The 93033-nt window shown below is 54.7% G+C and carries 84 protein-coding genes and 1 riboswitch (1 of these 85 cut by a window edge); of the genes, 56 read left to right on the plus strand and 28 right to left on the minus strand.

The genetic code is table 11. From position 1 onward, the window contains the following. From pilB to nadC, 3 genes are all read right to left on the minus strand, one after another. On the minus strand, positions 1-21 hold the start of the coding sequence (gene pilB / locus R3196_RS02225; RefSeq protein WP_318935010.1) for a type IV-A pilus assembly ATPase PilB. 1677 nt of this gene lie to the left of the window's left edge; only the first 21 of its 1698 coding nucleotides appear in the window; its start codon is at positions 19-21; its stop codon lies beyond the left edge, outside the window. 68 nt (positions 22-89) lie between these two features. After that, positions 90-560, minus strand: a complete 471-nt coding sequence (locus R3196_RS02230; RefSeq protein WP_318935011.1) for a pilin — start codon at positions 558-560, stop codon at positions 90-92. Between the two features lie 169 nt (positions 561-729). Continuing rightward, positions 730-830, minus strand: a riboswitch (cyclic di-GMP riboswitch). A 77-nt stretch (positions 831-907) separates the two neighbouring features. Then, entirely contained in the window at positions 908-1777 is an 870-nt protein-coding gene (gene nadC / locus R3196_RS02235) for a carboxylating nicotinate-nucleotide diphosphorylase (RefSeq protein WP_413242894.1), read from the minus strand. A 152-nt stretch (positions 1778-1929) separates the two neighbouring features. Here nadC and ampD point away from each other — a divergent pair, with 152 nt between their 5' ends. The 10 genes from ampD (at position 1930) to R3196_RS02285 (ending at position 17122) form a co-directional block, all read left to right on the plus strand. Next, positions 1930-2472, plus strand: coding sequence for a 1,6-anhydro-N-acetylmuramyl-L-alanine amidase AmpD (gene ampD, locus R3196_RS02240; RefSeq protein ID WP_318935012.1), 543 nt, complete (start codon positions 1930-1932; stop codon positions 2470-2472). Positions 2473-2476: 4 nt separating this feature from the next. Next, entirely contained in the window at positions 2477-3289 is an 813-nt protein-coding gene (ampE, locus tag R3196_RS02245) for a regulatory signaling modulator protein AmpE (RefSeq protein WP_318935013.1), read from the plus strand. Positions 3290-3366: 77 nt separating this feature from the next. Next, positions 3367-4122 (plus strand): pyruvate dehydrogenase complex transcriptional repressor PdhR, encoded by a 756-nt coding sequence (pdhR, locus tag R3196_RS02250; protein ID WP_318935014.1) that lies wholly within the window; start codon positions 3367-3369, stop codon positions 4120-4122. A 9-nt stretch (positions 4123-4131) separates the two neighbouring features. After that, positions 4132-6801 (plus strand): pyruvate dehydrogenase (acetyl-transferring), homodimeric type, encoded by a 2670-nt coding sequence (gene aceE / locus R3196_RS02255; RefSeq protein ID WP_318935015.1) that lies wholly within the window; start codon positions 4132-4134, stop codon positions 6799-6801. A 21-nt stretch (positions 6802-6822) separates the two neighbouring features. After that, positions 6823-8634 carry a dihydrolipoyllysine-residue acetyltransferase gene (aceF, locus tag R3196_RS02260; RefSeq protein WP_318935016.1) on the plus strand — a complete coding sequence of 604 codons (1812 nt, stop codon included), beginning with the start codon at positions 6823-6825 and terminating at the stop codon, positions 8632-8634. A gap of 80 nt (positions 8635-8714) precedes the next feature. Beyond that, positions 8715-10142, plus strand: a complete 1428-nt coding sequence (gene lpdA / locus R3196_RS02265; protein WP_318935017.1) for a dihydrolipoyl dehydrogenase — start codon at positions 8715-8717, stop codon at positions 10140-10142. A 138-nt stretch (positions 10143-10280) separates the two neighbouring features. After that, the gene (locus R3196_RS02270; RefSeq protein ID WP_318935018.1) at positions 10281-12341 is read left to right on the plus strand and encodes a M13 family metallopeptidase; all 2061 of its coding nucleotides are present in this window, start codon (positions 10281-10283) and stop codon (positions 12339-12341) included. 21 nt (positions 12342-12362) lie between these two features. Further along, positions 12363-12710: a hypothetical protein gene (locus R3196_RS02275; protein WP_318935019.1), complete on the plus strand. Its 348-nt coding sequence runs from the start codon at positions 12363-12365 to the stop codon at positions 12708-12710. A 52-nt stretch (positions 12711-12762) separates the two neighbouring features. After that, on the plus strand, positions 12763-14004 hold the full coding sequence (locus R3196_RS02280) for an efflux RND transporter periplasmic adaptor subunit (RefSeq protein WP_318935020.1): 1242 nt from the start codon (positions 12763-12765) through the stop codon (positions 14002-14004). Continuing rightward, on the plus strand, positions 13994-17122 hold the full coding sequence (locus R3196_RS02285; RefSeq protein WP_318935021.1) for a CusA/CzcA family heavy metal efflux RND transporter: 3129 nt from the start codon (positions 13994-13996) through the stop codon (positions 17120-17122). The genes R3196_RS02280 and R3196_RS02285 overlap by 11 nt, the downstream gene beginning before the upstream one ends. Before the next feature lie 10 nt (positions 17123-17132). On the opposite strand, the gene R3196_RS02290 is transcribed toward R3196_RS02285, so the two are convergent. The 7 genes from R3196_RS02290 to R3196_RS02320 all read right to left on the minus strand — a co-directional run bounded on the left by R3196_RS02290 (position 17133) and on the right by R3196_RS02320 (position 32220). Further along, positions 17133-22088, minus strand: a complete 4956-nt coding sequence (locus tag R3196_RS02290) for a FecR family protein (RefSeq protein WP_318935022.1) — start codon at positions 22086-22088, stop codon at positions 17133-17135. Further along, positions 22078-23442 carry a porin family protein gene (locus R3196_RS02295; RefSeq protein WP_318935023.1) on the minus strand — a complete coding sequence of 455 codons (1365 nt, stop codon included), beginning with the start codon at positions 23440-23442 and terminating at the stop codon, positions 22078-22080. Before R3196_RS02295 ends, R3196_RS02290 begins: the two co-directional genes overlap by 11 nt. Before the next feature lie 103 nt (positions 23443-23545). Beyond that, a complete protein-coding gene (locus tag R3196_RS02300) occupies positions 23546-24301 on the minus strand; it encodes a 3',5'-cyclic-nucleotide phosphodiesterase (protein WP_318935024.1) in 756 nt (251 codons plus the stop codon). Further along, positions 24298-25842, minus strand: coding sequence for an HD-GYP domain-containing protein (locus R3196_RS02305; RefSeq protein ID WP_318935025.1), 1545 nt, complete (start codon positions 25840-25842; stop codon positions 24298-24300). The genes R3196_RS02300 and R3196_RS02305 overlap by 4 nt, the downstream gene beginning before the upstream one ends. Before the next feature lie 14 nt (positions 25843-25856). Further along, complete coding sequence (locus R3196_RS02310) at positions 25857-28061, minus strand: adenylate/guanylate cyclase domain-containing protein (RefSeq protein WP_318935026.1); 2205 nt, start codon at positions 28059-28061, stop codon at positions 25857-25859. Continuing rightward, positions 28058-31132, minus strand: coding sequence for an efflux RND transporter permease subunit (locus tag R3196_RS02315; protein WP_318935027.1), 3075 nt, complete (start codon positions 31130-31132; stop codon positions 28058-28060). The genes R3196_RS02310 and R3196_RS02315 overlap by 4 nt, the downstream gene beginning before the upstream one ends. Further along, positions 31132-32220 carry an efflux RND transporter periplasmic adaptor subunit gene (locus tag R3196_RS02320; protein WP_318935028.1) on the minus strand — a complete coding sequence of 363 codons (1089 nt, stop codon included), beginning with the start codon at positions 32218-32220 and terminating at the stop codon, positions 31132-31134. Before R3196_RS02320 ends, R3196_RS02315 begins: the two co-directional genes overlap by 1 nt. Before the next feature lie 136 nt (positions 32221-32356). Here R3196_RS02320 and R3196_RS02325 point away from each other — a divergent pair, with 136 nt between their 5' ends. From R3196_RS02325 to R3196_RS02360, 8 genes are all read left to right on the plus strand, one after another. Continuing rightward, positions 32357-33253, plus strand: coding sequence for a LysR family transcriptional regulator (locus R3196_RS02325; RefSeq protein WP_318935029.1), 897 nt, complete (start codon positions 32357-32359; stop codon positions 33251-33253). A 96-nt stretch (positions 33254-33349) separates the two neighbouring features. Further along, positions 33350-35938, plus strand: coding sequence for a bifunctional aconitate hydratase 2/2-methylisocitrate dehydratase (gene acnB / locus R3196_RS02330; RefSeq protein ID WP_318935030.1), 2589 nt, complete (start codon positions 33350-33352; stop codon positions 35936-35938). Positions 35939-36157: 219 nt separating this feature from the next. Continuing rightward, positions 36158-36730: a hypothetical protein gene (locus tag R3196_RS02335; protein ID WP_318935031.1), complete on the plus strand. Its 573-nt coding sequence runs from the start codon at positions 36158-36160 to the stop codon at positions 36728-36730. An 18-nt stretch (positions 36731-36748) separates the two neighbouring features. Next, positions 36749-37381: a hypothetical protein gene (locus tag R3196_RS02340; RefSeq protein ID WP_318935032.1), complete on the plus strand. Its 633-nt coding sequence runs from the start codon at positions 36749-36751 to the stop codon at positions 37379-37381. After that, complete coding sequence (locus R3196_RS02345) at positions 37338-38570, plus strand: hypothetical protein (protein ID WP_318935033.1); 1233 nt, start codon at positions 37338-37340, stop codon at positions 38568-38570. Before R3196_RS02340 ends, R3196_RS02345 begins: the two co-directional genes overlap by 44 nt. A gap of 27 nt (positions 38571-38597) precedes the next feature. Further along, a complete protein-coding gene (locus R3196_RS02350; protein ID WP_318935034.1) occupies positions 38598-39071 on the plus strand; it encodes a hypothetical protein in 474 nt (157 codons plus the stop codon). A gap of 2 nt (positions 39072-39073) precedes the next feature. Further along, positions 39074-39958: a hypothetical protein gene (locus R3196_RS02355; protein ID WP_318935035.1), complete on the plus strand. Its 885-nt coding sequence runs from the start codon at positions 39074-39076 to the stop codon at positions 39956-39958. 3 nt (positions 39959-39961) lie between these two features. Further along, entirely contained in the window at positions 39962-41305 is a 1344-nt protein-coding gene (locus R3196_RS02360; protein ID WP_318935036.1) for a S41 family peptidase, read from the plus strand. Here the strand turns inward: R3196_RS02360 and R3196_RS02365 are convergent. Next, positions 41302-43092: a DUF885 domain-containing protein gene (locus tag R3196_RS02365; protein WP_318935037.1), complete on the minus strand. Its 1791-nt coding sequence runs from the start codon at positions 43090-43092 to the stop codon at positions 41302-41304. The genes R3196_RS02360 and R3196_RS02365 overlap by 4 nt on opposite strands. 107 nt (positions 43093-43199) lie before the next feature. On the opposite strand from R3196_RS02365, the gene R3196_RS02370 reads away from it, so the two are divergent. Continuing rightward, positions 43200-44120: a Dyp-type peroxidase gene (locus tag R3196_RS02370; RefSeq protein ID WP_318935038.1), complete on the plus strand. Its 921-nt coding sequence runs from the start codon at positions 43200-43202 to the stop codon at positions 44118-44120. Between the two features lie 9 nt (positions 44121-44129). On the opposite strand, the gene argR is transcribed toward R3196_RS02370, so the two are convergent. Continuing rightward, a complete protein-coding gene (gene argR, locus R3196_RS02375; protein WP_318935039.1) occupies positions 44130-44597 on the minus strand; it encodes a transcriptional regulator ArgR in 468 nt (155 codons plus the stop codon). Positions 44598-44757: 160 nt separating this feature from the next. Here argR and mdh point away from each other — a divergent pair, with 160 nt between their 5' ends. The 11 genes from mdh (at position 44758) to R3196_RS02430 (ending at position 53845) form a co-directional block, all read left to right on the plus strand. Next, complete coding sequence (gene mdh / locus R3196_RS02380; protein ID WP_318935040.1) at positions 44758-45693, plus strand: malate dehydrogenase; 936 nt, start codon at positions 44758-44760, stop codon at positions 45691-45693. Positions 45694-45792: 99 nt separating this feature from the next. Further along, positions 45793-46386 (plus strand): rhombosortase, encoded by a 594-nt coding sequence (rrtA, locus tag R3196_RS02385; protein WP_318935041.1) that lies wholly within the window; start codon positions 45793-45795, stop codon positions 46384-46386. A gap of 78 nt (positions 46387-46464) precedes the next feature. Next, positions 46465-47436: an octaprenyl diphosphate synthase gene (ispB, locus tag R3196_RS02390; protein ID WP_318935042.1), complete on the plus strand. Its 972-nt coding sequence runs from the start codon at positions 46465-46467 to the stop codon at positions 47434-47436. 91 nt (positions 47437-47527) lie between these two features. Continuing rightward, positions 47528-47839 carry a 50S ribosomal protein L21 gene (gene rplU, locus R3196_RS02395; RefSeq protein WP_318935043.1) on the plus strand — a complete coding sequence of 104 codons (312 nt, stop codon included), beginning with the start codon at positions 47528-47530 and terminating at the stop codon, positions 47837-47839. An 18-nt stretch (positions 47840-47857) separates the two neighbouring features. Then, positions 47858-48115 (plus strand): 50S ribosomal protein L27, encoded by a 258-nt coding sequence (rpmA, locus tag R3196_RS02400; protein WP_318935044.1) that lies wholly within the window; start codon positions 47858-47860, stop codon positions 48113-48115. Positions 48116-48195: 80 nt separating this feature from the next. Then, complete coding sequence (cgtA, locus tag R3196_RS02405; protein ID WP_318935045.1) at positions 48196-49374, plus strand: Obg family GTPase CgtA; 1179 nt, start codon at positions 48196-48198, stop codon at positions 49372-49374. A 24-nt stretch (positions 49375-49398) separates the two neighbouring features. Continuing rightward, the gene (gene folA / locus R3196_RS02410; protein ID WP_318935046.1) at positions 49399-49917 is read left to right on the plus strand and encodes a type 3 dihydrofolate reductase; all 519 of its coding nucleotides are present in this window, start codon (positions 49399-49401) and stop codon (positions 49915-49917) included. 103 nt (positions 49918-50020) lie between these two features. Continuing rightward, positions 50021-50413 carry a DUF3718 domain-containing protein gene (locus R3196_RS02415; RefSeq protein WP_318935047.1) on the plus strand — a complete coding sequence of 131 codons (393 nt, stop codon included), beginning with the start codon at positions 50021-50023 and terminating at the stop codon, positions 50411-50413. A 96-nt stretch (positions 50414-50509) separates the two neighbouring features. Further along, positions 50510-51955 carry an alpha/beta hydrolase gene (locus R3196_RS02420; protein ID WP_318935048.1) on the plus strand — a complete coding sequence of 482 codons (1446 nt, stop codon included), beginning with the start codon at positions 50510-50512 and terminating at the stop codon, positions 51953-51955. 10 nt (positions 51956-51965) lie between these two features. Continuing rightward, positions 51966-52700, plus strand: a complete 735-nt coding sequence (locus tag R3196_RS02425) for an ATP-binding cassette domain-containing protein (RefSeq protein ID WP_318935049.1) — start codon at positions 51966-51968, stop codon at positions 52698-52700. Next, on the plus strand, positions 52697-53845 hold the full coding sequence (locus tag R3196_RS02430; RefSeq protein ID WP_318935050.1) for an ABC transporter permease: 1149 nt from the start codon (positions 52697-52699) through the stop codon (positions 53843-53845). Before R3196_RS02425 ends, R3196_RS02430 begins: the two co-directional genes overlap by 4 nt. A 6-nt stretch (positions 53846-53851) precedes the next feature. On the opposite strand, the gene R3196_RS02435 is transcribed toward R3196_RS02430, so the two are convergent. The 5 genes from R3196_RS02435 to folE2 all read right to left on the minus strand — a co-directional run bounded on the left by R3196_RS02435 (position 53852) and on the right by folE2 (position 59186). Then, positions 53852-55186: an FAD-binding oxidoreductase gene (locus R3196_RS02435; protein ID WP_318935051.1), complete on the minus strand. Its 1335-nt coding sequence runs from the start codon at positions 55184-55186 to the stop codon at positions 53852-53854. 16 nt (positions 55187-55202) lie between these two features. Continuing rightward, positions 55203-55787 (minus strand): GNAT family N-acetyltransferase, encoded by a 585-nt coding sequence (locus tag R3196_RS02440; protein ID WP_318935052.1) that lies wholly within the window; start codon positions 55785-55787, stop codon positions 55203-55205. Further along, complete coding sequence (gene ahcY, locus R3196_RS02445; protein WP_318935053.1) at positions 55771-57144, minus strand: adenosylhomocysteinase; 1374 nt, start codon at positions 57142-57144, stop codon at positions 55771-55773. Before ahcY ends, R3196_RS02440 begins: the two co-directional genes overlap by 17 nt. Next, the gene (locus R3196_RS02450; RefSeq protein ID WP_318935054.1) at positions 57145-58182 is read right to left on the minus strand and encodes an adenosine kinase; all 1038 of its coding nucleotides are present in this window, start codon (positions 58180-58182) and stop codon (positions 57145-57147) included. A 65-nt stretch (positions 58183-58247) separates the two neighbouring features. Continuing rightward, a complete protein-coding gene (gene folE2 / locus R3196_RS02455; protein ID WP_318935055.1) occupies positions 58248-59186 on the minus strand; it encodes a GTP cyclohydrolase FolE2 in 939 nt (312 codons plus the stop codon). Positions 59187-59365: 179 nt separating this feature from the next. On the opposite strand from folE2, the gene R3196_RS02460 reads away from it, so the two are divergent. Continuing rightward, positions 59366-59740 (plus strand): Hpt domain-containing protein, encoded by a 375-nt coding sequence (locus R3196_RS02460; RefSeq protein ID WP_318935056.1) that lies wholly within the window; start codon positions 59366-59368, stop codon positions 59738-59740. Here R3196_RS02460 and arcA read toward each other — a convergent pair. The 8 genes from arcA to mutH form a co-directional block, all read right to left on the minus strand. Then, entirely contained in the window at positions 59720-60475 is a 756-nt protein-coding gene (gene arcA, locus R3196_RS02465; protein ID WP_318935057.1) for a two-component system response regulator ArcA, read from the minus strand. The genes R3196_RS02460 and arcA overlap by 21 nt on opposite strands. A 118-nt stretch (positions 60476-60593) precedes the next feature. Continuing rightward, a complete protein-coding gene (locus R3196_RS02470) occupies positions 60594-62225 on the minus strand; it encodes a HAMP domain-containing sensor histidine kinase (RefSeq protein WP_318935058.1) in 1632 nt (543 codons plus the stop codon). Further along, positions 62225-63274 carry a methyltransferase gene (locus R3196_RS02475; protein ID WP_318935059.1) on the minus strand — a complete coding sequence of 350 codons (1050 nt, stop codon included), beginning with the start codon at positions 63272-63274 and terminating at the stop codon, positions 62225-62227. Before R3196_RS02475 ends, R3196_RS02470 begins: the two co-directional genes overlap by 1 nt. Further along, positions 63275-64324: a succinylglutamate desuccinylase/aspartoacylase family protein gene (locus R3196_RS02480; RefSeq protein ID WP_318935060.1), complete on the minus strand. Its 1050-nt coding sequence runs from the start codon at positions 64322-64324 to the stop codon at positions 63275-63277. A gap of 2 nt (positions 64325-64326) precedes the next feature. Next, positions 64327-65235 carry a 30S ribosomal protein S6--L-glutamate ligase gene (rimK, locus tag R3196_RS02485; protein ID WP_318935061.1) on the minus strand — a complete coding sequence of 303 codons (909 nt, stop codon included), beginning with the start codon at positions 65233-65235 and terminating at the stop codon, positions 64327-64329. After that, a complete protein-coding gene (locus R3196_RS02490) occupies positions 65235-65663 on the minus strand; it encodes an ATP-dependent zinc protease (protein WP_318935062.1) in 429 nt (142 codons plus the stop codon). The genes rimK and R3196_RS02490 overlap by 1 nt, the downstream gene beginning before the upstream one ends. 51 nt (positions 65664-65714) lie before the next feature. Then, the gene (locus R3196_RS02495) at positions 65715-66407 is read right to left on the minus strand and encodes a DUF2982 domain-containing protein (RefSeq protein ID WP_318935063.1); all 693 of its coding nucleotides are present in this window, start codon (positions 66405-66407) and stop codon (positions 65715-65717) included. After that, positions 66404-67081, minus strand: coding sequence for a DNA mismatch repair endonuclease MutH (mutH, locus tag R3196_RS02500; RefSeq protein ID WP_318935064.1), 678 nt, complete (start codon positions 67079-67081; stop codon positions 66404-66406). The genes R3196_RS02495 and mutH overlap by 4 nt, the downstream gene beginning before the upstream one ends. Before the next feature lie 79 nt (positions 67082-67160). Between mutH and rppH the strand changes: the two genes are divergently transcribed. From rppH to tcdA, 6 genes are read left to right on the plus strand one after another with little or no spacing between them, the layout of a single operon-like run. Beyond that, the gene (rppH, locus tag R3196_RS02505; protein WP_318935065.1) at positions 67161-67694 is read left to right on the plus strand and encodes an RNA pyrophosphohydrolase; all 534 of its coding nucleotides are present in this window, start codon (positions 67161-67163) and stop codon (positions 67692-67694) included. Between the two features lies 1 nt (position 67695). Continuing rightward, positions 67696-69969 (plus strand): phosphoenolpyruvate--protein phosphotransferase, encoded by a 2274-nt coding sequence (gene ptsP / locus R3196_RS02510; RefSeq protein ID WP_318935066.1) that lies wholly within the window; start codon positions 67696-67698, stop codon positions 69967-69969. Between the two features lie 27 nt (positions 69970-69996). Then, on the plus strand, positions 69997-70788 hold the full coding sequence (locus R3196_RS02515; protein ID WP_318935067.1) for a sulfite exporter TauE/SafE family protein: 792 nt from the start codon (positions 69997-69999) through the stop codon (positions 70786-70788). Positions 70789-70791: 3 nt separating this feature from the next. Next, positions 70792-71610 carry a prolipoprotein diacylglyceryl transferase gene (lgt, locus tag R3196_RS02520; RefSeq protein ID WP_318935068.1) on the plus strand — a complete coding sequence of 273 codons (819 nt, stop codon included), beginning with the start codon at positions 70792-70794 and terminating at the stop codon, positions 71608-71610. Then, positions 71607-72458 carry a thymidylate synthase gene (locus R3196_RS02525; protein WP_318935069.1) on the plus strand — a complete coding sequence of 284 codons (852 nt, stop codon included), beginning with the start codon at positions 71607-71609 and terminating at the stop codon, positions 72456-72458. Before lgt ends, R3196_RS02525 begins: the two co-directional genes overlap by 4 nt. Positions 72459-72464: 6 nt before the next feature. Then, a complete protein-coding gene (tcdA, locus tag R3196_RS02530) occupies positions 72465-73244 on the plus strand; it encodes a tRNA cyclic N6-threonylcarbamoyladenosine(37) synthase TcdA (protein WP_318935070.1) in 780 nt (259 codons plus the stop codon). Here the strand turns inward: tcdA and R3196_RS02535 are convergent. Beyond that, entirely contained in the window at positions 73224-73652 is a 429-nt protein-coding gene (locus R3196_RS02535; RefSeq protein WP_318935071.1) for a SufE family protein, read from the minus strand. The two genes, tcdA and R3196_RS02535, sit on opposite strands and share 21 nt — an antisense overlap. Before the next feature lie 111 nt (positions 73653-73763). On the opposite strand from R3196_RS02535, the gene R3196_RS02540 reads away from it, so the two are divergent. The 5 genes from R3196_RS02540 (at position 73764) to ung (ending at position 80608) form a co-directional block, all read left to right on the plus strand. Then, positions 73764-74513, plus strand: a complete 750-nt coding sequence (locus tag R3196_RS02540; protein WP_318935072.1) for an electron transfer flavoprotein subunit beta/FixA family protein — start codon at positions 73764-73766, stop codon at positions 74511-74513. Continuing rightward, on the plus strand, positions 74510-75439 hold the full coding sequence (locus R3196_RS02545) for an electron transfer flavoprotein subunit alpha/FixB family protein (protein WP_318935073.1): 930 nt from the start codon (positions 74510-74512) through the stop codon (positions 75437-75439). Before R3196_RS02540 ends, R3196_RS02545 begins: the two co-directional genes overlap by 4 nt. Positions 75440-75619: 180 nt before the next feature. Next, on the plus strand, positions 75620-77464 hold the full coding sequence (locus R3196_RS02550) for a DUF1302 domain-containing protein (RefSeq protein ID WP_318935074.1): 1845 nt from the start codon (positions 75620-75622) through the stop codon (positions 77462-77464). Between the two features lie 427 nt (positions 77465-77891). After that, on the plus strand, positions 77892-79958 hold the full coding sequence (locus R3196_RS02555) for a S9 family peptidase (RefSeq protein WP_318935075.1): 2067 nt from the start codon (positions 77892-77894) through the stop codon (positions 79956-79958). An 8-nt stretch (positions 79959-79966) separates the two neighbouring features. Beyond that, positions 79967-80608: a uracil-DNA glycosylase gene (gene ung / locus R3196_RS02560; RefSeq protein WP_318935076.1), complete on the plus strand. Its 642-nt coding sequence runs from the start codon at positions 79967-79969 to the stop codon at positions 80606-80608. A gap of 20 nt (positions 80609-80628) precedes the next feature. Here ung and R3196_RS02565 read toward each other — a convergent pair whose 3' ends face one another. Beyond that, entirely contained in the window at positions 80629-80799 is a 171-nt protein-coding gene (locus R3196_RS02565; protein WP_318935077.1) for a DUF3545 family protein, read from the minus strand. A 191-nt stretch (positions 80800-80990) separates the two neighbouring features. Here R3196_RS02565 and suhB point away from each other — a divergent pair, with 191 nt between their 5' ends. From suhB to fdx, 9 genes are all read left to right on the plus strand, one after another. Continuing rightward, entirely contained in the window at positions 80991-81794 is an 804-nt protein-coding gene (gene suhB, locus R3196_RS02570; protein ID WP_318935078.1) for an inositol-1-monophosphatase, read from the plus strand. A 17-nt stretch (positions 81795-81811) separates the two neighbouring features. Next, positions 81812-82558, plus strand: a complete 747-nt coding sequence (gene trmJ / locus R3196_RS02575; protein WP_318935079.1) for a tRNA (cytosine(32)/uridine(32)-2'-O)-methyltransferase TrmJ — start codon at positions 81812-81814, stop codon at positions 82556-82558. A gap of 63 nt (positions 82559-82621) precedes the next feature. After that, complete coding sequence (gene iscR, locus R3196_RS02580; protein WP_318935080.1) at positions 82622-83110, plus strand: Fe-S cluster assembly transcriptional regulator IscR; 489 nt, start codon at positions 82622-82624, stop codon at positions 83108-83110. A 24-nt stretch (positions 83111-83134) separates the two neighbouring features. Then, complete coding sequence (locus R3196_RS02585) at positions 83135-84349, plus strand: IscS subfamily cysteine desulfurase (RefSeq protein WP_318935081.1); 1215 nt, start codon at positions 83135-83137, stop codon at positions 84347-84349. A 48-nt stretch (positions 84350-84397) separates the two neighbouring features. Further along, on the plus strand, positions 84398-84781 hold the full coding sequence (gene iscU, locus R3196_RS02590; RefSeq protein ID WP_318935082.1) for a Fe-S cluster assembly scaffold IscU: 384 nt from the start codon (positions 84398-84400) through the stop codon (positions 84779-84781). A gap of 3 nt (positions 84782-84784) precedes the next feature. After that, on the plus strand, positions 84785-85108 hold the full coding sequence (gene iscA / locus R3196_RS02595) for an iron-sulfur cluster assembly protein IscA (protein WP_318935083.1): 324 nt from the start codon (positions 84785-84787) through the stop codon (positions 85106-85108). 9 nt (positions 85109-85117) lie between these two features. After that, positions 85118-85630 (plus strand): co-chaperone HscB, encoded by a 513-nt coding sequence (gene hscB, locus R3196_RS02600; protein ID WP_318935084.1) that lies wholly within the window; start codon positions 85118-85120, stop codon positions 85628-85630. 21 nt (positions 85631-85651) lie between these two features. Continuing rightward, positions 85652-87523 (plus strand): Fe-S protein assembly chaperone HscA, encoded by a 1872-nt coding sequence (gene hscA, locus R3196_RS02605; RefSeq protein WP_318935085.1) that lies wholly within the window; start codon positions 85652-85654, stop codon positions 87521-87523. 27 nt (positions 87524-87550) lie between these two features. Next, complete coding sequence (fdx, locus tag R3196_RS02610; RefSeq protein WP_318935086.1) at positions 87551-87889, plus strand: ISC system 2Fe-2S type ferredoxin; 339 nt, start codon at positions 87551-87553, stop codon at positions 87887-87889. Here fdx and msrA read toward each other — a convergent pair whose 3' ends face one another. Beyond that, positions 87890-88420 carry a peptide-methionine (S)-S-oxide reductase MsrA gene (msrA, locus tag R3196_RS02615; protein WP_318935087.1) on the minus strand — a complete coding sequence of 177 codons (531 nt, stop codon included), beginning with the start codon at positions 88418-88420 and terminating at the stop codon, positions 87890-87892. A 163-nt stretch (positions 88421-88583) separates the two neighbouring features. On the opposite strand from msrA, the gene ndk reads away from it, so the two are divergent. From ndk to ispG, 5 genes are all read left to right on the plus strand, one after another. Then, positions 88584-89015, plus strand: coding sequence for a nucleoside-diphosphate kinase (gene ndk, locus R3196_RS02620; RefSeq protein WP_318935088.1), 432 nt, complete (start codon positions 88584-88586; stop codon positions 89013-89015). 15 nt (positions 89016-89030) lie between these two features. Next, entirely contained in the window at positions 89031-90164 is a 1134-nt protein-coding gene (locus tag R3196_RS02625; protein ID WP_318935089.1) for a bifunctional tRNA (adenosine(37)-C2)-methyltransferase TrmG/ribosomal RNA large subunit methyltransferase RlmN, read from the plus strand. 63 nt (positions 90165-90227) lie between these two features. Next, positions 90228-90995, plus strand: coding sequence for a type IV pilus biogenesis/stability protein PilW (gene pilW, locus R3196_RS02630; protein ID WP_318935090.1), 768 nt, complete (start codon positions 90228-90230; stop codon positions 90993-90995). Between the two features lie 21 nt (positions 90996-91016). Beyond that, the gene (locus R3196_RS02635; protein ID WP_318935091.1) at positions 91017-92021 is read left to right on the plus strand and encodes a RodZ domain-containing protein; all 1005 of its coding nucleotides are present in this window, start codon (positions 91017-91019) and stop codon (positions 92019-92021) included. Positions 92022-92064: 43 nt separating this feature from the next. Then, a partial coding sequence (ispG, locus tag R3196_RS02640; RefSeq protein ID WP_318935092.1) for a flavodoxin-dependent (E)-4-hydroxy-3-methylbut-2-enyl-diphosphate synthase occupies positions 92065-93033 on the plus strand: 969 nt, incomplete at its 3' end.

Raw genomic sequence — 93033 nt, forward strand, 5'->3', positions numbered from 1 at the left:
CGCGAGGGAGTGATGCAGCATGACAGACCTTAAGTTAAATAAGAATGCAGCAGGCCAGAACGAGCCTGCTGCATAGTTTGTTTAATCCATTAAGCTGTTGGAGCTGTATATGCCGAAGTACAGCCATCGACGCGGCTGTCGCTACCGTCAGAACCGTAATCGCTACAGCTGATCGCCCAGCCTACATTGGTGCCGCTAGTTACATCAGGAGTCAGCTGAACGGTGATATTAGCGCCTGCTGTATCAACAGCTTCCAGTTGAGCGGTGATCACCCCGTCCGCAACAGTTACTGAGTTCAGCCCTGAAATGGTGCTGATTGCAGTCTGGTCGGCGGGAATGCGGTTAGTGCCCGCATCACAGTTGGCCAGCACGCCTTCGTTCTGATAGCACAGCGCGACATGCGTTTTGTATGACGCCAGTGCCGCTAACCCGGTGCTGGCTTTCGCCCGCTGGGTGTAATCGCTGTACATAGGAATGGCTACGGCGGCCAGGATACCGATGATTGCGACAACAATCATCAACTCGATTAAAGTAAAACCACGTTGTTTGTTCATGTTCATAAATTATCTCCCGAAAAACTCCAATTGTATTTATTGTTGTATAGTTGTGGCGTCCATTGTTGTAAGCCTAACATCCATACAACAAAATTTAACTGCACTAGCCGAAAGACAAGTGGTTTTGCTTTACGACTGAAAACTGCCGAGAAGCCACTCCATCCACCAGACTTTAGCCTGCAGCCCCGCTATCCGTTCACTTCAGGTGTTATCCCGGGTGAGTTAGGACCGGAGGTTTTGCGTCATTGCCTTTCGACAATTTTGCCTTTAAAGCACGCCTGGCAAATCACGAATCCGTTTCGCGATTGCGCATTGCACTTCAAACATAGCAGATTGCCAGACTTCGTCAATAGTTATGCAACATCAAACCGCAGCGAAAGATCAGTTGCCTGAATATGTTTGGTCAGCGCACCGGACGAAATAAAGTCAACGCCGGTGGCTGCAAGTTCCCTTAAGCGTTGGTGGGTAATATTGCCGGACACTTCAAGTTGCGTGCTCGGGCTACGAGCGCTCACCGCGCTGCGGATGTCTTCAATTGAAAAGTTGTCGAGCATGATGATATCTGCTCCCGCATCCAGCGCCAACTGGTACTCCGTAAGGTTTTCCACTTCCACTTCGACCGGCTTGCCGGGATTTAATTCGCGCGCTTTGGCCACCGCGGCGGCAATACTTCCACAAGCCATAATATGGTTTTCTTTAATCAGATAGGCATCGTACAGACCCACCCGGTGATTATGACCGCCACCACAAACAACCGCGTACTTCAGTGCAGTACGTAAACCGGGCACCGTTTTGCGGGTGTCCAGTAAGCGAGTGGTCGTACCTGTTAAGTGAGCAACATATTCAGCGGTGGTGGTAGCCACTCCGGATAACGTCTGTAGAAAATTCAGGGCGGTCCGTTCGCCGGTGAGGATGGTACGGGCGGGCCCTTCGAGTTCGCAAATGGTACTGCCGGCGGTAATAACATCGCCGTCATCAGCCTGCCACCTGATATGGACCTGGCCGCCCAGTTGCAGAAAGACCTGTTCAACCCAGGCGCGACCACACAGCACAGCATCTTCACGGGTGATAATAGTGGCCCGGGCATGCTGCGCTGCTGGAATGAGCTGTGCGGTGATATCGTTTTCCGGCTGCACGCCGTTTAAGTCCTCAGTCAGCGCCCGCTGGACCATCTGCTGGCGATCTAGAGTCAATAATTCAGTTTCTACACGGGTATCCATCATAATGGGTCTGCGGCTCCGTCAGGTGCAGTTAAAAAGGTATGCAGCTATTATCGACGCTAAGTGCTCCGGGTTTCAACAAGTCATCGGTGTTACTTTACCCCATCGCCTGTGCCGCGCTAGGATGTGCATCTCAGCATAGTCGGATCTACACCATGATTAAAGCAGGCTGGTTACAAGAAGCCACACCAAGGCAATCCCCCCATCAGGATAACAGACCCGATCCCGGCGATATCAGTTTACTGGTGATACACGGTATCAGCCTACCGGCGGGGGAGTTTGGCGGGCCCTACATTGACGATCTGTTCATGGGGCAGCTGGACCATCAGGCCCACCCTGAGTTTGTACCACTAAAAGGCCTGCGGGTGTCGGCCCACTGCCTGATCCGGCGCGACGGTGACGTGGTGCAATACGTGCCTTTCCACCGGCGCGCCTGGCATGCTGGCCGCTCAAGTTACGCCGGCCGGCGGCGTTGTAATGACTTTGCCATTGGTATCGAACTTGAGGGAACCGACACAGCGCCCTACACTAAGGAACAGTATCAACAACTTGCACAGATTGCTGCTGAGCTCATTACGGCCTATCCACAGCTGAGCCGACAGCGTATTGTAGGTCATCAGCACATTGCCCCGGTACGGAAAACCGATCCGGGTCCGGCCTTTGACTGGGCCTACTTTTATGAGCAACTGACAGGATAATATTATGTACTTGCTGGCAATTTTACTAGCTTACTCGTTAGAGCGCACGGTGCAGCTTGGCCGCAACTGGGAGTGGCGACGGCTGGTGCTGCGCTGGCAGCATCTGCAGATTGCCGGTGGTAAAGTTGAAGAATGGCGACAGCATCGTCTGGGAAGAGTCCTGTGGGCCATAGTTCCGGCATTGATAGTCTGGTTTGTGCTGGCTCTGTCTGATAACACTCTGTTGACCTTTGTGGTAAGTGCTGCGGCACTGTTTCTGTCCATTCGTGTCCCCGCCGCGCGCACCGCCTATCGCAATTATCTTGATGCCGCCACCAGTGGCGACCAGGAAACCGCTCGTGCGCATCTGCATAAATTACAGAAGCTGGCAGAACGCCATGAAGAGGCCCCCGTCGCAAATGTCCTGCTGTGGATCCACTTGCGTTATTACTTTGCTGTGTTTGTCTATTTTCTGCTATTTGGCGTGGTCGGCGCGCTGGTTTATGCCACCCTGCGAGACATGCGGCATCCGCGCAACGAACGCTGGTCCACTGCCGAGCAGGTCATTGACTGGCTGCCCACGCGCATCATGACCTTAGGCTTTCTGTTGGTGGGGAATTTCTCCAGAGCAGCGCCGTTATGGCTGAGTTCCATCGGTAACGTACCCCAGGGCAACTATGCTGCGGCAACTAAAATCGCTGCGGCGGCCGAAGATCTGACGCCTAATCATGAAGATGATATAACCAGTACTGCTCTGACCACAGTTGCCTTAGTTAAACGCAACATGCTGTTATTCATCGTATTACTGGCCGTGTTAACTATCGGCGGCTGGTTCTGATCGAGAAAAGTTTGGGCTTTAGCGCAACTTGATCTACAATGTGTGGGTAATTGGTCTTACCAACACGGTCACAATCTATGGCTTTTGAACGTATACAACAGACAAAACTGTCCGATGTGATCATGGAACGCATTGAAGCCATGATCGTTGACGGTACCCTGGCAGCCGGTGCCCGGTTACCGTCTGAGCGTGATCTTGCCCATAAATTCTCAGTTTCGCGCCCCAGTTTGCGCGAAGCCATTCAAAAGCTCGAAGCCCGGGGTTTACTTGAGCGTCGTCAGGGCGGCGGCACCTATGTCTGCGATAACATGCAACAACGGGTTGCCGAGCCGCTGTTAGAACTGCTGGCCAAGCATCCGGAATCACAATTTGATTTGCTGGAATTCCGCCACGCCCTGGAAGGCATTTCATCCTACTATGCCGCGCTGCGCGGCACCGCTCAGGATCTGGAGCAGATTGAACAGAGTTTCCGGAACATCGCTGAAGACCCGGGCGCTGAACTCAAGTCACAGGCGCAGGCTTTAGTCGACTTTAATCTGCGGATTTGCGAGGCCTCACATAACGTGATCCTGCTGCATCTGGTTCGCAGTATGCAACCACTACTGGTTAAGAATATTGAGCAAAACCTGCAGGATCTGGCGCACAAGCCGGGCATCATGCAGCAGCTTCATGAACACCGGCGGCAAATTGTCGCTGCGATTACTGCCGGCGAGCCGGAACAGGCGCGCGAAGCCTGTCACCAGCTGCTGGCCTATATTGAACATGCGTTGCTTACCTCGAATCGTGAACAGTCACGCATTCAGCGGTCGCTACGCCGAACTCAGACAGGGTAAGGATTAAGTATGACTGATCATTTGAAAGATGACATCGACCCACAGGAAACGCGCGAGTGGATTGACGCGCTTGAGGTCGTACTGGAAGAAGACGGCCCTGAACGCGGCCATTTTCTGCTGGAATCGCTGATCGAGAAAGCCCGCCGCAGCGGTGCCTTCTTGCCTTATGCAGCAACCACAGCCTATCTGAATACCATTCCGGCCAGTCAGGAGCCTACGGTACCGGGAAATCAAAGCATGGAGTCCCGGATCCGCGCGGCGATCCGCTGGAACGCTCTGGCGATGGTATTGCGTGCCTCGAAAAAAGAACTCGAACTGGGCGGCCATATTTCCAGTTTTGCGTCGTCGGCCATGCTTTACGATGTTGGCTTCAACCATTTCTTCCGTGCTCCGACGGACAAAGACGGCGGCGACTTTCTGTTTATTCAGGGGCATGCGTCACCGGGTATTTATGCCCGCGCGTTCCTCGAGGGCCGGATCAGTGAAGAACAGATGGATAACTTCCGCCAGGAAGTTGACGGCAAAGGCCTGTCGTCGTACCCGCACCCGAAACTCATGCCGGACTTCTGGCAGTTCCCGACCGTATCTATGGGACTTGGCCCCATTCAGGCTATCTATCAGGCGCGGTACCTGAAGTATCTCACCGACCGAGGCATTAAAGATTGCTCAAACCAGCGCGTTTACTGCTTCTTAGGGGATGGTGAAGTGGATGAGCCGGAAAGCCTTGGCGCAATTGGTCTGGCTACCCGAGAAGGGCTGGATAACCTGACCTTTATCGTCAACTGTAATCTGCAGCGTCTGGATGGTCCGGTGCGCGGCAACGGCAAGATCATTCAGGAACTTGAAGGCACCTTCCGTGGTGCCGGCTGGGAAGTTATTAAAGTGATTTGGGGCCGCTACTGGGATCCACTGTTATACCGGGATACCGAAGGCAAGCTGGCGCAAATCATGCAGGACAGCGTGGATGGCGAATACCAGAACTACAAAGCCAAAGGCGGTGCCTATACCCGCGAAAACTTCTTCGGCAAAACCAAAGAAACCGAAGCTATGGTCGCTAATCTGTCTGATGAAGATATCTGGCGTCTGAACCGCGGTGGCCATGACCCGGTGAAGGTTTATGCTGCTTACCACAAAGCGGTAAACACCAAAGGTCGGCCGCAGGTCATCCTGGCGAAAACCGTGAAAGGTTACGGTATGGGCTCAGCGGGCGAAGGTAAAAACATCGCTCACCAGGTGAAGAAAATGGACATGGATGCCATCAAGCACTTCCGTGACCGTTTTAATATTCCGATCAAGGACAGTGAGCTGGAAGATATCCCGCTATACAAGTTCCCTGACGACAGCGAAGAAATGAAATACCTGCGCGAACGTCGCGAAGCTCTGGGCGGCTATATGCCGGTCCGCAAACCAAAGACCAAGGTCGAACTTGAAGTGCCGTCACTGAAAGCTTTTGAGGTGGTGACCAAGGGCTCGGGAGAGCGTCAGATCTCCACCACCATGGCCTTTGTACGGGTACTGAATGCCTTGCTTAAAGATAAGAAAATCGGTGAGCGCATTGTGCCGATTATTCCTGATGAGGCCCGTACCTTCGGGATGGAAGGTCTGTTCCGTCAGGTCGGCATTTATTCCAGCCAGGGCCAGAAATACGAGCCGCAGGATGCTGATCAGGTCGCTTATTACCGCGAAGACAAGCAAGGTCAGGTATTGCAGGAAGGCATCAACGAACTTGGTGCTATGGCCTCCTGGGTCGCTGCGGCAACCAGCTACGCCAACAACGACGAGCCGATGATTCCGTTTTACATCTACTACTCGATGTTCGGCTTCCAACGCGTTGGTGACCTGGTCTGGGCCGCCGGCGACATGCAAGCCCGAGGCTTTCTGGTTGGTGGTACTGCCGGGCGCACCACGCTCAACGGTGAAGGCCTGCAACACCAGGACGGCAGCAGCCATATCCTGTTTAACACTGTGCCAAACTGCCTGACCTATGACCCGACCTTCGGTTATGAAGTGGCGGTGATTGTGCAGGACGGTATGCGCCGCATGTACGAAGATCAGGAAAACGTCTTCTACTATCTGACGGTCATGAACGAGAACTACCTGCAGCCGGAAATGCCGGAAGGTGTTGAAGAGGGCATCCTGAAGGGCATCTATGAGCTTGAACAACATAAAGCCAAGAAAGCGAAAGGCGAAGTACAGCTGTTAGGCTCGGGTACGATTTTACAGCAGGTACGTGAAGCCGCCAAACTGCTGGCGGATGACTACGGTATCTCAGCAACCGTTTATAGCACCACCTCGTTCAACGAACTGGCCCGTGACGGCCTGGACGTGGATCGCTACAACATGTTGCATCCGGATAAGAAAGCTAAAACTGCTTATGTGACTGAAGTATTGAAAAAGGCCAAAGGCCCAACTATTGCCGCTACGGATTACATGAAGTTGTATGCAGATCAAATCCGCGCCTGGGTCCCAACACCATACCGCGTATTGGGTACAGATGGCTTCGGCCGCTCGGACAGCCGCGAAAATCTGCGTCGTCACTTCGAAGTGAACCCGCAGTACATTGTCGTGGCCGCACTGAGCGAGCTGGCAAAAGCCGGTGATATCGATAAGAAAGTGGTTGCTAAAGCGATCAAAGATTTCGATATCGATACTGATAAACTCAACCCACTTTACGCTTAAGCAACGGGAGCGGAGGCAACCATGGCAGATTTAAAAGAAGTGCTGGCCCCCGATTTGGGCGGCGAAGAAGTTGAAGTGATTGAGGTCCTGGTCAGCGAAGGCGACCAGCTGGAGCAGGAAGACGCCATGATCACTGTCGAAAGTGACAAGGCATCGATGGATATTCCGGCACCTTTTGCCGGCAAAGTCGCCGAGCTCAAAGTAAAAACCGGCGATAAGATCAGCGAAGGCGATTTAATCGCAATGTTTGAAGCAGCCGGCGACGGCGATGCGGACGACGGCGAAGAAGATAAAGCTGAAGAAAAAGATCAGGAGCCGGAGCAGGACGAGCAGCAGGATACAGACGAAGAAGACGAAAAAGAGCACAAAGAACGTGCTGCTGACACTGAAAGCTCTGAAGAAGATGAAGATGAAGCTGAAGGTGAAAGCAAAGTCATCGAAGTCAAGGTTCCTGACATTGGCGAAGCTGACGAAGTCGAAATTATTGAAGTGCTGGTCAGTGAAGGCGATGAAATCAGCAAAGAAGACGGCCTGATCACCTTGGAAACCGACAAAGCTACAATGGATGTACCGAGCCCGGAAGCGGGTGTGGTGGACTCTGTCGAAGTCAGTGTCGGCGATAAGGTCAAAGAAGGCTCGTTGATCCTCAAACTGAAGATCAAGAGCGCTGGCAAAAAGTCAGAAGATAAAAAAGAGAAGAAAGAAGAGAAAAAAGAAGAGCCGAAGAAAGAGCAATCTGACGAAGGCAAAGACCAAGAATACGACCCGTCGGATCGCCGGGATAAATCCCAGCAACGCGGCAAGGCCTATGATCAGAACGAGCCGGAGTTCTCGCCGGAAGAAGCCATGGGCATCCGTAAGCCGCCGGTTCCTGACCATCCGATGGACCGCAAGACCAAAGCCGAAGGCCTGGCCTATGCATCGCCGGCGGTACGGCGTCTGGCCCGCGAGTTTGGCGTCGACCTGAATCAGGTTGAAGGCTCTGGCCGCAAAGACCGGATCCTCAAAGAAGACGTGCAGGATTACGTCAAATACGAACTGTCACGGCCGAAAGCGACCGGTGGCAGCTCGGCGAAAGGCGCTGGTGGCCTGCAGGTGATTGCGCAGCCAAAAGTCGACTTCAGCAAGTTTGGTGAAGTCGAAGAAGTGCCGCTGACCCGGATCCAGAAAATTTCCGGCCCCAACCTGCATCGCAACTGGGTAACCATCCCGCACGTGACACAGTTTGACGAAGCCGATATCACTGAGCTGGAAGCTTTCCGCAAGAGCGAGAACGAAGCTCAGGCGAAGAAAAAAGACGGCATCAAGATCACGCCGCTGGTGTTCATCATGAAAGCCGTGGCCAAAGCGCTGCAGGAATACCCGCAGTTCAATTCGTCACTGGCCGAAGACGGCGAGCACCTGATTATGAAGAAGTATATCCACCTGGGTATTGCGGTGGATACGCCAAATGGTCTGGTCGTGCCGGTGGTGCGTGATGTCGATAAAAAAGGCATCTATGCGTTATCGGAGGAGTTGGCGGACATTAGCGCAAGGGCCCGCGATGGCAAGCTGAAAAGCCAGGATATGCAGGGTGGTTGCTTCTCGATTTCCAGCCTGGGCGGCATTGGCGGTACTGCGTTCACACCTATCGTCAACGCCCCTGATGTGGCTATCCTCGGTGTTTCCAAAAGCGAAATGAAGCCGAAGTGGAATGGCGACGAATTTGAGCCGCGGCTGACGCTGCCGTTGAGCTTGTCTTACGATCACCGCGTTATCGACGGTGCTCTGGCGGCGCGGTTCAGTGTCTACCTGAGCAATGTGCTGTCCGATATACGGAAACTTGTGCTGTAAAGTAAACAATTAGCGATGGGGCTGTTATAATGCAGCCCATCGCATTTTCGCCCCGATTTGAATGAATAAAAGAGGTCGTCATGAGCAAAGAAATTAACGCCGAGGTAGTGGTACTTGGTTCTGGTCCTGGTGGATACTCTGCGGCGTTCCGCGCTGCCGATTTAGGCCTGGACACTGTCCTGATTGAGCGCTATAGCACCTTAGGTGGTGTGTGTCTGAACGTTGGCTGTATCCCGTCCAAAGCGCTGCTGCACATTGCCAAGCACATTGACGATGCCAAGCATATGAAAAGCGAAGGCGTTGATTTCGGTGATCCGAAAATCGACCTTGATCAGATGCGCAAGCATAAAGAAAAAGTTGTTGGTCAGCTGACCGGCGGTCTGGATCAGATGTCCAAAATGCGTAAAGTTAAAGTGGTGAATGGCTATGGCGAGTTCACCAGTGACACCTGCATCACCGTAAAAGGCGATGACGGCGATACCAAGGTTAACTTCAAGAACGCCATCATTGCAGTGGGTTCTGAGTCGATCAAACTGCCGTTCGTGCCACACGAAGACGAGCGTATCTGGGACTCGACTGCAGCACTGGAACTGCGCTTCATCCCGGACCGTATGCTGTTGCTTGGCGGCGGTATTATCGGCCTGGAAATGGGCAACGTATACAGCTCGCTGGGCGCCAAAGTTGATGTGGTCGAAATGACGGATCAGCTGATCCCACCGGCTGACAAAGACATCATGAAAGCTTTCATGAAAACCGCCAATAAGCGTTTTGACAATATCTGGCTGAACACCAAAGCCACTAAAGTTGAAGCCAAGAAAGACGGCGTGCATGTGACTTTTGAAGGTAAAGACGCCCCGGAGAAGCCGGTTCGCTATGACGCCGTGCTGGTCGCTGTTGGTCGTTCACCAAACGGTAAGAAAATCGGTGCAGAAAACGCCGGTGTTAAAGTCAGCGATCGCGGCTTTATCGAAGTCGATAAGCAAATGCGCACCAGTGCCAAGCATATCTTCGCTATCGGCGATGTGGTCGGTCAGCCGATGCTGGCGCACAAAGGGACCCATGAGGGCCACGTAGCGGCTGAAGTCATTGCCGGCAAGAAGCACTATTTTGATCCAAAAGTGATTCCTTCGATTGCCTATACTGACCCGGAAGTGGCATGGGCTGGTGTTACTGAGAAAGAAGCCAAAGAGCAGGGCATTGAATATCACACAGCGGTATTCCCATGGTCTGCTTCAGGCCGGGCAATTGCCCAGGGGTCGACCGACGGTATGACCAAGCTGTTGTTTGATAAAAACAACCGCATTATCGGCGGCGCTGTAGTGGGCTCTAACGGTGGCGAACTAATGGGCGAAATCTGCCTGGCGATCGAGATGGGCTGTGATGCTGAAGACATCGCCCTGACTATTCACGCCCACCCAACGCTGCATGAATCTGTTGGTCTGGCCGCGGAAGTCTATGAAGGCTCTATTACTGACTTACCGAACAAAAAAGCTGTAAAAAAGAAATAAGCCTGCAGGCTTAGCGGTAAAGTTCGATGAATCAACCGGTCGTTGCGGCGCAGCGACCGGTTTTTTATTGTCTGTCGGGTACCAATCAAGTATGGTCTTAAGGGCATAAACTTATTCTATAAAACGGAAACAACCTACATGAATAAAGTATCAACTTTAGCACTGAGCGTAGCGCTGGCACTGGGTGTTGCAGCATGCTCCCCCCAGCAGACTGACCAGACGCAAGCTACAGAACAACAGCAACAGGAACTGACGTCGGGTCTGAGACTGGAAAATTTTAATACTGAAGTACGGCCGCAGGATGATCTGTTCACTTACGTTAATGGCGGCTGGTACGAGCGTACTGAACTGCCTGCGGATAAATCACGGATTGGCTCTTTCCATGAGTTGCGTGATGAAAACCAGGAACGCCTGCGCAAAATCATTGAAACTGCGGCCGCCAGCGATCCTGAGCCGCGCAGCAACGAAGCTAAAATCGGCAATTTCTACAACAGCTTCATGGATGTTGAACGCCTGAATAGTCTGGGTATCACCCCCATCGCCGGTGATCTGGAGGCCATTGCGGTGCTGGAAAACCACACCGATGCGGCGGTTCACATGGCCACTCATGCGCGCATGGGCGTGAGCAATCCATTCGGCTTCTATGTCTACCCGGATGCCAAGGATCCTGAAACCAACGCCATGTACATGTCCCAGTCAGGGCTGGGTCTGCCGGATCGTGACTACTATCTGAAAGACGAAGAGAAATTTAACGAGATCCGGGCCCAGTATCAGGACTACATCGCCGACATGCTCGAACTGGTTGGCTACAAGGATGCCGAAGCTGCTGCTCAGGCCATTGTCGAACTTGAAACCAAAATGGCGGAAATTCAGTGGAGCCGGGTAGAAAGCCGTAACGCCGACAAAACCTATAATAAGCACACGACCGCTGAACTGCAGGAATTGTTTGGCAGCTTCGACTTCGCTGCTTTTGCTGAACCAGCCGGGATCGCAGTAGCTGATGCGGCGATCGTGCGCCAGCCATCTTACTTCAGCGCTTTTGGCGAATTGTTTGACAATGTGCCGCTGGAAACCTGGAAGCACTACATGACCCTGAAGTTGGTGGACCGTTTCTCAAGCGCACTGACTGAAGAAATCAATGACCGGCGCTTTGCCTTTTACGGTGCGGTATTGCAAGGCACCCCAGAGCAGGAAGAGCGCTGGAAGCGTGGCGTATCAGCCACGGATAACGCTTTAGGTGAAGTTCTGGGCCAGGTTTATGTGGCTGAATACTTCCCGCCGGAAGCCAAAGCGCGGATGGAAGAGCTGGTTGATAATCTGATTGTAGCTTACGGCGACTCGATTAAAGATCTGGAGTGGATGACAGCGGAAACCAAGCAAAAAGCTTTGGAAAAATTGAGTAAATTTACTCCTTATATCGGCTATCCGAGTGAGTGGCGTGATTATTCCGGGCTGGCGGTTGCAGCAGACGATCTGGTTGGCAATTACAAGCGCTCAAGAGCCTTTGATTACGAAGAAAACGTCAGCAAAATCGGTAAGCCTGTTGATGAAGAGGACTGGGGCATGACGCCACAAACGGTAAACGCCTATTACAGCCCGGTGCGCAATGAAATCGTATTCCCGGCAGGCATCCTGCAGCCGCCATTCTTTAATATGAATGCGGAAGATGCCGTGAACTACGGCGCCATCGGCGCGGTTATCGGGCACGAACTGGGTCATGGCTTTGATGATCAGGGTTCAAAATACGATGGCGAAGGCAACCTGCGTAGCTGGTGGACCGAAGAAGATCGTAACGCCTTTGATGAGCGTGGTGGCAAGCTCGCCGCGCAGTATGACGGTTACGAAGTCATTGATGATGTGTTTATCAACGGTAAGCTGACCTTAGGCGAAAACATCGGTGATCTGGCCGGTCTGACGATCGCTTATCGCGCTTATCAGAACTCACTCGGTGATGAGTCTGCGCCGGTGATCGATGGCTTTACCGGTGAACAGCGGGTATTCCTTGGCTGGGCGCAGGCGTGGAAGAATAAGGCACGGGACGAGTATGTTCGCAACCAGGTGTTGAGCGATCCCCATTCACCGGCTGACTACCGGGTAAATGGTACGGTAGTAAATATTCCGGCATTTTATGAAGCCTTTGACGTTAAACCTGGTGATGAATTGTATTTACCACCAGAAGAACGCGTGACTATCTGGTAATAAATTGCGTATACTGAGGCTATGAAAACATTTCTGATGCTGATCATAGTAAGTCTGATGCTGGGGCCGATTGCGGCCCCGGCACAGGCTGTTGCTGCCGATCAGGGCCATCATCAGACTGCCGCAGCCGCTGAGCATGACTGCTGTGATGAGCAAAGCATGGCCAAAGCCACGCAGATGCAACATCAGGATTGCGAACCCAATTGTACCGATTGCCAGCACCATTGCAGTTCATTTGCCTCGGGGCTCATGACAGTTCGGTTACTGCATTCGAACCTCGCTGACCAGGCTTACTGGCCCGCCGAAATCACCTCTCCGTTAACCCGGATTGAACGTCAGGATCGTCCCCCTCTACCTGCAATAAGCTGATTGTTTCCGCTATCGCCTGATAGCCGTAGTTTATTTTTGCAGGAGTTTTTGTATGTTACACCGCTACTTTTTAATTGCCCTGTTGGCTTTGCAACTCGCTGTAGTTCCAGCTATAGCGCAGGACATGGCACATCCTCATGATCACGAAGATATCGTAGTCGAAGCCGAAGAGGGCATTCAATATGTGTGTCCCATGCACAGCCACATCGTGCGCGATGAACCTGGTAATTGCCCCATCTGTGGCATGGACCTTGAGCCGCAAGTCATGGTTGAAGAGATCCGTGTCGAAGTAAGCGGGCAAATGCAGCAAAATCTCGGTATCACCACAGCGGTGGTGAATTACGACACGCTCTGGCGCTATTACCCCACCATCGCCACCGTGCAGTGGAACGATAATGCCCGCATCCACGTGCATCCGCGAGCCTCTGGCTGGCTTGAAACGCTGAACGTGCGCAGTGTCGGTGAGCGGGTAAATCAGGGCGATAAGGTGTTTGAAATCTATAGTCGTGAGCTGGTGGTGGCGCAGCAGGACTTTCTGCAGACTCTTGATGCCCTTAGTGCGTTCAGTAACATTCAGCGCGAGCGTCTGATTCGCGATGGTAAGCTGCGGCTTAAGTTATTGGGTATGAACGACGCGCAGATCAAAACCCTGCAGGAAACCAAAGAACTGATGTATCAGGTTGCCGTGTTCGCTCCCCAGAGCGGTACGGTGACCGAACTGGGTGTGGCTGAAGGCATGTACGTTGAACCCGGTACCCAGGTCATGACCATTACCGCTGATAACAGTATGTGGCTGATTGCCGATGTACCCGAGCGTTATAGCAACTGGCTGCAGGTTGAAGCCCCTGCGGATGTAACCCTGGCGGAAGCCGGACTGCACGACTACGAAACCCGGGTGGATTATATCTATCCGGAGCTGGATCCGGTGGCGCGTACGCAACGGGTCCGCATCAAGTTGCCAAAAACAAGTGACCAGTCCAACTTGCTGGTGGGCATGCAGGCGAACGTAGCGCTCTATGGCGGGCCGAAACGTGAGGTGCTGACAGTGCCGCTGGAGAGTCTGATTATTGTCGGTGAGAAGAATCGGGTGATCGTACAGCGCCCGGATCAGAGCTTTGAACAACGGGATGTCCACGTAGGGCTTATTGTTGGTGATCAGGCTGAAGTTTTGCATGGCCTGAGTGCCGGCGAGACAGTCGTGACCTCCGGTCAGTTCCTGCTGGATTCGGAAGCCAGCTTGCGCGGCAGCCGTCTGCGTCAACCGCAGCCTGCAGGAGATGGCCATGCTCACTAAGATCATTCAATGGTCACTGGCAAACCGTATGCTGGTGATCATCGCCGCTATTTTTGCGGCCTGGATGGGCTGGCGGGCGATGATGACCACCCCGCTGGACGCGATCCCCGATCTGTCTGACGTCCAGGTTATTGTTAAAACACCTTACCCGGGACAAGCGCCGCAGTTAGTCGAAGAGCAGGTTACCTGGCCGTTGGCCAACCTGATGCTGTCGGTACCGGGTTCAACCCAGGTACGCGGCTATTCGTTTTTCGGCGATTCTTATCTGTACATTCTGTTCGAGGATGGCACCGATATTTACTGGGCTCGCAGCCGGGTACTGGAATATCTGAACCAGGCCAGTGATCGGTTGCCGGCCGGGGTGACCCCCTCGCTGGGCCCTGACGCCAGTGGCGTGGGCTGGGTATTTCAGTATGCGCTGGTGGATCGCAGTGGCACTCATAACCTCGGCGAACTCACCAGCCTGCAAAACTGGTTCCTCAAGCAGGAGTTGCAGAGTGTTGCGGGGGTGTCTGAAGTTGCCACTGTGGGTGGCATGGTACAGGCCTATCAGGTGGTGGTTGACCCTAAGCTGATGCAAGCCTACGGCCTGACCATGGAGCAGATCCAGCAGGCTATCACCAGCGCTAACCGCGAAGTTGGCGGTGGTATTGTGGAAATGGCGGAAGCCGAGTACATGGTTCGTGGCACTGGTTACATTCAGTCACTGGAGGACCTGCGGACCCTGCCATTACCTGTGCGTAGTGAGGCCGGTGCGGTTATTACCCTTGCTGATGTTGCGCGCGTGCGGCGCGGACCTGAAAGCCGGCGCGGTATCGCAGAGCTCAACGGTGAGGGCGAAGTGGTTGGCGGTATCGTGGTGATGCGTCATGGCGAAAACGCCCTGGCGACCATAGAGCGGGTGAAGGAAAAACTCAAGGGGCTGCAACAAGGCCTGCCGGACGGGGTTGAAATTGTCCCTACATATGATCGCTCTGATCTCATTAACCGCGCGGTCGATAACCTCACCGAGAAGCTAATCGAAGAAATGGGACTGGTCGCACTGGTTACTATCCTGTTTCTGTTACACGTACGCTCAGCGTTAGTTGCTATTATTACGCTGCCGCTGGCGGTGCTGATGAGTTTTATGGTGATGCGCAGCCTCGGCATCAACGCCAACATCATGAGCCTGGGTGGTATCGCTATCGCCATAGGTGCGCTGGTGGATGCTGCCATTGTTATGGTGGAAAACGCCCACAAACACCTTGAGCACTACCGTGAGCAGCATGGCACTGAACCCAAAGGCGCGGTGCACTGGCAGCTCATCGGCAAGGCGACCAGTGAAGTCGGGCCGGCCTTGTTCCTGTCACTGTTGATTATCACCTTAAGTTTTATTCCGGTATTCGCACTGGAAGATCAGGAAGGCCGCCTATTTAGTCCGCTGGCCTATACTAAGACCTTTGCCATGGCAGCTGCCGCCTTGTTATCTATCACGCTGGTGCCGGTGCTGATGGGCTTTTTTGTACGCGGCAAAATCATCAGTGAACAGCGCAACCCGCTGACGCGTTTTTTGATCTTTTTGTACCGGCCGGTACTGACGCTGGTGCTGAAGTTTCCGAAATCCACCGTGGTGGTGGCGATATTGATTGCCGTCAGTAGCTTTTACCCATATTCCAAACTGGGTACTGAGTTTATGCCGGCGATGCAGGAGGGGGATTTGCTTTACATGCCCACCACCATGCCGGGCATCAGCCCGGCTGCTGTGGGTGAGCTGCTGCAGCGGACGGATCGGCTGATCATGCAGGTGCCCGAGGTTAAACGGGTATTCGGCAAAACCGGTCGTGCGGATACCGCGACGGATCCGGCGCCGCTGACCATGCTGGAAACCACTATTCAGCTGAAACCCGAAAGCGAGTGGCGCGAAGGCGTTACCCTGCAGGATATCATCGCTGAACTGGATGCTACGGTGCGGGTGCCGGGTATCACCAATGCCTGGGTGCAACCGATCAAAACCCGTATTGATATGCTCTCGACCGGCCTGAAAACCCCGCTGGGGCTGAAGATTGCCGGGCCTGATCTGGCTGAAATTCAGCGTATCGGTGCGGAGCTTGAACAACGGTTGGCAAAAGCTCCCGGGGTGGCGTCAGTATTTGCTGAGCGGCCGGCATCGGGGCGCTATATTGAGATCCGGCCGGATTTAGCTAAAGCTGCCCGTTACGGTATACAGCAGGTCGACATTCAACGCATGATCCAGTACGCCATTGGCGGGGCCATGATCGACGAAACTGTTGAAGGCACCGAGCGTTATCCGATCACCCTGCGTTACCCGCGGGCATACCGGGATCACGTCGAAAGTATCCGGCAGTTACCGGTTATCAGTAGCGCGGGAGCCTGGGTCACGCTGGAGCAGGTCAGTACCATTGAGGTGGTGGAAGGACCCGGGATGATCCGTAGCGAAAATGCGCGGCCGACCGGCTGGGTGTTTATCGATGTGCAGCCGGATATGTCCGTGGGCGAGTTCCTGACTACTGCCGAGCCATTACTGGCAGGCTATGAACTGCCGCCGCGGTATAGCCTGAGCTGGTCGGGGCAATACGAATCGATGGAGCGCGTCAGCGCGAAGTTAAAGGAAGTCATACCGCTGACCCTGGCGATTATCCTAGTGCTGCTGTACCTGACCTTCCGCTCAGTGAAACAGGCGATTCTGATCATGGCCACCCTGCCGCTAGCTCTGGCCGGTAGTCTTTGGTTCATCTGGTATCTGGGCTTTAATCTGTCGATTGCGGTCATGGTCGGGATGATTGCGCTGGCCGGTGTTGCCGCCGAGTTCGGGGTCGTGATGTTGTTGTACCTGAATAACGCCTGGCGGGATCGCATCGTACGTAACGAACAGACCCTGCACGAAGCCGTTATGGAAGGTGCGGTGTTACGGGTGCGGCCAAAAGCGATGACGGTTATTACCATTATCGCCGGCCTGTTACCTATCATGCTGAGCCACGGTACCGGTAGCGAAGTCATGCAGCGTATTGCCGCGCCGATGATTGGCGGCATGGTGCTGGCGCCATTACTATCGCTACTGGTCCTGCCAGCGGTTTATTACGCCTACTGGCAGTTCCGGTTGCGTCGGCAGACCGGTTAAGGCGCTGCCGCTAAGGATCTAAAATAATACGTGGCTGTCCGGGATGCAGGGTAGCCGCATCTTCAGCCAGACGTTGCAGTGACCGCTGCAACGCCTGGTGTTGCCCCAGATCACCATTCAGCAAGCTGCGCTGTAGCAGAATTTCAGGCGGCAATGGCTCCGGCCGCTGCAAGGACTGCTGCGAAAGTTGCTGATAGCCTGACATATGCAGCTCGTCAACTTGCCAGTAACCCCAGTCCGCTTCGGTTGTCGCTGCGGCAATATCAGCACGACTGAAGACGACCGCTCCGGAATACAGAGAATCATTGCCGGTCCAGCCGCGGAACAGCCCCATAACGCCGTCAAAGTCACTGCCGATAAAGCGACCAGTGAATTCGCCGCCGCCGGCGTTAAACAAGCCCGTTCCGCTCAGGCTAATGGTGTTATTTTCAAACAAATCGGCAACCAGACCCGAGCCATTGAGATCGCCAAATTCTGGCTGACCGCTGCCGGTATCAAGATAGCGGAGAAAGCTCATGTTCAGATCAAAACTGCCCGAGTCAAAATCAACCGCCAGCCCAGCGCTATCCATATAGGTATAGCCCGCATAGCTTTTTTCGTCAGGGGACATCGCTGCCAGATAGAGATCAAAGTTGATCGTGCCAGCTGGCAGTGGTGCAGTCAGAGGGGTTAGCTGGTCTGCGCCAATGTGCCAGAACGTGCTGTCATTACTATAGCCCGGCTGGTCAAAGCTGTAGGCTTGTTGATCCCAGTAGCCCCAGCGCACCTGAACATCCTGACTGGCGCCTGGCAGGGGCAGGGGATCAAAAAAACCACTATAGCTGCGGGTTGAATTGACGGAGAAATCATCAGTGGTAATACGCAGCAGACTGGCATAGTAGAAAGAGCCGCCATCTGCAATTGATTCGTTGCCACCATAATTACCACCATAGTTATCACCGGCTAACAGGACATTAGCGGGCAGTGAGGAAATAACCAGCTCATTGTTGACAGATAATACCCCACCGGCAGTGGTCCAGCCCAGGTCAGCAAGGCTTTGCACCGGCCGCTGATTAAGCACCATCATGCCAAAAAGCTCCTGCTGCTGTTCTGCGGTCCAGGCTTTCAGTAATGCCATTATGCCCTGATACTCAGGTCCCATAAACAACCCGGACAGGCGGCCGCCGCCTCCGGCAAAACCATCGTAACCGGTAAGTTCAATGGCGCTGCCAGTGAAGAGGTTAGCTACCGAGGCTTCACCCTTCAGGTAACCCTCATTTAATACGTTGTCGATCCACTGGCTAAAGCTTACTGAGACGGTGACTGAATCATCGGCAAAATCAACCAGCAGGGCAGCATCGTCGAGATACCAGGTGTCGGTCGTTTCGCTGTCATTGCCGTTGAAGTAAAAACCGTCCGACAGGTACAAACTGAAATACAGCTGGTTCTGTAACGGTGTCACTGTCATCGGTGTCAGTTCAGAAGCCAATAACTGAATGACCGGCTGACTGTTATCCCGCAAAATAAGGTTACCTTGATCGTCCCGCTCCTGCAGGTAATAGCCGTGGGGCTCCCAGAGATTCCACTGAACCCAGACTTCTGAGCCGGGTTCACTGCCTGGCAGAGAGACGCGGTAACTGTAATAGCTCTGTGAAGTATCCGCCAGGGTACTGACATAATCACCACCGTTGACCTGTCTGATGAGAAGGTTGGACTCGCCGGTGAACTCATCAGTGTAGAGACTGCCGAAAACCTCACTGGCTTCTGCCTGCCAGAACAGCTCTCCGTTACCACCGAGTAGGCCGGCGGTCGCCCACTGCTCTCCTAAGTCGGGCAACGCGTGCAGTTCTGCAGCGCTGGCAAACACGCCAGCACCCTGATAAAACTCCGTTTCTCCGGCTGTGTAGGCACTTAAAATTGCAATAATGGCGTCGAAATCCTGGCCAGCGAAACGCGCTGATAAGCTGCCGCCACCACCTTCAAAGTAACCAGCGCCCAGCAGGCTGATAACCTCGGCACTGAATAGTTCAGCAACACTGGTGCTACCAAACAGGCTGCCAAGTAATGGTTCTGCCTCGTTCTCAGTGTAGCTGCCCAATTGCAGGGCAATACCAACACCGCCGGTATCGAAGTTCACCAGCACCTGACCGGAAAAACCAAAGACGTTAGTCGAAGACTGACTTTCCAGCGGGCTACCGGCAAAAAGATCATAGGTCCAGGCTCCGGTCGGTAGGGTAGTGGTAGCAGGGGTCAGCGAATCGGTCAGGGCAAAATAGTACGGACTACTGGTATCCGCCGCCCCACCATTACTGTCGCTGAGCTCATAAGTGCCGGGGGCGAAAGCACCAAAACGTATAGCTATGGGGTCGGTTGCGGTCGGCACCTCAATATCGCCGAACCAGAAGTCATCCTCATCAAGGTTAAACAGCGCGCTTAGTTCCATGCTACCGGCAGCGCCGGTCTGCCCAACGGGAACGAACTCCTGAATATCAAATAACGAGCTCAATACCCTGGTGTTCTCTGCGTCACTAAGAATTGCCAGCGCCTGGTTCATGCCCAGCATACCGCCGTTTTGCACACCGAGCTCAGCGATAGCGGTACCCAGCACGGGATCCTGAGTAAAGACCAGGCTGCCGCGAAATTGTTCGGTTTCAGAGGCGGCGGTTAGCAGGCCCAGCAGGGCATCAAAATCACCACCGACGAACTGACCGAGCAGGCGACCGCTGCTGAAATAGCCCTCACCGACAAGTTCTAAGCCGGACTCAGACTGATTTAACAGCGCGGTAATGTCACTGAATGCGGACAGGTTGCCAGACTGGCCCTCAACGTCGAACAACAGCATGACCAGTACCTTGGCGTTAGTGAAGTCGACAATGATCTGTCCGCCGGTGCTGGTTGCCTGGGTCTGCGAGTCATCCCCAATTAAACCGGTACCACCAGCGAGGCTGAAATTAAAAACGCCGTTATCGGGCAGGGTTGCTGGTGCCAAATCACTGGCGGCGACGAAGTGATAATTTGCATCATTGTTCAGATCACTGAAGCTATAGCCAGTCTCTGTTTCTTCCAGCAGGCGCAGCTGATAACTGCCTGGCTGCCAATAGCCCCAGTAGATTTCCAGAGGGCCGTTGACGGTTTCAACAGACAGCCGGTGATCAGCATCACCGCCAATCAACCCTTCGGGATCAAGTCCGAGGAAACGATAGGAGCCGGCCGCGGTATCGGCCTGCTGTGCCAGCAAGGCGCCGGTTACGCCCTCCGTTGTGGACTGCAACCAGGTGTCCGGTGCGCCGGCAGCTATGGTCAGTTCCGGCAGGCTGCTCATGCTGCCACCATTGTTCCAGTTCAGCTGCTGCATGCTGCGGTAGTCGGTCGCAAGGATCTGACAGGGGAAATTAAACCAGCAGTTATTGCTGAATAATAGGGTCCCCCAACCGGCCAGCTCATCACCATCGTTGTTAAGTAACAGGTAGAGACCGGCCAGGAAGCCATCAATACCCCAGTCAGCGTCACCGCTGAAGCTGCCGTATAGCAAGGCTTCGCTAACAATAGGGTTAGCGCCGAGCTCGCTCAGCGTCATCGCGCCGGCAAAAATGTCAGCGAAGCTGGCGCTGCCCTGTAAGGCGCGAGTTGTGTCGTCACCATAGGTGAAAGGCAGGTCAAGGGTCAGAGTCCCGGTCGTGAAGTCAATCGTTAAGGTACTGTCCGACGAGAGCTCGGCGATACTGCCATCATCAAAGCGCACACCATAATTCGGTTGCAGGTTAAGCAGTAAGGTTTGCTGCTGATAATACTGTTCGGTGAGCTGGTTCAGTTCGGCGATATCGGCGACGCTGTAGTTGGCCAGTAAGTAGTGAAAACTGTCTGCGTCAGGGGCTGTGAAACCATTCAGCGTCAGCGTGAAGTCATCGGCCTGCCAGAAGCCCTGATAAATCTGGTTGGCTGATCCGGGATGCCAGCCATCGGCATCAAGTTGTTGGGCGAAGCCGGGCCCGGCACCGTCATTAGCGGTAAAGCTAAAGGCTTCTGTGGTCAGCGCAGTCAGCTCGCCGGCATCGTTAAAGGTGGCGTTGGCTGCGCTGCTGCGCTGCAGGTAACCATGGGCGCTACTGTTGAGGCCGTACCCGGGCAAGACAGGGTCGGGCTCTGGTTCCGGCTCAGGCGTATGTTTTTCTGCTTCTTTCACCGCTTGCTGCTGCCCGGCGTCCTGTTGCGCCTGTTCGGGGATGGTGACCGGCTGACTTTGCGGCGGAGAGGTACCGCTGTCAGTATTAGCCGGCGTAACCGGTGTCGCTGGCGCCGGTTCATCGTCTTCCGTGGAGCCCTCTTCAGTGGTGCCGTCGTCAGCAAAAACTTTATCAGGGTCAACGGGCAGCGTTTGCGGTGGCGTGTCGGCATCGGCCACAAAGAAGCTCTGGCCGGCGTTAACCAGTTGCTGGCCGGCGCGGTTAAACATTATCATGCGGCCGGTAGCCACCAGCAAATAGCTGCCCGAAGGGACTGAATTAAATTGGCTTTCGCTGCCGGGTGGTACGTGCACCAGGCGGAACTCAGTGCCGCGGATACCCATAGTAGCGACAGGGGTTTTAAATTCGACGGAAGCCGGGACAGCGGTGGCCATGGCACCGGTGATAGCCCGGAAGCCACCGCGAATCAGCTCCGAACTCTGCTCACCACTGGCCGGGTCCTCAGGGTCGTAAACGTGCTTGCGCACGACAAATTCAGATGAGGGGCGTAAAGCGATCAGGCTGTCGTCGGTAAAGCGCAACTGCACGCTAGCCCCTTCGGTGGTAATAATTCTGTCGCCGACCAGTACCTGAGTGTTGCGGGCTGCGGTTAAGGTTTCATCGTTGCGATCAATAGTCACTTCGCCGAATACGAACAGCACCCGGGCGGCCAGTTCGTTTGCCTGAGCCACACCGCTTATCAGCGCCAGGCCAATAGTCAGCAAGGTTATCCGGCAGGCATGGCGCATTTGATTAGTAAACATAAGTCACCGTCCATTGCACTAAGGTCTGATCGAGATTAAAGAAGTCGATGGTGGAACTCTGATCCCGGTACAGCCCGGAAATCCCGGTTCGCCACTGCGGAGAGATCAGATAAGTCCATTCCAGGCGGGTGGTCAGTGTGTCATCGTCACGTTGCTCAGCAACGCCGTGATTAAATATCGCAAAGCCTTCAGTCATATATTTCAGGCGATGGTAGTTAAGGCTGCCCAACCAGTGATGTTTGGCTGATGCCTGATAGTCAGCTTGTACCGACAGATAATTACGTATGGCATCACCACCGGGGCGGAACGGACTATTAGTTACCCGTTCCGCCTCAAAGGCGTAGCGGGATCGTAACAGCAGCTCGGGCTGCAGCTGATATTGCCACTCGAACTCAAGCTGGCTGCCGCGATAATCGTTGCGGGAGGAATCAAAACTGAAATCCCGGGCGCGCAGATTGGCAATCAAGGTATGCTGCATGTTGTACGCATGCTGCCAGCCCAGCAGCAGGCCGACATGCGAACGAAAATCGTCACTATCCAGCCACACCTGACCAAGATCCAGGCCATAGCGCAGGGTGTTTTTGGCATCAAGCCGCAGCCCGTAAGCCGCGCTGCCCTGTATAATAGTGGTATCAAAGGCGCTGGCCTCGGAGTCCTGATTCAGGCGAGCCTGTCCGGCCAGGGAAAATTCGACAAATTGATTGGCGTCCAGATCGCGCTGATGAAACCACACGCCCCGGGCGGTGCCGAACTGGGTATCGTCTGCTTCCAGAATAGCCAGGCCTTCCAGAAAGGTATTATCAAAGAGATCAAAACTGCTGGGGTAATTGAGGTAGTTGCTGTCGTAGCCATAATCCAGACTGAGCATGACCAGATGGGCGCCTTCCGCGGCTCGCTGACGGCGTTCGGCTATTTCAGTGCGATAACGGGCCATGGCCTCTTGTGCTGCGGGGGGCGGGCTAAAACGCGCCAGGTAGTCCAGTTCGGCTTCGGCTTTATCCAACCGGTTAAGTGCCAGGTAGCTGGCAGCCAGTTCAAGGCGTGCACCAGCATGATTGGGATCCGATAAGATAGCGCGCTCCAGCGCCAGCGAGGCCAGGGTCGGCTGCCCGGCCCGTAACGCTACGACGCCATACCAGTAATCAAAACGGGCAATGCCGGCATATTCGTATTCCGCTTGCTGTAAGGCACTGAGAGCTGCCTCAGTCTCGCCGTCCTGCAATTGCTGGCGCGTGTCGCGCAAAAATTCCCCGAGTTCAGGAACTGTTGCAGACTGCGGCGAGCTCGTATTCTGGGCGCTGACGGGAACCGCGCAAAGCAGGCATCCCAGCAAGAGAATATCGCGAATAGTCATAGTCTGAATCTGTCCTTATAATTGTTATGACAATGTTAGGCCAGCCATGGTATTTGTGCAACTTTTGTACATCAGGTGTTTAGCGATTGGGCAGCGGGCCGGTTCAGGGCTCGCCGGCGATGAGTTTCCAGTGACGGGTAGCGGCAGTGGCGCTCAGCACTTGCCGTAATTCGTTTTCGTAGGACGGTTTTAAATGCGTGATCCAGACTTGCCCGGGAGGGGTAGCCAATTCGGTCACCAGTCGGCTCGCCAGTTGCGGGGTTAAGTGACCAGAAGTTTTGGCCAATTCCTGCAGATGATCCGGAAACGAACATTCGAGGATAAGATCATCAATGTCGCCCAATGTGTCCAGCTGGATGACCAGGCGCGGGTCGTAGCCAGTATCGGCAGTAAATACCGTATGGCGGTTTGCTTTGCGTATTGAATAGCCGAAGGTGCTGACAGCGTGATCCACCACAAAAGGGCGCAAGAGCATGTCATCCAGCACCAGCAGATCAGCATCGGTGATGGTCTGTAGTTTCAGGCACGGGTTGATGCGATCGGGTAGCTGGGTGAAGTCGGGCCAGATTTCCCAGTTAAACAGGTGTTTTTTAATCATCGCCAGGGTATCTTCAGAGCCATATACAGTAACCGGCTCTGATTGTTGACCAATGATATTGGCCAGGAACATCGGCAAGAAACAAATATGATCCATGTGGGCGTGGGTGAGTAATACATGCCGCACTCCCTTCATTTCGGACAAGGAAAGCTCCCCCAGGCCCGAACCGGCGTCAATCAGTACCTGGTCGCTGAGTTGTAAGCAGGTGGTGCCGCCGGTACCACCAATGCCACCGCTGCAGCCGAGAACCTTAATATTCATGTGTTTTGGTATCCCGGAAGTTGCGTCAGATCAATTTTATCGATCTGATCCGAGGTAAGAAATTCGCGGGCGTAGGTCAGGTACACCTGCTTGTCCACAAACAGCCGGAACAGATCCGGGTCCAGGTGATTGTCTTCCACCATGCGGCCCATAATGGTCAGGCTTTGCGACAAGGGCATCGGCTTTTTGTAACTGCGCTCGGGGGCCGTCAGGGCTTCGAAAACATCCGCGATGCCCATCATCCGCGCCGGAATCGACATCTGTTCGCGGGTCAGGCCGCGGGGATAACCCTTGCCGTCCATGCGCTCGTGGTGGCCGCCGGCATATTCCGGAACCCGTCGTAAATGTTTCGGGAAGGGCAGTTGCTCAAGCATATCAATGGTGTGCACCATATGATCTTTCATGATCTGCCGCTCGTCGTTGGTCAGGGTCCCTTTGCGTATACATAAATAATCGACTTCTTCGCCGGTTAATAACGGCCGCAAGTTACCCTGCAAGTCAGGGTACCGGCGGCTTGCTATATTTCTGACCCGCTCCATGGCGGCGTCGCTCATAAACTCACCACCCCGGTTCGTTTGCTCCAGAAATTCCAGGTCGTCCTGCAGTTGCTGCTGTTTGTCCTGCCATTCAGGAGTCTGCGCCAGCGCCGCGAACCGGGCGGCAATGGTTTCAATGCGATCGTAAATGGTTTCTAACTTGCGGCTTTTCTCCACCACGTGGGGCGGGGTGACGATCTTGCCGCAGTCATGCATCCAGGCTGCGGTAGCCAGTTCATAGCGCTCTTCACTATTGAGCTTAAAGTCTGGCAGGCCCGGGTAGCCGGCGCCATTTGCGGCATCGGCAATCATCAGGGTTAGCTCCGGAACCCGCCGGCAATGGGCCCCCGTTTGCGGTGATTTCGCATCAATGGCGTTGGCAATAACCTGGGTGAAACTTTCAAACAGATGGTGTAACTCTTCAATCAGGCGCTGATTGGTCAGGGCCACCGCAGCCTGTGAAGCAAGGGATTGGGCCAGTTCAATATCACCACTTTGAAAGGCCACAGTGCGCCCATTGTCCAGCCTGTTGATCAGTTGTAAGGCCGCGATCACCTCGTTCTCGTGATTCTTCAGTGGTACCACTAATACTGACTGGGTGCGGTAACCGGTTTTCTCATCAAAGGCCCGGGTTCCGGAAAAATCGTAGCCGTCCGCGTCATAGGCGTCGTCTACCACCAGGGTTTTTTCATGTAACACACTGTTGGCGACGATTAACCTGTCGTTGGGCTGATCGTCCGCTAAATAAAGCGGTAACGGTTTAAAGTTTTCAGTCAGCGGCTTGCCGCTGCCGCCATAATGAATATTGAGGCTATCATTTTGCACCAGCGCAAAGCGTAGTTGCTTCTCTTCAACTAAATACAATGAACCAGCGTCGGCTCCCGTCAGGGTGCGGGCGCTGCTGAGGATAAGTTCCAGCAGCTTAATATGATCGCGTTCTGCCGACAGCGCGATGCCAATTTTATTCAGATAGCGGATGCTTTCCAGCAATTCTGTAGTGGCCATAGTCCCGGGCCTCGTTATTTTTGTTCGTGAGTAAAAACCCCGTCCCAGTCCGCTGGCGGGGGCTCTTGTAAATAATAGTGGCAACGATCGCGGAACAGCAAGGCTAATGCGTCATCAGGATCAGCCTTGAGTAATTCTTCATAGTAACTGCGGGCGTCGGCAAAGTCGCGTTCATGGTAAGCCTGCCAGCCGCTGTTAACAGCGTTCAGCGCCTGCTGATCAGGCTTCTCAATGAGTACCTGATACAGCATCACCGGCGCATCGCGCCCTTTCACGCGCACTTTATCAACCGGGCGTAGGTGCAGTTGCTGGCGCTGTGCGCCCGTTAGCGCCTGCCGGGTATCGTCGCTGATCAGAATGGGCGTACCGTAGATCTTGGTCAGGCCTTCAATTCGTGAACCCAGATTCACATTATCACCGAGCACCGTATAAGCCATGCGGAAGTCTGAGCCCATGTTGCCAACGTTCATCGGCCCGGTATGAATGCCGATTCCCATTTTTAATGCCGGCAGATTCTGTTGGCGGAACTGCTGATTGGTTTCCGCCAGCGCCTGTTGCATCGCCAGCGCACCCTGAATGGCATGCCAGGCGTGGTCAGCATCAGGCAGCGGAGCGCCCCAGAACGCCATTACCGCATCGCCCATATATTTATCGATGGTGCCGCGGTGGTCGTGAATAGCCCGGGTTACTGGTGACAGCAACTGGTTCATGACGCTGGTCAGTTGCGCTGGTGGCACCTGCTCGGCGAAGGCGGTAAAACCACGGACATCAGAAAACAGCACGGTCAGTGCTTTGACCTGACCGGTCAGATCCCGGGCTTCGGGGTGGGCGACAATATCCTCTACCAGTTCTGGCGGTACATAGAGGCCGAACTGAGCGGCAACCTGGCGCTTGGCTGCTGATTCGCGCCAGAAATTGCCAGCCAGATGCCAGCCGGTAAGGAGCAGGATTAACAAAATACCCGACGCCAATGGCAGCACCAGCCCCTGCTGCCAGGCATAAAGATTACCCGCCCCATGGGCGATTAATAATGCACCACTGACGGCCAGCATCCAGAGTGCCGGCAGGTGCGGGTAGAGCCAGGTCATTATCAGCCCCAGCAGCAACAGGCCCACAACAGTAGCCCCCATGGCATAACCGGGCTGATGCTTAAACTTCATCTGCAACATGCCAGCCAGCAGGGAAGCTTGAATTTCAACGCCGGGAAATATTGCGTTTACAGGCGTCGAGCGCAAATCCATCAGTCCCGGCGCTGAGGCTCCGAGTAAGGCGATGCTGCCAGCAAGTTGAGCGGGAGCGACGCGACCACTGAGCACATCAGCTACGCTGACTCGTATAAAGGTATTGCGGGGACCATACCAGGGCACCAGCACTGCGGCTTGCGGGTCGGTGGGAAAGTAATAGCCGCCAAAATCCAAACCCTCCAGTTGCCAGACGCCGCCGGCAAAATGCGCATCGGGCTGCACCGGCGGCTGCCCCAGTAACAGCTGAAACATAGCCAGTGGCAGCGATGGGTATAGCTGATCGTTATAGGACTGCACCAGCGGTACCCGGCGGAAAATACCGTCGGCATCAACGGTGGGATTATCGAAAAAGCCAGCACCAAGGGCGGCCTGCTGTAAAATTTCTAAATTAGCTGAATAACGATCGGGTTTGATGAGTGGCAACACCGCCAGCGGCGGCGCCGGCTGCTGAACCGCTAACGGCGCGGGCAAAACCCCGGTACTGGCGGTGGCGTTGGCGGTATCGGCAGCACGGGTTCGCTCAAAATAAAAACCCATTATGACCGGATAGGCTGCCAGAGTGCGGGCCAGCAACGCATCACCACCAACGGGCGGGTCGCTGTTTGCCAGTGCGGGATAGGCCTGACGCAACTGCTGCCATTGCTCAATCAGTAAGTTCTGTTCCTGTTCGGCAAAGACCAGATCCATGCCCAGCAGCTGGATCTGGTAGTCTTCAAACAGGGTGCGGATAAGTTCAGCAACCTGGGCGCGGGGCCAGGGCCACTGACCGAGTTGCTGCAGGCTGGCCTCATCAATATCGATCACCACGATTTGCTCAGGTGCGGCATGGGGTAGGGTGGCATTGACCCGCTGGTCGTAACTGATCCATTCCAGTCGTTGCAGTATCGGGCTGGGCCAGAAGCCTGCCTGCTCGCCGAGCAGCCATAGCACGAGTAAGGCACTACCTGTTATCTGCAACCAGCGGGCACGGCTCATTTCACTCGCATCACCATTGCATACATGACCGGAACGATGACCAGGGTTAGCACTGTGGCAAACCCGAGGCCGAACATAATGACTACCGCCATACTGGCGAAAAAGTCATCAAATAACAAGGGCGTCATACCAACGATGGTAGTGGCTGCGGCCATCGCCACAGGCCGCACCCGGCTCACTGAGGCATCTATCAGGGAGAGCAGCTGATCTTTGCCGCTGGCGCGCTCGGTGCGCACCTGTTCCAGCAGCACCACCCCGTTTTTAATCAACATACCCGATAAGCTGAGAAAGCCCAGCAAGGCCATAAAGCCGAACGGCTGACCGGTTAGCCACAGACCCAGGGTGACGCCAATGATACTGAGCGGGACCGTGGCCCAGAGCACCCCAGCCTGACGAATGGAACTGAACAGCAGCACGGTCAGCACAAACATCACCAAAAATGCCAGCGGCAGGGCGTCGAACACCGCGCCGGTTGCTTTGGCAGAGGCTTCGTATTCACCACCCCATTTCAGCTGATAGCCGACGGGCAACGGAATCGCTTCAATTGCCGGGCGCACCCGCTCCAGCACCATGGCCGGGGTTTCGTCACCGAAGATATTATGATCGGCCATCACGGTTAAAGTGCGCTTGCGATCGCGCCGCAGGATCAGATCATCGGCTGCGGTCAGCTTAATATCCTGTACCACCTGACCCAGCGGAATCGACTGTTGCAGCGCCGAGCTGTACACCTGCAGCTCCTGCCAGTTATCAAGATCAGCACGCTCTGCTGCCGGCGCTCTGACGACTATCGGTAGCAGGTCAGTGCCATCCCGGTATACCCCCACGGCCTGGCCGGAAAAATTGCGCTTCAGCACTTCATTGACGTCAGCTTTTGTTATACCCAGGCGGCGTGCCGCAGCTTCATGGAATTCAGGCGCCAGTACCTTGGTGCGCTGGCGCCAGTCGTCGCGGATATTTCGGGTGCCGGGATCGGCCGCCAGAATCTCCCGGGTGCGGGCGCTCAGTTGGCGCAGCACCAGTGGATCCGGGCCGCTAAACCGTGCTTCAATCTTAGCCGCCTGAGCAGGACCCATTTCAACCCGCTTGAACTTAACATCCACATCGGGCTGCCGCAGACGAATGTGGTCGCCTAGCTGCAGTAATACCTGATCCAGGGTTTCAGTGTCCGGTCCGCGCAGAATCAACTGGGCGTAGCCTTCGTAGGATTTTTCCACCACATAGGTCAGGGTAAAGCGCGGGCCGCCGCGGCCGATAGTTGTAGCCACAAACTCGAGCTGGCCTTGATCCAGGTATGTGCTGGTCAGATGCTGTTCAAGCTGCTGCACCTTGTTGGCAGTGGCCCGGATGTCGGTGCCCTGAGGATACCAGAGATCAACATAAGCTATGGGCGTGTTTGAGGGGGGGAAAAACGACTGCTTGACCTGGGTAAAGCCCGTCACGGCTACTACCAGTAATAACAACATGGCCAGTACGGTCGTTTTACGCCAGTTCAAAAACAGCTTAAGCGCACGCCGGTAATGACGAAACAGCCAGTGATCATAAATATGCTGTTGATCTTCCGGCTGCTGAGCGGCCGAACGCGCCCGGGCGTCGCGGCGATATAAGATATTTCCGAGAAAAGGTACCAGGGTAATGGCGGTAAACCAACTCAGCAGCAGCGAGATAAAAAGCACCCAGAACAGGGAATTGGCAAACTCACCGCTGGCATCCTCGGATAGGCCGATTGGCGCAAAGGCAATGATGGCAATGAAGGTTGCCCCCAGTAACGGCCACATGTTCTGTTGCACCACCTGAGACGCCGCCTGAATGCGGGTCAGCCCCCGGCGGATACCCACGAGCATACCGTCGGCAATCACGATGGCATTATCAACCAGCATGCCCAGGGCAATAATAAGCGCGCCCAGCGACACCCGCTGCAACTGGATATCCGCCAGGTACATCAACATAAAACTGCCCAGGACCGTGAGCAGCAAGACGCCGCCGATAAGCACCCCGCTGCGCAGGCCCATAGTCAGCAGCAACGCCACTACCACAATAGCAACAGCTTCAGCCAGGTTAATCAGAAAGCTGGTGACAGATTTCTCAACTTCCGCCGGCTGGTCGTAAATTTTGCGCACCGTCATACCCACGGGCTGGGCGAATTTCAGCTCCTCCAGACGTTCCATCAGGCGGCTGCCAACCTCAACCACGTTCACGTCTTCGGCGAAAGAAATGCCAAGCCAGAGCGCCGGCTCACCGTTGAAACGCAGCAGATGATCGGGAATAAGCTGATAGTCACGGCTGATGGTGGCCACGTCGCGTAGCTTAATACGCTCGTCAGCACCGGGGTTGCTGATAAGCAACTCAGCCAGTTCATCTACGCTGGCAAATTCGCCAGTGGTCTGAATGCGTAAGCGCTCGTCGCCGAGCATCACACGGCCGGCATCGCTGACCAGGTTCTGGGTTTGCAGCAGGTTAATCACCTGCTGCGGGGGAATACCAAAATTAGCCAGTTTTACCCGTGATACTTCAACGGTTACCTGTTCCTGTTGCTTGCCACTGACCATCACCTTGCCGATACCTTTTACCAGCACCAGCTCACGGCGCAGATAATCGGTGTAATCAGAAATATCCTGATAACTATAGCCAGGGCCGGTTATTGCCAGCAGTACGCCGTAGACGTCAGCAAAATCATCATGGACCACAGGTTCGCCTGTGCCGGGCGGCAACTGGTTCCTGGTATCGTTGATTTTGCGGCGTAGTTCATCCCAGATCTGGGGCATATCCGGCTTGCGGAAGGTACTGCGCATCTCAATCATGATCTGGCTTAAGCCGGGCTTGGAAACCGAGGTGATATGGTCAACATAACTCAGCTCCTGTATGGCGTTCTCGAGCCGGTAGGTGACTTCCTCTTCAACCTGCTGCGCGGTGGCACCCGGATAGGGGGTAACCACCATAGCCTGCTTCAGGGTAAATTCGGGATCTTCCAGCCGGCCAATGGAGAGCAGCGCAATGATGCCGCCCACCAGCAAAATCAGTAAAAACAGCCAACTGGTGGTGCTGCGTTTTATACTATAACGGGCAATGTTCATTACAGACCAGGCTCCTTGACCCAGGGCCTTACCGGCTGGCCTTCGTTAAGCTGGTAAACGCCGGCGACCACCACCTGGTCACCAATTGCGAGGCCTTCGATAATTTCAATGCCGGCACTGGTAATATCACCGATAACCACCGCCCGCCTGGTAACGGTGCCAGTATCTGGCTGGTACAGCCACACCTGAAAACCGGCGTCGGCCGGCTGTTCGGCCGGCGCAAATACCGCGCTGGCGGGTATCAGCAGGGTAGTGTCCGGAGCGGTCATAACGGCATGGGTATCGACCAGCACCGCGGCGGACATCCCGGGCAACAGGTTAACAGCCGGTGGCTTAGGTAACGTAAAAACGACCTTAAAGGTATTGGAAACAGGGTCTGCCATGGCATCCCATTCTTTGAGTGTCGCTTTGAACTGCTGACCCGGCGCGGCTGGGAATATAACATCGGGTTGATAGCCAATCTGGCGCTGTACCTGAGCGAACAGGTTTTCAGGAACCCGGATGCTGACATCAATAGCGTCGTCCAGCTGCAAGGTGACGATGGGGCGCTGCGGCTGTACGGTTTCATGCTGCTCGACAAACATATGGGCGACAGTGCCCGCGAACGGCGCCCGCAATTCAGTGTAGCCCAGGTTGGCGCGGGCGGTATCAAGCCGCGCTTTGCTGATCTCCATATTGGCACGAACTTCATCAAATTGCTGAGGTGATATCACCTCGTTAGCCACCAGGTTTTTAGTGCGCTGAAACTGTGCTTCGGCGAGGTTATACTGGGCTTCGGCCTGATTCACCAGCAGCTGATAATCAGTGGGATCCAGCCTGGCGATTAGCTGCCCTTGTTTGACCTGGTCGCCGGGGCGGGCAGGAAATTCCGCGATCTCGCCGCCAACGCGGAAAGCCAGCTGCGCGACTTCCGCCGCTTCGACCACGGCCGGAAAACTCCGTAACCGGGCCGAGTCGTTTGCTTGCACCTGATAGAGTTTAACGGGCTGTACCGTATCCCGACCGGTATCAGTAGAAGCGGCGTCACTGCAGGCAGTGAGCGCGGTGAGGCCGCCAAGAAACAGCATATAGCTAACCAGGGTTTTCATTTGCAGACTCCGGATTCAGTGCGCACGACCAACTTACTTGTTGGCAATTTATGTTGGCAACTTATGCTGGCTATTCTAGGCTATAAAGATGTAAAGTAATATTTAATTTATATTATCCACATATTAAGAAAAACTTATGAAAATTCAGCAGCTACAAATGCTCGATGCGCTGGCCGATACCGGCTCGCTGCAAGGGGCCGCCAGCAAGCTTCACCGTACTCAGGCAGCGGTCAGTATGGCGCTGAAAAAGCTGGAAGAGGAGGCTGGTTTTCCGATATTTGATCGCGATACCTACCGGCTGGGTCTCACAACCCGCGGCGAGCAGTTCCTGCGCCAGGCGCGCGAGGTCCTGCGGCAGCAGCAACGGCTGCAGTCGCTGACGCTGCAGTTACAGAGCGGCGCCGAACCTCAGCTCCGGATCGCATACGACCATACCTGTTCGCCATCCTTGTTGTTCGCGGCGATGCGGCAGGTGCAGCAAAGCTACCCGGCCACCGAACTGCTACTCAGCGGTGAATCACAGTTGAAGTCGTTACGCAGTGTCAGCAATGGACACGCTGATCTGGCCCTGTGCCCCTGGCTGCCAATTTTTCGGCAGTACGGTGATTTTGAAACGCGGCTGGTCAGGCCCTTTGAGTTACTGGTGGTCATCGCGCCCGAGCTGGTCGAGCGCTATGGCGGTATGCCAACCCAGCGCCATGAGTTACTGGATCTGCCCATGTTGATTCCGCAGGATCAGGATATCGGCATCAATCTGGACCGGATGATTCGTATGCCCGGCCAGCAGCGCATCCGGGTTAATGACTCCATCACCCAGCGTGAACTGTTGCTGGCAGGCATGGGGTGGGGCATCTGCCCCGGCGACCTGGTTAATGACGCGATTGCGCGGGGCGCCTTGCGCCAGATCGAGATCCCGGGGTTTATCAACGAAGTGCATCTGGAGGTGCATCTGGTGCGTTCGGCCGATCGGATCGCCGGGCCGGCGGGACAACTGATCTGGGGCGCTTTTGCCCATTCACCGGATTTATCATAAACATTAGCAGTTTATGACCGCGAAGAATTCTATTCCGACCCTAAAACCCCTATAATTGCGCCAATTTTTAAACCGCAACAGCAAAAGGGGTCATCAGTGCTGCAAGAATATCGTAAGCATGTCGAAGAGCGGGCTGCCGAAGGCATTCCACCAAAGCCACTCACAGCAGAGCAAGTTGCTGATTTAGTTGAATTATTGAAGAACCCACCCGCAGGCGAAGAAGCCTTTCTGGTGGAATTGCTGGCCGAGCGCGTGCCGCCTGGTGTAGATGAAGCCGCGTATGTAAAAGCCGGTTTTCTGGATGCCATCGTTAAAGGCGAAAGCAGCTCACCGCTGATTTCGAAACAGGACGCCGTTAAATTGCTGGGCAATATGCACGGTGGTTACAACATCGTGACCTTGGTTGATCTGCTGGATCACCCGGAGCTGGCTGAGCTGGCCGCGCATGAACTGAAGCATACCCTGCTGATGTTCGACGCCTATCATGACGTTGAAGAGAAAATGCAGGCGGGCAACGCGCTCGCTAAAGAAGTGATTGAATCCTGGACCAACGCCGAGTGGTTCACCGGCCGCGACAAGCTGCCAGAGCAAATCACCGCCACCGTATTTAAGGTAACCGGCGAAACCAACACTGATGACCTGTCACCGGCACCTGATGCCTGGTCGCGTCCGGATATCCCCCTGCATGCCAAAGCCATGTACAAAATGCCACGCGAAGGCATCACCGATGCGGCCAAGCAAATCGAAGAGCTGAAGCAAAAAGGCCACCCGGTTGCTTTTGTTGGTGACGTAGTAGGTACCGGTTCATCGCGTAAGTCAGCGACTAACTCAGTGCTGTGGTTTATCGGCGAAGACATGCCGGGTACCCCGAACAAACGCGCTGGTGGCATCTGTATCGGCAGCAAAGTGGCACCAATTTTCTTCAACACCATGAAAGATGCCGGCGCGCTGGTATTTGAAGCCGACGTCGACCAGATGAACATGGGTGATGTGATCACCATTTATCCGTACCAGGGCAAAATCGAAAATCAGCAGGGCGATGTGCTGGCTGAGTATGATTATGCCTCACGGGTGATCCTGGATGAAGTACGCGCCGGCGGCCGGATCAACCTGATTATCGGCCGCGCGCTGACTGAAAAAGCGCGGGAAACCTTAGGCCTGGGGCCTTCTGATCTGTTCCTGAAGCCTGAGCAACCGGCTGACACCGGCAAGGGCTACACCCTGGCCCAGAAAATGGTCGGTAAAGCCTGTGGCGTTAACGGCGTCCGGCCCGGCACTTACTGTGAACCTAAAATGACCACGGTCGGCTCGCAGGACACCACCGGCCCGATGACCCGGGACGAACTGAAAGACCTGGCCTGTCTGGGCTTCACTGCCGATCTGACCATGCAGTCGTTCTGTCACACCGCGGCATACCCGAAGCCGGTCGATGTGGAAACCCAGCACACCCTACCGGACTTCATTATGAACCGTGGCGGCGTCAGCCTGCGTCCGGGCGACGGCATTATCCATAGCTGGCTGAACCGTATGCTGCTGCCTGATACCGTGGGTACCGGCGGCGATTCACATACCCGCTTCCCGCTGGGTATTTCGTTCCCGGCCGGTTCTGGTCTGGTTGCCTTTGCAGCAGCTACCGGCGTCATGCCGCTGGATATGCCGGAGTCGGTACTGGTGCGCTTTAAGGGTGAAATGCAGCCAGGCATTACCCTGCGTGATCTGGTGCATGCGATTCCTGCCTTTGCCATTAAAGAAGGTCTGCTGACTGTTGAGAAGCGTGGCAAAAAGAATGCCTTCTCGGGCCGCATCCTGGAAATCGAAGGCCTGGACCACCTGACCGTAGAGCAGGCATTTGAATTGTCGGATGCCTCAGCTGAGCGTTCTGCCGCTGGTTGTACCATTAATCTGTCAGAAGAATCAGTCGCGGAATACCTGCGCTCGAACATCACCATGCTGCGCTGGATGATCAACGAAGGCTACGGCGATGTCCGTACCCTTGAGCGTCGTGCCCGCAAAATGGAAGACTGGCTGGCTAATCCGTCGCTGATGCGCGCCGATGCCGATGCGGAATACGCTGAAGTGATCGAGATCGACCTGAGCGAAATCAAAGAGCCGATCGTCTGTTGCCCGAACGACCCGGATGATGCCAAATTCCTGAGCGAAGTGGCTGGCGATAAAGTGGATGAAGTTTTCATCGGTTCATGCATGACCAATATCGGTCACTTCCGCGCTGCCGGTAAGCTGCTGGAGAAGAACACCGAAGAGCTGAAAACCCGGCTGTGGATTGCGCCACCGACCAAGATGGACGAAGCCCAGTTGCGCGAAGAAGGCTATTACAGCATCTACGCCAACAATGGCGTGCGCACCGAAATGCCAGGCTGCTCGCTGTGTATGGGTAACCAGGCCCGGGTTGAGCCAGGCGCGACAGTACTGTCGACCTCAACGCGGAACTTCCCGAACCGCCTGGGTGATGGCGCCAATGTCTACCTGACTTCTGCCGAACTGGCAGCAGTCGGAGCGATTCTCGGTAAGCTGCCAACTCCGGCAGAATATCTGGAATATGCAGCGGACATTAATGCCATGGCGGGTGAGGTTTACAAATACCTGAATTTTGACCAGATGGATGCGTTCCTCGCCGCTGAAACTGAAGCGAAGAAAAATATCATCCCAACCTTAAACGTTGCCTGATAAGCGTTAAATAGCTTCAGTAAAAATAAAAATCCCGCTGCATCAGCCAGATACAGCGGGATTTTTTAAAAAGTAAAATTTTTTAAAAAATCCGCTTGCAAAATAAAGTGAGTTGAACAATTCTAACCTCATTGATCACCATATGATCAATTCAACATCATTCGTTATAACACCAACAGCCTGACAGGCCTTGTCTTTTGCTCAGTGGAGAGCGCCCCTATGAATACAATCAAACTACTCCTTATCGCTTCCGTTGCCGTACTGCTGACTGCTTGTGCCGCGATGGGGCCTCAAATTGCCCAGCCTTATCAATTAACTGCGCCAGCCCCGATTCAGGGTAATACCGGCCAGTATATGAGTCCCTATACGACTGACGGCGTGTTGGCCGAGTGGGTAAACAATGCCGTAAATGCTGAAATGGGCGGCGCAATCGGCGGTATGGCCGGTGCCTACGCTGGCCAGAAGCTGGCAGAAAATATTCCGTTCGTCGGCGGCTGGATTGGCCAGGAAGTTGGCAACGCAGTAGGCCGTGAAGTGGCGCTGGAAATGGCTGGTGGTGAAGAAGTGCTGCGCGGCACTTCAGATATCTCCTTTAACACCCTTGAAGAACTCTCAGTGTGGATGTACGTAACCCACTCGGCACACCCGCACTATGCTGATGCGCTGGAGTCCGCAATGAGTATCTACCCGGAACTGAAACAGGTCTATTACGTTGCCTTGCAGCAAGCCTCGGCCGGGGTGGCCGTTAGCGGTGCGGCAGCACCCCGCAGCAACAGCCTGATCGGTTACTAAGGAAGTAAGGAACTCACTATGAACAAGTTAATGATCCTGGTGGCAGCCGCGGCTGCCACTACTCTGGTGGGCTGTGCCGGCACTCGCATTGACAACACTGCAGGCCGTGCGACCGTCTATGAAGATGCCAGACAGCCGGGCAAAATTCAGGGCGTTGGCGTTGAATCACAGGACATCATGGCAGTCACCGATCAGATGATGCGGGATATGCTGAGTAACCCCATGCTGGTGGGACGCGAAATATCCCCTCGCGTGATTATTGACAGTGAATACTTCACCAACGAGAGCTCGTCGCGCATTAACAAGAACATGCTGACTGATCGGCTGCGGATTAACCTGAACCGCGCCGCCAATGGCCGGCTGGTATTTGTTGGTCGCGAGTACGCCAACATGGTCGAGAAAGAACGCGAACTGAAACGACGTGGCGTGGTTGACGGCGGAACTATCCGCACCACTGCAGCGACAGCAGGCGCGGACTTCCGGTTAGTTGGCCGTATTATGTCACTGGACAAGATGGACACGGGCAGTCAGGAACGCTCACGTTACCATCAGATCACTTTTGAGCTGATTGATCTTGAACTCGGCACCTACGTTTGGAGTGGTATTTATGAATTCCAGAAAACTGCCCAGGACGACGTGGTATATCGCTAGTGCGGTACTGGCGTTCGGTCTGGCTGGCTGTGGTGCCACAGGTCCTGCGCAGTACCAGCCGTTAGCATTAAATACCCAGGAACAGGATACGCTGGCCGGCAAGCCGGCGTACCTGCAGCCGTTATACCAGAAGCTATTCCAGGAAGGTCAGCGTAATGAAGTACTGAACCGGATGGAGATCGGTACTGCGGCTTTTTATCACGGCGACCTGGATGAAGCCCGCGAAAGTTTCGATGTGGCCCTCGCCCGCATTGAAACCGTGTACGCCAATAACGACTCTGCCACCGAGGCTCGCAGCCTGTGGCACGAAGAAGGCCGCAAGGATTTCAAAGGCGAACCCTATGAGCGCACCATGGCTTATTACTACCGGGGGCTCATCTATCTGATCGATGGCGAATACGATAATGCCCGGGCCAGCTTTATCAGTGGCCTGATGCAGGACGCCTTTGCTGAAGAGGAGCAGAACCGCTCGGACTTTGCCCTGATGATGTTACTGGCCGGCTGGTCAGCGCAAAAGATGGGTAGCACTGGCCTGGCGCAGGAAGCCTACGACGAACTGCGTGCGCTACGACCGGATTATCCGATCCCCGCGCCTGATGACAATGTTCTGATTATTGCTGAAACCGGCACCGCACCACGCAAGCTGGCTGATGGCATGGGACATTATCAGCTGGTCTTCCGCCCGGGTAAGCAATTTACGGAAAAGCAGGTCGTTATTCACACCGGCGCTGAGGTGGTCGCGGTACCACCGGTGGAGAATATTTACTGGCAGGCAACCTCCCGCGGTGGCCGGCCGGTCGATGCCATCGTTGAGGGCAAGGCTGCCTTTGCACAAAACACGGCTGACGTGGGCAAAGCTTTGGCGCAACTGGGTGTTGCAGCGAACGTTTACGCGCCATTGAGCAGTGGCAGTACCGGCCAGGTCGGTAATACCCTGGCGCTTATCGGTGTAGCCAGCATGGCGCTGTCGCAACAAGTTAAACCGCGGGCCGATACCCGTTACTGGTCACGCTTACCCGATGCGGTGCATGTGGTTAGTCAGCGCACCACCCCAGCTAATGCGGAGAGCTGGCGCGCGGCCTACCTGGATCTGCAAGGTAATACAGTCAACCATCCGTCAGGCGTGTTCCGGCATTATCAGGATCCGCAGGGCAATCATATTATCTGGCATAGTTCGCGGCCCCGCTAAGCAGGGTCGTCTGTTGAGGTTCTCTTTATGACTAAAAGTATAAAAACAAATATGTTGGCAGTAATGGCTCTGACCGCTGTGCTCAGCGGCTGTAACAGCACCCAGAACGGCTACGCCGGCAGCCATCCGGTGCAGCGTACCCAGACCAATGAAATGAATACCATTGTATTTATTGATCATGCGCTGAACCGCACTGATATTACCCGTACGCCATTTGGCGAGCGGGTTCGCGATACAGTAAAAGTAACTATTGATCGCAGTGGCATCCGTAATACCGAAACCGGTCAGCTTGAAGTCTGGACAACGCTTCGTAACCGTACCGACTATGATTTACAGGTGGAAGGCAAAGCGATGTTTTTTGACGCTGACCAGGCCCCATTAATGGATGAAAGTATGTGGCGGCGGGTTTATATTCCGGCAAACGGCACTGCAGTCTACCGCGAAACATCGCTCAATAACCGTGCCCAGTATTTTCTGGTGGAGCTTAGAGAGGGTCGTTAATTATGAAACGGCAATCAAAATTTAACAGCTTAATTGCTGGTATCGCGGCGGCCGTCAGCGTCGCTGCACTGGCACAGGATTCACCAGCAGGCAAAATGCTGTCGGATCCTTATTTTGATAAACAACGGGCCGCTGAAGTGAAGCATATAACTATGCTGCGCATCGACGAAGCGACTTTTCGTAAGGCTTATGACGAGGCGGGCAAACCCAAGCTGATCATGCTGGTTGGCGAGCCTTTCTCCGACATGGTGTCCGACTGGCACATGCACCGACGGCTGAATATTAACGCCACGGCCACGGGAACAGAGGGTACTTTTGTACCTGAGTCGCAGAGTGTTCAGGTTGGTGTGGAGAACCGCGTTTACGGGGTTCCGCGGCGCTCACCGCTGTTAACTCCCGAGCAGTGGGATGAGTACCAGCGCGGTTATCAGAGTACGCTTCTGCAATACGGTGTGCGGCTGGTTAATCGGGCGGTAGCGCTACGGTTGTTGGATTCTGAGATTCGTGAAACCAGTAATCGCAATCCACAGGATGATGGCCAGCGGCTGGAGATGGACATGCTGCGCAAGCATTCGAAGCTACTGATTGAAGTGTTGCCGTATCGGGAACAAAAATATCAGTTCGAGCCGATTGGCTATCAGGTGACTATGACGTCGCTCGAAGATGCCACCCTGCTGGCCGATGATCGGGTCGCTATTCCTGAAGCCTACAAAGAATATCGGGCAGGAGCCTCGGGCTACAGCGAGCAGCGACCGCAGAATTTCGCCGGCGTAGAGGCTGGCGCTAACGGCTATGACATTATCGAAAATCCATTGGAAATCTGGGCCGGGCAAGGCAAGTTAGCGGCTGAAGCGACCTTGCAATTGCTTTACGACAGATACCTCTAAGCAGTGCGCAATCGCAGTAAGGCCGGTTTTATTGCCAGTTTTATCGCGGGTATTCTGGCCGGCTTAGCAGGCATACTGATGGTGGGTTGCACCAGCGCGGGCAATCCGCCATCTGTCACTCTTATCGACGGTACATACTGGTCGCATCGCTATCAGGCCTATCTGCAGGTCGATGAGCAGATTGCAACCCGTTATCAGTGGACCCCCGCCAGCTGTATTAAGGCCGCTGCCGGCCTGTTACCCAAAGTTATGACCGCTGAGGCTGCTGCAGGGCAGCATGACTGGGTCTATGCTGATTATCAAAGTATCAGCCTGCAACGGCGCTCCGACGGCTTGCCGCTGGTTTTTATCCGCGAACCCTTTTTGCCCGGCAACTGTAAAGTCAGCCCGGTCGAAAGCGCGCAGCTGAACCTGGATACCCTGACTTATACCCTGGCGCAATTCGGCCAGCCGGTTCCATACACAGATTTGCTGCGCTGGCGCTACGAAGCTGAACGACTGGACACCGAATTAGCTGATTCGCCACTGGCCGAAAACCTCAGCTTGTTTCAGCTGTTAGCGACGGTGCTTGATGAAGGCGGCGACGAACACGCCTTTCTGCTGTCGCGGGCACTGGGAAATTATCATAGCGTAAGTACCTTTGCGGTCGGCGAAGCACAGCGTGCCTGGGCGCGCCGCGACCTGATGAGCGAGCTCAGGGCGAGCAGGCTGGCATCGTCCTGCGAGCAAAAACTATGGTGGGGATTACTAGAGGATAAGCGGTATTATCTTGGGATCCTGAACTTGCAGGAGCTATCTGACGAACCCAACTATAGCGCTGCGGATCACCGGTGTCTGGAGCAGGCACTCAGCGCGGTCGCGGCCGACCTGGAAAAAACCGGCCGGCTATTGGGGCAACCACCGGAGCTGTTGGTTGACCTGCGTTATAACGAGGGTGGTAGTGTGCTGCTGGCGAGCCAGTTGGCCGACAGCCTGAGCTGGCGCGACCAACCGCTGGCGATTATCGGAGAACACAAGGTAAAAGCGAGCCGGCGGGGGCCGGATCTCAGCAACTTATATCAGCATGGTACGGTGCTAATCACCGAAGTGACCGCCAGTGCGGCTGAGCACCTGGCCCAGGCTCTCAGGCTACGGGGCTTCAAACTGATGGGGCAGAACACCCGTGGAGCCTTCTCACCGATCACCGTGCGGACGCTGCCGAACGGCTGGATCGTGGGCTTATCCATGTACAGCGCCGATCAGGTCCGTGACGGCGCCAACAACCCCCTCCCCGAGAAGAGGGGGCTGACACCGGATGCTTCGTTGCCGCTCGAGGTACTTTTCCCAACGCGGCCGACCAAGCCTTAGTCCTGCTTCTCAACCAGCTGGCTGTCAATCCAGTTGCGTACCTGCACTTCCAGTACGTCCAGCGGGATGCTGCCATTGCGCAGCACCACGTGGTGAAAATCCCGCACATCAAAATCGGCACCTAAAGCGTCTTCCGCTTCGTTGCGCAGCCGCTTGATCAGGATTTCACCCAGTTTGTAGGACAACGCCTGGCCAGGCCAGGTGATATAACGGTCAATCTCGGTTCTGACGTTGTGCAGGCTCAGCGCGGTGTTACCGGCCATAAACGCCATCGCCTGCTCACGCGACCAACCCATAGCATGCATACCCGTATCCACGACCAGGCGCGCCGCCCGCCACATTTCAAAGCTCAGGCGACCGAAATTGCTGTATGGATCCTGATAAAGACCAGCTTCCAGCCCCAGCCACTCGGCATACAGGCCCCAGCCTTCACCAAAAGCTGAAATGTAGATCTGGCGACGGTAGTCGGGCATATCTTCCATTTCCCGAGCCAGAGCATTTTGCAGATGGTGGCCCGGCATAGCTTCATGCAGGGTCAGCGCTTCCATTTCATACAGCGGCCGGCGATCCAGCGCATAGGTGTTAACCCAATAGAAGCTGGCCCGATCATCACGGCCGGTTCCGGCATAGCGGCCGGTGGTATATTTTGGCGCAATCTCGGCCGGCACCGGCGCGATACCAAACGGCTGGCGCGGCAGCAGTTTGAACAGTTTCGGTAGTTCACCGTCCATCTGCTTGGCAATATAGGCCGCTTCTTTCAACAGCTCTTCAGCGGTTTCCGGATAGAACTGCGGGTCGGTGCGCAGGAACTCAACGAACGCACTGAAGTCACCATCAAAGCCGGTCATCTCAATCACCGTCATCATCTCATGACGAATACGCGCCACTTCCGCCAGACCAATCTCATGGATCTGCTCAGGAGTCAGATCCAGGGTGGTGAAATGGCGGATACGGTTCTGATAGTACTCCCGCCCATTGGGCAGGGCACTGGCACCCACGCTTTCGCGACAGTTCGGCAGATATTCAGTGACCATGAAATCAAAGTAATCCTGATAGGCGCTGATAACCGTTTCATCAATCAGTTTATAGGCTTGTAGCTGCAGTGCCTGCCAGCGCGCATCATCAATAAAGTGCGGCTTGACCAGAAAGGGCTGATAAAAAGTGCTCGCGGTCGGATCCTGGACAATAAAGGCGGCGATGCTGTCTTCAAAGCCCTGCATGGCAGCTTTAGGCTGGGTGTAGCCTTGCTCCAGGCCACGGCGCAACCAGTCGGTTTGCTGCTGCATATAGCGCGGTACCGTTGCTAACCGCTGCAGGTAGTCGTCATAGTGCTCGGGCTTGGCAAAAACGGTATTGCGCACCATAAAGGCCAGACCGCTGTGAAAGCCGCCTTCAGCATTAAGGGGCATCAAATGTTCGTTATAATCGTAGCTGTCGACGTTATCTTTGATCCGATAGGTCAGCATGCGCAGGTTAATGCGGTTCTGCTCACTCAGCTGGTCAGCGGCTATTGCCTGCAGCTCGGCCAGCCATTCACGTTGTTCAGCGACCCGGGCCTGCACGGCTGCAGGTGACATGTCGGGCAACTCATTACCCTGGCCGGTACGCTGCTCCTGGAGATTTTTCCAGATGCGGTCGGCCACGTCAGTAAAACGCTCATCGGCGGTTTGCTGTGCCACGCTTGACTGTGGTGCCTGTTCACCGGTGCCGGTGGCGGTGCAACCGCCCAGCAGGGTCACCAGTGCCGCGGCACTGAGGGTGGTTTTAAAGGATAAAGGTAAGCCCATAAAAACTCCGTATTTTTGTCGATTTATTCCGGGTAATTTTTGTTACACTGGTTTGGCATTGTATGCGACCCGGGCGGCAACGCAAGCAGCTTGATTAAGGACGGAGTATGGCACGAGCACAAGGTGGAATCTACGCAGAGCCCAATCTACATGGTCTGACCTTGCTATTAAATGTGATGACCGACGATGTTGACAGTGTGCGGCGCAAAATTGCCCGTATACCGACTATTATCGCGAATCTTGATGATCGCTTCTCAGAAGCCATGCTCAACGGCTATATCGCTATCGGCAGTGACTACTGGGATATTCTGTATCCCGACCGCCGCCCGCTGCAACTGGCCGGCTTTCCCGACTTGCGTGACGGCGATCGCCAGGCGCCGCGGCAGCCGGTAGACCTGATGCTAAACATTCGCTCTGATCGCTTCGATGTAAACTTTCAAAGCGCCCGTACCCTGTTGGAATGGCTGGGACACGACGTTGAATTGCTGGAACAGTTGCCGACCTTCCGCTTTATGGACGGCCGTGACCTTATGGGCTTTATTGATGCTCCGGATAATCCCCGTGGGCTGCGGCGGCGGCAGACAGCGCTGATAAAGAGCGATGACGACCCTTATTTTCAGGGCGGTAGTTATCTGTTTCTGCAAAAATTCAGGCATGACCTGCGGCGCTGGGAGCGCCTCAATACCGAAATTCAGGAACACGTATTCGGACGTCAGAAAATCAGCGGCGAGCGTATCAGTGAAGCGGTATTGAGCATGGTCACCCATACCCGGAAAGCGCGGCTGGCGAATAATGACGGTGAGCCACTGGCCATTCTGCGGCAGAATATGCCGTGGGGGAATTTGCGCGAGCAGGGGCTGCTGGGGATGTATTTCGCTGCTGATCCGACCCAGGTGATTTACTGGCTGAAGCAGCGTTATGTTGCTGATGAGCAGGGCGATTATGATCCCTTGCTGGACTATACCGAGGCGGTTAGCAACGCGGCTTACTTCGTACCCTCTGTGGATTTTCTGGAAGCCAACGCATAACAGCCAGCGCTAGGACACATTCTCGAACAGTTCTTTGACCTTCTGCAGCGTGTAATCAATTTCCGAAACTTTCAGCGGCGCAATAAAAATGGTGTCGTCCCCGGCGATGGTACCCAGTACCCCTTCTTTTTTTCCAACAGAATCCAGCAATCTGGCAATCAGCTGGGCGGCGCCCGGAGTCGTGCGGATAATGACCATCACATCATTATGCTGAATATCCAGTACCAGCTGTGTCAATGGCGCCCGGGTGGAGGGGATGCCCAGTTCGGCCGGCAGGCAGTAGACCATTTCCTGACGCGCATTGCGGGTGCGCACGGCACCATATTTACTGAGCAGACGCGAAACTTTGGACTGGCTGATATTGGTAAAACCCCTGGCTTTCAGTGCATCGACGATGTCGACCTGAGACCCGTAAGCTTCTTCATTGAGCAGTTCTTTAAAGGCGTCTATTAAGGTGCCGTTCTTATTGTCAGACATAGCTGTTCCTGTACAAAAATGGTCACACCGGAGGCATGTTGCCAGTGTACATGATTTGTTTTCCAGCGCCTAGCCACGGGGCTCTCGGTTGTAATTTGGGCCTAAGTGGAGTAAAGTTTTCGGCCTGCAATTTCCTCACATAAACTGGATGGAGTCTGAGATGAAAGTTACTGTTTTAGGTGCCGCTGGCGGTATCGGCCAAGCACTGTCACTGCTTTTAAAAACCCAATTACCTGCTGGCTCTGATTTGGCGCTGTATGATGTCGCGCCGGTAGTACCAGGTGTTGCTGTTGATCTCAGCCACATCCCGACTGCGGTCAGTGTGAAAGGCTACGGTAAAGATGACCTGGCGTCGGCCCTGGTTGGCGCTGACGTGGTCCTGATCCCTGCCGGGGTGCCGCGTAAGCCTGGCATGGACCGTTCGGATCTGTTCAATATCAACGCCGGTATTATCGCTGATCTGATTGCCGCTATTGCGGATAACTGCCCGGATGCATGCATCGGTGTTATCACCAACCCGGTGAACACCACAGTGCCAATCGCTGCTGAAGTACTTAAGAAAAAAGGCGTATATAACAAGCGCAAATTATTCGGCGTGACCACGCTGGATGTTATCCGCTCAGAGACCTTTATTGCGGAACTGCGCTCAATGGACCCGGCCAACGTGGACGTAAAAGTTATTGGCGGCCATAGCGGTACCACCATTCTGCCATTATTGTCTCAGGTAGAAGGCGTGACCTTCTCTGATGATGAAATCGAAAATCTGACGCACCGCATTCAGAATGCCGGTACCGAAGTTGTCGAAGCCAAAGCCGGCGGCGGGTCAGCGACTCTGTCTATGGGCCAGGCGGCGGCACGTTTCTGTCTGTCACTGGTACGGGGCCTGCAGGGCGACACCAGCGTGGTTGAATGTACCTACGTTGAAGGCGATGGCAGCGATGCGAAATTCTTTGCTCAGCCAGTGCGCCTGGGTCCAAACGGCGTGGAAGAAATTCTGTCTTACGGCAAACTCAGTGCCAAAGAAGAAAAAGCCAAAGCCGATATGCTTGACGGCCTGAAAAAAGACATTCAGACAGGCGTAGACTTTGTTAAATAACAATAACCTAAGCGTTAATTAAGGGTTGACCTGCTAAGCGCCGGGAGTGATGATAAGCATCACCCCCGGCGTTTTTTTATCAGGTGGAGTCTTCTACACATGTCTCTGGTTAGCAATCTCACCGGCAAATTCAGTCTGCCGCTGAACCGAGCAACCTTGTTACCAGCCATCACACTCAGCGTGCTGATGATCGGGCTCTTTTATCTTCTCCCCGGCTGGTTCGGGGCGTTATTTTATGAACGCGGGCAGGTCGCACAGGGGCAATGGTGGCGGTTGCTGACAGCGCAGCTGGTACACTTTGACCAACCCCATCTGTGGCTCAATGTGCTCGGCTTATGGCTCTGGTGGTTGCTGTTTATTGAATACCTGCCGCGCTGGCGCAGTTGGCTCTGGTTGCTTCCCATCATGCTGGTCAGCAGTCTTGGTCATATGCTCGGTGAGCCCGACGTCAATATTTACGCGGGTTTTTCCGGCACCCTGTATGGCTTATTTGCTTACGGTAGTATCCGGGACATTCTGGGGGGCCGCTACTCTGGCTGGCTGATCCTGGTGCCAATACTTGGCAAAAACATCTATGACCTGCTGTATCTGCCACCCACCAGTGATATCGCGGTGCCCGCGCATCTGGCCGGGATTACTGCCGGCGCTGTGATTGCTATGTTGTTGCATCGTGGGAATAACCTGGATGATTAAAGCTGCAGCGATCTGCTACCCTTTTACATGCGTTTTCCTGTACAATCGCAGGCTCCTGTCCACAGCCAGCAAGTCGTTATGAAGTTATCTGAAATCAATACGCTGATGGCAGACGATATGACCGGTGTAAACCAGTTGATCGCTGCCCAACTACAGTCTGATGTCGCGCTGATCAATCAACTTGGGCTTTATATCGTCAATAGTGGCGGCAAACGTTTGCGCCCCTTGCTGGCCGTTACCGCTGCGCGCGCGGCGGGCTACGCCGGTGAGGGTCATCGTACCTTAGCCACGGTTATCGAGTTCATCCATACCGCCACCCTGTTACATGACGACGTGGTGGATGCGTCCGAGTTGCGGCGGGGTCAGGAAACCGCCAACGCTGTATTTGGTAACGAAGCCAGCGTGCTGGTCGGCGACTTTTTGTATACCCGCGCGTTTCAGCTGATGGTGACCCTGGATTCAATGAAGGTGATGCGCATCCTTGCTGATGCCACCAACGTGATTTCAGAGGGAGAGGTGTTGCAGCTGATGAACTGTAACGACCCGGATACCAGCGAAAGCAGCTATTTTAATGTGATTTACGGCAAAACCGGTAAATTGTTTGAAGCAGCGACCCAGCTGGGGGCGGTGCTGGCGGACCAGCCGCAGGCAATGGAAGATGCGCTGGCTGCCTACGGGCGTCATCTGGGTACGGCGTTTCAGTTGGTCGATGATTTGCTGGATTATACTGCCGACAGCGAAACCATGGGTAAACAGGCCGGTGATGATCTGGCTGAAGGCAAGCCGACGCTGCCATTGTTATACGCCATGTGGAATGGCGATGACACCGAACAGCAATTGATTCGTACCGCAATTGAAGAGGGCGATGGCCGCGATAAACTGCAGACGATTCTGACGGCTATGCGGCGCACCGGCGCGCTCGATTATACCCGCGAGCGGGCACTGGCCGAAGCGCGGCTGGCGCAGGAGCAACTGCAAACACTGCCGGCGTCACAATACCGCGATGCACTCCATGCACTTGCCGATATCGCTGTCGACCGGATCGCGTGATCTTCCTCTTTACTCATGCGGTCGATTGGCCTATAATTCGCGCCCTGATTTAAATATTAAGCTGCCCTAGCGGGCAAATCGGAGAAAACCTATGTACGCAGTATTCCAAAGTGGCGGTAAGCAGCACCGTGTGTCTGAAGGCCAAATCGTCCGCCTGGAAAAGCTGGAGCAAGCCACTGGTGAAGTGGTTGAGTTCGACCAGGTATTAATGGTGTCGAACGGTGACGACGTGAAAATCGGCGCACCTTTTGTTTCTGGTGGCTCTGTTAAAGCGGAAGTTGTTAATCATGGTCGTGCCGACAAAGTGAACATTATCAAGTTCCGTCGTCGTAAGCACTCGATGAAGCAACAAGGTCATCGTCAGTGGTTCACCGAAGTGAAAATCACTGGTATTAACGGTTAATTGAAGGAGTAACGACACATGGCACACAAAAAAGCTGGTGGTTCAACTCGTAACGGTCGTGACTCAGAGAGTAAACGTCTGGGTGTAAAACGCTTTGGTGGCGAGTCTGTATTAGCAGGCAGCATCATCGTTCGTCAACGCGGAACACGTTTCCACGCTGGTGACAACGTTGGCCTGGGCCGTGACCACACGTTATTTGCCCTGACCGACGGTAAAGTTTCTTTTGCGGAAAAAGGTCCTAAAAACCGCAAATACGTTAGTATCGTTACTGAATAAAACTCAGTTTTCGCACTAACGAAGAACAAGAAACCCCGTCCGGCGTGACGGGGTTTTTTCATGTAAGCAGGTAGGTAATCATGAAGTTTGTAGATGAAGTCGAAATTCGCGTAGAAGCAGGCGACGGCGGTAATGGCTGCGTTGGTTTCCGGCGTGAAAAATATATCCCCAAAGGCGGTCCCGATGGTGGCGATGGCGGTGATGGTGGCGACGTTTATCTGGAAGCAGACGAAAACATAAACACCCTGATTACCTATCGTTTTGATCGCATTCACCGCGCCCAGCGCGGCCAGAACGGTATGGGTAAAAACTGTACCGGTCGCCGCGGCGACGATATCGTGCTAAAAGTACCGGTCGGCACCCGTGCCACCGACGTCGAAACTGGTGAAGTGATCGGTGACCTGACCCGTCATGGCCAGCGTCGCATGGTGGCTAAAGGTGGCTTTCACGGGCTCGGTAATACTCGCTTTAAAAGCAGTACTAACCGCGCGCCACGGCAAAAAACCGACGGCACCCCGGGCGAGATCCGCAACCTCAAGCTGGAACTCATGCTGCTGGCCGACGTCGGCTTGCTGGGCATGCCGAATGCCGGTAAGTCCACTTTCATCCGCTCGGTTTCGGCAGCTAAGCCAAAAGTTGCAGATTATCCATTTACTACCCTGGTGCCGAATCTTGGCGTAGTGCAACCGGTGCCCCACGCCAGCTTCGTTATTGCCGATATTCCGGGCCTGATTGAAGGGGCAGCCGAAGGCGCTGGCCTGGGGATCCGCTTCCTGAAACATCTGGAGCGTTGCCGCTTGCTGTTGCATCTGGTCGATCTGGCGCCCTACGATAATACTGACCCGGCCGTGCAGGCGGTGACCATAGTGCAGGAGCTGGAAAAATACAGCCCGGCACTGGCAGCCAAGCCTCGCTGGCTGGTGGTCAATAAAGTCGACTTGCTGAGTGAAGAAGAAATCGCTGCCCGTATTGAGGATGTCAAAGCAGCCCTCAACTGGGATGGTCCGGTGTATCAGATCGCGGCGATCAGCAAACAGGGCACGGACCCGCTTTGTAAAGAGATCATGACCTATATCGAACAGCAGCCGCAGCAGACGCCCGAAGAGATGGAAGAAGAAGCCAAAGCTGGCATCGAGTTTAAGTGGGATGACTACCACACTCAGCAGATGGGTGAGGCCGCATTCGATGATGATGAAGACGACGATGATGACGATTTCGACGAAGATGACTATGATGTCGAGGTTATCTACAAGAAATAGAACAGCATAGGAAAAAACGCGCACATGCTTATCTCACTGGTAGCCGCGATGGCTAAAAATCGCGTCATCGGCAAGGACGGCAAGATGCCCTGGCATCTGCCGGCCGAACTGCAGTACTTTAAGCGCATTACTCTGGGCAAACCTGTCGTAATGGGCCGCGCTACCTATGAATCCGTGGGCCGGCCACTGCCCGGCCGCACCAATATCGTGCTTAGCCGCGCCTATCAGCAGCCCTATAAAGATGATCAGGGCGTGATTTGGGTAAGCAGCCCACAGCAGGCGCTGGACGTTGCCGGTACTGTGGATGAACTCATGGTTATTGGCGGCGGCCATATTTATGCCGAATTTTTGCCCCTGGCGGACAAGTTGTACGTGAGTGAGATCGACCTGGACACCCCCGGCGATACCTACTTTCCGGACTATCAGGAGCAGGGCGACTGGCAGCTTCTGGACGCATCGGAACATCCGGCTGACGATAAAAACCCACATGGATTCAAAGCATTAGTATATTGCCGGCGGCAAGAAGAGGCCAAAGGTAAATAAAAAGTAACCAGCCGGCCGTTTGTAACATTTTATTCCGTTGCGGGATGGAACCCTCAGTTGTACCATTGATCCCGGTAATTTTAATAAACGAGGTTGATGGTTAATGTTTCCCTTCGTTGCCCGCTGCCTGCTTCTGCTTGCAGCTATTGGAACCTTACTGCCAGTAAGTCCGGCGCGCGCCCAGGCGCTGTCGGGTACTGATGAGCTAGCGCTGGTATTCTGTACTTATGTGCGGGATAACGACAGCAACCGCCTGCGCAGCAAACTGCGTGCTGAGCGTATGCGGATGCGCGACATCTATTCCAGCGTCCGCTGTAATGACAGTTCCCTGATTCAATTCGCACTTCGCCATAAATCCTATGAAATCGGACGCTACATAGCCGCCAGTGTTGAAGCTGAAGATTTGCTGGCATCGGGTGACTACGAATGGGCCCGCCAGCACCAACTGCTCGATAACCCTATCGGCCAGGTATTACGGTCCAGACTTGTTCAGTAAGCCATAGCGCTATTAGGTTTAGTTACATTTTTGATCTTCTTAATCCCCTTTCAACAAGTTACACTGTCGTCCATTGTTACAATCGGATAACAACCTATGAAGCTGATAGCTATTCCTTTTACCCATCTGTTCGCAGGTAGCCTGTGGTTATTGCTGACGACATCGGCAATGGCGCAACCGGAACCCTGCTACCTCGAAGGCATCGACGAGCGCGTGCAATGCGGCAGTCTGGAGGTGCCTGAAAATTACGATCAACCTGAAGGCCGTACTATCGCAATTCATTACGCAGTGCTGCCGGCAATCAGCGAAAGCAAAGCTGTTGATCCCCTGTTAATACTGGCTGGCGGGCCGGGCCAGGCGGCAACAGAATTAGCACCAATGATTGAGCGCATGTTTAAAGACGTGCGCCGGCAGCGCGATATCCTGCTGATTGATCAACGCGGTACCGGCAAATCCAACCCGTTGGGTTGTGAACTCAGTCACGTGGAAGAACTGGTTAAGGCAGATGATGATATTGATTTGGCAGAAATGGCCGGGGACTGTGCCGCTGATTATGCTGAGGTCGATCTGACCCAATATCATACGGTGAATGCTATCCGTGACTTTGAAGCGGTCCGGGAGGCGCTGGGCTATCCGCAGGTTAACCTTTACGGCGGCTCCTATGGTAGCAGGGCCGGGCTGGTCTATATGCGTGAAGCGCCGGCATCAGTGCGCAGCGCAGTGCTGGACGCGGTGGCACCGCCGCAAGTGGTGGTCGGGCCCTTCGGCCAGCATGGAGCCGATTCATTTGAACTGCTTCTTGCCAATTGCGCCGCACAACAAGCCTGTGCCGCGACCTTTCCGCAACTCGAGCAAACCTATATAGAAACTGTGGCGCGGCTTGAACAAGAGCCCGTGCCGCTTACTGTGCCCGATCCCCTGAGCAATCAACCCATACAGATTCTGATAACCGCTGGTCGCTTTACTTCGGTGATGCGCGTTGGCCTTTACCATCCGTCGACCCGTAAGATGCTGCCTTATGTGATCCAGCAGACTGCGCAAGGCGATTACACGCCACTGATTGGCCTGCTTGGCAGCACCCTGGCACAATCTCAATTGTACATGGGGCTGACCTTATCGGTATTGTGCAGCGAAGACCTGCCACGAGCCACACCGGAACTGCTCGAAACCGATGCTGCCAATAACTTTATTGGCGGGCGCACCGGCGAGGCCTTTGTCGAAATGTGCTCGGTCTGGCCACGGGCTGAACGGCCGGCTAGCTGGTTTGATCCGGTCGTCAGCGATATCCCGGCGCTGCTGCTTTCCGGCGCCGCTGATCCGGTCACGCCACCGGCCTGGGGCGAACTGGCCGCAGCGACCCTGAGTAATAGCCGTCACCTGATCGCTAACCATGGTGCCCATACCATTGCCGGTCATACCTGTGCCAACAAGCTGGCGGCAACCTTTATCGACAGCCTGGACTTCAGCAAGCTGGATGCAAGCTGCCTGCAACGTCAGCAACCAGCCCCTTTTATCCTGAACAGCAACGGCAAAGGGTTATAAGGAGCGCACGATGATTGAAGTCAAATCACTACATAAAAAATTCAGTAAGGTGATCGCGCTGGACGGGTTAAGCTTTGCCGCTCCTGAGGGTCAGATCACCGGATTACTTGGCCCTAACGGCGCCGGCAAGACCACCTGCCTGCGAACCATTTACGGCCTGTTGCGTGCCGACAGCGGCCAGGCGCTGATTGATGGGGTAGACGCCAATCTGCATCCACTGCAGGCGCGTCGCCATATCGGTATCTTTCCGGATAAATTCGGCCTGTATGAGCGCCTGACCGCACGTGAACAGGTTGCTTACTTCGCCACCTTGCACGGTATGAAGGGCGAACGCCGCGAGCAGGCTGTCGCTAAAGTACTCAGCCGGCTGGATATGGATGCTATTGCCGATCGCCGGGCCCAGGGCTTTTCCCAGGGACAGCGCATGAAAGTGGCACTGGCCCAGGCCATTGTCCATCAGCCGAAGCATTTGATTCTGGATGAACCCAGCCGCGGACTGGATGTAATGAGCACCCGGGTACTACGCGACCTGTTGCGCGAATTGCGGCAGCAGGGGACCAGCATTTTATTCTCCAGCCATGTTATGCAGGAAGTCGCTGCGCTTTGTGATCAGGTGGTGGTTATCGCCAAAGGGAAAGTCGCCGCCCAGGGGACTACCGAAGAACTCTGTGAACTGACCGGCGAGACAGCACTGGAAGAAGCCTTTGTGAAAATTATTGGCACCGATGAGGGCATAGCGGCATGAGTAACCCAATATCGATAGTCTGGGCCAAAGAGCTGAAAGACGCCTTACGTGACAAACGCTCAGTAATGGCGGCGATGTCTTATGCTTTTTTCGGGCCGCTGCTGATGGCTGTGGCCTTTTATGTACTGATTAGTCAGCTTACTGATGAGAGTGATGTGGCAATCGACATCAAAGGTGCTGAGCATGCCCCGGCGCTCATTCAACATCTTGAAGATCAGGGCATTGTCGAGCGCGACAAACCCTGGCCGGCCGGCCAGCAGCCCATTATCCTTGAAATTGCCGGGCACTGGGATGAGCATGTAGCCTCTGCTCAGCCGGCGGAAGTTATTTTGCGCGCGGATTTTTCAGCGCAGAAGCAACGCACGGAGATCCGGCGGGTGGAGCAGGCGGTAGCGAGCTACAGCCGCCAGCTGGGCTATATCCGGCTGCAGATGCGCGGGCTGGATCCGCAGCTGATCTCCGCCATCGATCTGGTCAAGCAGGATACCGCGACCAAGGGCTCCAAAGCGGCAATTCTGATGGGTAGCGTGTTGATCTTCATGTTGTTGTCGGTATTCTTTTCCGGCATGAATGTGGCCATCGATATCAGCGCCGGTGAACGTGAGCGAAACTCGCTGGAGTTGCTGCTGTCGCAGCCGCTCAGCAGCCATCAGCTGGTATGGGGCAAGGCGCTGGCCGCCAGCTGCTTTGCGATTTTTGGCGGCATCCTGAGTGTTATTCTGATCCCGGTTATTTTCCGTTTCCTGCCGCTGCAGAACATCGGCATCAGCGTGGTGCTGGAATGGCCAATGCTGCTGTTGATTATGCTATTGCTGACACCGCTGGCGCTATTTGCCACGGCGCTGCAGCTGTTTGTATCCTTTCGGGCAAAAAGCTTCAAAGAAGCGCAAACCTACATTTCATTCTTACTGATGGTACCTATGCTGGCCGTGTTCGGTGTGGAGTTCTCGCGGCTGAAAAACCAGATCCTCTATTATCTGCCGCTGACCGGTCAGCATCAGGCGCTGCTGGATATCATCAAAGGTGAAACGCTACAGTGGATCCCGATGTTCATTAGCGGACTCTTTACTATCGCGGTATCGATGTTGTTGCTGCGGCTGATTGGCCGCATGCTGAACAGCGAGAAAGTAGTGTTTGGTCTGTAGTTGCTGTTACAGGCCGGTACGCCAGCGGGCATATTGATAGTAAAGCCGCTGGCCAAGCCGGCGTAAGCCAGGCAGCGGGAAACGTGGTAATGGTGACTGGTAAAATGGCAGCGCGGGTAAGGTCTCGCCCATTGCCAGTTGCGCCACCCGGGCCCCGGCCAGCTGGCTGAAAGTCAGACCCGCCCCACAATACCCCATACTGGTAAAAATACCGCTCGCCGGTGAATAAACACGCGGATACTCATCCAGCGCGACACTGATCCAGCCACTCCAGAAGTATGCCGGTTGCTCGCCGGCAAGATCCTTTAATGCCGGAAAGGTCGCCGCCAGCGCCTGCAATAGATGGCGGGCATAACGCGGCTTGTCAGCATCTTTACCGTGAATAGCGCCACGCCCGCCGAACAATAACCGGCCATCGGGAAGCAAGCGGAAATAGTACTTCAGCAGGCGGGTATCCATGATTAGCTCGGCCGGGCTGAGGCCGGTCGCGGCAAGTTCACTGGCCGTGAGCGGGCGGGTAACCAGCACACTGGAGAGTACCGGCAGACTGCGACCGTGGACGGCCGGATGCAGATGGTTGGGGGTATAGCCGTTGGTAGCCAGAATTACTCTGGCGGCGCGGATACTTCCCCGCGTTGTCTGCAAGAGCTGATCGGCACCTTCCTGCTGCCAGCCGGTTACCGGGGTGTCGGGCAATATCCTGCTGCCCGCGGCCACCGCCTGGCGCGCCACACTCGCCGCTACCAGCAGCGGATTGACGCCGAAGCTTTGCGGAAAATGAATAGCAGCACAGGCTTGGGGGCTTGACACCCGGCGCTGCACGGCATCGCGCTCAAGCCAGCGGGTATCAGGTTCAAAGGCACAAAGCTGCTGATATTGCTGATACAGGGGCGCCGCCGCGCCGGGTTTATGGGCGATTTTCAGATAGCCACCCCGTTGCAACTGTGCCTGCTGCGGGCAAGCCAGCACATGCCGCTCCAGACGGTCAAAGGCGTGGCGGTATTCGTCGCGGATACCCATGGCAATCTCAGTGCCGCAGCGCGCCGCCCAGGCGGCATAGCCAAGGCGACCAGTGCCGGGCATGGCAAAGCCGGCGTTGCGCGTTGAACAGCCCCAGCCGGGCTGATTGGCTTCCAGCACCACCACCTGCTGCTGATAACGTTCGGACAACTCCAGCGCGGCGTTGAGGCCGGTATAACCCGCACCTATCACCACCACATCGGCGCGTTCCGGCAAATCGGTAGCCGTTTCTGGCCAGTGCGGCTGACTATGTTGCTGCCAATAGCTTGCCGTGGCCGGTTGACCGGGGCCGGGGCAAGCATCGTGCAGCGGATCGTACATGGGGCTACCTGCGTGATTAATAGTTGTCGAAGGGCAGGATCATCTCGCCGGCGGTACAGTAGCAGATGCCGTCGCAGACCAGGCAATGATAACCGTCATGAACGGACGCCTCATGCCAGCGCCCCGGATGTTCCTTGATCAGTTTGCCACCGCAGCGGCTGAAATAAGCAAAGGCGCTGTTAGCGGGGCTCTGCATCCAGATATGAGCCAGCCCGGCACGGCAACCCAGTTGTTGCGCAGCCGCGATTGAGCGTTGCAACAGGTTGCGGCCAATACCGGCGCCACGAATGCTGTCATCAACTGCGGCACATTTGAAATAACACATCTGGCTGGCCGGTACCGGCCAGGCTGCCGGCGTACAATAGCTGTCGATATCCCAGCGGCCGGGCGCGAAAGTCAGACGTACACCCACCAGCTGCTCACCGGCAAAAGCCAGCCAGTTGAGGTTGACCCCGTCCTGCTGGCCGCGGTCCAGATAATCAGCAAAACTCACCTCGGTCAGGTAATTGGCGCCGTGAACCTGGTTCGCCAATACAATTACGGCCGCTTCGTCTGCGGCCGTAAGTTCCCGATAGTGAATCGAATCAGTAGCGGTATTCATCCGTTTTAAATGGTCCTTCAACAGACACATGGATGTAGTCAGCCTGTTCTTCGGTCAGCTTGGTCATTACGCCGCCGAAGCCCTGAACCATATAGCGGGCGACTTCTTCATCAAGATGCTTAGGTAACACCTCAACCCGTAACAGTTCGATCTGCTCGGCTTTATCCAGTTTCGCGTAGCCTTGCTGGAACAGGTGCATCTGCGCGAGTACCTGGTTGGCAAAGGATCCATCCATAATACGGCTTGGGTGACCGGTCGCATTCCCAAGGTTTACCAGGCGGCCTTCTGATAACAGCAGCAGGTAGTCATGCTCATCATCGCTACGATGAATTTTATGTACCTGTGGCTTCACTTCATCCCAGCGCCAGTTCTTGCGCATGAACGCGGTATCGATTTCATTATCAAAGTGGCCAATGTTACAAACTACCGCAGTTTTCTTCAGTGCAGCCAGCATGAAACGGTCACAGACATTGACGTTACCAGTGGTGGTGACGATCAGATCCGTCGTGCCCAGCAGCTCTTTGTTGATGCCGTCTTCGCTCTTGGTGTTCACGCCGTTCAGGTAGGGTGAAACCACTTCGTAGCCATCCATACAGGCCTGCATCGCACAGATCGGGTCGATTTCGCTGACCTTCACAATCATGCCTTCCTGACGCAGACTTGCAGCAGAACCTTTACCGACGTCACCGTAACCGATAACCAGGGCTTTCTTGCCTGACAGCAGATGGTCAGTACCACGTTTAATGGCATCGTTCAGTGAGTGGCGGCAACCATATTTGTTGTCGTTTTTCGATTTCGTTACAGAGTCATTGACGTTGATTGCAGGCACCCGCAGGGTACCGTTTTCCAGCATCTTCAGCAGACGGTGGACACCGGTCGTAGTTTCTTCGGTGATGCCATGAACCTTATCCAGCATTTGCGGATATTTATCATGAATCAGCAAGGTCAGGTCGCCGCCGTCGTCCAGAATCATATTGGCATCCCACAGCTCGCCGTCTTTATGACAGGTTTGCTCCAGACACCATTCGTATTCTTCTTCGGTTTCGCCTTTCCAGGCGAATACCGGCACACCGGCAGCAGCCATGGCCGCGGCAGCGTGATCCTGGGTTGAGAAGATATTACAGGAAGACCAGCGCACTTCAGCGCCCAGTTCTACCAGCGTTTCAATCAGTACCGCAGTCTGAATGGTCATGTGGATACAGCCGATGATCTTAGCGCCTGACAGCGGCTTGCTGTCAGCGTATTTACGGCGGATAGTCATCAGCGCCGGCATCTCAGATTCGGCAATATAAATTTCTTTGCGACCCCAGTCGGCCAGGCCGATATCGGCTACTTTGTAATCTTGTGATTTGTTCATCTATACGCCTCGCTTGTCGTTTTTAAAATTGAATTCCGGCTCATGCTGCAAACGGATCAGCAACTGTTGCTGCTGATCGGCGCTTAAGCGCGGACCAAACTCAGTAACAATTTGCGCTGCCGCATGGCTGGCCAGCAGGCCGCAGGCGGCCAGCGGATAGTTGCGGGTCAGGCCGAACATCATCGCCCCGGCAAACATATCGCCGGCGCCATTGGTGTCTACCGCTTGCACCTTGATACCCGGTACCGCGACCTGACGGGTGCCATCACCCAGCAGTGCGCCATCTTTACCTAGGGTGATAGCGACCAGACCGGCCCGTTGCTGCAGTTGCTGCAGTGCTTCCTGCACATCATCGGTGCCGGTCAGAATACGGGCTTCTTCCTGGTTGCAGAACATAACGTCCACACCGCCGTCGAGGATCGCCTCGATGCCGTCGCGGAAATATTTAACCATAGCAGGATCAGAGCAGGTCATGGCAATCTTAGTGCCGTTGGCGCGGGCCACTTCTTTGGCGCGGGCAATGGCCTGCAGGGCAATCGGGGAGGTCACCAGATAGCCTTCAATATAGAGATATTCGGCGCGGGCAATGGCATCTTCATCCAGCTCATCAGTCGAGAGATCAGCGGTAATACCGAGATAGGTCCTCATGGTCCGCTCGGCGTCCGGGGTGACCATTACCAGGCAACGGCCAGTTTTGCCTTCATGCTTGCAACTGCCGGTATTAGTGGTAATGCCTACCCGCTCTAAGTCTTTACAGTAAAACGCGCCGGCTTCGTCGTCAGCAACTTTACAGCAGTAAAATGCGTTGCCGCCAAACTGGCTGAAACCAACCAGCGAATTAGCAGCCGAGCCACCGCCCGATTGTTTTTTCAGTTCGCCACGACGGCTAAGCTCAGCGATTAGTTTTTCCTGCTCAGCGTCTTCAATCAGCGTCATCATCCCTTTTTCGATCTGATGCTGCCGGAGAAAATCGTCAGTGACTTCAAATTCCTGGTCGACCAGCGCGTTGCCGATGCCAACTATATCTATAGATTCCATAAGTACCTAAAGCAAAGAAAATGCGGCCGCATAGTATACAGCAGCCGCATTAACAGGTCGACTAATCAGGGCTGAAAGCCGCCGGGTATACCTTTGGTGGCGATACTGACAGCATCGTGAGCATGCAGAGATTCGTAATGATTAACCCGCACCCAGAAGTCAGCGAACGCGTGCTGATGGCTCAGCATAAATTTAAGCCGGCGCGCAGCGTCTTCACAGAACATCAGGTTCTGGCCATTTAACCGCGCAAATTCCTGCTCGTCTTCACGTTTGACGGCAGCCTGCACCGGTGTTTGCAGGGCTTCTTCAATGGCGTCGATCAGATGAATGATCGGCAGCTCGTTCAAATCGTCGCTTAGCAGGACTTTAACTTCCGCTATCGAACGCTGGCTGTGGGGGGTGGCCACAATACCCTGGGAGGTGCCTAACCAGCGATGGATCAGTTCGGCGTCAACTTCAGCGTCAGTACCAAATTGCTCAGCAAAGGCATCCTGAATCAACTGCCGGGCCAATGCTGCCGAGCACGGGCAGGTCGAAGAATAAGGTACTTCAACCCCTAGCTGTAAAGCGAGCTTGCCGTTATCATAGCGGCCGACTAAGGTTATGGGGTAGGCTTTCCAGCCGGGCTTTTTGCTCACCAGGGCTTTTCGGCGCAGATGGTAGTCGAAGCTAAATTTGACGTAAGCCTGATCGGCCAGCCCGTCATGACTGTCAATAAAGTCATGCAGGAGCTTACGCAGTGAATCGTGATTGAGTACGTCGTTATTGGACAGGTCTTCTAATAACAGGTACAGCCGCGACATATGAATGCCCTTAGCCTTCGGATCGGTGAGATTCACAAAGGCATCAATGCGGGCACTAATCGGACGTTCGGGTTCGTTGGCAGCTCCGACAACCAGCGGCATTTCAATGTTACTCATGCCCACCCAGTCCAGTGCTCCCTCAGTCTGAGCTAAGGTCTGGTTGGCGATATCTGGCATTAACGTCGGTGTGGCTATTGGCATCAATTACGGCTCCAAAGCATTACAAAAAGTTAGGACGACTACCCAAAAATGGGGCATTAGTATACTAGAATTAACAGGATTACGGTAGTTTGCCATATCGGGTTCAATATTTAGCGAAAAGAATTTCGATTGTACTGTTCGAAAAAATACAGGGAACGTAGTTTTTAAGGGAGTTTGCAATGACGAATACGATTTCGGGTGCGCCACCGGACGACATGCTGAACGAGAAATTACTTGAGCAATATGCTGAGCTGATGGGCTATGAGGGCATGAGCGAGATGTATGAGGCTTTCGCTGAGAACATCGGTGGCTATCTGGCGTTATTGCGGCGCTTATTTGATGAACGCGACTATACCGAGAGCAAACGCCAGGCGCATAAAATGAAAGGCGCATGTCGTTCAGTAGGCCTTAAACAGCTGGCCAGTCGGATGGAGTATTTAGAGCGGGAAAGCTGGAACTGGGATGAAGCGAGCCAGATGATAGAGCAGTGGGCAACTGAGTTGCCCCTGCATCAACTTCATTTAAAACGGTGGTTAAACGCCCGGCGTATTTAACGAGGGCTGTTCGAGGTGACGGATAGTCACATCACCGACAAACCGATAACCTTCACCATGGATGGTGGTGATGAGATTCGGTGAATCGGAATAGGCTTCGAAGTGACGGCGAATACGACGAATCGCAACATCGACGGTACGATCGGCCGGACGCAGTTCACGATCCAGCATCTTCTTAACCAGAGTTTCCCGGTCGAGGATCTTGCCCGGGTTCGTCAGGAACAGTTCCATTGCCCGGTATTCACTCTTCGGTAAACGGAACATCTTCCCTTCAGGTGAAAACAGGCAGCGACTGTCGCTTTCCAGGCGCCAGTTATTAAATTCGTATACCACACTGTCGTGACCAACGGTTTTTTGCTGGTTTTTGATCGCTTCAATGCGGCGATACAGGTTACGCACCCGAATCAGCAATTCTTTTGGATTATATGGTTTGATCAGATAATCATCAGCACCCAGTTCCAGCGCCAGCAGGCGATCTTCTTCAGCGTCGCGGCCGGTCAGGAAAATTAATCCGATATTTTCATTTTCACGAAGGCTCTCAGCCAGTTCGATGCCGCTTTTACCGGGCAGATTAACATCCATAATAACCAGATCGACCTGCTGTCTGGCCATAATGCGTTGCATCTGCATACCATCGGCCGCATCAAATACGTCATAACCTTCCTGTTGAAACAGGCGCGTCAGGGTATTACGGGTAACGACTTCATCTTCGACAATTAGTAGTCTGGCGCTCATAGTAGCTATTCCGGTATCTCTTAACATATGTTGCAATATAGTGATAAGGGCTAGTGTAGCATGGGATTATAACTTATGTGTATTTTTCATGCAGAATTTAACACAAATTAACGTAAATTTAGTTCCTTTGGTCGCATTCCCCGATGGGGAAGCGAATCACGAAGGTGGTCCCCTCATCCCGGGTGCTCTGCATGTCAATCCGGCCATTCAAAACCTGGGTGACCAGGTTATAAACCAGATGCAAGCCAAGTCCGGCGGCCCCCGTACCACGTTTGGTGGTAATAAAAGGATCAAAGGCCCGCCGCCCGATATCTTCAGGAATACCCACGCCATCGTCCTGATACGTTAGTTGTAACGTATTTTCGTCGACACAATCAATAGCAATCGAAATATGACCTTTGTCATGAGGTTCGAAGGCATGCTGCAGGGAGTTCTGCACGAGTTGGCTGACAATCTGGTGGATTGGTCCGGGGTGACTGCTCACCACCAGATCCGGTGCGCAGGTCATATTCAGTTCATGATTTTTCAGCTCCGGGAAGCGGCTATACAGCGAGCTGGTAACATCCTCGCAGAAGGTATTTACGTTAAAGCTGCGAATTTCTTCGGCAAACTGATCCATCGCCAGTTGCCGGAAACGGGTAATTAAATCAGCGGTGCGCTCAATATTACGACTGATGAGGAGCAGGTTCTCGCGGCAGGCCGCCAGAAAGCGTTCGAAATCCTGACTGCTGACTTTGCGCTCGTCAAACTTCTGCTGCATCACCTGTAGTTTATCCTGCAGCAGCGATGCCGAGGTGATGACCAGGCCCACCGGGGTATTCACTTCGTGAGCGATACCGGCCACCATATCACCCAGGGACGACATTTTTTCCGCTTCGACCAGCTGACTCTGATACTGGTGTACAGTTTCCAGAGTCTTCAGCAACTCGGCGTTGGATTCTTTCAGGGCCATGGTGCGTTGACTTACCTGACGTTCCAGCTCCGCGTTCAGTTCGCTGGCTTGCTGCTCGGCCTGCTGCTGCCGGTTGATATGCTGCTGTACCCGGCCCAGTAGCATATTGAAGGCAGTACTCAGGCGGTTCAGTTCTTCCAGGTGAGTGTCCGGTAGCCGGATTGAGTAGTCTTTATCCCGGGCAATCTGTTGGATTCTGCTTACTGCCTCATCCAGCGGCCGGGTAAACATCTGCCGTAGCCGCAGCGATACCATCCAGGTCAGTACCGCCGCCAGCAACACAATGAAAAAGCTGGACAGCAACACGCTGGTCCAGGCGGCATTAAGCTCAGCCCGCGAGCCCCGCAGGTAGATATAACCGCGTACCCGGTCACCAATATAGATGGGCCGGGCAATTTCCACGTAACGTTCGCTTAAAGTCACCACGCCATCAGGCATAGCCTGAATTCTATCGATACGGCTGGGGATTGGTGCCAGGCCTTCGCGGTTATAGCTGGCAAAGAAATGCCCGACACTGGCTTCTGACTGCTTGCGATAAACGTGCACATGCTGCACAAAGGGCACGGCGTTGAGATGACTCAGCGCAATGGTCAGGTCATCCGGGCTGTTAAAGACCAGATGCCGACTGGCGGTGCCCATTAGCAGTTGGGTCATGTTCTGCGCCTGGCTATGCAAGCGGTCGCGCACGTCATTAATGTGCATCGTGCCATGAACAATACAGCCCAACAGCACCATAGCGCTGCTGACCAGCACCAATAGCCATGAGAAATTGCGTTTAATCGAGCTGAACCCGTCCATTAGCGGCGTTTGCGCTCCCTGACTTTAACTGGTGGCTTGTTCACCGCACGGTACACAGCGAAGCGGTTGTCTTCGGCGATACGATCACAGTGGCCGAACGATTCAACGATGAGTTCCGGCCAGGGTAAAAACCGGTTGGCGACCAGCCAGAGTTCGCCGGTCTGCTGCAGATGCTGGCGTGCCTCACGTAAAAACTGCTGACCAATTTTATAGTCCGTCGCCAGCCCGGTATGAAAGGGTGGATGGCTGACTATATATTTATATTTTTTCAGCGTCGGGCTGAGACCATCATGGGCCAGCAAGGTACCGGTGAGGTCGTTGGCTGCCAGAGTTTTGCGGCAGGCCGCCAGCGCCATGGCGCTGACATCCAGATAAGTGACCTGTAATGCCGGTGCCGCCCGATTGATCCAGGCACCCAGTACGCCGTGGCCACAGGCGAAGTCCAGCACATTGCCATGGGCCCAGCGGGGCAGATGCTTGAGCAGCATTTCGCTGCCTTTATCGATACTGGGAAAGGCAAATACGCCGGGCAGGCTGAATAACTGCAGCGGCGGGTGCCCGGGTTGCCCGAGTTCACACTGATGCAGGTAGTTCTCAACGTTGAACTGGTCGCTGGTATGGCGCAATTCACTGCACAGCAGGAGCGAATGATTACCACTGGTAACCCGTTGCACCGGCGCATAGGCCTCCGGCATCACTTTATGAATACTTTTTATACCACTGCGGTTTTCGCCCACCAGCCACACCGGTGCGTCAGCCGGTACAATACTGGTCAGGGCCTGCAGCAGATAATCCGTCAGCTGCTTCTCTTTTGGCAGCCACACCAGCGCACCCGCGGCATCAGTAGCCGGTGGGGTCTCACCGAAGTGAGCCGGGGTCCCGGACTGCCGCTGCCAGCGCTCATGGTAGCCCGCGTGCAGGTTCCAGGTGCCGGCGACGGGAATCTCGTCAGCCACTTCAGGATCGGGCGCGTTCACCAGTAGCAGGGGTTTCTGAAAGTGCTCACTATGGCGCAGAACTAACTGTGAAGGGGGTTGCAAATGTTTCATCTAAATAGGTTTACGCTCATAATATTCGCTGAATAAGTCGACGTTTTCAGACGCCTCCTCAATGCCTTCGCCATCAAACTGAGCCACATTAAATAAGGCTTCACCTTCGTTGGCGACGGGAATTTTGCTGATGCCGATAATAATACCGTGATACGGGCTTTTGATCGGATGCAGCTCTTCGCCCTGAGGATTAACCGTCTGGGCAATAACCTGCCCTTTATTGATGCTCTGACCCAGTTCAACTTTGGGGATTACCAGGCCGTCATACTCGTTGCGGATCCAGCCGCTACGCAGCGCCACCACCGACTTCAGATTGCGGCGGGTGCGCCGGCCTTTGAGCATCTTCAGTGATTTCATCACGTTTTGTACGCCGATAACACCGGATTTAATCGCCGCATAGTTAAAGCGCAGGGCCTCACCAGCTTCGTACAGAATCAGTGGAATGCCGAGGTCTGTTGCCAGCGCCCGCAGCGATCCGTCCCGCTCTTTGGAGTGCAGAATCACCGGCGAGCCAAAGGCATGGGCCATATCCAGTGCTTCGGGGCTGTCGGTGTCAACCCGAATCTGCGGCAGGTTTTCGCGGTGAATCGCACCGGTATGTAAATCAATAATATGGGTGGCGCTCTGCACCAGCGTTTCATTGAACAAAAACGCCAGACGGCCGCCCAAAGTCCCGCGCTCGGAGCCCGGGAACGAACGGTTCAGATCACGACGGTCGGGTAGGTAGCGCGATTGCTGGATAAAGCCAAACACATTCACTACCGGCACAATAATGACAGTGCCGCTTAGTTCGAGCGGATCAATCAGCCCCATCAGGCGCCGGCAGATTTCAATGCCGTTCAGTTCATCGCCATGAATGGCAGCGCATACCAGCAGGGTGGGGCCGGGCTTTAAGCCATGGAAAACTTCGGCGTGTAGATCCATGGGCGTATCGTTGTATAAACGCGCCGCCGGAACTTTAATGCTGTGGCGTGAGCCGGGCGCGATTTTTTGCCCGGCCAGCACGAACGAAGGTCGCTTCTTAATCGGTTTTCTGGATTTACTGGTCACTGTCAGCCTTTGCCGCCTTTAGTCCGGGTACGATGTAACTTGGCCGTTTTTTCGATAAACGAAATAATCTGTGAGGCAACGTCTTTTTCAGTGGCCGACTCAATGCCTTCCAGTCCAGGAGACGAGTTCACTTCCATCACCAGCGGGCCGTGGTTGGAGCGCAGCAAATCGACACCGGCCACATTCAGGCCCATAGTTTTGGCCGCTTTTACCGCCATCGCCCGTTCCGCCGGCGTCAGCTTCACCAGGCTGGCTGAGCCGCCGCGGTGCAGGTTCGAGCGAAATTCACCGGCTTTGGCCTGGCGCTTCATGGCAGCAATAACTTTATCGCCGATCACGAAACAACGAATATCCGCGCCGCCAGCTTCTTTTATGTATTCTTGCACCATAATGTGCGAGTTCAGCCCCATAAAGGCCTCGATCACGCTTTCCGCGGCCTGACGGGTTTCCGCCAGTACCACACCGATGCCCTGGGTACCTTCAAGCAGCTTGATGACCAGCGGTGCGCCGCCGACCATGTCCATTAAGTCAGGAATATCCTGCGGCTGACTGGCAAAGCCCGTAGTTGGCAGGCCAATACCTTTGCGACTGAGCAACTGTAGCGAGCGCAGTTTGTCGCGGCTACGTGAAATGGCCACGGACTCGTTGAGCGGATAGGTTCCGATCATCTCAAACTGGCGCAGCACCGCCGTACCAAAGAAAGTAATAGAAGCGCCGATACGTGGAATGATCGCATCGTACTGGGGCAGCCCCTTCCCTTTCATGTGGATCGAAGATTCACGCGCGTTGATATTCATGTAGCAGCGCAGCGGGTCGAGGACATCGACCTCGTGCCCCCGTTTTTCGGCAGCTTCCACCAGCCTGCGGGTTGAGTAAAGCCTGGCGTTACGGGACAAAATTGCAATTCTCATTAGCGTGCTCCGGGTTTGCCAATTAAATAGGATGCATCAGGATCAACCAGAAAATAGCCGCGCATGGCCTGGCGTCCTAACAACATACGAAACTTCATGGTATCTCGGTTGGTCAGGGTCAGTTCTATCGGCTGGCTGAACGAGCCCAGCCGGAGAGTACTTTTAATGACATACCGCAATTCTGTATGGCCACCGGAATCGGTCACCGGGCGCTGATCATGAATGCGAGCTTCGCAGATCTGCTCACGATCACTGTCCTGCTCCGGGTGTAACCAGATGCGCAACCAGTCTTCGCCATCTTTATCAAAGGCTTCAAGCCGAAACGCGTGCAGGCAGGAGGTGCGTGCGCCAGTATCGACTTTCATTTTCAGTGCCGGAATGCCCAGATCGGGGAGAGCCCCCCATTCGCGCCAACCTAATGTTTGCATGCGCTTATTTTAATCCTTTTGCTGTATAACTGTCGATCAATAGTAGCACGTTTATAAATGTTCGTTACGACTGGCGTGCAGCTCGCGCAGCCACGGAATAAAATCATCCAGCGACCGGTCGAGCGCACTTTCAGGTACGTACAGTTCATAGCCCAGTAACTCGCGCAACTGGCGGCAGCGAATGGCAAACAGCGCCTGAACGCCGGTATAGCGGGTACCGCTGGGCGCAAAAAAGGCGTCGGGGATGTCAAAGTAGGAACTGTAGTCGTGCAGGTCGGGGCGTTCATGGCGCAGCGCCATAGTCAGCAGATGGCGTTGTTCACTGATCAGGTGAATCGACAGCCGCGGTGAAATGCTGTTCAGAATCGGCTCGATATCGCGCACGCAGAAAGCCAGATAAGGCAGTTCCACTGTCTCTGCTCCCTTCTGGGTGCGGGGACTGTCAAAGCGCACCAGATTATCCCAGTCCAGCTGCCAGCTGCCCCGGTGGTGCAGATATTCAATTTGCCGGGGGGTGATATTGAGGCTGACCTCAGGCTCAAACACCTTGGCCCAGCCCAGAAAAATCAGGCCAGCGCTGACCAGCCAGAGCAGCGCCCAGGCCGGGGTGGGCAGGGGCGCGTCGATCAGCCATAAAAACATGCTGGCGGCAAAAATCAGCAGGCCGAGCAGGGCAAAACCTACGCCGTGTTTACGCGCGGCGGGGCTGATTTTTTGCATGACTTCAGGGGCAGGGTCGGTCATTCAGTGGGTCCTTCTGGCTGCATAGAAAAGGTCTCACAGATAATCTGCCAGGTAAAATTGGTTTTTAAATAAAAGCCCCGCGGCAGGGTCCGGATCAGCCGGCCGTGCGCGCCTATGGCTTCCGTTTTGATACGGCCGTTGGCAGCTTTCGGCCGCAGCTGCAGCACGTCGCCCTGATGCGCAGTGATCTGCTCGACCTGGCCCAGGGCAATACGATCCATATGCTCCTGCCAGTCGCGTTTCAGTTGCAGCTCCTGGGCTTCACTGGGCTGCCAGAAAAAGGCGGTGCCGACGGTGCGCTCGGCCAGCGGAATGTGCCGGCGCCCGTCTATGGGGATCCAGAGTACGCATTGCAGCTTGTTGCGCACATTACTGTTCTCCCAGGTGAGATCATCCACATGAGTCAGTGGCGTGGTGCAGACAAAGGTAGTCTCCAGCGGTCGGCCGCGCTGATCCAGCGGAATCGTTTTCAGCTCAACCCCCAGATCCGGAAAATCCTGCAATGCCTGCGAGCCTGCCGCGGCCCCGAGCGCTCCTTCCAGCAATTGACCAACCCAACCTTTGTGGCGTCGCAAATCCGCCGGTACCCTTATTCCCTGGTCCGCCGCCAGCTCGGCAAAGCTCCGGCCTGCCAGTGCGCTGGCCCGCCGGAACAGGGTTTCCAACTTTGTCATATAAGTGAATAACTCCTTTCATTAGTAGCGTGATTATGGAAAAATCCCAGACAGAAGTCGAATTTATGAGGATGCCCGCGTGATAGACGCAGAAGGATTCCGGGCGAATGTCGGAATCATCATCTGTAACGAGCAGGGACAAGTGTTTTGGGCGCGTCGATTTGGGCAACACAGCTGGCAGTTTCCACAAGGTGGCATTGATGATGGCGAAACCGCTGAACAAGCCATGTACCGGGAACTCTATGAAGAAGTCGGGTTAAAACCTGAGCAAGTTGAGATTGTCTACACCAGCCGCAACTGGTTTCGCTATCGTTTACCAAAGCGGTTAGTTCGGCGCGAACAGAGACCGACCTGTATTGGTCAGAAACAAAAGTGGTTTTTGCTGCGACTTGCCTGTAACGAGCAGGACGTAAACGTACTGTGTTCAGGCCACCCGGAATTTGATGACTGGCGCTGGGTCAGTTACTGGTACCCGGTGCGACAAGTCGTGTCGTTTAAACGGGATGTGTACCGGCGCGTGATGAAAGAGTTCGCGCCTGTGGTTATGCCGGTGTTGAGCCAGCAACCAGCGAAGCATCAGAAGCGGCAGCGACCACCACGTCGGAAGCGCTAATATGCTGCGAGTACTGCAACGCATTGTCGAAGCTGTGAATCAGGCGCCGGACTTTGAGCTGGCGTTGAAAACCATGGTGCGTCAGGTAAAAGAAGCGTTGCATACTGACTCCTGCACGGTTTATCTGGCTGACCATGAACAGAAACAGTTCGCACTGGCGGCCACCGACGGCCTCGAAATCACCTCGGACCAGCCCATACACGTACCCTTCGGCGAAGGCGTCATCAGCCTGGCAGCCCGGCGTGAAGAACCGCTGAACCTGGCTAACGCCTATACCCACCCCAGTTTTCTGCGGCTTCCGCAGGTTGATGAAGAGCGCTACTGCGCCATGCTGGCGGCGCCGGTGATCCATCAGCGCCGGGTGTTGGGCGTATTGGCGGTACAGCAGGAAAGCGCCCGCGCCTTTACCCGTGATGAAGAAGCCTTCGTGGTGACCCTGGCGGCGCAGCTGGCGGTGGTAATTGCCCACGCCGAAGCGAAAGGCTTACTGCGGACTGCCAATCAGTCCGCCTGGCTGCATACCTTAAAGGGTCTGCCAGCCGCCCCCGGGGTTAGTATTGGCGAAGCCTATGTGGTTAAACCGCCAGCCCGGCTGAGCAGCGTTACCCCTAAACGCACCGATAAACCCGAATTTGAAATCCGCCGCTTCCGCAGTGCGGTCGCTCATACCCGGCAGGAGCTGAACGAATTGAGCGAGCGGATGCAGGGGCAAGTGGCTCAGGAAACCCTGGCGATTTTTGATGTCTACCACGCCATGCTCGATTCCACCAGCCTGGGACAGGAAGTGGAACAGGCTATTAACGAGGGCTGGCGCGCGCAGACCGCATTGAAGCAGGTGGTTGAGAACCTGGTTAATCAGTTCGAGAACCTCGACGACGAATACATCCGTGAGCGCGCCAGTGATGTGCGCGATCTCGGCCAGCGCATCCTTTCCTATCTGCAGGAGCGTGATCGCCGCCATTTCAGTACTCCGGACCAGTGTATTCTGGTGGCCGAAGAAGTCACCGCGGCCATGCTCGCTGAGCTGCCTCACGCCGACATTACCGGCATCGTGTCGCTGCGCGGTTCCGGCAACTCCCATGCCGCCATTATGGCCCGTAGTATGGGTATTCCGGCGGTGCTGGGCGTCACTGACATCGATCTCAATGATATTGGCGGCCAGACGCTGATTGTCGATGGCTATAACGGTGATGTGTTCGTCGACCCGCCGCTGCAGGTGGAAAACGAATACAAACAGCTCGCGGAAGAAGAGCTCGAGCTGCGCGAAAAAGTGATGGCGGCCCGCGGCCTGCCGGTTGAAACCATCGATGGTGTGAAAGTTGACCTGCATTTGAATGTGGGCCTGAACACCGAGCGTGACTGGCTGGCTGACCTCGACATAAAAGGGGTGGGGCTTTATCGCACCGAGATCACTTTTATGGCGCGCGACCGGTTACCGACCGAAGATGAGCAGGTTGAACTATACGGTCAGGTGCTAAAGCAGTTTGCTGCCGGCTCGGTGGTTATGCGGACGCTGGATGTGGGCGGCGACAAGCCCTTACCCTACCTGCCGATTGAGGAAGATAACCCGTTTCTGGGCTGGCGCGGTATCCGCATGACGCTGGACCATCCGGAGATATTTCTGGTACAGATCCGCGCCATGCTGCGGGCGTCCGTAGGGCGCGATAATTTGCAGATCCTGTTGCCGATGATCACGACCGCTGAAGAAGTTGATGAGTCAGCGCGGATGGTACGCCAGGCCTACCATGAGGTGGCCGAAGAGTTTAACTCGGACGGCGAGCAACGGGTGCAGGAGCCGAAAATCGGTGTAATGATTGAAGTGCCGGCGATGATTTATCAGTTACACGCCGTTGCCGACAAGGTTGATTTTTTCTCGGTTGGCACTAATGATTTAACCCAGTACATGCTGGCGGTTGATCGCAACAACCAGCGGGTAGCGGGTTTGTATGATGCGTATCATCCGGCGGTGCTACATGCGTTAAAACAAATCGCTGAACGTTGCCGTGAACTTAACAAGCCAGTGTCCATCTGTGGCGAGCTGGCAGGCGAGCCCGGTGGCGCATTGCTTCTTGTTGCGATGGGCTATCGCACCCTCAGCATGAACAGTTACAATATCGACCGCATCCGCTGGATAATTCGCCATACCAAAGCGGCGGATCTGGATGCGCTGCTGGAAAAAGGCTTAAGTGCCCGCTCCCCGCAGCAAGTGCGGCAGGCGGTCACGATGTTACTGGAACAGACCGGCCTGGGCGGCTTTGTCCGCGCCGGCGGCTAATCGCAACAGACAGCAAAAGGAGAATGAGTGCTCATCACAGGCTGGTTATGGTGTTTGGCCGGGGGTATGGTCGCGGGGTTACTGGCGGGCATGCTCGGGATCGGGGGCGGGTTGGTGATTGTGCCCCTGTTGATTTATCTGCTGCCAATACTCGGCGTAGAACCCGAGCTGGTTATGCAAATGGCGATTGCCACCAGCCTGGCGACCATAGTGATGACCACCTTAAGTTCCGCCCGCTCACATCTGAAGCACGGTCAGATTAGCTGGTTCTGGGTCCGTCGGCTGATACCCGGGCTGATGGTGGGCGCAATATTTGGCGCCTGGCTGGCGACGTTGCTGAAGCCGGAATGGCTGCAGCGAATTTTCGCCGGCGTACTGATGATTCTGGCGGTGCGGATGTTGATTCCGCAGCGCACGGGTGAACCACTGACCGATGTTTCCAAGCGCCTGATGGCGCTGATCAGCGCTGGCATGGGCACCCTCGCGGCGCTGGTGGGGATTGGCGGTGGTTCTCTGACAGTGCCGCTGCTACAGCGGCTGCGGGTACCCATACGCCAGGCAATCGCGGTGTCTTCCGTCGGCAGCCTGAGTATCGGCCTGACCGCTGCGATTGCCTTTATCGTGCTGGGTCAGCAACTGGAGAGCAGCTCCGGGCTGCTCGGCTATGTGCACTTTGAAGCCTGGCTGGCGATATCTTTGGCGTCAGTTGTCTGTGCCCCCATGGGTGCTTCACTGACGCAAAAAATTCCGGTAAAGCGCCTGCAACTGGGCTTTGCCTTATTTTTAGTCTTTATTTCACTGAATCTGGTTATAGGATAACCCATGCAATCTGAGTCGGCCTTGAATAGCTATATGGTGCACCCGAATATCGATCCCATCATTGTCAGTCTGGGTCCGCTGGATCTGCGCTGGTACGGGCTGATGTATCTGCTGGGCTTTCTGTTTGCCTGGTGGTGGGGTAACCGCCAGTGCGATATGCCGCATTACAAGCAGGCCGGCTGGACCCGCGATCGTTTCAGTGACTTGCTGTTCTGGGGCTTTATCGGCGTCGTTATCGGTGGCCGGGTCGGCTATGTGGTGTTTTATCAGTTTGATTATCTGCTGCAGAACCCGCTTTATCTGTTTGATATCACCAGTGGCGGTATGTCCTTCCATGGCGGCCTGCTGGGGGTCATTACCGTACTGCTGATTTTTGCCCGCAAAATGCAGATGAAGCTGTTGCAGGTCGGTGATTTTATTGCGCCATTGGTACCTGTCGGACTGGGCCTGGGCCGTATCGGTAACTTTATCAACGGCGAGCTGTGGGGCCGCGTCACCGACGTGCCATGGGCCATTATTTATCCGGCCGCCGGGCCTGAGCCACGCCACCCGTCACAGTTGTATCAGGCGGGTCTGGAGGGGCTGTTGCTGTTTGTTATTCTTGCCCTTTACAGCCGTAAGCCGCGCCCGACCGGTGCCATCAGTGGTCTGTTCCTTTTGGGTTATGGCCTGGCGCGCTTTATCGTTGAATTTTTCCGCCAGCCCGACGCGCATCTGGGGCTGCTGTCTATGGGGATGTCCATGGGCCAGTGGTTGTCGTTGCCGATGGTGATGATCGGTGCAGCGCTGATTATTATGGCTTATAAGGGGCGCAAAGCATGAACCAGTATCTGGCCTTATGTCAGCGCATCGTCGATGAGGGCGTATGGGTTGAAAACGAACGTACCGGCAAGCGCTGCCTGACGGTTATCAACGCGGACCTGGAATACCGGGTTGATAACAATGAATTTCCGCTGATCACCACCCGCAAGAGCTACTGGAAAGCGGCAATTGCTGAGCTGATTGGCTATATCCGTGGCTATGACAACGCCGCCGACTTCCGTGCTATCGGCACGCCCACCTGGAATGCCAACGCCAACCTCAACGAAGCCTGGCTGAACAACCCGCACCGCAAGGGTGAGGATGACATGGGCCGGGTGTATGGCGTACAGGGCCGGGCCTGGGCCAAACCCGATGGCGGCACCGTGGATCAACTGCGCAAGGTGGTTAATAACCTGAAGCAGGGTATTGATGATCGCGGTGAAATCATCAGCTTCTATAACCCGGGCGAGTTTCATATGGGCTGCCTGCGTCCCTGCATGCATACCCATAACTTTTCGCTGCTGGGCGATACCCTGTATCTGACCAGTTTTCAGCGCTCCTGTGATGTGCCGCTGGGGCTTAACTTTAATCAAATTCAGGTATTCGTGTTTCTGGCGCTGATGGCACAGATAACCGGGCATAAGCCGGGCATCGCCTATCACAAGATAGTGAACGCTCACATCTACGAAGATCAGCTGGATCTGATGGTGCACGAACAACTGAAGCGCGAGCCATATCCGTCACCGCAGCTGGAAATTAACCCGGATATCCGTACCCTCGAAGACCTGGAAACCTGGGTCACCATGGATGATTTCAAGGTGCATGGTTATCAGCACCATCCGGCCATTCAGTATCCGTTTTCGGTGTAACCGGGCATGAGTGATCAGCGTTTCAGTGGTATTCAGCGGGTTTACGGCAACACCGCGTTCGAAGGGTTTCAGCACAGTCATGTGGCCGTGGTGGGCCTTGGCGGCGTTGGCTCCTGGGCAGTTGAAGCGCTGGTCCGCAGCGGTATCGGTGGCATCACGCTGATTGATCTGGATGACGTGTGCCAGAGCAATATCAACCGTCAGCTACCGGCATTAAGCAGCACCGTGGGGCAACTGAAAACCGAGGTACTGGCCCAGCGCGTCAGAGATATTAACCCGGCCTGTACGGTGCGGGTAATTGATGATTTTCTCGGTGAAGAGAACCTGGATAGCTACCTGGGTGAGCCGGTGACCGCAGTGCTGGATGCGATCGACAGTGTGAAGGTTAAGGCGGCGCTGATTGCCTGGTGTAAAAGGCGCAAATTACCACTGGTAACCTGCGGCGGGGCTGGCGGCCAGCTTGACCCCGGTCAGGTGGTGTCAGGTGATCTGGCCAAAGCCACGCAGGACCCGCTACTGGCAAAAGTACGTGCTCATTTACGCCGTGACTATAATTTTTCGCGCAATCTCAAACGCAGCTTCGGGATTACCGCGGTCTACTCCACTGAGCAACTGCGTTATCCTACGGCCACCGGCGAATGTACCTTTGAGAAAACCAGCACCGGTGAAGTACGGCTGGACTGCAGCTCAGGTTTTGGCGCTACCATGCCGGTAACCGCCACCTTTGCTATGCATGCGACCGCGCTGCTGCTGAAAAAAATGGCCTTAGCGCACGCCCGCGGCTGAGTCTTGTAGCTGAGAGACGGCGGCGCGCAGGCCATTACGGCGTGAACTGCTGACAAAATCCGTCAGCCCCAGTGCCGCCAGATGAGCATCCAGGTCATAATCCGCTAACTGTTGTGCTGAGGCGCCGTTTACCGCCTGCTGAATCAACGCCAGCAGGCCCTTAACAACCCGCGATTCACTGTCAAAGCGCACCGCAACGGTATCGTCGCCCGGCAGGTTCAGCAACAGCCACACGCGGGCCTCACAGCCAAATACTTCCTGCGCGACAGCACGTTCAGTTGTACTGAAAGCGGGCAGGGTAGCCGCCTGTTGCACCAGAAAACGCATGCGCTGCTCACGCCCGCCCATGGCGGCCCGCAGTTGCTCAAGATCAGAATTCGTCAGTACACCGTACACTTGATGCTCCACAAAGTTTACGCCCAAAACAGCTAAAATCACGCCGTAAGAGTACCATTTTTACCGAAAAAAATGTTAATCTGCATGCACTCCCGATTCTAAAAAAATACAGGAACCACAACGATGAAAGTATTAGTGGCGGTCAAACGGGTCATCGATTATAACGTGAAGGTTCGCGTCAAAGCGGATCGTTCGGACGTTGATCTGGCCAACGTAAAAATGGCGCTGAATCCATTCTGTGAAATTGCCGTAGAAGAAGCGGTGCGACTGAAAGAGCAAAATATCGCTGACGAAGTGGTCGTTGTTTCGATCGGTCCGAAAGCGGTGCAGGAACAACTGCGCACGGCATTGGCGCTGGGCGCCGATCGTGCCATCCAGGTTGAAACCGACGACATGCCCGACTCACTGGCAGTAGCCAAATTACTGAAGGCGGTGGTTGAGAAAGAACAGCCGCAACTGGTGATTCTGGGTAAACAGGCGATTGACTCTGACAACAATCAGACCGGCCAGATGCTGGGCGCGCTGACCGGCATGCCACAAGGCACTTTCGCCTCTAAGGTCGAAGTTGCTGATGGCACCGTGCAGGTTACCCGTGAAGTCGACGGCGGCCTGCAAACGGTGAAGCTGCAGCTGCCGGCAATTGTCACGACGGATCTGCGTCTGAATGAACCGCGTTATGCGTCGCTGCCAAACATCATGAAGGCGAAGCGTAAGCAGCTGGATGTGCTGAGCACCGATGAACTGGGTGTCAGCGTAACCCGCAGCGTGAAATTACTGAATGTTGAGCCACCGGCAGAACGCAGTGCCGGCGTGAAAGTAGCAGATGTGGCTGAACTGCTGGATAAACTGAAAAATGAGGCGAAAGTAATATGAGCATCCTCGTTATAGCAGAACACGATAATAAAGAACTGAGCACCGCGACGCTGAAAACGCTGACCGCCGCTCAAGCGATTGGTGGCGACATCGATGTACTGGTTGCCGGTGCTGACTGTCAGAGCGTTGCTGACGCCGCGGCTAAAGTTGCCGGAATAAACAAAGTACGGGTTGCCGATAATGCCGCTTACGGACACTTTCTGGCGGAAAATCTTGGTGAACTGGTGGCGCAGTTAGGTAAAGACTATAGCCACATTCTGGCGCCGGCCACCACCACCGGTAAGAACTTTATGCCGCGCACGGCGGCCTTGCTGGACGTGGCCCAGATCTCTGACATTATCGGCGTAGAAAGTGCCGATACCTTCAAGCGGCCGATCTATGCCGGCAACGCTATTGCCACCGTGCAGTCGGCCGACAGCATTAAAGTGATCACCGTGCGCGCTACGGCGTTCGACGCGGTCGCAGCCGAAGGTGGCAGTGCCACCACTGAAGCCGTTGATATCGTGATTGATAACGATAAAGCCGAATTTGTCGGTGAACAGGTAGCCGAGTCTGAGCGGCCTGACCTGACCTCAGCGCAGGTGGTTATTTCCGGCGGCCGCGGCATGCAAAATGGTGAGAACTTCCAGCTACTGGAAAAAGTTGCCGATAAACTGGGCGCTGCTGTTGGTGCGTCCCGGGCAGCTGTTGATGCCGGCTTTGTGCCTAATGACATGCAGGTTGGCCAGACCGGGAAAATCGTCGCACCAGATCTGTATATCGCCGTTGGTATCAGTGGTGCCATCCAGCACCTGGCTGGTATGAAAGATTCCAAAATCATCGTGGCGATTAATAAAGATGAAGAAGCTCCAATCTTCCAGGTTGCCGACTATGGTTTAGTCGCTGACTTGTTCGATGTATTGCCGGAACTTGAGAAGCAGCTATAGATGCGGTTGTATTAGCTGTTTGAAAAGGGCGCCTGACAGTAGTCGGCGCCTTTTTTTTGGTTAACTTTTCTTAATCGACTACTTGCATATTTGTAACTCATCGGACATGATTGAACGCATCACCTGTTTTATAACGTTTTAAGAACGAGCCAAGCACGCTCCCGGGATTAGGTGGCTAACATGAAAAGAAGAACAACTATGCTAAAAAAATTACCACTCGCGACAGCAATCGCGCTGGCATTCTCAAGTACTGCAGCCGTACAGGCAGCAGAGTTCACCGCCGGCGATTTCCGTATTAAATTCGATTCTATTATCTCCTACGGCGCTGCCTGGCGGATGGAAGATCGTGATTTGCGCCTTATTCATCCGGGTAATATGGATGGAGGCATGGGCCAGTCCGGTGTAGCTGACGATGGCAACCTGAACTATGACAACGGCGATATGGTGTCGTCGGTTATCAAAGGTGTGCACGACTTAAGCATTGATGGTGGCGATTACGGCGCCTTTGTACGCTTCAAGTACTGGTATGACGATGTCATTAAAAACCATGACGTGCCGCACGGCCATACTGCGACCAATTATTTCCCGAACGTGACCCTCGATAACGATGGGCTGGATGATTACTCGACCGGTTCTGGTTTTGAGTTACTTGATGCTTTTGTCTACGGCTATTTTGATTTAGGCGATTTGCCAGTCAACGTGCGCTTAGGCCGTCAGGTACTGAGCTGGGGTGAAAGCACCTTCCTGTTCAGCGGTATTAACGCCGTTAACCCGGTTGATGTAAACGCGATTCGTCGTCCTGGGGTTGAAATTAAAGAAGCGCTGCTGCCGGTTGGTATGCTCAGCGCCAACATCGGTCTGACCGGTGGTACCAGCTTAGAAGTCTTTTATCAGTATGAGTGGGATAACACCAAACTTGATGGTTGCGGTACCTTCTTCTCTACGGTTGATATCTTAGGCGGACCAGGCTGTAACAAAGTTACCCTGAACCCGACTCTGGTACCCGGCAATCCGGGTTCATCACTGAGCGACCGTGAGTCGGTGCAATTTGGTACCTATCTGGACCGGTCAGCGAATATCGAGCCGGATGACGGCGGCCAGTATGGTTTTGCCCTGCGTCATTATTCAATGGATCTCGACATTGAATTCGGTGCGTACTACATGAACATCCATAACCAGACGCCTATCGTATCGGCGGTCAACTGGCTTCAGCAGCCATCTGCTGGTCTGACGCATCCGGATGGCTATCCGATTGCCGGACCAAATTACCTGCTGGAGTATCCTGAAGATATCGAAGTGATGGGTGTTAGCTTCAGTACCAACGTGGGTCTGTGGGCCTTAGCCGGTGAGTACAGCTTCCGTCCTGATCATCCGATTCAGATCAATACCACTGAAATCCTGACCGCTGGTTTACGTGCCGGAGTGCCCAGTACCTTCAGTGACCGTATCCAGCGCGACAGCACAGGTGCGATTACTAACCTGGGCCAACTGCAAAGTGGTTACGATGAGCAAGATGTCAGCCAGTTCCAGGTTACGACTATTCGTTTCTTCGAAAACGTACTGGGTGCTGAGCGAATCACCTTTATTGCTGAAGGTGGTTTGAGCAAAGTGCATTCACTGCCTGGCCTGGATGAGCAACGCTACGGCCGTAACCCGGTCTACGGCAAATGCCTGAGCATGGCTGATCAGCGTCAGCTGGGTAATCCTTCACCATCAGCGGATATCAACTGCGAAGGTTTTGTAACCTCCAGCTCCTGGGGCTATCGCGCTCGTTTAGTCGGTCAGTACTCGAATGTGTACAAGGGCTGGAACATGATCCCGACTTTCGCTTTCGGTCATGACGTGAAAGGTTATTCGTCAAACTCGAACTTCCTCGAAGGCCGTAAAACAATTGGCCTGAGTGTCGACTTTGACTACCTGAGCACTTACAAAATCGGCGTTGGTTACAACATCAATACCGGCAGCGACTACGAGCCGGCTTCGGATCGTGACTTTGCTGCGGTGAGCTTCAGCTACAGCTTCTAAGCGCAGCGCCGGGTTAGCTAATCAAATAGGGAAGGGCGTATGCCTTTCCCTTTTTTTGTTTAGCCGATAAGATTTAATCTTATGCATACAAATCCAGTAATAGTGCCTGGATGTACAGTCTTCTTGCTTCAGTCATTTTATCCAGTGACCGCCCGATCAGTCCGTATTAATTCATTTTTGCTAATACCGAGTCGTTGGTAGATAACCTTAGAAGGTATGCCTAAAGCCTTGCCTGTCGTCCTGAGCCAGCCTGCAGGGGGAGTGCGGAATCTCATATGAGTTGTTTTTATGGGCTGGATTAAAATAAAAGGTAATACGCTGGTCTGTTTAACAGGAGCAATCTGCATCTGGTCGAATTGCGCTTGCGTATTTCTACTCGCTGCGTGATGCTCAAATGATACGAAGGGAACATAAAGGGAATCTAACCATGAAACGCATCCTTACTACGGCATTGCTTGCAGCTGCTACGGCCGCCGCAGGTTATGCGTTGCCCGCCAACGCAGCTGAGCAGAGCGCCAAACAGCAATCGAATAGATTGCAGCTCGATGATGTCTTCCAGCTGGAATATGCCAGCAGCCCGGCGGTACACCCGGATGGCGGTTACACGGTATTTGTCCGTAACTACATGGATATAATGACCGACCGCCGGGTTGGTAACCTGTGGCGGGTCGACAATAACGGCAAGCTGCGGCCGCTGACCGGTGGTCAGTATATCGATCATTCGCCGGTGTGGTCGCCCGATGGCAAGCAGCTGGCCTTTGTGTCCAACCGCAGCGGCAGCATGCAGGTGCACCTGTACTGGGCTGACAGCCGCGAGCACGCGCCGGTTACCCGGCTCACCAGCGCGCCGTCTAACTTAAGCTGGTCGCCGGACGGTAAATGGATTGCCTTCAGCATGTTCACCCCGCGCCAGGCCAAGCCACCGGTGAGCCTGCCAGGCAAGCCCAAAGGCGCCGAATGGGCTGAGCCAGCCCGTTACATTGATAAAGACAATTATCGCTATGACGGTGCCGGCTATGCACCGGAAGGCTACAGCCAGATCTACGTGATGCCGGCCAATGGCGGCTCACCCCGTCAGCTGACCTTCGATGATTACAATCACGGCGGCACCCTGACCTGGAACGGCGATTCCAGCGAAATCATCTTCTCGGCCAACCGCCGCGATGATGCTTTTGAGCAGCCACTCAACTCAGAGCTTTATGCAGTAAGTATTGATGACCGTGAAGTGAGCCAGATCACCACGCGGGTGGGGCCGGATCATTCACCGCAGGTGAGCCCGGATGGCAAGCGCATCGCCTGGCTGGGTTTTGACGACGAAAAGATGAGCTACCAGCTGACCCAGCTGTACGTAATGGAACTGGGCGGCGATAAGCCACGCCTGCTAACCGGCGAGCTGGATTACAGCGTCGGTGATATCCAGTGGGCAGCGGACAGCCGCGGTCTGTACTTTGCATACGATAAGCACGGCAAAGGCCATATTGCCTATCAGAACCTGAGTGGCAACCATAGCGTACTGACCGACAAAATGGGTGGCCTGAGCTACTCGCGCCCATACAGTGGTGGCAGCTATGATGTAGCCGATGACGGCAGCCTGGTGTTCACCCTGGCGCATCCGCAGCGGCCGGCCGACCTGATGCTGCAGACCAGCAAGATGAAGCGCAAGCTGACCAGCCTGAACGACGATTTGCTGAACTTCAAGGAGCTGGCCCGGATTGAAGAGATCTGGTACGAATCCAGCCACGACGACAAAAAAATCCAGGGCTGGATAGCTTATCCGCCGGGCTTTGATCCAACCAAAAAATACCCGCTGATTCTGGAGATCCACGGTGGGCCGCATACCGCGTACGCCGGCTCATTTGCCGCGGAAATCCAGCTGATGGCTGCCAAAAGCAATGTAGTGCTGTATACCAACCCACGCGGCAGCACCAGCTATGGTGAGGCTTTCGCCCAGGAAATCCACCACAATTACCCAAGCCATGATTATACCGACCTGATGGATGGTGTGGATGCGGTGATTGAAAAAGGCTTTATTGATGAAGACAAACTCTATGTAACCGGCGGCAGCGGCGGTGGCGTACTGACGGCCTGGATTGTCGGCCATACCGATCGCTTTGCGGCGGCGGTGGTGGCGAAGCCGGTTATCAACTGGTACAGCTTCGTGCTGACTGCTGATGCCTACAACTACTTTACCAAATACTGGTTCCCTGGCGTGCCATGGGAGCATACCGAGCACTACATGAAGCATTCACCGATCAGCTATGTGGGCAATGTGACCACACCGACTATGCTGCTGACCGGTGAGTCGGATTACCGCACCCCGATTTCAGAGTCTGAGCAGTATTATCAGGCGCTGAAACTGGCGGGCGTGGAAACCGCTATGGTCCGTGTTCCGGATGCGCCCCATGGCATCTATACCCGGCCCAGCAACCTGATGGCTAAAGTGGCTTATATTCTGCATTGGTTTGAAAAGTATCCAAAAGCAGAAGATAAGTAAGGAATAAAATGCAGGACTGGTCTGATTTAGTCGGCGAAGAAAAGCAAAAGCAGTATTTTCAGGATCTGATGAATCGCCTGGGCGCCGAGCGCGCCGCGGGCAAAACCATCTATCCGCCGGCTGATCAGGTCTTCAATGCCTTCAGGCTGACGCCGCTGCATAAGGTGAAAGTGGTGATCATTGGCCAGGATCCTTATCACGGTCCCGGGCAGGCTCACGGCTTATGTTTTTCAGTGCCCGAGGGCGTCAAAAAGCCGCCCTCGCTGCGCAATATCTTCAAGGCACTGAAAAACGATTTCCCCGATTATGAAGAACCCAATCATGGCAACCTGGAACACTGGGCTGAGCAAGGGGTGTTATTGCTGAATGCCGTACTGACAGTGGAAGAAGGCAAAGCACATTCCCATGCAGGTTGGGGGTGGGAGCGTTTTACGGACAAGGTGATCGAGCAGATCGACCGGCACTGCGAAGGGGTGGTGTTTTTGCTCTGGGGCAGCTATGCACAGAAAAAGGCCGACTTTGTTGACGCCAACCGTCACCATGTAATGAAGACAGCGCATCCATCACCGCTATCGGCGCATCGGGGCTTTCTGACCTGTGGCCATTTTGCCGCAACCAATCGCTTGCTGGATGAGCCAATCGACTGGTAGGGCGGGCACTTCAGGTTAAATCAATATTCCAGTTCGTCGAGTTCCAGATCCAGTCCGAAATCCATTTCCTGTAATTCCTGACGCAGGCGATATTTTTCTTTTATCGCTTCAATTTCACGCCACTTACGTTTCCCTGCACTTGCTTTATCCGCTTTTGATTCTGCACGCGATAGCTCTTGTGAATGATCCACGGGACCCTCCTGGCTCTGATTATTTTTATGAAATAAAGTTTTTAGCGCAACATCTAGATAACACAGGAAAAACATCTGGTCAAGCAATGATCAATGCGGAGCAGGCAGTCGCCAACTGATAATTGCCTGATGCCAAAATTTAGCCTATAATCCGCGCCCACAAATGTTCTTTCACAGTACAGGTAATTGGTATGCATCCCATGTTAAACATCGCGGTGCGCGCAGCGCGTGTGGCCGGCAAAATTTTGGTCAAAGATTTCGGGGTCGAAGTGGACCTCAATGTGCAGGTGAAAAGCCAGCACGATTTCGTGACCGAGCTTGATAAAGCGGCAGAGAGCGCGATTGTTCGTAACATTCTTAAAGTTTATCCCGACCATAGCATTCTGGCGGAAGAAGGCGGCGAGATTATCGGCAACGATGCGGACCACCAGTGGATTATCGATCCACTTGATGGCACCACCAATTACCTGCGCGGTATCCCGCATTTTGCGATCTCCATCGCTTATCAGTACAAAGGTTCAGTGCAGGCAGCGGTTATTTATGACCCGTTGCGTGAAGAGCTGTTCACCGCCACTAAAGGTGCGGGCGTGCAGCTTAACGGCAAGCGCCTGCGCGTGAAGAGCCAGCGTGACCTTAACGGCGCCCTGCTGGGTACCGGTTTCCCGTTCAAACGTAAAGACTTAACGCCACAATATCAGGCCGTGTTCGGCGCCCTGTTCGAACAGGTGTCCGACATGCGTCGGGGCGGCTCGGCGGCATTGGATCTGGCCTACGTTGCGGCCGGCCGCATGGATGGCTTCTGGGAGTTCAGCCTGCAGCCGTGGGATATCGCTGCCGGCGCACTGATGGTGCGCGAAGCCGGTGGCCTGGTAACGGATTTCGCCGGTGGCCATGGTTTTATGGAAAGTGGCCACGTGGTGGCCGGTAACCCCAAAGTGGTGCAGGGCATTTTGTCCAAGGCTCGTCCGCACCTGCCGGTTAGTATGAAGAAATAAGCACAGCAGGAGGCGCCATGTTAGACACCATTCGTGTAGTACTGGTCAATACCTCGCATACCGGCAACATCGGCTCGGTGGCGCGGGCAATGAAAACCATGGGGCTGAGCCAGCTGACGCTGGTGGATCCGGTACAGGCACCGGACAGTCATGCCTCGGCGCTGGCAGCCGGCGCTACCGACGTACTACATGGCGCGAAGATTGTGCCAACCCTGGCTCAAGCTATTGCCGATTGTGGCCTGGTCATCGGCACCAGCGCCCGCAGTCGCACCCTCGACTGGCCGTTGCTGAATCCGCGGGAATGTGCCGCCAAACTGTTGACCGAGAGCCCCGCTTACCCGGTCGCACTGGTATTTGGCCGGGAAAGTAGTGGCCTGACCAACGAGGAACTGCAGCAGTGCAGCTTTCACGTACACATCCCGGCTAACCCAGAGTACAGTTCGCTGAACCTGGCTATGGCGGTGCAGACCCTGGCTTATGAAGTGCGGATGCAGTTTCTTGAGGCCAGCGCAGCCGCCCCAGCGGCCAGCAGCGACTACCCGCTGGCGGACGACCTTGAGCGCTTCTATGGTCACCTGGAACAAACCCTGACACAAACCGGCTTTATCGTAAAACAGCACCCGGGTCAGGTGATGGCGAAGCTGCGCCGGATGTTTACCAGAGCCCGGCCAGAGACCATGGAACTCAATATATTACGGGGTATTTTAACCTCGTTTGATAAGGCAATTGCTAAGGCAACAGACAAGCAGCAGGACGACGCATAATACTTGACTGTTTTAGTCAGGTATGGGAGGATCTACGGCAATAACCAAGGAGACTCAGCAGCTATGAGGTTAACCTCGAAAGGGCGCTACGCCGTTACTGCCATGCTCGACGTTGCGCTACATACAGAGCAGGGACCGGTATCTTTAGCCGATATATCTGAACGTCAGGGTATTTCGCTAAGCTATCTGGAGCAGCTGTTTGCCCGGTTGCGCAAACACGGGCTGGTGAACAGTGTACGTGGTCCCGGCGGCGGTTACCGGCTTGGCCATGCGGCCGAAGCGATTTCTGTCAGTGCTGTGATTCAGGCAGTGGATGAGTCGATTGACGCCACCCGCTGCCAGGGTAAAGGCGGTTGCCAGGGTGGCAGCCGGTGCCTGACCCATTCGCTGTGGGAAAACCTCAGCGACCGAATTGAAGATTTTTTAGCAAATATCAGTCTGGCCGAATTAGTCAGCCAGCGAGATGTGGCGAGCATTGCGCTGCGCCAGAATGCACAAATCGCGGAACAGAAAAAGCGGGCCCAACGTATTGCCCTCAACTGTGACATTTGACGCGAACCGGAGGAAATAGAGCAGATGAAATTACCGATTTATTTTGATTACGCCGCGACCACTCCTGTTGACCCTCGTGTGGCGGAAAAAATGATGCAGTTTCTGACCCCCGACGGTCAGTTTGGTAATGCCGCGTCGCGGTCACACCGGTTTGGCTGGCAGGCTGAAGAAGCCATTGATATCGCCCGTAACCAGATCGCTGATCTGGTCAACGCTGATCCCCGTGAAATCGTATTTACCTCAGGCGCAACCGAGTCAGACAACCTGGCTATCCGGGGTGCGGCTGAGTTCTACCAGAAGAAAGGCAAGCACATCATCACTGCCAAAACCGAGCATAAAGCGGTGCTGGATACCTGTCGCCAGATGGAGCGTCAGGGCTTTGAAGTCACTTACCTTGATGTGCAGGAAGATGGCCTGATCGATATCGAAGCATTCAAAGCCGCGCTGCGTGAAGACACCGTACTGGTCAGCATCATGCACGTAAACAACGAAATCGGCGTCATCCAGGATATCGAAACCATCGGTAACCTGTGCCGTGAAAACAAAACGATTTTTCATGTCGATGCCGCGCAGAGCGCCGGTAAAATTGACATTGATCTGGCTAAGCTGCCGGTCGACCTGATGTCATTCTCAGCGCACAAAATGTACGGCCCCAAAGGTATTGGTGCCCTGTATGTGCAGCGCAAGCCACGGATCCGCCTGAACGCGCAAATTCACGGTGGCGGCCACGAGCGCGGCATGCGCTCAGGTACCCTGCCAACCCACCAGATCGTTGGCTTTGGTGAAGCGGCTGCGATCGCGAAACAGGAAATGGCCGCCGAGCGCGAGCGTTTTCACGCGCTGGCCGAGCGTCTGTGGAATGGTGTGAAAGACATCGAAGAAGTGTATATCAACGGTAACCAGGAGCAGGGCGTACCGCATATCTTCAACATTAGCTTTAACTTTGTTGAAGGCGAGTCACTGATCATGGCGTTGAAAGATTTAGCTGTATCATCAGGCTCGGCCTGTACCTCGGCCAGCCTCGAGCCATCGTACGTACTGCGTGCGCTGGGTCGCAACGACGAATTAGCCCATAGCTCAATTCGGTTCAGCTTTGGCCGCTTTACGACAGAAGAAGAAGTTGACCACGCGGTTGAACAAATTCAGAAATCTATTGGTCGTCTGCGGGATATGTCGCCACTTTGGGAAATGTACAAAGATGGTGTTGATCTCGAGAAAGTAGAGTGGGTTGCCCACTAACAGGGTAGCGCGCTAACAGACGAGCAAATTCACGAGAGGTAAAGTGTTATGGCATATAGCGAAAAAGTAATCGACCATTATGAGAACCCACGCAACGTTGGTGGCTTCGACAAAAACGACCCGAGCATCGCCACCGGCATGGTCGGCGCACCCGCTTGTGGTGACGTGATGAAACTGCAACTCAAGGTGAATGCTCAGGGCATTATCGAAGATGCCAAGTTCAAAACCTATGGTTGTGGTTCAGCAATCGCTTCCAGTTCACTGGTCACCGAATGGGTAAAAGGCAAATCGCTGGAAGAAGCCGCGCAGCTGAAAAACACCCAGATCGCCGAAGAGCTGGCGCTGCCACCGGTGAAAATTCACTGCTCGATACTGGCCGAAGATGCCATTAAAGCAGCGATTGAAGATTACAAAAGCAGACACGCAGGGTAACCAATGGCAATTACCATGACAGACGCGGCTGCCAAACGAGCGCAGTCATTTCTGGAGAAACGCGGTAAAGGTCTCGGCATCCGTTTAGGTGTGCGCACCACGGGCTGCTCTGGCCTTGCCTATGTGATGGAATTTGTTGATGATATGGATAGCACGGATACCGTGTTTGAAGAAAAAGGCGTCAAAATCATCATCGACGGCAAGAGCCTCAGCTACCTTGACGGTACCGAGCTGGACTTCGTCAAAGAAGGCCTGAACGAAGGCTTTGAGTTTAAAAACCCGAACGCCAAAGGCGAGTGTGGTTGCGGCGAAAGCTTCAACGTATAAAAGGGTTCTATGAATCATTTTGAACTGTTTGACCTGCCCGCCGCATTCGATATCGATGCGGCGGATTTGCAACAGCGCTACCGCAAACTGCAGCAGCAGTTGCATCCTGATCGTTTTGCCAGTGGCAGCGAACGCGACAAACTACTCGCGGTGCAGCGCACCGCGCAGGTAAACGATGCCTATCAGACCCTGAAAACCCCTCTCAACCGCGCTGAGTATATACTGCAGCTGCGGGGCATTGACCTGCAGCACGAGCAGCAGACCATCCGCGATCCGGATTTTCTGATGGCGCAAATGGAGTGGCGCGAACGCATTGAAGAATTGCAGCAGGCCGCGGATGATTTTGCCGCAATCGACAGCGCCTACGGGGATCTGGACGCCCAGACCCGTGACCTGCAGCAGCAACTGGAACAGCATATCAAGGCTGAAGCGAATGAAGCGGCAGCCATAGCGGTGCGCAAGCTCAAGTTCATGCACAAGCTGCGGAGCGAAATCGAGCGCGTCGAAGACAGCGCCGACTAACTAACAACGGATTTCAATATTATGGCGTTATTGCAAATAGCAGAACCCGGACAAAGCACGGCCCCCCACGAACATCGCCTGGCGGCGGGTATTGATTTAGGGACCACTAACTCGCTGGTTGCCACAGTGCGCAGCGGCGAACCCCAGGTACTGGAAGACGAGCAAGGCCATGCCATACTGCCGTCAGTGGTCTACTACGGCGCTGATGAGATCCTGACCGGGCACGAAGCTCTGGCCAAGCATAGCGATGCGTCGATCGAAACCGAAAACACCATAGTTTCAGTCAAACGTTTTATCGGCCGCACTATCGCTGATGTGCAGCGTAACTTTCATAACCTGCCGTATAAACTCAGCGAAACCGAAAACGGCGTACCGGTATTTGAAACCGCCGCCGGCGATAAGAATGCCGTTGAAGTATCCGCAGATATATTACGCACCCTGGCGGTTCGCGCCGAAGCCGCTTTGGGCGGCGAGCTGACGGGTGTGGTCATTACCGTGCCGGCCTATTTTGATGATGCCCAGCGCCAGAGCACCAAGGATGCGGCGCAACTGGCCGGGCTCAACGTATTACGCCTGCTGAACGAGCCTACCGCAGCGGCGGTGGCTTATGGCCTGGATTCCGGCCAGGAAGGCCTGATCGCGGTATACGATTTAGGCGGCGGCACCTTTGATATTTCGCTGCTGCGGCTGCAGGGCGGCGTATTTGAAGTGCTGGCCACCGGCGGCGACAGCGCCCTAGGTGGCGACGATTTTGACCAGCTGATCGTGAACCGGCTTAAAACCGAATGGCAGTTACCCGAGCAGGTCGTCGCGCGGCTGGAGCGTGATCTGATCAACGCCGCCAAGCAAGCCAAAGAAGCCTTAAGCACAGCGACCACCCACACCATCAGCATGGACGTAGAAGGCGCTGAGCGTGAGTATGTGCTTACTCTGGACGAATTTAACGGGCTGATTGAGCCGCTGATCCGCAAAACCCTGAGCAACTGCCGCCGCGCCTTAAAAGATGCCGGCGTGACCGCTGATGAAGTGCAGGAAGTGGTGATGGTGGGTGGCTCGACCCGGGTACCGAAAGTACGCTCGGCGGTGGGCGAATTCTTTGGCCGCGAACCGCTGACCTCCATTGACCCGGATCAGGTGGTGGCCGTGGGCGCTGCCATTCAGGCCGATGTGCTGGCCGGCAATAAACCCGATTCCGACATGCTGCTGCTGGATGTGATCCCGCTGTCGCTGGGGCTCGAAACCATGGGCGGTTTGGTTGAGAAGGTCATCGAGCGCAATACCACTATTCCGGTTGCCAAAGCTCAGGAATTTACCACCTTTAAAGACGGCCAGACCGCGATGATGATTCACGTGGTGCAGGGCGAGCGCGAGCTGGTTGACGATTGTCGCTCGCTGGCGCGCTTTGTGTTGACGGATATCCCGCCAATGGCAGCCGGTGCGGCGCACATCCGTGTGACTTTCCAGGTGGACGCCGATGGCCTGCTGAGCGTGACCGCCATGGAAAAATCCAGCGGCGTCAGCGCCTCGATTCAGGTCAAACCATCCTATGGCCTGGCCGATGAAGATATTACTAAAATGATTAGTGCCTCAATGAGCCATGCCAAGGGCGATATGGCGGCCCGCATGCTGCGCGAGCAGCAGGTCGAAGCCGACCGCGTGATTGAAGCCTTAAGCAGTGCGCTGGCAGTTGATGGCGATCTGCTCGATGATGACGAGCGGGCACGGCTGGATGCGGCTATGGCCGAGCTGCGCGAAGCGCGGGCCGGCACCGACACCGATGTCATCGAAGCGGCGATCAAGAAAGTAGATGCCGCCAGTGATGAATTTGCCGCCCGGCGCATGGATAAATCGATTCGCAAAGCGCTGTCAGGTCAGCGCGTTGACTCACTGTAGTCAGCTTTAAACAGACGGAGATAACGAATGCCCAAGATTATATTTCTGCCCCATCCCGAACTGTGCCCGGAAGGCACTGCAGTTGAAGCCAAAGCAGGCGAAACCGTACTGGATGTGGCGCTGAAAAATGGCATCGGCATCGAGCATGCCTGTGAAAAATCCTGTGCCTGCACCACCTGTCACGTGCTTATCCGCGAAGGCTTTGACTCGCTGGACGAAAGCAGCGAGTGCGAAGACGATATGTTAGATAAAGCCTGGGGACTTGAGCCCGACTCGCGGCTTGGCTGTCAGGCTCACATCAAAGATGAAGACCTGGTGGTCGAAATCCCCAAATACACCATCAACATGGTGAGTGAAAACCACTAATCATTCCAGCCGATCAGCGAAGGTCCGCCGGAATTTGGCCAGCTTGGGTGACACGACCGCCTGGCAGTAGGCGTTATCCGGGTTCCGCTCGATATAGTTTTCGTGGTAATCCTCGGCTGGCCAGAACTTCTCTAATGGCTCAACTTCAGTGACGATTTCGTCGGCCCAGGTTTTGTCGGCCTGCATATCAGCAATGATGTCGTGGGCCTGCTGGCGCTGCTCGTCGGTGTGATAGAAAATCGCTGAGCGGTACTGGGTGCCCACATCGTTGCCCTGGCGGTTCAACTGGGTCGGGTCGTGCAGGGCGAAGAAGATCTCGTAAATTTCACGGATATTTATGGCCTGCGGGTCGTACGTTAGTTGCACCACTTCGGCATGGCCGGTTTCGCCTTTGCAGACTAGTTCGTAGGTTGGATTTTCTTTATGGCCGCCGGCATAGCCGGACTCGGCTTTCAGCACGCCGCGCACCTGCTTGAAGGCGCCTTCGATGCACCAGAAGCAGCCGCCGGCCAGGGTAATTTGTTGAGTCATTCAGGTCATGCTCCCTTAAAGTAAATGGACGTCTAAACATCCATATCATGACACGGGTGTTTACGCCTGTCCATCAGTGTACATCATGCCCTGTTTTGCGTATAATCCGCGCGACTCGAAGCTATCCCGAATTTATCCCGAATCTATCTAACGGAGACCAACAATGGCCTTAGAACGTACTTTATCAATTATCAAACCTGACGCAGTGGGCAAAAACCTGATCGGCGCTATCTACAACCGTTTTGAAACTGCGGGCTTCCGTATTGTTGCGGCCAAAATGATGCACCTGAGCACTGAACAAGCCGAAGGCTTCTACGCTGAACACTCAGAGCGTCCATTCTTCCGTGCGCTGGTTGATTTCATGACTTCAGGCCCTGTGACTGTGCAGGTACTGGAAGCAGAAAACGCGGTACGTAAGCATCGTGACATCATGGGCGCGACCAACCCGGCCGACGCACTGGCAGGAACGCTGCGTGCAGACTATGCTGAAACTATCGATGAAAATGCGGTACATGGCTCTGATTCAGTTGAATCGGCGGCCCGCGAAATTGCTTACTTCTTCTCTGACGAAGAAATCTGCTCACGCACCCGCTAATTTAGGTGGAACTGAATGAATGCGATTGACAAAAAAGTGAACCTGCTCGATTTGAATCGCCAGGGTATGCGCGATTTCTTCAGCGAGCTTGGCGAAAAACCATTTCGTGCCGACCAGGTGATGAAGTGGGTATATCACTATTGCGTCGACGATTTCGATCAGATGACCAACCTGAATAAAGCTTTACGGGAAAAGCTGAAGCAGATCGCTGAAATTCGCGCACCCGAGGTGCGCGAACAACAGCAGTCTGCCGATGGCACCATCAAATTTGCGATGACCTTGTTTGATGCCCAGGACGTAGAAGCCGTCTGGATCCCGGAAAAAGATCGCGCCACCCTCTGCGTATCATCGCAGGTGGGTTGCGCCCTTGAATGCACCTTCTGCTCGACCGGGCAGCAGGGTTTTAACCGCAATTTGCGGGTAGCGGAAATCATCGGCCAGGTATGGCGGGTGAACAAGCTGCTGGGCGCCTTTGGTGAAACCGGCGTGAAAGCAGTGACCAATGTGGTGATGATGGGCATGGGCGAACCCCTGCTGAACGTTGCCAATGTGGTACCGGCAATGGAACTGATGATGGACGACAACGCCTTTGGCTTGTCCAAGCGTCGCGTAACCTTAAGTACGTCCGGCGTGGTTCCTGCGTTAGAAAAATTGCGTGACCAGATTGACGTCGCCCTGGCGATTTCACTGCACGCACCAGATGACGAACTGCGTAACGAAATCGTCCCGATTAACAAGAAGTACCCGATCAGCGAACTGCTGGCGGCCAGCCGTCGCTATGTGGAAGTATCCAATGCGCAGACCAAGGTGACCATTGAGTATGTGATGCTGGATCACGTCAATGATTCCACCGACCAGGCCCATGCGCTGGCTGAGACCCTGAAAGACACGCCGTGCAAGATCAACCTGATCCCATTTAATCCGTTTCCTGGTTCAGATTACGGCCGCTCCAGCAACTCGCGTATTGACCGCTTTGCTAAAGTTCTGATAGAAAAGGGCTTTATCGTGATGGTCCGCAAAACCCGTGGCGATGATATTGATGCCGCTTGTGGGCAGCTGGTGGGCGACGTAATTGACCGTACCAAGCGCATCCTTAAAAAGCAGCAGGCCGGCCGCGGCGGCAGCGGTATTGACGTAAAGGCTGTTTAATTCGTCAGGCTGCTGTAGTATCAGTAAAGTATATAAGTACTTGATGTTTCACAGGAGCCGGAAATGCGTGCATTACTACTGACCCTTGTTGTAGCCAGTCTGCTATTGAGCGGCTGCGTTAGCCAGCGCACGGTGGATGGTGAATCGCAACCAACCCAGCAACTGGATGAGCAGGAAGCCGCCCGGGTCCGTCTGGCCCTGGGGCTGCAGTATCTGCGTAGTCAGAATTATCAGCTGGCCAAGGCCAATTTAGAGCGCGCCCGTGACTATACGCCGGATAATCCGGCGGTGCATACCGGGCTGGCTTATTATTATCAGCAGGTAAAAGATTTCAAAAGGGCGGAACAATATTACCGTAGCGCTATCAAACTTAATCCGGATGATGGAGATACGTTGAATAACCTGGCCGTGCTGCTGTGTTCTCAGGGGCAATACAAAGAGGCGCTGGCCTATTTTAATGAAGCGGTCAGCCAGCCCGAATATGTGAAAGTGGCCAGTACCTGGCAGAACGCCGCAACCTGCGCAACGAAGCAGGGTGACTATGCCGCAGCCGACAGATATTACCGGCTGGCGATCAATCATGACCCGCAAAATAGCACTATTCTTGAGAGCTACGCTGGGTTATTGTTACGCCAGCAACGCTATGCCGATGCGCAGCGTGTATTGGCACAGCGCGCCGATTTACCCCAGTTCACGCCGCAATATTTGTGGCTGGAAGTGCAACTGGCGCGGGCGCTGGGAAATGAAGCAAAAGCACTGGCCTTTAGTGACCTGTTACTGTCACGTTTCCCCCAGTCTGAACAAGCGAAGCGACTTTTAAAAAATTCATGAGTTTTAACCTACGGTAGGCCGATGAGCGCAGATAAAGACCTTTTTACATCGCCGGATGCAGAGCAAGAACAGGATGAAAAACCTGAATTTACGGGATCGACCCCGGGCCAACTGCTGCGTGCTGCACGCGAGGAAAGGGGGCTGACCCCTCAACAGGTCGCAGACAGCCTGCGCCTGCGCGTGGCGATCATCGAAATGATCGAGGCCGATGAGTATGAAAAGCTCTCCGCCCCGGCGTTCGTTCGCGGCTATTTGCGCTCATTCGCAAAAGCGGTGGAGGCCGATTTGACAGCGGTGCTGAGTGCCTACGAACAAATGGGTTACGGTGCCAGTACTAAGCCCAACCTGAATATGCAGAGCTTCTCCAAGCGGCAGGTGCTTGAACGCGATGACAACCGCCTGAAATGGATCAGCTACCTGATTATTATTGTGGTCCTGGCAATGGCGGTGGTCTGGTGGTGGCAGGACAGTGACTTCAGCATGGATGCCATCTTCGGCTCCGGCAGCCCGCAAAGCGAAGTAGCCCGTGGTTCGACCACGGAAAACACACCAAACCGCATTGAGATCACCGATAGAACCGACGATTCGGAAGCCCGTGGTTCAAGCACGGGTTATGATGAGGTCGAGTACGATGGCGTTGAGCAAATCCCTGAATCTGACGTGTCGGCCGCTGACGTGTCGACCGCTGAAGTCGTACCCGAGCCGGTGATCATCGCGCCGACGACCGTGCCAGCCACGGTCACCGCCGATATCGCTGATGCTGAGGCCGCCACTGAGCCGTCGACCGGCGAAGCCAGCCTGGCGATGACCTTCCGTGATGCCTGCTGGATCAAAGTAACTGACGCGACCGGTGAAGACATTGCCATCGGCATAAAAGCCGCCGGTTACACCATGCCGCTGACGGGGCAGCCACCATTTGATATCATTCTGTGTAAACCAGAAGCAGTTGAGTTAACCTATCAGGGCGAGCCCGTTGATCTCAGCGCCTACCGTCGTAATCGCTCGGTCACACTTACCCTGGATTGATTTACCCTGATTTGATGTACCCAAGACTAGCGAGCCGTATCCCATGCATGAATCTCCAATAAAACGCCGTCCGTCACGCCGTATCTATGTCGGTAACGTGCCGATTGGCGATGGCGCACCCATCGCGGTGCAGTCGATGACCAATACCGAGACCTGCGATGTGGATGCGACGGTTAAGCAAATAAAAGCCATTGCTGCCGCCGGCGCCGATATCGTGCGGGTGTCCGTGCCCACTATGGATGCCGCTGAGGCCTTTAAGTTAATCAAGCAGCAAAGTCCGGTACCACTGGTGGCAGATATCCATTTTGACTACCGTATCGCCCTGAAAGTGGCTGACTACGGGGTCGACTGCCTGCGGATTAATCCGGGCAACATCGGCAACGAGCAACGCATCCGCCAGGTGGTGGACGCCGCCCGTGACCGCGGCATCCCGATCCGGATTGGTGTGAACGGCGGCTCACTGGAAAAAGACCTGCAGGAAAAATACGGCGAGCCCGTGCCGGCGGCGCTGGTGGAATCCGCTATGCGCCATGTGGATATTCTGGATCGCCTGAACTTCCATGACTTCAAAGTCAGCGTCAAAGCTTCGGATGTATTCCTGGCAGTAGAATCCTACCGGTTACTGGCGCAGCAGATTGATCAGCCGTTGCACCTGGGTATCACTGAAGCCGGTGGCCTGCGCAGTGGTTCAGTGAAATCAGCCATTGGCCTTGGCATGCTACTGGCCGAAGGTATCGGCGATACCCTGCGGGTATCGCTGGCGGCGGATCCCGTTGAAGAAGTCAAAGTTGGCTTTGATATTTTAAAATCACTCCGCATTCGCAGCCGTGGCATTAACTTTATTGCCTGCCCCAGCTGTTCGCGCCAGGAGTTTGACGTGATTGGTACCGTCAACGCCCTCGAACAGCGGCTTGAAGACGTAGTGGTGCCGATGGATGTGTCCATTATTGGCTGCGTGGTCAATGGCCCGGGCGAAGCCCTGATTTCGCACATCGGCCTGGCCGGCGCCAAG

Source organism: Pseudidiomarina sp., assembly GCF_033722695.1.
In the GTDB taxonomy this organism is placed as follows: Bacteria; Pseudomonadota; Gammaproteobacteria; order Enterobacterales; family Alteromonadaceae; genus Pseudidiomarina.

Excerpts from the sequence above, each read along its gene's own strand:
- R3196_RS02230 (WP_318935011.1), bottom strand. The coding sequence starts at position 560 with ATGAACATGAACAAACAACGTGGTTTTACTTTAATCGAGTTGATGATT.
- nadC (WP_413242894.1), bottom strand. The coding sequence starts at position 1,777 with ATGATGGATACCCGTGTAGAAACTGAATTATTGACTCTAGATCGCCAG.
- ampD (WP_318935012.1), top strand. The coding sequence starts at position 1,930 with ATGATTAAAGCAGGCTGGTTACAAGAAGCCACACCAAGGCAATCCCCC.
- ampE (WP_318935013.1), top strand. The coding sequence starts at position 2,477 with ATGTACTTGCTGGCAATTTTACTAGCTTACTCGTTAGAGCGCACGGTG.
- pdhR (WP_318935014.1), top strand. The coding sequence starts at position 3,367 with ATGGCTTTTGAACGTATACAACAGACAAAACTGTCCGATGTGATCATG.
- aceE (WP_318935015.1), top strand. The coding sequence starts at position 4,132 with ATGACTGATCATTTGAAAGATGACATCGACCCACAGGAAACGCGCGAG.
- aceF (WP_318935016.1), top strand. The coding sequence starts at position 6,823 with ATGGCAGATTTAAAAGAAGTGCTGGCCCCCGATTTGGGCGGCGAAGAA.
- lpdA (WP_318935017.1), top strand. The coding sequence starts at position 8,715 with ATGAGCAAAGAAATTAACGCCGAGGTAGTGGTACTTGGTTCTGGTCCT.
- R3196_RS02270 (WP_318935018.1), top strand. The coding sequence starts at position 10,281 with ATGAATAAAGTATCAACTTTAGCACTGAGCGTAGCGCTGGCACTGGGT.
- R3196_RS02275 (WP_318935019.1), top strand. The coding sequence starts at position 12,363 with ATGAAAACATTTCTGATGCTGATCATAGTAAGTCTGATGCTGGGGCCG.
- R3196_RS02280 (WP_318935020.1), top strand. The coding sequence starts at position 12,763 with ATGTTACACCGCTACTTTTTAATTGCCCTGTTGGCTTTGCAACTCGCT.
- R3196_RS02285 (WP_318935021.1), top strand. The coding sequence starts at position 13,994 with ATGCTCACTAAGATCATTCAATGGTCACTGGCAAACCGTATGCTGGTG.
- R3196_RS02290 (WP_318935022.1), bottom strand. The coding sequence starts at position 22,088 with ATGTTTACTAATCAAATGCGCCATGCCTGCCGGATAACCTTGCTGACT.
- R3196_RS02295 (WP_318935023.1), bottom strand. The coding sequence starts at position 23,442 with ATGACTATTCGCGATATTCTCTTGCTGGGATGCCTGCTTTGCGCGGTT.
- R3196_RS02300 (WP_318935024.1), bottom strand. The coding sequence starts at position 24,301 with ATGAATATTAAGGTTCTCGGCTGCAGCGGTGGCATTGGTGGTACCGGC.
- R3196_RS02305 (WP_318935025.1), bottom strand. The coding sequence starts at position 25,842 with ATGGCCACTACAGAATTGCTGGAAAGCATCCGCTATCTGAATAAAATT.
- R3196_RS02310 (WP_318935026.1), bottom strand. The coding sequence starts at position 28,061 with ATGAGCCGTGCCCGCTGGTTGCAGATAACAGGTAGTGCCTTACTCGTG.
- R3196_RS02315 (WP_318935027.1), bottom strand. The coding sequence starts at position 31,132 with ATGAACATTGCCCGTTATAGTATAAAACGCAGCACCACCAGTTGGCTG.
- R3196_RS02320 (WP_318935028.1), bottom strand. The coding sequence starts at position 32,220 with ATGAAAACCCTGGTTAGCTATATGCTGTTTCTTGGCGGCCTCACCGCG.
- R3196_RS02325 (WP_318935029.1), top strand. The coding sequence starts at position 32,357 with ATGAAAATTCAGCAGCTACAAATGCTCGATGCGCTGGCCGATACCGGC.
- R3196_RS02335 (WP_318935031.1), top strand. The coding sequence starts at position 36,158 with ATGAATACAATCAAACTACTCCTTATCGCTTCCGTTGCCGTACTGCTG.
- R3196_RS02340 (WP_318935032.1), top strand. The coding sequence starts at position 36,749 with ATGAACAAGTTAATGATCCTGGTGGCAGCCGCGGCTGCCACTACTCTG.
- R3196_RS02345 (WP_318935033.1), top strand. The coding sequence starts at position 37,338 with ATGAATTCCAGAAAACTGCCCAGGACGACGTGGTATATCGCTAGTGCG.
- R3196_RS02350 (WP_318935034.1), top strand. The coding sequence starts at position 38,598 with ATGACTAAAAGTATAAAAACAAATATGTTGGCAGTAATGGCTCTGACC.
- R3196_RS02355 (WP_318935035.1), top strand. The coding sequence starts at position 39,074 with ATGAAACGGCAATCAAAATTTAACAGCTTAATTGCTGGTATCGCGGCG.
- R3196_RS02365 (WP_318935037.1), bottom strand. The coding sequence starts at position 43,092 with ATGGGCTTACCTTTATCCTTTAAAACCACCCTCAGTGCCGCGGCACTG.
- R3196_RS02370 (WP_318935038.1), top strand. The coding sequence starts at position 43,200 with ATGGCACGAGCACAAGGTGGAATCTACGCAGAGCCCAATCTACATGGT.
- argR (WP_318935039.1), bottom strand. The coding sequence starts at position 44,597 with ATGTCTGACAATAAGAACGGCACCTTAATAGACGCCTTTAAAGAACTG.
- mdh (WP_318935040.1), top strand. The coding sequence starts at position 44,758 with ATGAAAGTTACTGTTTTAGGTGCCGCTGGCGGTATCGGCCAAGCACTG.
- rrtA (WP_318935041.1), top strand. The coding sequence starts at position 45,793 with ATGTCTCTGGTTAGCAATCTCACCGGCAAATTCAGTCTGCCGCTGAAC.
- ispB (WP_318935042.1), top strand. The coding sequence starts at position 46,465 with ATGAAGTTATCTGAAATCAATACGCTGATGGCAGACGATATGACCGGT.
- rplU (WP_318935043.1), top strand. The coding sequence starts at position 47,528 with ATGTACGCAGTATTCCAAAGTGGCGGTAAGCAGCACCGTGTGTCTGAA.
- rpmA (WP_318935044.1), top strand. The coding sequence starts at position 47,858 with ATGGCACACAAAAAAGCTGGTGGTTCAACTCGTAACGGTCGTGACTCA.
- cgtA (WP_318935045.1), top strand. The coding sequence starts at position 48,196 with ATGAAGTTTGTAGATGAAGTCGAAATTCGCGTAGAAGCAGGCGACGGC.
- folA (WP_318935046.1), top strand. The coding sequence starts at position 49,399 with ATGCTTATCTCACTGGTAGCCGCGATGGCTAAAAATCGCGTCATCGGC.
- R3196_RS02415 (WP_318935047.1), top strand. The coding sequence starts at position 50,021 with ATGTTTCCCTTCGTTGCCCGCTGCCTGCTTCTGCTTGCAGCTATTGGA.
- R3196_RS02420 (WP_318935048.1), top strand. The coding sequence starts at position 50,510 with ATGAAGCTGATAGCTATTCCTTTTACCCATCTGTTCGCAGGTAGCCTG.
- R3196_RS02425 (WP_318935049.1), top strand. The coding sequence starts at position 51,966 with ATGATTGAAGTCAAATCACTACATAAAAAATTCAGTAAGGTGATCGCG.
- R3196_RS02430 (WP_318935050.1), top strand. The coding sequence starts at position 52,697 with ATGAGTAACCCAATATCGATAGTCTGGGCCAAAGAGCTGAAAGACGCC.
- R3196_RS02435 (WP_318935051.1), bottom strand. The coding sequence starts at position 55,186 with ATGTACGATCCGCTGCACGATGCTTGCCCCGGCCCCGGTCAACCGGCC.
- R3196_RS02440 (WP_318935052.1), bottom strand. The coding sequence starts at position 55,787 with ATGAATACCGCTACTGATTCGATTCACTATCGGGAACTTACGGCCGCA.
- ahcY (WP_318935053.1), bottom strand. The coding sequence starts at position 57,144 with ATGAACAAATCACAAGATTACAAAGTAGCCGATATCGGCCTGGCCGAC.
- R3196_RS02450 (WP_318935054.1), bottom strand. The coding sequence starts at position 58,182 with ATGGAATCTATAGATATAGTTGGCATCGGCAACGCGCTGGTCGACCAG.
- folE2 (WP_318935055.1), bottom strand. The coding sequence starts at position 59,186 with ATGCCAATAGCCACACCGACGTTAATGCCAGATATCGCCAACCAGACC.
- R3196_RS02460 (WP_318935056.1), top strand. The coding sequence starts at position 59,366 with ATGACGAATACGATTTCGGGTGCGCCACCGGACGACATGCTGAACGAG.
- arcA (WP_318935057.1), bottom strand. The coding sequence starts at position 60,475 with ATGAGCGCCAGACTACTAATTGTCGAAGATGAAGTCGTTACCCGTAAT.
- R3196_RS02470 (WP_318935058.1), bottom strand. The coding sequence starts at position 62,225 with ATGGACGGGTTCAGCTCGATTAAACGCAATTTCTCATGGCTATTGGTG.
- R3196_RS02475 (WP_318935059.1), bottom strand. The coding sequence starts at position 63,274 with ATGAAACATTTGCAACCCCCTTCACAGTTAGTTCTGCGCCATAGTGAG.
- rimK (WP_318935061.1), bottom strand. The coding sequence starts at position 65,235 with ATGAGAATTGCAATTTTGTCCCGTAACGCCAGGCTTTACTCAACCCGC.
- R3196_RS02490 (WP_318935062.1), bottom strand. The coding sequence starts at position 65,663 with ATGCAAACATTAGGTTGGCGCGAATGGGGGGCTCTCCCCGATCTGGGC.
- R3196_RS02495 (WP_318935063.1), bottom strand. The coding sequence starts at position 66,407 with ATGACCGACCCTGCCCCTGAAGTCATGCAAAAAATCAGCCCCGCCGCG.
- mutH (WP_318935064.1), bottom strand. The coding sequence starts at position 67,081 with ATGACAAAGTTGGAAACCCTGTTCCGGCGGGCCAGCGCACTGGCAGGC.
- ptsP (WP_318935066.1), top strand. The coding sequence starts at position 67,696 with ATGCTGCGAGTACTGCAACGCATTGTCGAAGCTGTGAATCAGGCGCCG.
- lgt (WP_318935068.1), top strand. The coding sequence starts at position 70,792 with ATGCAATCTGAGTCGGCCTTGAATAGCTATATGGTGCACCCGAATATC.
- R3196_RS02525 (WP_318935069.1), top strand. The coding sequence starts at position 71,607 with ATGAACCAGTATCTGGCCTTATGTCAGCGCATCGTCGATGAGGGCGTA.
- tcdA (WP_318935070.1), top strand. The coding sequence starts at position 72,465 with ATGAGTGATCAGCGTTTCAGTGGTATTCAGCGGGTTTACGGCAACACC.
- R3196_RS02540 (WP_318935072.1), top strand. The coding sequence starts at position 73,764 with ATGAAAGTATTAGTGGCGGTCAAACGGGTCATCGATTATAACGTGAAG.
- R3196_RS02545 (WP_318935073.1), top strand. The coding sequence starts at position 74,510 with ATGAGCATCCTCGTTATAGCAGAACACGATAATAAAGAACTGAGCACC.
- R3196_RS02550 (WP_318935074.1), top strand. The coding sequence starts at position 75,620 with ATGAAAAGAAGAACAACTATGCTAAAAAAATTACCACTCGCGACAGCA.
- R3196_RS02555 (WP_318935075.1), top strand. The coding sequence starts at position 77,892 with ATGAAACGCATCCTTACTACGGCATTGCTTGCAGCTGCTACGGCCGCC.
- ung (WP_318935076.1), top strand. The coding sequence starts at position 79,967 with ATGCAGGACTGGTCTGATTTAGTCGGCGAAGAAAAGCAAAAGCAGTAT.
- suhB (WP_318935078.1), top strand. The coding sequence starts at position 80,991 with ATGCATCCCATGTTAAACATCGCGGTGCGCGCAGCGCGTGTGGCCGGC.
- trmJ (WP_318935079.1), top strand. The coding sequence starts at position 81,812 with ATGTTAGACACCATTCGTGTAGTACTGGTCAATACCTCGCATACCGGC.
- iscR (WP_318935080.1), top strand. The coding sequence starts at position 82,622 with ATGAGGTTAACCTCGAAAGGGCGCTACGCCGTTACTGCCATGCTCGAC.
- R3196_RS02585 (WP_318935081.1), top strand. The coding sequence starts at position 83,135 with ATGAAATTACCGATTTATTTTGATTACGCCGCGACCACTCCTGTTGAC.
- iscU (WP_318935082.1), top strand. The coding sequence starts at position 84,398 with ATGGCATATAGCGAAAAAGTAATCGACCATTATGAGAACCCACGCAAC.
- iscA (WP_318935083.1), top strand. The coding sequence starts at position 84,785 with ATGGCAATTACCATGACAGACGCGGCTGCCAAACGAGCGCAGTCATTT.
- hscB (WP_318935084.1), top strand. The coding sequence starts at position 85,118 with ATGAATCATTTTGAACTGTTTGACCTGCCCGCCGCATTCGATATCGAT.
- hscA (WP_318935085.1), top strand. The coding sequence starts at position 85,652 with ATGGCGTTATTGCAAATAGCAGAACCCGGACAAAGCACGGCCCCCCAC.
- fdx (WP_318935086.1), top strand. The coding sequence starts at position 87,551 with ATGCCCAAGATTATATTTCTGCCCCATCCCGAACTGTGCCCGGAAGGC.
- msrA (WP_318935087.1), bottom strand. The coding sequence starts at position 88,420 with ATGACTCAACAAATTACCCTGGCCGGCGGCTGCTTCTGGTGCATCGAA.
- ndk (WP_318935088.1), top strand. The coding sequence starts at position 88,584 with ATGGCCTTAGAACGTACTTTATCAATTATCAAACCTGACGCAGTGGGC.
- R3196_RS02625 (WP_318935089.1), top strand. The coding sequence starts at position 89,031 with ATGAATGCGATTGACAAAAAAGTGAACCTGCTCGATTTGAATCGCCAG.
- pilW (WP_318935090.1), top strand. The coding sequence starts at position 90,228 with ATGCGTGCATTACTACTGACCCTTGTTGTAGCCAGTCTGCTATTGAGC.
- R3196_RS02635 (WP_318935091.1), top strand. The coding sequence starts at position 91,017 with ATGAGCGCAGATAAAGACCTTTTTACATCGCCGGATGCAGAGCAAGAA.